The organism is Arthrobacter sp. UYP6 (assembly GCF_040547315.1).
Lineage (GTDB): Bacteria > Actinomycetota > Actinomycetes > Actinomycetales > Micrococcaceae > Arthrobacter_B.
In genome coordinates, this window is record NZ_JBEPPM010000002.1 from 111,890 (window position 1) to 227,232 (window position 115,343).

At 65.5% G+C, this 115,343-nt stretch carries 90 protein-coding genes, 2 tRNA genes and 3 pseudogenes (2 of these 95 running past the window's edge); 62 read left to right on the forward strand and 33 right to left on the reverse strand.

Annotation, left to right across the window (positions count from 1 at the left end; translation table 11 throughout):
• From sdhA to sdhC, 3 genes are all read right to left on the reverse strand, one after another.
• Positions 1-1,018, reverse strand: partial view of a succinate dehydrogenase flavoprotein subunit gene (gene sdhA, locus ABIB35_RS02340; protein WP_354178565.1) — the 5' portion only. Its footprint begins 749 nt before the window's first position; 1,018 of the gene's 1,767 nt are visible here — the first part of the coding sequence; its start codon is at positions 1,016-1,018; its stop codon lies off the left edge, out of view.
• 72 nt (positions 1,019-1,090) lie between these two features.
• Complete coding sequence (locus ABIB35_RS02345) at positions 1,091-1,570, reverse strand: succinate dehydrogenase hydrophobic membrane anchor subunit (RefSeq protein ID WP_354178566.1); 480 nt, start codon at positions 1,568-1,570, stop codon at positions 1,091-1,093.
• Between the two features lie 3 nt (positions 1,571-1,573).
• Positions 1,574-1,954 (reverse strand): succinate dehydrogenase, cytochrome b556 subunit, encoded by a 381-nt coding sequence (sdhC, locus tag ABIB35_RS02350; RefSeq protein WP_104055153.1) that lies wholly within the window; start codon positions 1,952-1,954, stop codon positions 1,574-1,576.
• Between the two features lie 279 nt (positions 1,955-2,233).
• On the opposite strand from sdhC, the gene ABIB35_RS02355 reads away from it, so the two are divergent.
• The 19 genes and pseudogenes from ABIB35_RS02355 to ABIB35_RS02445 all read left to right on the forward strand — a co-directional run bounded on the left by ABIB35_RS02355 (position 2,234) and on the right by ABIB35_RS02445 (position 24,672).
• Positions 2,234-3,370, forward strand: a complete 1,137-nt coding sequence (locus ABIB35_RS02355; protein ID WP_354178568.1) for a mannose-1-phosphate guanylyltransferase — start codon at positions 2,234-2,236, stop codon at positions 3,368-3,370.
• 163 nt (positions 3,371-3,533) lie between these two features.
• Entirely contained in the window at positions 3,534-4,700 is a 1,167-nt protein-coding gene (locus tag ABIB35_RS02360; RefSeq protein ID WP_354178777.1) for an amidohydrolase, read from the forward strand.
• Between the two features lie 284 nt (positions 4,701-4,984).
• Complete coding sequence (locus tag ABIB35_RS02365; protein ID WP_502915708.1) at positions 4,985-6,106, forward strand: BMP family lipoprotein; 1,122 nt, start codon at positions 4,985-4,987, stop codon at positions 6,104-6,106.
• A 161-nt stretch (positions 6,107-6,267) separates the two neighbouring features.
• Positions 6,268-7,854 (forward strand): ABC transporter ATP-binding protein, encoded by a 1,587-nt coding sequence (locus ABIB35_RS02370; RefSeq protein WP_354178569.1) that lies wholly within the window; start codon positions 6,268-6,270, stop codon positions 7,852-7,854.
• 101 nt (positions 7,855-7,955) lie between these two features.
• Positions 7,956-9,218 carry an ABC transporter permease gene (locus ABIB35_RS02375; RefSeq protein ID WP_354178781.1) on the forward strand — a complete coding sequence of 421 codons (1,263 nt, stop codon included), beginning with the start codon at positions 7,956-7,958 and terminating at the stop codon, positions 9,216-9,218.
• Positions 9,215-10,501, forward strand: coding sequence for an ABC transporter permease (locus ABIB35_RS02380; RefSeq protein WP_354178571.1), 1,287 nt, complete (start codon positions 9,215-9,217; stop codon positions 10,499-10,501). Before ABIB35_RS02375 ends, ABIB35_RS02380 begins: the two co-directional genes overlap by 4 nt.
• A gap of 298 nt (positions 10,502-10,799) precedes the next feature.
• A complete protein-coding gene (locus ABIB35_RS02385; protein ID WP_354178572.1) occupies positions 10,800-11,216 on the forward strand; it encodes a cytidine deaminase in 417 nt (138 codons plus the stop codon).
• Between the two features lie 6 nt (positions 11,217-11,222).
• The gene (locus tag ABIB35_RS02390) at positions 11,223-12,512 is read left to right on the forward strand and encodes a thymidine phosphorylase (protein WP_354178574.1); all 1,290 of its coding nucleotides are present in this window, start codon (positions 11,223-11,225) and stop codon (positions 12,510-12,512) included.
• Between the two features lie 117 nt (positions 12,513-12,629).
• A pseudogene (locus ABIB35_RS02395) lies at positions 12,630-13,244 on the forward strand (DedA family protein); the annotation flags it as partial.
• Positions 13,245-13,460: 216 nt separating this feature from the next.
• Positions 13,461-14,639, forward strand: a complete 1,179-nt coding sequence (locus ABIB35_RS02400; RefSeq protein WP_354178575.1) for an adenosine deaminase — start codon at positions 13,461-13,463, stop codon at positions 14,637-14,639.
• Entirely contained in the window at positions 14,632-15,324 is a 693-nt protein-coding gene (locus ABIB35_RS02405) for a MazG nucleotide pyrophosphohydrolase domain-containing protein (RefSeq protein WP_354178576.1), read from the forward strand. The genes ABIB35_RS02400 and ABIB35_RS02405 overlap by 8 nt, the downstream gene beginning before the upstream one ends.
• Before the next feature lie 159 nt (positions 15,325-15,483).
• Positions 15,484-16,767 carry a phosphopyruvate hydratase gene (gene eno, locus ABIB35_RS02410; RefSeq protein ID WP_354178577.1) on the forward strand — a complete coding sequence of 428 codons (1,284 nt, stop codon included), beginning with the start codon at positions 15,484-15,486 and terminating at the stop codon, positions 16,765-16,767.
• Positions 16,768-16,936: 169 nt separating this feature from the next.
• Positions 16,937-17,737, forward strand: coding sequence for an FtsB family cell division protein (locus tag ABIB35_RS02415; RefSeq protein WP_354178578.1), 801 nt, complete (start codon positions 16,937-16,939; stop codon positions 17,735-17,737).
• Between the two features lie 126 nt (positions 17,738-17,863).
• Positions 17,864-18,451, forward strand: a pseudogene (locus tag ABIB35_RS02420) (DUF501 domain-containing protein); the annotation flags it as partial.
• 189 nt (positions 18,452-18,640) lie between these two features.
• Positions 18,641-19,552: a Ppx/GppA phosphatase family protein gene (locus tag ABIB35_RS02425; protein ID WP_502915715.1), complete on the forward strand. Its 912-nt coding sequence runs from the start codon at positions 18,641-18,643 to the stop codon at positions 19,550-19,552.
• An 11-nt stretch (positions 19,553-19,563) separates the two neighbouring features.
• A complete protein-coding gene (locus ABIB35_RS02430) occupies positions 19,564-20,964 on the forward strand; it encodes a S8 family serine peptidase (RefSeq protein WP_502915709.1) in 1,401 nt (466 codons plus the stop codon).
• Between the two features lie 31 nt (positions 20,965-20,995).
• Entirely contained in the window at positions 20,996-22,378 is a 1,383-nt protein-coding gene (locus ABIB35_RS02435; protein WP_354178580.1) for an NAD(P)/FAD-dependent oxidoreductase, read from the forward strand.
• 117 nt (positions 22,379-22,495) lie between these two features.
• A tRNA-Leu gene (locus ABIB35_RS02440) sits at positions 22,496-22,568 on the forward strand.
• A gap of 703 nt (positions 22,569-23,271) precedes the next feature.
• Positions 23,272-24,672, forward strand: coding sequence for an ABC transporter substrate-binding protein (locus ABIB35_RS02445; protein ID WP_354178582.1), 1,401 nt, complete (start codon positions 23,272-23,274; stop codon positions 24,670-24,672).
• A gap of 87 nt (positions 24,673-24,759) precedes the next feature.
• Here ABIB35_RS02445 and ABIB35_RS02450 read toward each other — a convergent pair whose 3' ends face one another.
• The 4 genes from ABIB35_RS02450 to ABIB35_RS02465 all read right to left on the reverse strand — a co-directional run bounded on the left by ABIB35_RS02450 (position 24,760) and on the right by ABIB35_RS02465 (position 28,850).
• The gene (locus ABIB35_RS02450; RefSeq protein WP_354178584.1) at positions 24,760-25,506 is read right to left on the reverse strand and encodes an ABC transporter ATP-binding protein; all 747 of its coding nucleotides are present in this window, start codon (positions 25,504-25,506) and stop codon (positions 24,760-24,762) included.
• Positions 25,503-26,450 (reverse strand): ABC transporter ATP-binding protein, encoded by a 948-nt coding sequence (locus ABIB35_RS02455; RefSeq protein ID WP_354178785.1) that lies wholly within the window; start codon positions 26,448-26,450, stop codon positions 25,503-25,505. The genes ABIB35_RS02450 and ABIB35_RS02455 overlap by 4 nt, the downstream gene beginning before the upstream one ends.
• An 89-nt stretch (positions 26,451-26,539) precedes the next feature.
• Complete coding sequence (locus ABIB35_RS02460; RefSeq protein ID WP_354178585.1) at positions 26,540-27,520, reverse strand: branched-chain amino acid ABC transporter permease; 981 nt, start codon at positions 27,518-27,520, stop codon at positions 26,540-26,542.
• 13 nt (positions 27,521-27,533) lie between these two features.
• Positions 27,534-28,850, reverse strand: coding sequence for a branched-chain amino acid ABC transporter permease (locus ABIB35_RS02465; RefSeq protein WP_354178786.1), 1,317 nt, complete (start codon positions 28,848-28,850; stop codon positions 27,534-27,536).
• Between the two features lie 355 nt (positions 28,851-29,205).
• On the opposite strand from ABIB35_RS02465, the gene ABIB35_RS02470 reads away from it, so the two are divergent.
• The 6 genes from ABIB35_RS02470 (at position 29,206) to ABIB35_RS02495 (ending at position 35,100) form a co-directional block, all read left to right on the forward strand.
• Entirely contained in the window at positions 29,206-30,051 is an 846-nt protein-coding gene (locus ABIB35_RS02470; protein ID WP_354178587.1) for a Bax inhibitor-1/YccA family protein, read from the forward strand.
• A 198-nt stretch (positions 30,052-30,249) separates the two neighbouring features.
• The gene (locus ABIB35_RS02475) at positions 30,250-30,972 is read left to right on the forward strand and encodes an ANTAR domain-containing protein (protein WP_354178589.1); all 723 of its coding nucleotides are present in this window, start codon (positions 30,250-30,252) and stop codon (positions 30,970-30,972) included.
• Positions 30,973-30,992: 20 nt separating this feature from the next.
• A complete protein-coding gene (locus ABIB35_RS02480) occupies positions 30,993-31,964 on the forward strand; it encodes an aldose 1-epimerase family protein (protein ID WP_354178591.1) in 972 nt (323 codons plus the stop codon).
• A 53-nt stretch (positions 31,965-32,017) separates the two neighbouring features.
• Positions 32,018-33,250 (forward strand): AI-2E family transporter, encoded by a 1,233-nt coding sequence (locus ABIB35_RS02485; protein ID WP_354178593.1) that lies wholly within the window; start codon positions 32,018-32,020, stop codon positions 33,248-33,250.
• 2 nt (positions 33,251-33,252) lie between these two features.
• The gene (gene ilvA / locus ABIB35_RS02490; protein ID WP_354178595.1) at positions 33,253-34,494 is read left to right on the forward strand and encodes a threonine ammonia-lyase; all 1,242 of its coding nucleotides are present in this window, start codon (positions 33,253-33,255) and stop codon (positions 34,492-34,494) included.
• Positions 34,495-34,497: 3 nt separating this feature from the next.
• Positions 34,498-35,100: a rhomboid family intramembrane serine protease gene (locus ABIB35_RS02495; RefSeq protein ID WP_354178596.1), complete on the forward strand. Its 603-nt coding sequence runs from the start codon at positions 34,498-34,500 to the stop codon at positions 35,098-35,100.
• Positions 35,101-35,112: 12 nt separating this feature from the next.
• Here the strand turns inward: ABIB35_RS02495 and greA are convergent, their stop codons facing one another.
• Positions 35,113-35,604 (reverse strand): transcription elongation factor GreA, encoded by a 492-nt coding sequence (gene greA / locus ABIB35_RS02500; protein ID WP_354178598.1) that lies wholly within the window; start codon positions 35,602-35,604, stop codon positions 35,113-35,115.
• Positions 35,605-35,824: 220 nt separating this feature from the next.
• Positions 35,825-36,283, reverse strand: coding sequence for a DUF4307 domain-containing protein (locus ABIB35_RS02505; protein WP_354178600.1), 459 nt, complete (start codon positions 36,281-36,283; stop codon positions 35,825-35,827).
• 60 nt (positions 36,284-36,343) lie between these two features.
• On the opposite strand from ABIB35_RS02505, the gene mca reads away from it, so the two are divergent.
• The 3 genes from mca to ABIB35_RS02520 are packed head-to-tail and all read left to right on the forward strand — an operon-like array spanning position 36,344 to position 39,852.
• Entirely contained in the window at positions 36,344-37,261 is a 918-nt protein-coding gene (gene mca, locus ABIB35_RS02510) for a mycothiol conjugate amidase Mca (RefSeq protein ID WP_354178602.1), read from the forward strand.
• Positions 37,262-37,309: 48 nt separating this feature from the next.
• The gene (locus ABIB35_RS02515; protein WP_354178604.1) at positions 37,310-37,669 is read left to right on the forward strand and encodes a hypothetical protein; all 360 of its coding nucleotides are present in this window, start codon (positions 37,310-37,312) and stop codon (positions 37,667-37,669) included.
• Between the two features lie 8 nt (positions 37,670-37,677).
• Positions 37,678-39,852 (forward strand): thioredoxin domain-containing protein, encoded by a 2,175-nt coding sequence (locus ABIB35_RS02520; protein ID WP_354178606.1) that lies wholly within the window; start codon positions 37,678-37,680, stop codon positions 39,850-39,852.
• A gap of 2 nt (positions 39,853-39,854) precedes the next feature.
• On the opposite strand, the gene trhA is transcribed toward ABIB35_RS02520, so the two are convergent.
• On the reverse strand, positions 39,855-40,595 hold the full coding sequence (gene trhA / locus ABIB35_RS02525) for a PAQR family membrane homeostasis protein TrhA (protein WP_354178608.1): 741 nt from the start codon (positions 40,593-40,595) through the stop codon (positions 39,855-39,857).
• A 186-nt stretch (positions 40,596-40,781) separates the two neighbouring features.
• Here trhA and ABIB35_RS02530 point away from each other — a divergent pair, with 186 nt between their 5' ends.
• Together ABIB35_RS02530 and phoH2 are read left to right on the forward strand one after the other, a co-directional pair.
• On the forward strand, positions 40,782-41,543 hold the full coding sequence (locus tag ABIB35_RS02530; protein WP_354178609.1) for an isoprenyl transferase: 762 nt from the start codon (positions 40,782-40,784) through the stop codon (positions 41,541-41,543).
• Positions 41,544-41,916: 373 nt separating this feature from the next.
• On the forward strand, positions 41,917-43,194 hold the full coding sequence (gene phoH2, locus ABIB35_RS02535) for an RNA 5'-3' helicase PhoH2 (RefSeq protein WP_354178788.1): 1,278 nt from the start codon (positions 41,917-41,919) through the stop codon (positions 43,192-43,194).
• A gap of 21 nt (positions 43,195-43,215) precedes the next feature.
• On the opposite strand, the gene ABIB35_RS02540 is transcribed toward phoH2, so the two are convergent.
• Positions 43,216-44,040, reverse strand: coding sequence for a DUF1206 domain-containing protein (locus tag ABIB35_RS02540; RefSeq protein WP_354178611.1), 825 nt, complete (start codon positions 44,038-44,040; stop codon positions 43,216-43,218).
• Positions 44,041-44,343: 303 nt separating this feature from the next.
• Between ABIB35_RS02540 and ABIB35_RS02545 the strand changes: the two genes are divergently transcribed.
• The 3 genes from ABIB35_RS02545 to ABIB35_RS02555 all read left to right on the forward strand — a co-directional run bounded on the left by ABIB35_RS02545 (position 44,344) and on the right by ABIB35_RS02555 (position 46,687).
• Complete coding sequence (locus ABIB35_RS02545; protein WP_354178613.1) at positions 44,344-45,624, forward strand: ABC transporter substrate-binding protein; 1,281 nt, start codon at positions 44,344-44,346, stop codon at positions 45,622-45,624.
• Positions 45,625-45,699: 75 nt separating this feature from the next.
• Positions 45,700-46,212 (forward strand): prepilin peptidase, encoded by a 513-nt coding sequence (locus ABIB35_RS02550; RefSeq protein ID WP_354178790.1) that lies wholly within the window; start codon positions 45,700-45,702, stop codon positions 46,210-46,212.
• Positions 46,213-46,216: 4 nt separating this feature from the next.
• On the forward strand, positions 46,217-46,687 hold the full coding sequence (locus ABIB35_RS02555; RefSeq protein ID WP_354178615.1) for an NUDIX hydrolase: 471 nt from the start codon (positions 46,217-46,219) through the stop codon (positions 46,685-46,687).
• Between the two features lie 150 nt (positions 46,688-46,837).
• On the opposite strand, the gene ABIB35_RS02560 is transcribed toward ABIB35_RS02555, so the two are convergent.
• The 5 genes from ABIB35_RS02560 to ABIB35_RS02580 form a co-directional block, all read right to left on the reverse strand.
• Positions 46,838-48,586 (reverse strand): MDR family MFS transporter, encoded by a 1,749-nt coding sequence (locus ABIB35_RS02560; RefSeq protein WP_354178616.1) that lies wholly within the window; start codon positions 48,584-48,586, stop codon positions 46,838-46,840.
• Positions 48,583-49,254, reverse strand: coding sequence for a TetR/AcrR family transcriptional regulator (locus tag ABIB35_RS02565; protein WP_354178618.1), 672 nt, complete (start codon positions 49,252-49,254; stop codon positions 48,583-48,585). The genes ABIB35_RS02560 and ABIB35_RS02565 overlap by 4 nt, the downstream gene beginning before the upstream one ends.
• A 155-nt stretch (positions 49,255-49,409) precedes the next feature.
• Positions 49,410-50,831, reverse strand: coding sequence for a class II fumarate hydratase (locus ABIB35_RS02570; protein WP_354178620.1), 1,422 nt, complete (start codon positions 50,829-50,831; stop codon positions 49,410-49,412).
• Positions 50,832-50,930: 99 nt separating this feature from the next.
• Positions 50,931-51,566 (reverse strand): carbonic anhydrase, encoded by a 636-nt coding sequence (locus ABIB35_RS02575; RefSeq protein ID WP_354178622.1) that lies wholly within the window; start codon positions 51,564-51,566, stop codon positions 50,931-50,933.
• Positions 51,567-51,646: 80 nt separating this feature from the next.
• On the reverse strand, positions 51,647-52,231 hold the full coding sequence (locus tag ABIB35_RS02580; RefSeq protein ID WP_354178623.1) for a DUF4245 domain-containing protein: 585 nt from the start codon (positions 52,229-52,231) through the stop codon (positions 51,647-51,649).
• 166 nt (positions 52,232-52,397) lie between these two features.
• On the opposite strand from ABIB35_RS02580, the gene glpX reads away from it, so the two are divergent.
• Positions 52,398-53,438, forward strand: a complete 1,041-nt coding sequence (gene glpX / locus ABIB35_RS02585) for a class II fructose-bisphosphatase (RefSeq protein ID WP_354178625.1) — start codon at positions 52,398-52,400, stop codon at positions 53,436-53,438.
• Positions 53,439-53,550: 112 nt separating this feature from the next.
• Here the strand turns inward: glpX and ABIB35_RS02590 are convergent, their stop codons facing one another.
• Together ABIB35_RS02590 and ABIB35_RS02595 are read right to left on the reverse strand one after the other, a co-directional pair.
• The gene (locus ABIB35_RS02590; protein ID WP_354178626.1) at positions 53,551-54,654 is read right to left on the reverse strand and encodes a DNA alkylation repair protein; all 1,104 of its coding nucleotides are present in this window, start codon (positions 54,652-54,654) and stop codon (positions 53,551-53,553) included.
• Positions 54,655-54,738: 84 nt separating this feature from the next.
• A complete protein-coding gene (locus ABIB35_RS02595; RefSeq protein WP_354178628.1) occupies positions 54,739-55,593 on the reverse strand; it encodes a TspO-related membrane protein in 855 nt (284 codons plus the stop codon).
• A 77-nt stretch (positions 55,594-55,670) separates the two neighbouring features.
• Here ABIB35_RS02595 and ABIB35_RS02600 point away from each other — a divergent pair, with 77 nt between their 5' ends.
• Entirely contained in the window at positions 55,671-56,699 is a 1,029-nt protein-coding gene (locus ABIB35_RS02600) for a lipid II:glycine glycyltransferase FemX (RefSeq protein WP_354178630.1), read from the forward strand.
• 412 nt (positions 56,700-57,111) lie between these two features.
• Here the strand turns inward: ABIB35_RS02600 and manA are convergent, their stop codons facing one another.
• From manA to ABIB35_RS02620, 4 genes are all read right to left on the reverse strand, one after another.
• Positions 57,112-58,461: a mannose-6-phosphate isomerase, class I gene (manA, locus tag ABIB35_RS02605; RefSeq protein ID WP_354178632.1), complete on the reverse strand. Its 1,350-nt coding sequence runs from the start codon at positions 58,459-58,461 to the stop codon at positions 57,112-57,114.
• A gap of 72 nt (positions 58,462-58,533) precedes the next feature.
• Entirely contained in the window at positions 58,534-60,126 is a 1,593-nt protein-coding gene (locus ABIB35_RS02610) for an LCP family protein (RefSeq protein ID WP_354178634.1), read from the reverse strand.
• Positions 60,127-60,170: 44 nt separating this feature from the next.
• Entirely contained in the window at positions 60,171-60,698 is a 528-nt protein-coding gene (gene purE / locus ABIB35_RS02615) for a 5-(carboxyamino)imidazole ribonucleotide mutase (RefSeq protein ID WP_354178636.1), read from the reverse strand.
• Positions 60,695-61,819 (reverse strand): 5-(carboxyamino)imidazole ribonucleotide synthase, encoded by a 1,125-nt coding sequence (locus ABIB35_RS02620; RefSeq protein WP_354178791.1) that lies wholly within the window; start codon positions 61,817-61,819, stop codon positions 60,695-60,697. The genes purE and ABIB35_RS02620 overlap by 4 nt, the downstream gene beginning before the upstream one ends.
• A gap of 234 nt (positions 61,820-62,053) precedes the next feature.
• Here ABIB35_RS02620 and ABIB35_RS02625 point away from each other — a divergent pair, with 234 nt between their 5' ends.
• Entirely contained in the window at positions 62,054-62,725 is a 672-nt protein-coding gene (locus ABIB35_RS02625) for a GtrA family protein (RefSeq protein ID WP_354178637.1), read from the forward strand.
• Here ABIB35_RS02625 and ABIB35_RS02630 read toward each other — a convergent pair.
• Entirely contained in the window at positions 62,703-63,431 is a 729-nt protein-coding gene (locus ABIB35_RS02630) for a TIGR03089 family protein (RefSeq protein WP_354178638.1), read from the reverse strand. The two genes, ABIB35_RS02625 and ABIB35_RS02630, sit on opposite strands and share 23 nt — an antisense overlap.
• A gap of 321 nt (positions 63,432-63,752) precedes the next feature.
• On the opposite strand from ABIB35_RS02630, the gene ABIB35_RS02635 reads away from it, so the two are divergent.
• The 3 genes from ABIB35_RS02635 to ABIB35_RS02645 are packed head-to-tail and all read left to right on the forward strand — an operon-like array spanning position 63,753 to position 69,621.
• Positions 63,753-64,283, forward strand: coding sequence for a WhiB family transcriptional regulator (locus tag ABIB35_RS02635; RefSeq protein WP_354178640.1), 531 nt, complete (start codon positions 63,753-63,755; stop codon positions 64,281-64,283).
• A 17-nt stretch (positions 64,284-64,300) separates the two neighbouring features.
• Entirely contained in the window at positions 64,301-67,885 is a 3,585-nt protein-coding gene (locus ABIB35_RS02640) for a glycosyltransferase (protein WP_354178642.1), read from the forward strand.
• Complete coding sequence (locus tag ABIB35_RS02645; protein WP_354178644.1) at positions 67,885-69,621, forward strand: DUF5719 family protein; 1,737 nt, start codon at positions 67,885-67,887, stop codon at positions 69,619-69,621. Before ABIB35_RS02640 ends, ABIB35_RS02645 begins: the two co-directional genes overlap by 1 nt.
• Positions 69,622-69,650: 29 nt before the next feature.
• Here ABIB35_RS02645 and ABIB35_RS02650 read toward each other — a convergent pair whose 3' ends face one another.
• Complete coding sequence (locus tag ABIB35_RS02650; protein ID WP_354178646.1) at positions 69,651-70,148, reverse strand: metallopeptidase family protein; 498 nt, start codon at positions 70,146-70,148, stop codon at positions 69,651-69,653.
• 108 nt (positions 70,149-70,256) lie between these two features.
• On the opposite strand from ABIB35_RS02650, the gene ABIB35_RS02655 reads away from it, so the two are divergent.
• The 4 genes from ABIB35_RS02655 to ABIB35_RS02670 all read left to right on the forward strand — a co-directional run bounded on the left by ABIB35_RS02655 (position 70,257) and on the right by ABIB35_RS02670 (position 73,809).
• Entirely contained in the window at positions 70,257-70,637 is a 381-nt protein-coding gene (locus ABIB35_RS02655) for a DUF3499 domain-containing protein (protein ID WP_354178648.1), read from the forward strand.
• A gap of 94 nt (positions 70,638-70,731) precedes the next feature.
• Positions 70,732-70,935, forward strand: a complete 204-nt coding sequence (locus ABIB35_RS02660) for a hypothetical protein (protein WP_354178650.1) — start codon at positions 70,732-70,734, stop codon at positions 70,933-70,935.
• 11 nt (positions 70,936-70,946) lie between these two features.
• On the forward strand, positions 70,947-72,425 hold the full coding sequence (gene ahcY, locus ABIB35_RS02665; protein WP_354178652.1) for an adenosylhomocysteinase: 1,479 nt from the start codon (positions 70,947-70,949) through the stop codon (positions 72,423-72,425).
• Positions 72,426-72,546: 121 nt separating this feature from the next.
• Complete coding sequence (locus tag ABIB35_RS02670; RefSeq protein ID WP_354178654.1) at positions 72,547-73,809, forward strand: L,D-transpeptidase; 1,263 nt, start codon at positions 72,547-72,549, stop codon at positions 73,807-73,809.
• Between the two features lie 38 nt (positions 73,810-73,847).
• On the opposite strand, the gene ABIB35_RS02675 is transcribed toward ABIB35_RS02670, so the two are convergent.
• Positions 73,848-74,651: an RDD family protein gene (locus ABIB35_RS02675; protein ID WP_354178655.1), complete on the reverse strand. Its 804-nt coding sequence runs from the start codon at positions 74,649-74,651 to the stop codon at positions 73,848-73,850.
• 65 nt (positions 74,652-74,716) lie between these two features.
• On the opposite strand from ABIB35_RS02675, the gene ABIB35_RS02680 reads away from it, so the two are divergent.
• Both ABIB35_RS02680 and ABIB35_RS02685 read left to right on the forward strand, forming a co-directional pair.
• Positions 74,717-75,712: a stage II sporulation protein M gene (locus tag ABIB35_RS02680; protein WP_354178657.1), complete on the forward strand. Its 996-nt coding sequence runs from the start codon at positions 74,717-74,719 to the stop codon at positions 75,710-75,712.
• A gap of 128 nt (positions 75,713-75,840) precedes the next feature.
• Positions 75,841-77,514 carry a TIGR01906 family membrane protein gene (locus ABIB35_RS02685; RefSeq protein WP_354178659.1) on the forward strand — a complete coding sequence of 558 codons (1,674 nt, stop codon included), beginning with the start codon at positions 75,841-75,843 and terminating at the stop codon, positions 77,512-77,514.
• A gap of 96 nt (positions 77,515-77,610) precedes the next feature.
• Here the strand turns inward: ABIB35_RS02685 and ABIB35_RS02690 are convergent, their stop codons facing one another.
• Together ABIB35_RS02690 and ABIB35_RS02695 are read right to left on the reverse strand one after the other, a co-directional pair.
• On the reverse strand, positions 77,611-79,455 hold the full coding sequence (locus tag ABIB35_RS02690; RefSeq protein ID WP_354178660.1) for an AMP-dependent synthetase/ligase: 1,845 nt from the start codon (positions 79,453-79,455) through the stop codon (positions 77,611-77,613).
• 9 nt (positions 79,456-79,464) lie between these two features.
• Positions 79,465-81,114 (reverse strand): dolichyl-phosphate-mannose--protein mannosyltransferase, encoded by a 1,650-nt coding sequence (locus tag ABIB35_RS02695; RefSeq protein WP_354178661.1) that lies wholly within the window; start codon positions 81,112-81,114, stop codon positions 79,465-79,467.
• 160 nt (positions 81,115-81,274) lie between these two features.
• On the opposite strand from ABIB35_RS02695, the gene rsmI reads away from it, so the two are divergent.
• Together rsmI and ABIB35_RS02705 are read left to right on the forward strand one after the other, a co-directional pair.
• The gene (rsmI, locus tag ABIB35_RS02700; protein ID WP_354178793.1) at positions 81,275-82,099 is read left to right on the forward strand and encodes a 16S rRNA (cytidine(1402)-2'-O)-methyltransferase; all 825 of its coding nucleotides are present in this window, start codon (positions 81,275-81,277) and stop codon (positions 82,097-82,099) included.
• Positions 82,100-82,401: 302 nt separating this feature from the next.
• On the forward strand, positions 82,402-83,883 hold the full coding sequence (locus tag ABIB35_RS02705; protein ID WP_354178663.1) for an NAD-dependent succinate-semialdehyde dehydrogenase: 1,482 nt from the start codon (positions 82,402-82,404) through the stop codon (positions 83,881-83,883).
• Between the two features lie 155 nt (positions 83,884-84,038).
• On the opposite strand, the gene ABIB35_RS02710 is transcribed toward ABIB35_RS02705, so the two are convergent.
• The 3 genes from ABIB35_RS02710 to ABIB35_RS02720 are packed head-to-tail and all read right to left on the reverse strand — an operon-like array spanning position 84,039 to position 89,217.
• Positions 84,039-86,540: a transglutaminase TgpA family protein gene (locus tag ABIB35_RS02710; protein WP_354178664.1), complete on the reverse strand. Its 2,502-nt coding sequence runs from the start codon at positions 86,538-86,540 to the stop codon at positions 84,039-84,041.
• A complete protein-coding gene (locus ABIB35_RS02715; protein WP_354178665.1) occupies positions 86,537-88,066 on the reverse strand; it encodes a DUF58 domain-containing protein in 1,530 nt (509 codons plus the stop codon). Before ABIB35_RS02715 ends, ABIB35_RS02710 begins: the two co-directional genes overlap by 4 nt.
• A 56-nt stretch (positions 88,067-88,122) precedes the next feature.
• The gene (locus tag ABIB35_RS02720; protein WP_354178667.1) at positions 88,123-89,217 is read right to left on the reverse strand and encodes an AAA family ATPase; all 1,095 of its coding nucleotides are present in this window, start codon (positions 89,215-89,217) and stop codon (positions 88,123-88,125) included.
• 133 nt (positions 89,218-89,350) lie between these two features.
• Between ABIB35_RS02720 and ABIB35_RS02725 the strand changes: the two genes are divergently transcribed.
• Positions 89,351-90,253 (forward strand): TatD family hydrolase, encoded by a 903-nt coding sequence (locus ABIB35_RS02725; protein WP_354178669.1) that lies wholly within the window; start codon positions 89,351-89,353, stop codon positions 90,251-90,253.
• Between the two features lie 368 nt (positions 90,254-90,621).
• Complete coding sequence (locus ABIB35_RS02730; protein ID WP_354178671.1) at positions 90,622-91,710, forward strand: resuscitation-promoting factor; 1,089 nt, start codon at positions 90,622-90,624, stop codon at positions 91,708-91,710.
• Positions 91,711-91,781: 71 nt separating this feature from the next.
• Here ABIB35_RS02730 and ABIB35_RS02735 read toward each other — a convergent pair whose 3' ends face one another.
• Complete coding sequence (locus ABIB35_RS02735) at positions 91,782-93,035, reverse strand: helix-turn-helix transcriptional regulator (RefSeq protein WP_354178672.1); 1,254 nt, start codon at positions 93,033-93,035, stop codon at positions 91,782-91,784.
• A 271-nt stretch (positions 93,036-93,306) separates the two neighbouring features.
• Here ABIB35_RS02735 and rsmA point away from each other — a divergent pair, with 271 nt between their 5' ends.
• From rsmA to ABIB35_RS02750, 3 genes are all read left to right on the forward strand, one after another.
• The gene (gene rsmA / locus ABIB35_RS02740; protein WP_354178674.1) at positions 93,307-94,212 is read left to right on the forward strand and encodes a 16S rRNA (adenine(1518)-N(6)/adenine(1519)-N(6))-dimethyltransferase RsmA; all 906 of its coding nucleotides are present in this window, start codon (positions 93,307-93,309) and stop codon (positions 94,210-94,212) included.
• Between the two features lie 85 nt (positions 94,213-94,297).
• Entirely contained in the window at positions 94,298-95,278 is a 981-nt protein-coding gene (locus ABIB35_RS02745) for a 4-(cytidine 5'-diphospho)-2-C-methyl-D-erythritol kinase (protein ID WP_354178675.1), read from the forward strand.
• Positions 95,279-95,329: 51 nt separating this feature from the next.
• Positions 95,330-97,195: an ABC-F family ATP-binding cassette domain-containing protein gene (locus ABIB35_RS02750; protein WP_354178677.1), complete on the forward strand. Its 1,866-nt coding sequence runs from the start codon at positions 95,330-95,332 to the stop codon at positions 97,193-97,195.
• A 258-nt stretch (positions 97,196-97,453) separates the two neighbouring features.
• On the opposite strand, the gene ABIB35_RS02755 is transcribed toward ABIB35_RS02750, so the two are convergent.
• Positions 97,454-97,891 (reverse strand): NUDIX hydrolase, encoded by a 438-nt coding sequence (locus ABIB35_RS02755; protein ID WP_354178795.1) that lies wholly within the window; start codon positions 97,889-97,891, stop codon positions 97,454-97,456.
• Positions 97,892-97,894: 3 nt separating this feature from the next.
• Positions 97,895-98,482: pseudogene (locus tag ABIB35_RS02760) on the reverse strand (TetR/AcrR family transcriptional regulator); the annotation flags it as partial.
• Positions 98,483-98,814: 332 nt separating this feature from the next.
• On the opposite strand from ABIB35_RS02760, the gene ABIB35_RS02765 reads away from it, so the two are divergent.
• The 10 genes from ABIB35_RS02765 to ABIB35_RS02810 form a co-directional block, all read left to right on the forward strand.
• Positions 98,815-98,886, forward strand: a tRNA-Gln gene (locus tag ABIB35_RS02765).
• Positions 98,877-100,490, forward strand: coding sequence for a bifunctional UDP-N-acetylglucosamine diphosphorylase/glucosamine-1-phosphate N-acetyltransferase GlmU (gene glmU, locus ABIB35_RS02770; protein WP_354178679.1), 1,614 nt, complete (start codon positions 98,877-98,879; stop codon positions 100,488-100,490). The genes ABIB35_RS02765 and glmU overlap by 10 nt, the downstream gene beginning before the upstream one ends.
• Positions 100,490-101,473, forward strand: coding sequence for a ribose-phosphate diphosphokinase (locus tag ABIB35_RS02775; RefSeq protein ID WP_354178681.1), 984 nt, complete (start codon positions 100,490-100,492; stop codon positions 101,471-101,473). The genes glmU and ABIB35_RS02775 overlap by 1 nt, the downstream gene beginning before the upstream one ends.
• A gap of 323 nt (positions 101,474-101,796) precedes the next feature.
• The gene (locus tag ABIB35_RS02780; RefSeq protein WP_354178682.1) at positions 101,797-102,405 is read left to right on the forward strand and encodes a 50S ribosomal protein L25/general stress protein Ctc; all 609 of its coding nucleotides are present in this window, start codon (positions 101,797-101,799) and stop codon (positions 102,403-102,405) included.
• A 66-nt stretch (positions 102,406-102,471) separates the two neighbouring features.
• A complete protein-coding gene (pth, locus tag ABIB35_RS02785; RefSeq protein WP_354178684.1) occupies positions 102,472-103,056 on the forward strand; it encodes an aminoacyl-tRNA hydrolase in 585 nt (194 codons plus the stop codon).
• A 464-nt stretch (positions 103,057-103,520) separates the two neighbouring features.
• Positions 103,521-106,151: an AAA family ATPase gene (locus ABIB35_RS02790; protein ID WP_502915711.1), complete on the forward strand. Its 2,631-nt coding sequence runs from the start codon at positions 103,521-103,523 to the stop codon at positions 106,149-106,151.
• A 28-nt stretch (positions 106,152-106,179) separates the two neighbouring features.
• Complete coding sequence (locus ABIB35_RS02795) at positions 106,180-108,873, forward strand: LuxR C-terminal-related transcriptional regulator (RefSeq protein WP_354178688.1); 2,694 nt, start codon at positions 106,180-106,182, stop codon at positions 108,871-108,873.
• Between the two features lie 317 nt (positions 108,874-109,190).
• Positions 109,191-111,833: an AAA family ATPase gene (locus tag ABIB35_RS02800; protein WP_354178690.1), complete on the forward strand. Its 2,643-nt coding sequence runs from the start codon at positions 109,191-109,193 to the stop codon at positions 111,831-111,833.
• A gap of 380 nt (positions 111,834-112,213) precedes the next feature.
• Positions 112,214-114,952: a LuxR C-terminal-related transcriptional regulator gene (locus ABIB35_RS02805; RefSeq protein WP_354178797.1), complete on the forward strand. Its 2,739-nt coding sequence runs from the start codon at positions 112,214-112,216 to the stop codon at positions 114,950-114,952.
• Positions 114,949-115,343, forward strand: partial view of a helix-turn-helix transcriptional regulator gene (locus tag ABIB35_RS02810; RefSeq protein ID WP_354178692.1) — the start only. 2,377 nt of this gene lie beyond the right edge of the window; the window shows 395 of its 2,772 coding nt (coding positions 1-395); it begins with the start codon at positions 114,949-114,951; its stop codon lies beyond the right edge, outside the window. Before ABIB35_RS02805 ends, ABIB35_RS02810 begins: the two co-directional genes overlap by 4 nt.

The window sequence follows — 115,343 nt, forward strand, 5'->3', positions numbered from 1 at the left end:
CGCCAAGGTAGGTGCGGGCAAACTCGGTGATGTCGGGAAGCTTGGCGTCAATGTGCGCCGGCTCCAGGTGTGTCAGGTCCAGCAGGACGTAGTCCTTGTTCGGGCCGCAGCCGCGGCCTTCACGGACTTCGTTGGCCATGGAGCGGGCCACGATGTCACGCGGGGCGAGGTCCTTGATGGTAGGGGCGTAGCGCTCCATGAAGCGCTCACCCTCCGAGTTGCGCAGGATGGCACCTTCACCGCGGGCTGCTTCGGAAAGCAGGATGCCCAGCCCGGCGAGGCCTGTCGGGTGGAACTGGAAGAACTCCATGTCTTCCAGGGGGATGCCTGCCCGGAACGCGATGCCCATGCCGTCACCGGTGAGGGTGTGCGCGTTGGAGGTGGTCTTGAAGACCTTGCCGGCGCCGCCGGTGGCGAAGACCACGGACTTGGCCTGGAAAACGTGCAGTTCGCCGCTGGCCAGGTCGTAGGACACCACGCCGGATACGCGCTTCTGGCCGAAGCTGTCCGTAACGGTCAGCAGATCCAGCACGTAGTACTCGTTGTAGAACTCCACATTGTGCTTCACGCAGTTTTGGTAGAGCGTCTGGAGGATCATGTGGCCGGTGCGGTCAGCGGCGTAGCAGGCACGGCGGACCGGGGCCTTGCCGTGATCGCGGGTGTGGCCGCCGAAACGGCGCTGGTCAATGCGGCCTTCGGGCGTGCGGTTGAACGGCAGGCCCATCTTTTCCAGGTCAAGCACGGCGTCGATGGCTTCCTTCGCCATGACCTCCGCAGCGTCCTGGTCCACCAGATAATCGCCGCCCTTGACGGTGTCAAAGGTGTGCCATTCCCAGTTGTCTTCTTCGACGTTGGCCAGTGCTGCACACATGCCGCCCTGTGCCGCACCCGTGTGCGAACGCGTGGGGTACAGCTTGGTCAGTACCGCCGTACGTGCGCGCTGGCCGGATTCAATGGCGGCACGCATACCGGCGCCGCCGGCGCCGACAATTACGACGTCGTACTTATGGACCTGCATACCAGATGCTCTTTCTGTTGAAGCTTGTAAAACTTGGTGGGAGCCCGTTCCCGGAGGGTTCGGACCCTGCGGCTACGACTTGCAGAAGTCTGCGATCAGATCCGCGGGCGCACCGGCCGGGCACGGCTCAAAGGTGAAGATCACCAGGGTGCCGAGCACAATAATCACCACGGAGGCGATGTAGAGAATGCTCTTCAAAGTCATACGGGTGGAGTTCTTATCGGCGTAGTCATTGATGATCACGCGGACACCGTTGGTGCCGTGCAGCATGGCCAGCCAGAGCATCACCAGGTCCCAGACCTGCCACAGCGGGCTGGCCCACTTGCCGGCTACAAAACCGAAGTCAACGGCATGGATTCCGTCGCCGACCATGAGGTTGACGAACAGGTGGGTGAAAATCAGCACGATCAGGATGGCGCCGGAGATGCGCATGAAGAGCCATGCCAGCATCTCGAAGTTCCCCTTGCCACCGGAAGTGCGGGCGTACTTGGGGGACATGCGGCCGGAGCGCGGAGCCTCGATGGAGACGGCCTCGTTGGTTGATGTACTCATGGCTTAGTGACCCCCGAAAACGATGGGAAGGTGGCGAATGGAGAAACCGATCATGGTAATCACCCAAAGGCCGACGACGCTCCACAGCATCTGGCGCTGGTACTTCGGGCCCTTCTTCCAGAAATCGATCAGGATCACGCGCACGCCGTTGAATGCATGGAACACAATGGCGCCAACGAGCCCAAGCTCGCCGAGGCCCATGACGGGGTTCTTGTATGCGCCGATCACGACGTTGTAGGCCTCCGGCGAAACACGCACCAGTGAGGTATCCAAAACGTGGACCAAAAGGAAGAAGAAGATCACCACGCCGGTAATGCGGTGGGCAACCCAAGACCACTGGCCTTCACGGCCGCGGTAGAGAGTGCCTGCTGGTAACTTCGACACTGAATTTTCCTCCCTGCGACGCAGCGGCGCTGGCGTGTCTTCCACGCAGTGATGACGCCGGTGCGACAGCAATATAAGCTCAAGCATAATCTAGGTCTCCCGCAGAGCGCTTTCAATTTAGGTGGGCCTATCATGTGACCCTCGTTACACTCCGTGACGGAAAGGGGTGCGATTGGCGGGAGGCAGCAGGGCAGGGCGGCCGCCGGGAGCGGATGTGTCCCGGACAGTCACGGCGTCGCTCCGGGCTGCCGGTGCGTCCGTCGGCTAATCTAGGCTCTGATGAGTACAGAACCGAGCCCCAATCCTTCCGCCACGGACTTCGACCGCTTCTACGGCGTCATTCCGGCAGGCGGTGTCGGCACGCGACTGTGGCCGCTGTCCCGCGCCGCGGCCCCCAAGTTCCTGCATGATTTGACGGGATCGGGATCTACCCTCATCCGCGCCACCTATGACCGGCTGCGCCCGCTCAGCGGTGACCGCGTGATGGTGGTGACCGGCACCCTCCACCGCCAGGCGGTTCGGAAGCAGCTTCCGGAAATTACCAACGAGAACCTGGTGCTGGAAATGGAGCCCAAGGACTCCGCGGCGGCCATCGGCCTCGCCGCAGCCATCCTCTTTAAGCGGGATCCGACCATCATCATGGGCTCCTTCGCCGCAGACCAGGTGATTGCGCCGGTTGACGTGTTCCAGGACGCCGTGCGTGAAGCGATCCACACGGCCGCTCAGGGGTACATCGTCACCATCGGTATCCATCCCACCCATGCCGCCACCGGATTCGGCTACATCAGGGCTGGAGATCCGCTGGACATTGCGGGCGCACCGAGCGCGCACGCCGTCGTCGAATTTGTGGAAAAGCCCTCGGAGGAAGTGGCCCGCACTTACCTTAAGAACGGCCGGTACAGCTGGAACGCCGGGATGTTCGTGGCTCCGGTGGACCTGATGCTCAAGCATCTGGAAGCCAACGAGCCGGAGCTCTACGTGGGCCTGATGGAGATAGCGGACGCCTGGGACACTCCGCACCGCCGCGAGGTGGTACGCCGGGTATGGCCCACGCTGCCCAAGATTGCGATTGATTACGCCGTGGCGGAGCCCGCAGCGGCCGCCGGCGATGTTGCCATGATTCCGGGCATCTTCAACTGGGACGACGTCGGAGACTTCGCCGCTATTGGCCGCCTGAATCCCGCCGCTGAAAACAGTGACCTCACCGTCATGGGAGAAGGCGCCCGGGTTTACTCTGAGAACGCCTCCGGAATTGTCGTCTCGGATACCAAGCGGGTGATTGCGCTGATCGGCATCGAAGACATTGTCATTGTGGACACCATGGACGCTCTGCTGGTCACCACCAAGGAGCATGCCCAGGAGGTCAAGAAAGCCGTGGAGCATCTTAAGGCCAGCGGCGACACCGACGTCCTGTAAGGGCTGGCAGATCCGGGGTAAGGAGGTCTGATCCGGGTCTGTTGCCGGCATCATTGATGTCCATAACACAAAAGAGAGTCACACGGTTCCCGTAACGGTAACCACAGTGGCTAACCTAGAAGTTGTGCCTACCACTCCACTGAACAGTTCACCGGTTCCCTCCATGCGGGGTAACGTCGCTCCGATTCTGGGCCCGCTGATCGCGTTCCGCCGGGACCTCCACCAGCACCCGGAACTGTCGACCAAGGAATTCCGCACCACCGATCAGATTGTGCTTGCGCTGGAAGCGGCAGGGCTGAAACCGGTCCGGCTCGAAGGCACCGGAGCCTACGTTGACATCGGCGAAGGGCCGCTGCGGATCGGCCTCCGCGCGGACATCGACGCGCTGCCGGTGCTTGAGGAAACCGGGCTCCCGTACGCCTCCGTTAATTCAGGCATCACGCATGCCTGCGGTCACGACATCCACACCACGGTCATGGTGGGCGTGGCACAGGTTCTGGCAAAGCTGGACGCCGCAGGAGAGCTTGGCGGCCGGGTCCGGGTCATCTTCCAGCCTGCCGAGGAGGTGATGCCCGGCGGTGCGCTGGGTGTCATCAAGCAGGGCGTCCTGGAGGGCATGCCCCGGATCGTTGCCCTGCACTGCGACCCGAGGATCGACGTCGGGCAGGTGGGAACCCGCATTGGTGCGATCACCTCCGCCTCCGACACCATCCGCATTGAGCTGGCGGGCCGGGGCGGGCACACTTCCCGTCCGCACCTCACCGAAGACCTCGTGTTTGCCCTAGCGGAGATTGCCGTCAGCGTGCCGGCCGTGCTGTCCCGCCGGATTGACGTGCGCAGCGGTGTCTCCGTGGTGTGGGGACAGATGCATGCCGGCTCCGCGCCCAACGCCATTCCGGCTCACGGTTTCATGTCCGGCACCATGCGCTGCCTTGATGCTGAGGCCTGGTACGCCGCCGGGGAACTGCTTGACGACGTCGTCCGCCAGACGGCCGCACCCTTTGGCGTGGACGTTCGGCTCGAACACACCAGGGGGGTGCCGCCGGTCATCAACAAGGACGCCGAAACCAGCCTGATCGAGGCGGCTGCCCGTGCTGAGCTGGGGGAGGACTCGATTATCCTGGCTCCCCAGTCCATGGGCGGCGAGGACTTCGCCTGGATGACCCAGACGGTGCCCGGTGCCCTGATGCGGCTCGGAACCCGAACGCCGGGCGGCGAGACCTATGACCTGCACCGGGGTGACTATAATCCCGATGAACTGGCCATCAGCACCGGAGTCAGCGTGATGGCAGCGGCAGCTGTGCGGGCGGCGCGGGGGCTGCGGCACTAGTTGCGGGCGCGGTCCGCTCTTTTGCGCGGGTGAGTCCAGGTAACTATTTGCGGGTCATACGGAGACGAACTGCGTCATTTGCTTGCAAATAATAACAACATGTAAACAATGACCCCTCCGGGCGGTTATGTGGCTCACAGTCTGTGTCGCAGGACATAGGATGGGCTTGCTGCGGTCCACCTATGGCCGGAACGCTGCACCACGTGACGGCCGGCCCCTCCTACGGAGCGGGCAGGAACAGAGTATTTCTGCGCGTGGCACCCATTTTCTTTTCTGGAGGAACATTGAAGAACTTCCCGCGCAGCTTCAAGCGCAACGCCGGCGTTTCCGCCGCCATGCTCGGCGTTTCGGCGCTCCTGCTCTCCGGTTGCGGTGCCGCACCGGAAGAAGAGGCCGGTTCCACCTCCGGTTCCGAGGCCTCCAACTCCTCGACCGCAGGCGCCGACTTCCTGGGCTGCATGGTGTCCGACTCCGGCGGCTGGGATGACCGCTCGTTCAACCAGTCCAGCTTTGAGGGCCTGACCGCCGCCGAAACAGACCTGGGCATCGAGACCGCCACGGCGGAATCCGTCAGCAGCACCGACTTTGTTCCGAACGTGGACAGCATGGTCCAGAAGGCCTGTGACCTGACGGTCACCGTTGGCTTCAACCTCTCGGACGCCACCAAGGAAGCGGCTACCAACAACCCGGACCTGAAGTTTGCCATTGTCGATGACAACCAGATCGCCCTGGAGAACGTCAAGCCGATCATCTATGACACGGCTCAGGCTGCTTTCCTGGCCGGCTACGTAGCTGCCGGGTCCACCGAGACCGGCAAGGTTGCCACCTTCGGCGGCATGAACATCCCCACCGTGACCATCTTCATGGACGGTTTCGCGGACGGCGTGGCGTACTACAACGAGCAGAACGACGCCGACGTCGAGCTCATCGGCTGGGACAAGGAATCCCAGAATGGCTCCTTCGTCGAAAGCTTCGAAGACACCAGTGCCGGCAAGACCACCACCGAAAACTTCATCAATGAGGGCGCCGACATCATCATGCCGGTTGCCGGACCGGTGGGCACCGGTGCCGTTGATGCCGCTGTAGCGGCCAACGAGTCAGGCAAGGCCACGAAGATTATCTGGGTGGACTCCGACGGCGTGGAAACCCTGGACAAGGGCCAGGACATCATCCTGACCTCCGTCATGAAGCTCATGGGCGACGCAGTGGAGGAAGTCTTCACCACCACCGTTGACGGCGACTTCGATTCCACCCCGTACATCGGAACGCTGGAGAACGGCGGCGTCACGCTGGCGCCGTTCCACAACGGCGGCGTTCCGCAGGAAGTCCAGGACTCCATCGAGGACATCAAGGCCCAGATCATCTCCGGTGACATCACCGTGGACTCGGCCTCCAGCCCCAAGTAACAACGGGTAGTACCCGCAGACGCCGCCATGTTCCCTTCCGGCCAGGTTGGAAGGGAACATGGCGGTTTGTCTGTGCCGGGTACTCTTCGTCTCATGGGGATGGACATCACACACGGAGCCCGGGATGTGCCCGGGCACCCAAGCACAGATTGGTTGGGGTTTTGAAACTCGAACTTCAGGGCATCACCAAGAGGTTTGGCACCTTGGTGGCCAATGACCACATAGACCTGGTGGTCGAACCCGGGCAGGTCCACAGCCTGCTCGGCGAAAACGGAGCCGGCAAGTCAACCCTCATGAATGTCCTCTACGGACTCTATGAGCCATCCGAGGGCCGAATTCTCATCGATGACAAGCCCGTCACATTCAACGGGCCGGGCGACGCCATGGCAGCCGGAATCGGCATGGTGCACCAGCACTTCATGCTGGTCCCGGTGTTCACCGTGGCGGAGAACGTTGCCCTCGGACATGAGAGCACCGCCCTGGGCGGAGCCTTGAACCTGGATAAGACCCGCAGCCAGATCCGCCGGATCTCAGAACAGTACGGGTTCGACGTCGATCCCGATGCCGTTGTCGAAGACCTGCCGGTTGGTGTTCAGCAGCGCGTGGAAATTATCAAGGCGCTGATCCGAGACGCGAAGGTGCTGATCCTGGACGAGCCCACCGCAGTGCTCACTCCCCGGGAAACCGATGAGCTGCTGGCCATCATGCGCCAGCTCACGGCCGACGGAAAGTCAGTGGTGTTCATTTCCCACAAGCTGCGCGAAGTCAAAGCAGTGTCGGACGTTATTACCGTCATCCGCCGCGGCAAAGTAGTGGGTGATGCACCGCCGAGTGCCTCCACCACCGAGCTGGCCTCGATGATGGTGGGCCGCGCCGTCAGCCTGAATCTGAACAAGGCCCCCGCACAGCCGGGCGAGGAAACATTCCGCGTGGAGAACCTGACCGTGCGCTCTGCCACTGGCCAGGCCGTTGTGGATGACATCAGCTTTGGCATCCGCACGGGAGAAATCCTTGCGGTGGCCGGGGTTCAGGGCAACGGCCAAACCGAACTCACCGAAGCCGTACTTGGCCTGCAGGAACATGTCAGCGGCTCCATCCGCCTCAACGGCACGGAGCTGATCGGCCGCAAGGTCAAGGACATCATTAACCAGGGCGTGGGCTTCGTTCCGGAGGACCGCAATGTCGACGGCCTGGTGGGTACTTTTTCCGTGGCGGAAAACCTGATCCTCAACCGTTACGACGATGCCCCCTTTGCCCGCGGCCTGTCTATGAAGCCGGCGCAGGTGGCCGCCAACGCCGCGGAGAAGATCGCGGAGTTTGACATCCGCACACAGTCGGCGGCCGCAGCCGCAGGAACCCTGTCCGGCGGAAACCAGCAAAAAGTGGTCATGGCCCGGGAGCTGTCCCGCCCGCTGTCCCTGTTCATCGCCTCCCAGCCCACGCGCGGCGTCGACGTGGGCTCCATTGAGTTCCTGCACCGGCGCATCCTTGCCGAGCGCGACGGCGGCACTCCGGTCCTGATTGTCTCCACCGAACTGGACGAAGTTTCCGAGCTGGCTGACCGGATCGCCGTCCTGTACGGCGGCAAGCTGATGGGCATTGTTCCGGGGGACACATCCCGGGATGTGCTGGGCCTGATGATGGCCGGCATGACAGCCGATGAGGCACTCGCCGCCGGCGCGGACGGCGCCCCGGCGCCGCGTCACGCGGCTGAGCAGCAGATTGATGCAGAGGGAGAAGCCCAGTGAGTCCGAAAGAGACCAAGTCCGGCGGCGCCGCCGAGGCGCGCAGCACGGCCAGCGCCGAGGAAATCCGGTTGGAAGCTGCGACGGAGACAGCCGGCGGCGCCATGCCTCCGCCCGCTGTGCCCGCCGACGCGCAGAGCGGCGAGCTGCACCCCGAACAAGCGTCGGGAAGGCTTCGCCGGATTCTGACCGGAAACGCCGTTGTCTCCCTTTTGGCTGTCCTGCTGGCCCTCATCATCGGCGGAATCCTGATTGCGGCCACCGACGAAGAGGTGGGCAAATCGGCGTCGTACTTCTTCAGCCGACCCGGTGACCTGCTGTCCGCTGCCTGGTCGGCAGCCTCCGGCGCCTACATTGCTCTGTTCCAGGGCTCCGTAGTCAACACCGAAGCCGAAACCTTCTCGCGCTTCATCTATCCGCTGACCCAAACGCTGACAGTGGCCACCCCGCTGATCTTCGCCGGCCTCGGCGTCGCCCTGGCCTTCCGGGCCGGCCTCTTCAACATTGGTGCCCAGGGCCAGATTGTCATTGGCGCCACCACCGCCGCCTGGGTCGGTTTCACCCTGCATCTGCCTGCAGGGCTGCACCTGCTGCTGGTTATCCTGGCCGGGGCTATCGGCGGTGCCTTGTGGGGCGGCATTGCCGGCCTGCTGAAAGCCCGGACCGGAGCGCATGAGGTGATCGTGACGATCATGCTCAACTACATTGCCATTCAGCTGGCCACCTTCCTGCTGACCACCCCCGCCTTCCAGCGGCCCGGCTCCAACAACCCGATCAGCCCCCAGCTGGACGACTCGGCAATGTTCCCCAAACTGCTGTCCGGAAGCTTCCGCCTGCACTGGGGATTTGTCCTGGCGATCGCGGCCACAGTCTTTGTCTGGTGGCTGCTGAACCGCTCCACCACCGGATTTGAACTCCGGGCCGTGGGCGCCAATCCCGCAGCAGCCCGGAATGCCGGGATCAGCACTACCAAGGGTTATGTGCTGGTGATGCTGATTGCCGGCGCGCTGGCCGGACTGGCCGGCGTCTCGCAGGTCTCGGGAACCGAGCGTGTCCTCACCGGTGATGTGGCCGCCAGCTTCGGGTTTGATGCCATCACGGTGGCCCTGCTGGGGCGCTCCAGCCCCTGGGGAACCCTGGCGGCGGGCATCCTCTTCGGTGCTTTCCGTGCCGGGGGAGTCACCATGCAGACCAGCACGGGCACCAGCATCGACATTGTCCTTGTGGTGCAGTCCCTGATCGTCCTGTTTATCGCTGCCCCGCCGCTGGTGCGCAGTATTTTCAGGATTCCGCCGCCCGGAGCCCTCAAGACCTCCGGCAAGCGCATGACCGCCAAGCAGACTGAAGCAGCCGGAGGAGCAGCATGAGCACCGCAGCAACACTTTCCTCCCGTCCGGAGACTGTCGTCCGATCCGTCCGCAGCTGGAAAACACCAATCCTGCTGGGCGTCCTGGCGGTTATCGCCCTGTTGGTTTTCGCGCTCGGGACCCCGTCCGCCGAGGTGACATTCCGCCTTACCGACGAGTCGGCGGCAGTGACCCTGCCTAATGTGGTGCTGTGGGCGCCGCTGGTTGGCTGGGCCGCCGGCATCCTGCTGGCTCTGGCCGCCGCACACTCCGCTTTCCTGACCAGCCGCGGGCTACGGATTCCGGGCTGGCTGATTGCGGTTTTCGCCGTGATCTTCGTCCTCGCCTTCCTGACCTGGGCTGTGGGCAGCGCACGCACCACCAACGTGGCCCTGTACGGTCTGCTCGCCGGATCCGTCACCCTGGCCGTTCCGCTGATCTTCGGCTCGCTCTCCGGCGTACTGTGCGAGCGTTCCGGCATCGTGAACATCGCCATTGAAGGCCAGCTCCTGTTCGGCGCATTCGCCGCAGCTGTTGCCGGCTCGCTCTCGGGCAGCGCTTTTGTTGGGCTGCTCGCCGCCATGGTCGCCGGGGTCCTGGTGTCCCTGGTGCTTGCAGTGTTCAGCATCAAGTACATCGTCAACCAGGTGATCGTGGGCGTGGTCCTGAACGTGCTGGTGTCCGGGCTGACCGGGTTCCTGTTCTCCACGGTGCTTAGTAAAGACGGCGCCAAATGGAATTCACCGCCGCGGCTGCCCAACCTTCGGATTCCGTTCCTGGCGGACATTCCCGTGATCGGCCCCATCCTCTTTGACCAGTCGATCATCGGTTACCTCATGTACGTTGCCGTGGCTGCCGTCTGGTTTGGACTGTTCCGCACCCGCTGGGGACTTCGCACCCGCGCCGTGGGTGAGCATCCCAAGGCGGCAGACACCCTTGGCGTCAACGTAAACCGCACCCGGTTCCTAAATGTGCTCCTTGCCGGTGCGGTTGCCGGCATGGGTGGTGCCTTCTTCACGCTGGTGTCCGTGTCCGGCTTCGGCCGGGACATGACTGCCGGGCAGGGCTACATTGCCCTGGCGGCACTCATCCTTGGCCGCTGGAACCCGATCGGAGCGTTCTTTGCAGCGCTGGTCTTCGGTTTCGCCACCAATCTGCAGTACGTCCTGAGCCTGCTCGGAACGCCTGTGCCCAACCAGTTCCTTGCCATGCTTCCGTATCTGGTCACGATCTTCGCTGTGGCCGGGGTGGTCGGAAAATCCCGGGCGCCGGCGGCCAGCGGCATTCCCTACGTCAAGGGCTAGAGCGAACCCTGATCGAGTGTCGCGACGGTGCCGCTTTGTCCGTCGAGTGTCGCGACGATGCCGCAATCACGCTTCGTGAAGGCGATTTTGTCGACACTCGACGGGCCGAAGAGGCATTTTCCCGACACTCGGGGGAGTGCAGGGACATTTTCTCGACACTCGACGACTGAGTTGATGAAGGGCGAGGGGTGGAAGCCCCGAGTCCGGCCCCGACCACCAGCACCGCACCGCCCAGAAGCACCGGAGGAGCGGCGCAGTAGCAGACACCGCACCGCCCGGAACCGCAACGAGGAGAACAATGACAGAGAACACCGCAACTTCTTCCCCGGCCGTGGACTGGGCTGCCCTGACGGATACTGCCCGCGCGGCCCTAGCTCACGCCTACGTGCCGTACTCGAAGTACCCGGTGGGTGCAGCCGCCCTCACCGACGACGGCCGGGTGATCTCCGGGTGCAACGTGGAAAACGCCTCCTACGGGCTGACGCTCTGCGCCGAATGCTCCCTGGTCAGCTCTCTGCGCATGACCGGAGGAGGCCTGTTGGCGGCATTCGTCTGCGTGGACGGAGCCGGGGAAATCCTGATGCCGTGCGGCCGATGCCGGCAGCTGCTCTACGAATTCCGGGCACCGAACATGCAGCTAATGACCGTAAGCGGCATCCGGACCATGGACGAAGTCCTGCCGGATGCCTTTGGACCTCAGCACCTGGAAGGGTAGGAACATATGAGCAGCGAACAGTTCGACGCCGTAGACATCATTGGCATCAAACGGGACCGGGGCATCCTGTCGCCGGAACAGATTGACTGGACCATTGACGCCTACACCCGCGGTGCCATCGCAGATGAACAGATGGCCGCGCTGAACATGGCGATCCTGCTCAACGGGATGAACCGCCAGGAAATCTCCCGCTGGACGGCCGCCATGATTGCGTCAGGGGTCCGAATGGACTTCTCCTCGCTGGGAAAGCCGACCACAGACAAGCACTCCACCGGTGGCGTGGGGGACAAGATCACCCTTCCGCTGGCTCCTCTGGTGGCTGTCTTTGGCGTTGCCGTTCCGCAGCTTTCCGGGCGCGGTCTGGGCCACACCGGCGGCACTCTGGACAAGCTGGAAGCCATCCCCGGATGGCGGGCCAACCTGTCCAATGACGAGATCATGGCACAGCTGGCCGACGTCGGCGCCGTCATCTGCGCTGCCGGTGCCGGTCTGGCTCCGGCGGACAAGAAGCTGTACGCGCTGCGCGACGTAACCGGGACGGTGGAGGCCATTCCGCTGATCGCTTCCTCCATCATGAGCAAGAAGATTGCCGAAGGCACCGGCTCGCTGGTGTTGGATGTGAAGGTGGGTTCCGGCGCGTTCATGAAGGACGAAGCCAGCGCACGCGAACTGGCTGAAACCATGGTGGCGCTCGGCCAGGACGCCGGTGTCAACACCGTGGCTCTGCTGACCAACATGTCCACTCCGCTGGGCCTGACGGCCGGCAACGCCATTGAGGTGCAGGAGTCCGTAGACGTGCTCGCCGGCGGCGGACCGGACGACGTCGTTGAATTGACCGTCCGGCTCGCACAGGAAATGCTGGCCGCCGCCGGCCGGCCGGACGCCGATCCGGCAGCCGCCTTGAAGGACGGCCGGGCGATGGATGTGTGGCGGCGCATGATCTCCGCCCAGGGCGGGGACCCCGACGCCACGCTGCCGGTGGCACGGGAATCCGAAACCATCTATGCACCCGCAGACGGTGTGCTGGTGGAACTGGATGCGCTGTCCGTGGGAGTGGCGGCTTGGCGGCTCGGGGCCGGCCGGGCCCGCAAGGAGGATAAGGTTCAAGCCGGTGCCGGCGTGCGCCTGCATGCCAAGCCCGGAGCCGGCGTCCGCGCCGGCCAGCCGCTCATGACCCTGCTGACCGACACACCGGAGAAATTCGAGCGTGCCCGCGAAGCTCTGGAGCACGCCGTCGTTATTGCTCCCCAGGGATCCCGTCCGGCGCAGAAGCTGATTATCGACCGCATTGGCTGACCAATCGGGGTGCCCGCAGCGGGCACCCCGGTTGGCGGGCACTGATGCGTTGGTGGCATCGTTGTAGATACCAGAGACCGATTCGAGGAGAGCCGCCACGACGTGCTGAGCGCCGCAATGGACAGTATCAATACCTTTATCCTGCTCTCCGCCGATGCCTGGTGGGTCTACCTGGTGCTGTTTGCCTTTTGCCTGATTGACGGTTTCTTTCCGCCGGTGCCCAGTGAATCCATTGTGGTGGGATTGGCCGCGCTGGTGGCTAGCGGTGCAGGCCCCAACCCCTGGCTGGTGATTGCGGCAGCGGCCTGCGGAGCGTTCCTTGGCGATAATCTGGCATACCTGATGGGCCGCGGGATTGGCCTTGAACGGTTCCGCTGGATGCGCGGACCACGGATGCAACGCGGATTCGTCTGGGCCCGCAGAGAGCTGGACAAGCGCGCCGTATCGCTGATCCTGGTGGCGCGCTTCATTCCGATTGGCCGTGTGGTCGTGAACCTCACGGCCGGGGCCACCGGGTTCCCCCGGCGGAAATTCATCACCCTAACCGCTATATCCGCAGTGGTCTGGGCCGGCTACAGCGTGGCCGTCGGCGCGCTGGCCGGCGCCTGGTTCGAGCACAACCACCTGCTGGGTGTGGTGGTGGCTATTGCAGCGGCAATGGTCCTGGGCCTGATTATCGACCGGATCATCACCAAGCTCCGCGGGCCCACGCCGCTGCAGACCACCCGGGAAGCGGCCCGTCTGCGGCATGAAGCGGCGCAGGCAGGGCGCGAAGCTCCTCCCTCCACCACGCCCCGGCCCGACGGCGGTAGCGGCACCGACGGCGGGAGCACCAGCAACGACGGCAGCGCCACCAGGGCGGACGCAGAACACCATGGAAACCGGGCCGAAACGCCCTGAACCATAGACGGCCGAAACAAGTGCCGCAGCTCACGTAGAGTTGGCTTCGTGACTGAGCCCATACTGCTTCCCGCCTCTGACCCGACCCTCGACATCCGTAGCCTGCCCAAGGTTTCGCTGCACGACCACCTCGACGGCGGGCTGCGCCCGGCGACGATCATCGAACTTGCCGCGCTTGTTGGACATGAGCTTCCCTCCACCGATCCGGTGGCACTTGGGGAGTGGTTCCGCGAGTCCGCGAACTCCGGATCGCTGGTGCGTTATTTGGAGACGTTTGACCACACCATTGCCGTGATGCAGACCCGTGAGGGACTGGCGCGGGTGGCCCGCGAGTTTGTGGAGGACCTGGCCGACGACGGCGTCATCTACGCGGAGATCCGTTGGGCACCCGAGCAGCATGTGAAGGGCGGCCTGAGCCTGGACGAAGCCGTGGAAGCCGTCCAGGAAGGGCTGGACGCCGGCGTGGACGCCGTTGAAGAAGACGGGCGGCTGATTCAGGTTGGCCAGCTCATTACCGCCATGCGCCATGCTGACCGCGGTATGGAAATTGCTGAGCTCGCCGTCCGGCACCGCTACAACGGCGCCGTGGGTTTTGACATCGCCGGCGCCGAGGACGGGTTCCCCGCCTCCCGCTTCGCCGAGGCGTTCACCTACCTGGCCGAGAATCAGTTCCCCGTGACCGTCCACGCCGGCGAAGCCGCCGGAGTGGAGAGCATCAGGGAGGCGCTGGTGCACGGACGTGCGCTGCGGCTGGGCCACGGGGTGCGCATTGCTGAAGACATCGAGGTGGACTTCGATTCCGAGGACAGCCCGGAGGCCAGCATGGCAGACGGCACGTCCGCAGAGACTGGAGACACTGCGGTGGGCATGGTCTCCATTGGACAGGTGGCCGGATGGGTCCGCGACCGCGGAATTCCCCTGGAAATCTGCCCGTCCTCTAATTTGCAGACCGGTGCCATCGCCTCCTTCGGTGAGGACATCGAGTCGCACCCCATTGATCTGCTCTACCAAACCGGTTTCCAGGTGACGGTGAACACCGACAACCGGCTAATGAGCGGCGTCACACTGACCGGCGAATTTGAGCTGTTGGCAGACACCTTTGACTATGATCTTGACGACATTCTTGAGCTCACGATGAACGCGGTGGATGCCGCTTTCCTTCCGCTCGAAGAGCGCGACGCCCTGGCCGCCTACGTCACGGAAGGCTTTAACCAGGCCCGTGGCTGAGCAGGCACCACACGCTGACGGCGGTGACCTGGGCCGGCGGTTTACCCGCCTGGTCCAGGTCATCGCCGTCCTGCGTGAGCGCTGCCCGTGGACTGCCGCACTGACTCATCAATCGCTGCTGGAATACCTCATCGAGGAGTCCTATGAAGTGGTTGAGGCAGTGGAGACAGGGCATACCGGCCCCTCAGACGCGGAGGAGCTGGCCGGGGAACTGGGCGATGTGCTGTTCCAGGTCCTGCTGCACGCCCGGCTGCAGGCGGAATCAGGCCACTTTGGCATTGGTGAGGTGGTGGATTCGCTGACAGCCAAAATGATCCGCAGGAATCCTCATGTTTTTGCCCCCGACGGCTCCCTGCGTGCCGGGACTACCGGGGATACCGCCGAGATTGAAGGGGCGTGGGACGCGGTTAAGAAGAGAGAAAAGCCCGGCCGTGCCTCGCCCTTCGACGGCATTCCGGCGGGACTTCCGGCCCTCCTGCTGGCCGCCAAAACACAGGACCGGGCCCGGCGTGCCGGGCTGGACGTGCCGGCGGCAGCACCGGGCACCACAGCCGAGCGGACCTGGCAGGGGCAGGCGGAACTGGGAGACCACCTGTTCGACGTCGTCCGTCAGGCTCAGGCGCAGGGCCTGGATGCCGAAGCCGCCCTCCGGGCCGCAGTCCGCCGCTTTACGGCCGGCCGCTAGGGCCGTTTCGCCTCCGTTGGCCACCCCACAGGAGCCGGAATGGCGGCCGAGGGCCTTACTACGGCGCCGGTTTCAACTAGGCTGGAAGCAGACAGCGTGGCCGGTTTCATAGGCCGGGCTGTAGTTACCCCTAGCGTTCCAACGAACAGGAGCATTCCCATGGCAATCATCGATGCCATTCACGCCCGCGAAATCCTGGATTCCCGCGGAAACCCCACCGTTGAGGTAGAGGTTCTGCTGGATGATGACACGTTTGGCCGCGCCGCGGTTCCGTCCGGCGCCTCGACCGGCGCCTTTGAGGCCAACGAGCGCCGCGACGGCGAAAAGACCCGTTACCAGGGCAAGGGTGTCCTGCAGGCCGTTGAAGCGGTCATCGAGCAGATCCAGCCGGCGCTGCTGGGCTTCGACGCCGCTGACCAGCGCGCCATCGACCAGACCATGATCGATCTGGACGGCACGGACAACAAGTCCAACCTGGGCGCCAACGCCATGCTCGGCGTTTCCCTTGCCGTGGCCCGCGCCGCTGCAGAATCCGCAGCCCTGCCGCTGTACCGCTACCTCGGCGGCCCCAACGCGCACATCCTGCCCGTGCCGCTGATGAACATCCTCAACGGCGGCTCGCACGCGGATTCCGACGTGGACATCCAGGAATTCATGATTGTTCCCCTGGGCGCACAGACCTACTCCGAGGGCCTGCGCTGGGGTGTTGAGGTCTACCACAACCTCAAGTCCGTGCTGAAGGAAAAGAACCTCTCCACCGGCCTTGGCGACGAGGGTGGCTTCGCTCCGAACCTGCCGTCCAACCGTGCAGCCCTGGACCTGATCCTCGAGGCCATCAAGCGCGCCGGCTACACGCCGGGCACGGATATCGCCCTGGCCTTGGACGTTGCAGCCTCCGAGTTCTACAAGGACGGCTCCTACCTCTTCGAAGGCACCAAGCGCACCGCTGCCGAAATGTCCGCTTACTACGAGGAACTGGTCCGTGACTACCCCCTCGTTTCCATCGAGGATCCCCTCGACGAAGAGGACTGGGACGGCTGGCAGACGCTGACCGCCTCCATCGGCAACAAGGTCCAGATTGTGGGAGATGACCTCTTTGTCACCAACCCCACCCGTCTGGAGACCGGCATCAAGAAAAACGCCGCCAACTCCCTGCTGGTGAAGGTCAACCAGATCGGCACCCTGACCGAAACGCTGGATGCCATCACCATGGCCCAGCGCGCGGGTTACACCACGATCACCTCGCACCGCTCCGGCGAAACCGAGGACACCACGATCGCTGACATCTGCGTTGCCACCAACGCGGGCCAGATCAAGACGGGCGCCCCCGCCCGCTCCGAGCGTGTTGCCAAGTACAACCAGCTGCTGCGCATCGAAGAAGAGCTCGACGACGCCGCCCGCTACGCAGGACGCAGCGCGTTCCCGCGTTTCACGGCAGAGTAAGCCTGCTGCTGGTGGGTACCCTCGTTAACGAGGGTGCCCGCCAGTTGTGTTTAAGCGTTGTCGTGTTTAAGTGCTGTTGTGCCTAAATGCTGTGCACAAACCGCCATTGTTCAGGGCCCGTGTTCCGCGGGCCCACGCCCAGCCAGTTTCGTTGTCATCAAGGAGTTCCATGCCCACCCGACGTCCGAAAGTCCCCAAGGCAGGCTCCGCCCCGGACGGCTCCGACACCGGTGGGCGCGCAGGCCGCAGCGAGGCACGGCCGGTTCGACGACGGAACACGGCTGCTGATCCGGACGTCATCAGTGCCACGAAACCGGTGGAAGGCACCGTAGGCACCGGCTCCCGCCCGTCGAAGGAGTCCGCCAAAACGGCAGCCGCCAAAACCGCTTCCCCCAAAACGGCAGCACCCAAGACCGGAACAAAGCCCGCCAAAGCCAAAGCGGGCAAGCCGGAAGCCGGAGGGTCAACCGATTCGGCCGGACGGGGCAAAGCCGCGGCTGCTGCCGGCCGGCTGCGTCGGCGCTCCCGGATCCTCGCCGAAGGCTCGGCCGCCGGGCTCTCCGCAGAGGAAACAGCGGATGACCTGCGCCCCGTTCCGGCCAAGGCCTTCTCCGGACGCCTGCTGGTTCTGGCCATGGTGACTGTTGTGGTCACTGTGCTGCTGGCGCCGTCGGTGAACACCTACCTCCACCAGCGTTCAGACATCGCGGCCATGGAGGCCGAAATCGCCGAACAGAAAGAGACCTCCCGCACGCTGGAGTCGCAGCTCCAGCGCTGGGAGGATCCGAATTACATCAAGCAGCAGGCCCGGGAACGGATTTTCCTGGTGCTGCCCGGGGAGACCCGCTATCTGGTCAAGGGCGAGCACGGGGTGGAAAACGTGGAGCTCCAGGCCCAGGAAAAGGACGAGGATCTGCAGTGGGTTGATGCCCTCTGGGACTCCGTGAAGCGGTCCGCCAACGCCCCGTAGGCCTGACGCCCCGGAACCGAAGGAGCGCGGACGCGGCTCCGTTACCCTTCTGCGCACAGTAATCTTATTAGCGCAGACCATCATCAGCCCGGGCCTTGTCAGGGCCCCCAGGAAGGAACCTCCGGCATGACCCAGCAGCAGCTCACCCCCACCTCCGAAGATTTGGAGACCCTGAGCCGGCAGCTCGGCAGGCCGGCACGCGACGTCGTGGAAATCGGTGCACGTTGTGTTTGCGGCAACCCCCTGGTTGCCACCACGGCTCCGCGCCTCAGCAACGGCATCCCGTTCCCCACCACGTATTACCTGACGCACCCGGTCATCACTGCGGCTGTCTCCCGGCTTGAAGCCGCGGGCGTGATGAACGAAATGACCGAGCGGCTGGAGCAGGATCCCGAGCTTTCGGCCCGCTACCGGGCCGCCCACGAGGCTTACCTCCAGGTCCGCAACGAAATTGGTGCGCGTACCGGCGTGGGCCCCGTTCCCGAGATCGACGGCGTTTCAGCAGGCGGCATGCCCACCCGCGTGAAGTGCCTTCATGTGCTGGTGGGACACTCCCTGGCCGCCGGTCCCGGCGTCAACCCACTGGGGGATGAAGCGCTGGACCGCATTTCCGCGTGGTGGACCCGCGACCGCTGCTATTGTGAGGGCGCGTGGGACACCACGGGTGCCGTTCCCAGCCGTGACCTGAGCCGGCACACCAAGACTCAGGGCCTTTCGGCTGAGGAACTGGACGCCAAGCGTGCCGCCCGCCGCGAGTCCGTAGCAGCCGCAGCCAACGCCGAACAGCAGGGGGAAGCAGTGCAGGAACCAGGAAGCGCACCGCAGCAGTCCAGTGCTGAAGGAACAACGCACGCCAGCCGCCCCACGGTCAGGGTTGCCGCTGTTGACTGCGGCACCAATTCCATCCGCCTGCTGATCGCCGACGTGACGCAGGACGACGACGTTCCCCGGCTGACCGACGTCGTTCGCCTGATGCGGGTCAACCGGCTGGGACAGGGCGTGGACGCCACCGGACGCCTGACTCCGGAAGCGCTGGAGCGCACCTTTGAAGCAGCCGACGAATACGCAGCGCTGATCCGTGAGCACGGCGCCGAGCGCATCCGTTTCGTGGCCACCTCCGCCAGCCGCGACGCACAAAACCGTGAAGAGTTCGTGGCTGGAATCCGGGAGCGACTGGGTGTGGAGCCCGAAGTCATCACCGGAGACGAAGAAGCCGCGCTGTCCTTTGCCGGCGCAACCAGCGTCCTGGGCGGCAGCAACGGGTCAAAGACCCTGGTGGTGGATCTGGGCGGCGGCAGCACTGAGTTTGTGCTGGGAACGTCCAACGGTGTTTTGGCGGCCAAGAGCACCAACATGGGCTGCGTGCGTTTCACCGAACGCCACCTCACATCCAATCCGCCCACTGACGCGGAAATTACGGTAGCCCGCGGCGAGATCCTGGACATCATCGCCCAGGTCCTGCCCACCGTTCCGCTGGCTGATGCTGACCGGCTGGTGGGGGTTGCCGGCACTATCACCACGGTGACCGCCCACGCCCTGCACCTGCCCGAATATTCAGCCGAGTCGATTCACGGCACCGAGCTCGATGCCGCCCGGATTGACCAGGCAGCCAATGAGCTGCTGCACATGGACCGGGATGCGCGGGCGAAACTGCCCTACATGCATCCGGGCCGCGTGGACGTGATTGGCGCGGGTGCGCTGATCTGGCAGACCATCGTGGACCGGGTTTCGGAGCTGACGGACGGCAGGGTCTCCTCAGCGGTGACCAGCGAGCACGACATTCTGGACGGCATAGCCCTGAGCGCTGCACGGTGACCCGTGCGTCCGTGGCTTCCCCGCGGAAGCGAAAGGGAACAAGCGGGATCCTGGTGGCGGCGCTGTTGGCGCTGACCTTTCTTCCGGCTGCCCCGGCGCAGGCCGACGATTGGCGCAACAAGCAGTACTGGCTGACGGACTACGGCTTTGATAAGGCCTGGGCCGTCAGCCAGGGCGAAGGCGTGAAGGTGGCCGTTATCGACACCGGCATCGACCCGACCCACCCGGACCTGACGGGTGCGGTCACCGGAGGGACCGACGTATCCGGTGCCGGAGATCCGGCCGGCAGCAGGGGCCTGGGCAGTAACCCCTCGCACGGGACGCTGGTGGCAACCCTGCTGGCCGGGCGCGGACATGCCCCCGCCGCCCCGCCGTCGCCCGCCGCAACCGACAAAGACGGGAAAAAGGACACCAAGGAAGATGCGGAGCCGGCCAAGGAACCGGCCAAATCCGAGGGAATCATCGGCGTGGCTCCCAAGGCCGAGCTGCTGGCCGTTTCGGCGTGGATCGGACCGGACAATCCGGCCGGTATTCCCATCGAAGACCAGATTCCCGCCGCCATCCGGTGGTCCGTGGACAACGGTGCCCGCGTGATCAACATGTCCCTGGGCAGCAGCTCCACGTCCTGGCCGGAAAGCTGGGACGAGGCCTTCCTCTACGCTGAGCAGCAGGACGTGGTGGTGGTTGTTGCGGCCGGAAACCGCGGAGTCGGCATGGTCCAGGTGGGCGCTCCGGCCACCATCCCCGGGGTTCTTACGGTTGCCGGGGTGGATCGCAACGGCGAGGCAAGCTGGGATTCGTCTTCCGAAGGCATCAGCATAGGTGTGGCTGCACCCGCAGAGGACCTGGTGGGCGGTCTTCCCGTGGGGCCGGCCCGGTATGCGGACTGGAGCGGAACCTCCGGAGCTGCTCCGCTGGTGGCCGGAACCGCAGCGCTGATCCGTTCCGCCTATCCGGACCTCAGCGCCGCAGACGTCATCAACCGCATCATCGCTACAGCCCGTGACGCCGGGACGCCCGGGCAGGACACACTGTACGGATACGGGCTGCTGGACGCCGGAGCCGCGCTGACCGCCGACGTTCCCTCCGTCACGGCCAATCCGCTGGGCAACATCGCCGACTGGATCCGCATACACCGCCGCGACGCCTCCGCGGCTCCGGCCACGGATGCTCCGGTAGCGGTGGAACCGTCGGCCCCGAATGTGCCGGAGCCAACCGTTCCGGTTGCCATCGTGCCCGGCACGGAAGCTGATTTGCTGCCCGGAACGCTGGTGGTGGGCTTCGGCGTCTTACTGCTTTCGGTCGCCGCCGCGGGAACGGTGGCCATCGCCAGAGCCCGCCGCCGGGAGCAGGAAAACCCGGCTTTTGAGGACTCGGACACCGGTCCGCTGGAGCACTCAAACCACTCGTGAAGGTTTTCACAAACTCAGGTACGATGAGGTTATGGCATCTACGACAAAGTTTTCAGACCGTCCCCGCGTCTTGGTGGTAGGCGGTGGTTACGTAGGTCTCTACGTAGCGAAGAACCTCCAGAATAAGGTCAAGGCTGAGGGTGGCATCGTCACCGTTGTGGACCCGCTGCCTTACATGACGTACCAGCCCTTCCTGCCCGAAGTGGCTGCGGGCACCATCGAGCCCCGCGACGCCGTTGTCTCCCACCGCATGCACCTGAAGAACACCGAGCTGATCACCGGCAAGGTCGTTTCCATTAACCATGCGGCCCACACGGCCACCATTGAGCTCGCCGACGGCGAAGCATTTGAGCTTCCCTACCAGGACGTTGTCCTGGCCGCAGGCTCCATCACACGCACCTTCCCGATCCCGGGCCTCGCCGAGGCCGGCATCGGCATGAAGACCATTGAAGAAGCCGTGGCCACCCGGAACCACGTCCTCGAGCGCATCGAATCCGCATCCCTGATGCCCGCAGGCCCGGAGCGCGAGCGCGCCCTGACCTTCGTCGTCGTCGGCGGCGGCTTTGCCGGCATTGAAACCCTGACTGAGCTTGAGGACATGGCCCGCGACGCGGTCCGCCTCAACGACCGCCTCAAGCGCGAAGACCTCCGCTTTGTCATGATCGAGGCCATGGGCCGCGTCATGCCCGAGGTCAAGCCCGACCAGGCCGAGTGGGTTGTCTCCAGCATGCGCGAGCGCGGCATCGAGGTGCTGCTGAACACCTCGCTGGCCTCGGCCGAAGACGGCGTGCTCAAGCTGATCAACATGGCGGATAAGTCCTCTGCCGGCGAATTCGGCACCGACACCCTGATCTGGACCGCCGGTGTCCAGGCCAACCCGATGGTCCGCGCCACCGACTTCCCGATCGACGACCGTGGCCGCGTCCGCGCCAACGCCGAACTACGTATCACCGGTGATGACGGCCCCATTGAGGGTGCCTGGGCTGCCGGCGATGTGTCGGCCGTTCCTGATCTCTCCGGCGGCGGCGTCGGCGGTTTCTGCGTTCCGAACGCCCAGCACGCCGTGCGCCAGGCCAAGGTGCTGGCCAAGAACGTCCTGGCTGCGCGCTACGGTGTCGGCAGCGTCGAGGAGTACAACCACAAGAGCCTCGGTGCCGTTGCCGGCCTGGGGCAGTACAAGGGCGTTGCCAACATCATGGGCTTCGGCATGAAGGGCTTCCCTGCCTGGGTTGCACACCGCGGTTACCACGGTCTGGCCATGCCCATGTTCGAGCGCAAGTTCCGCGTGGTCTCCGGCTGGCTGCTGAACATCACCTACGGCCGCGACCTGACCGATCTGCGCAACCTGAAGAACCCGCGCGGGGCCTTCGAAACGGCTGCCACCCCGGCCAAGAAGAAAGAAGCGGTCAAGTAACCACTTCCCTCCAGCGCTAACGCGTACGACGGCGGTTCCTCCCTTGGGAGGGGCCGCCGTCTCTGTTTCCGGCGGGAAGCGTCCATCCAGTAGGCTTGAGCAGAAGCTTTTGCTTCGGCCCCAGTAGCCCAATGGCAGAGGCAGCAGACTTAAAATCTGCGTGTTGTCGGTTCGAGTCCGACCTGGGGTACCGCTGGAGCCGGAGCCTTAGTCTCCGGGCGATCCTGCGGATTCACCACGCCGGTCACATCCGGATGGGCTACCCGCAGGTGCGCCGTGACCATCCTGACTGCTTCCTCTTCGGTGTCCACATCGTACTCCCAGGTGCAGGAGCAGCACCGGGCATGCGGGCTGCCGTCCGCAGCCACTGATATGCCCCACGCATCGCCGGGGAGCAGATAGAAACCTCCGTAGGTCCCGGACCATTCCCGGAGCGGACGCTCCGTCCAGTTGCCCTCACGCTGCTCAATCATGTCCCTTATTCGTTGGCCTGCGGGGAGAAGATGGGTGAGAGGCCGCATTTCTCCGAGCGGCGCGGCACTAGCGTTCCGCACCGCCCCCTTTGCGCCGGGAACCGTCATGAGCAATGCCCTGAGAATCGAAAACCCCTGTATCACCAGGGGGAGTGCCGCTGCCCAAGGACCTCTACATCCGCTGGGACGGCGCCTCTGACCGGGATGTCAGTCCCGTCTGACACGGCCCGCACCGGCGTCACGTTCTAACCCTCGACCCGCCCCGGATGCAAGGGGCGGGAGTGCGTAGTGTGATGAGTGTTACAAGGACGTAACCCTAAACCCTTATGTTTGACTCATTATTCAACTAGCTTTTCTTCTAATCAGGAACACCTGATAAGAGCATCAAAGGCCTCCGCCTTTCGATCGGGGAGAAAATCTATGACTGCACTACGCACCACGGGCCGTCACGGCCTGGACGGTTACAACCGGGCGGCCAAGATCGCGGCACTGGGGCTCGGGTTGGCACTGTTCGCGACCGGCTGCAGCGGGGGAGACTCGGGATCAGACTCTAGCGACTCGCCAGCGCCGTCGGCCTCTTCCGCAGATGCGGCCCCGGCAGGAGCCGTGGCGTGCCCCGCAAACGAAGGCGGCAAGGGCGAGGATCCTGGAAAGAAGGGCGATGCCTCGGCTGTTCCGGCCTCCACCGGTACCACTGATGTTGCCCTGAAAATCGGCACCCTGCTGCCCACCACGGGCGCGCTGGCATTCCTCGGTCCGCCGGAAATTGCAGGCACCAACCTCGCCGTCCAGGAGATCAACGCGGCAGGCGGTGTCCTCGGCCAGCCGGTGGAAATCATCCATCGCGATTCAGGCGATACAACCACCGACATCGCAACCCAGTCCGTCACTGACCTGCTCAGCCAGGATGTCAGCGCCATTGTTGGTGCCGCCTCCTCCGGCGTTTCCAAGACGGTGATCGGTCAGATCACCGGAGCAGGCGTCATCCAGTTTTCGCCCGCCAACACCTCACCGGACTTCACCACCTGGGATGACAACGGCCTGTACTGGCGGACCGCACCCTCCGATGTACTGCAGGGACGGACACTGGGCAACTACATCATGAGCTGCGGTGCGCAGACCGTGGGCATGATTGTCCTGAATGACGCTTACGGCACCGGACTGGCCAGCAATGTCCGCAGCTCGGTGGAATCCGCGGGCGGCCAGGTCGTCGCAGAAGAAATGTTCAACGAGGGCGAGTCGCAGTTCAGCAGCCAGGTGGATGCGGTCGCCGCCGCGAAGCCGGACGCGATTGTGGTGATCAGCTTCGAGCAGGCCAAGAGCATTGTTCCGCTGCTCACCGCAAAGGGCATTGACCCGACGCAGCTGTTCTTCGTGGACGGCAACACCTCGGACTACAGCAAGGATCTGGCAGCCGGAACGCTGGAAGGGGCGCAGGGCACCATTCCGGGTCCCTTCGCCTCGGACAATTTCAAGGCCTCATTGCTGGAAATTGATCCGGCGCTGAAGGACTGGTCCTACGCCGGTGAAAGCTACGACGCCGTGACGCTGCTGGCGCTGGCCGCTGAGGCAGCCGGCAGCACGGATGGCAAGGCAATGGCCGCCGAGCTGCAGGGAGTCTCAGCCGAAGGCGAGAAGTGCTTCGACTACGCCGGCTGTGTCACCATCCTGCGCGGCGGCGGCGACATCGATTACGACGGCTACTCCGGTCCCGTCACCTTCGATGAGAACGGTGACCCGACGGAAGCCTACATCGGCATCTACCAGTACGACGCCGACAACAAGCCGGTGCCGAGCCGCTCCGAAGAGGGCAAGCTCTAAAGATCCGTTCAGCACCACATAAAGCAACCCCCGCCGGTCGGTACCGGCGGGGGTTGCTTTGTGTCTGCGGTGCGGCTCCAGCGGCCCTCAGGCGGTGTCTGCGAGGGTTCCCAGGTAAAGCTGGATAACCTTGGGATCCTTCATCAGTTCCCGGCCCGTTCCCGTGTAAGCGTCCTTACCCTGGTCCAGGACATAGGCACGGTCGCAGATCTGCAGGCAACGGCGGGCGTTCTGCTCCACCATGATCACGGAGACACCGGCCCGGTTGATCTCGTGGACCCGCAGGAACGCCTCGTCCTGCTTGACAGGGGAGAGCCCGGCGGAAGGCTCGTCCAGCAGCAGGACGGCCGGATCCATCATGAGCGCCCTGCCCATCGCCACCATCTGGCGCTCTCCGCCGGAGAGGGAACCGGCACGCTGGCTGCGGCGCTGGCGCAGCTCAGGAAAAAGCTCGGCGACAAAGTCGAAGCGCTCCTTGTATTTCTTCGGCGCCTGAAACATGCCCATCTGCAGATTTTCTTCAATCGTGAGAGATGGAAACACGTTGTTGTTCTGCGGCACAAAGCCCACGCCCCGGCTGACCAGTTTGTTGGCTTTGAGCCCGGTGATGTCCTGTCCGCGGACCACAACGGTCCCCGAGTGCACTTTCACCAGTCCGAACATGGCCTTGAGCAGCGTCGATTTACCCGCCCCGTTGGGGCCGATGATGCCAATCAGCTCCCCGCGGCGGGCCTCAATACTGCAGCCGTTGAGGATGTTCACGCCCGGGATGTAACCGGCCACGAGGTCACTCACCTTGACGACAGAATTGCCCTCGAATGTGTCAGCTGTCATGGCTGGTCCTTCCGTTCCTCTATCCGCCCGCCGACGACGCCGTCAGGCTCGGTACCCACCGAAGATTCAGGGTCCTGCTCCAGTTCGGCCTCCAGCTTTTCGAAGCCTTCGGAATCGCCCAGGTCCACGTCGTGATGGGCGCCGAGATAGGCGTCAATAACGGCCTGGTCCTTCATGACCTCGCCGGGAGGTCCTTCGGCCACCACCTTGCCTTCGGCCATGACAATCACCCAGTCTGCAATGTGGCGCACCATGTGCATGTCATGCTCCACGAACAGAACGGTCATGCCCTCGGCTTTGAGGTTCTTGATGTGGTCCAACAACGACTGGGTCAGTGCCGGGTTCACCCCGGCCATGGGCTCGTCGAGCATCACCAGTTTGGGGCGGACCATCAGCGCCCGGGCCATCTCCAGCAGTTTGCGCTGCCCGCCGGACAGCGACGCGGCGTAGTCGCTGCGCTTGGTATCAAGTTTGAACTTGGCCAGCAGTACGTCGGCCTGCTCCGTGATTTCCTTTTCGCGGCCGCGCCAGACCGGAGGCAGCAGCGCCCGCCAGAGCGATTCGCCGGGCTGGGCGGTGGCACCGAGCCGCATGTTCTCTATCACCGTGAGCTTTCCCATGACCTTGGTCAGCTGGAATGTGCGCACCATGCCCAGACGGGCCACCTTGTAGGCGGAAACTCCGGCCAAATCGCGGCCCTCGAACTGCCAGTCTCCGGACTGCGGAGTGTCGAACCCCGTCAGAAGGTTGAACAGGGTGGTCTTTCCTGCGCCGTTGGGGCCAATGAGTGCGGTGATTTTGTGCCGTGGTATCTCCACGTGCTTGACGTCGACCGCGTTGATGCCGCCGTATGTCCGGGTGACGTTCCGTGCCACCAGAATGGGATCCCGCTTGGGGCAGCCCGGTTCCGCGGCTCCCTCGGCTATGGGACGGGAATCGGCCATGTACTCATTGGCGGCCAGTGCCGTCTCTGCCGCGGCGGCGTGTGCACCCCGGGGCTGCGCCCCGCTTGCCGGTTCGTCTGCCTGGGAACTCATGCGAATGCCAGCTCCTTCTTGTTGCCCAGAATGCCCTGTGGCCTGAAGATCATGAGCAGCATCAGGGCCACACCTACAAGGATGTAGCGGATCTGCCCTGCCTGGGAAGTGGTAATGAACGTGATGTAACCGGCCTCAATGGCTCCGTAGAGCAGGCCCTGGGTAACGGAGAGAATCACCCAGAAGATCATGGAACCGATGACCGGGCCCAGGACGGTGGACATTCCTCCCAGGAGCAAGGCCGTATAGAGGTAGAACGTAAGCTCGGTTCCATAGTTGGCCGGCTGTACGGCTCCGCGGGGAAGAGTGAAAATAATTCCGGCAAGGGACCCGAGGATACCGCCGATGATCAGCGCCTGCATCTTATAGGCGTACACATTCTTGCCCAGGGCCCGGACGGCGTTTTCATCCTCCCGGATGCCCTTGACCACGCGGCCCCAGGGGCTGCGAACGAGCATCCAGACCAGGAAGCAGGCCGCAATGACCAGCACCCAGGCGACAATCCGAACCCAGACGTCCCGTTCGTTCATCGCGAAGGGACCGAGGTTATAGCTGCCGACAGGCACCGGGTTCAGGTCGTAAAAGCTGCCGGTGAAAGCCGCAAGGCCGTTGGCCGAGCCGGTAATCGGCGTCATGCTGTTGGTGGTCACGATATACCGGATGATTTCGGCCGCCGCAATGGTCACAATGGCCAAATAGTCCGCCCGCAGGCGCAGGGTCGGTATGCCAAGGATGACGGCGAAGATCACGGACCCGGTCAGGGCAATGAGGACTGCCACCGGCAGCGGTGCGTTGAAGGACAGGATAGGAATGGCGAAGCCGTAGGCTCCCACCGCCATGAATCCGGCCTGGCCAAAGTTCAGCAGCCCCGTGTAGCCGAAGTGCACGGCCAGTCCAAGGGCGGCCAGTGCGTAGGCGGCGGTGGTGGGGCTGATGATCTCGTTGAGAGCTCCCAGAAAAATATTTGTAAAGTCCATCGGTGCTAAGCCCCTAACCTATGCGCTCGCGGCGGCCGAGGATTCCCTGCGGCCGGACGAGGAGGACAAGAATCATGATGACCAGGGCACCCACATATTTAAGGTCCGCTTCCAGCCAGATTGTGGAAATTTCCACGAAGAGCCCAACAATGATGGAGCCGATCAGCGCGCCAAACACCGTGCCGAGCCCGCCCAGCGTGACTCCTGCAAAGAGAAGTAGAAGGATCTGCTGGCCCATATTGAAGGAGACGCCGGGACGGTAATAGGCCCAGAGAATGCCGCCCATCGCGGCCAGGGCGCCGCCGAGCACCCAGACAATCCGGATCACGCCGTCTACGTCGATGCCGGAGGCGGCCGCCAGCGGAGGATTGTCGGCGACGGCTCGGGTGGCCTTTCCGATGCGGGTCCGCATCAGCAGCAGAGCCACCAGCAGGATGACCACAAGGCTCACGAACAGGGAAATCAGGGTGTTCCGCGGGATGGAGACCGGTCCGAGTTCCAGCAGCGGGCTTTGCGAACCCGGCAGTTGCTGTGTGCCTCCCCCAAAGAAGAACAAGATGGTGTAGCGCACGGCAACGGCCAGGCCGATGCTGACAATCATCATGGGCACCAGCCCCGTGCCGCGCCGGCGCAGCGGTTTCCAGAGCCCCGCGTCCTGGACGTAGCCGAAGGCCCCGCCGCCGACCACCGCCAGGGGCAGGGCGATCCAGACCGGCATTCCCATCGCGGCGAAGCCGAAGGCCAGCACGGCACCGAGAGTGACCATCTCGCCATGGGCAAAGTTGGTGAGGCCGGTGGTACCGAAGATCAGGGACAGTCCCACGGCGCTCAGCGCCAGGAGCAACCCAAAGCTCAAGCCTGCGACAACACGTTCAGTAAGTGTGGAAATGAAGCTGTCCTGCTGGAGGACAATACCCTCGCCGAGCAGGAACAGTGTGGTGATGTTGGAAGTCCCGGCAAACGTAACGGTGCGCGGATTCTCTTGGTTCTCCGCCAGCGCCACGCCCTCCGGGAGGGTGGATTCGTCCAGCTCAACTTCAAACGCGCCCTGTTCCGGCACTCCGATGGACCAGGAACCGTTGGCTGCTGTCAGCACTTCGCCCTTGTAACCGTTGCCCTCGGCAGTGATCCGTACGCCTTCGATGGGGACTCCCGCGTTGCGGAGCACCCCGCTGATGCGGTCACTGAATTCAGCACCGTCCGTTGCGGCGCCTTCAGCGGGTGCGGACGCACTGTCCGATGGCGAGGGTGCAGGTGTTGCTGTTGTTGCGTGAACGGCAGGAGCGGAGAGCAGCAGGGCGGCGAACATCGCCGCCACCGCCGCCAGCATCCCCAGATACCTGGTCAGCGCCGATGTCCTTAGCAAATTCCAAAACCTCCACGCCAAGCCCATGCGTACCGAGATATTCGGCACCGGGGCGGATCCATTTGTGACGTTTGTCACCAATTGGGGATCATGCTACCGACAGAATGTTTCCGGGAGTGACGTTTGACTCCGACCGAATGTCGCGATCGGGTAACGACTTCCCGCCGTGGGGCGCCAGCGCCAGTGTTGGGCCTCCGGACGCCACCGGATATGCGGAACTGTTACCGCAGCTCACTCTGCTTTAGGGAATCTCCACCGCCCCTTGCCCGTTGACATTGATAGGCTCTAGGTAAACAGCCCCCCAGATGGAGGACATTTCATGGCACTTGGCGGTAATCCGGTCTTTAACGGAAAGAATTTCAATTCCCAGGTTCGCGGCGGCAGGATGAACCAGGGCTCCCTGGCCACCCAGCCCCAGGGACAGATGACCCCGCAGCAGCTGCAGGAGCTCTACACGGCTCCCTCAGCAGGGCCCTCCCAGACCGGGCGGATGACTTATGACGACGTCATCATGAAGACCCTCGCCTGCCTGGCCGTTGTTCTGGTTGGTGCTGCCATCCCCATGCTGGTGCTCCCGGGCGCAGCCGGACCGCTGATGATCGTGGGCGCACTGGGCGGTTTTGTGCTGGGCCTGGTGAACTCGTTCAAGCGCGAACCGGCTCCGGCGCTCATCCTGGCCTATGCCGCCCTCGAGGGTCTGTTCCTCGGCGGCTTGACCCTCGTGCTGGACAACATGTTCCCCGGCATCGGCCTCCAGGCCGTCCTGGGCACGCTCTCCGTCTTCGCCGTGACCCTGGTGCTGTTCAAGAGCGGCAAGGTCCGCGCCACCCCCAAGGCCATGCGTTTCTTCATGATCGCGATGATCGGCTACGCCGTATTCTCTCTGGTCAATGTTGGCCTGATGATCTTCGGTGCCGTAGATGACCCCTGGGGCGTGCGCGGGATGGAAATCGCGGGCATCCCGCTGGGCATCATCATCGGCCTGTTCGCCGTTGGCCTGGCGGCCTTCTCCCTGATCATGGACTTCACCTCCATTGAGCAGGGTGTGCAGGCCGGCGCCCCGCAGCGCTACTCCTGGACCGCAGCCTTTGGCCTGACCGTGACGCTGGTCTGGCTGTACGTGGAAATCATCCGCATCCTCGCCATTATCCGCGGCGACGACTAGCGCTCCGGTTGTCTCCGGCCAGCCCGGAGACAACCACCCGAAGGCCAGCAGGCATTGCCTGCTGGCCTTTTTGTTCTCTTCCGGAGCAGGGAAAGTAGTTGCCCCGACGAAAAAGAGAGCCATCACCCTGTGCACCCCTGCCTGCGGACCGTAGGATCTGGCGAGTTGACGGATCCAGCGGGTGAAGGGGGACGGACCATGACAGAGCCTGCAAAGACCGAACTGTCACAGTTTCGGCTGCAGGAGCTGCTGCTGGCGCACCAGGAACCGGAAGATTTCATGAAGGCACTCGCCGGCGCTCTCGCTGGGCATCTGGCGGACTGGGACGTCGTCGGCACCTCCATCATTGTGGTGCGTCCCCGCCGGCAGGTGGTGCGGGTGGGCAGCCAGCCTTGCTTTGCACTACCAAACGGCGGTCAGCCGGAGGGTGATCCGGCCTCGGGCGTGCTGGCCAGCGGCCTGCCGGTTGTGGTCCGCCACCTTGACGCGCACTATCTCCGCAGGGGCGGGGGCAGTACAGCGTCCGAGGCGGGCATGGCAGCCTTCGCTTCGGTTCCCGTGCCGGTGGCGGATGCTGCCGGCGCCGTGCTCACCGCGTATGCGACCCGCCCGGGAGCCTTCGGGCCAGAGGCCGTACGGGCAGTGGAGCGTGCGGCAGCGGAGGCAGCGCCGGTGCTGACCTTCGCCCTCCGGACGGACGCACAGACACACCGGGCCAATAACCTCCAGGCGGCACTCGAATCCCGGACCGTGGTGGATCTCGCGGCGGGCATCATCATGGCGCAGAACAACTGCAGCCAGCAGAGTGCCGTTGAGATCCTGCGCAGCGTCTCGAACAGCCGCAACGTCAAGATCCGCGAGGTGGCTGCCGGAGTGGTGTCGGTAGTCTCGGACCGGGTGAGCACACACTTCGAAGAGTGAGCGGTTGTACGCTGGAACTTATGAGCGCTCCCGCCACGGCCTCCGCAGCCAGGCCAGCCACCGGCACCCAATATCAGATCACGCGCCGCACTCCCGCCGGCAGGGCGGAAGCACGCATCGCATCGCTCGCCGGGGCTCTGCGCAGCTATACCGTGGACGGCACCGAATATGTGGAAACATACCCGGATACGTCCCCGCCGCCGTCGGCCTCCGGAATCCTGCTGGCACCCTGGCCCAACCGGGTGGCCGGCGGAAAATGGACGCTGGACGGGCAGACCCAGCAGCTGGACATCACGGAGCCGGCCAGGGGCAACGCCAGCCACGGACTGCTCCGCAATACCGGCTACAGTCCTGCGGCGAACGCGGACGCCGCCGCCGACGGTGAAGCGGAGAGTAGCCTCACACTGCGCGCCGAGGTCTTTGCCCAGCACGGATATCCGTTCCACCTCCTTCACGAAGCGGCCTACAGCCTTGACGACGACGGCGGCCTGCGGGTACGCCAAAGCCTCACCAACGTGGGGCAGGGCCGGGCACCGTTTGCGCTGGGAGCGCATCCGTTCCTGCGGATCGGCTCCGTTCCGGTGGAGGACCTGACACTGACCGTTGCCGGGGAGATCCGGCTGACGGTCGACGAGCGCCTGATCCCCGTTGGCCGGGAGCCGGTTGCCGGGGACTGTGATTTCCGGGCCGGCCGCCGGATCGGAAACCAGGACCTGGACAGCGCCTATACCATCCTGGCGCTGGAAGACGGCGAACACCGGCACCGGCTGGCAGCACCTGACGGTCGGAGCGTCACATTGTGGAGCGGACCGGAGTTTGGTTACGTCCACGTTTTCCTCACCGACCAGCTGCCCGGCCGCACCCGCGCGGTGGCCCTGGAACCCATGACTGCTCCCGCCAATGCCCTGAACTCCGGGGATGGACTGCGCTGGCTGGAGCCCGGCAGCACCTTTACCGCGGAGTGGGGGATCCGGCCGGAACAGGCCGGCTAAGGACCTGACGTAAAGGTGGGAACTGCAACCATCGAGTGTGGAAAGATGAGCCCATGAGACCTCACGCACGCAGCATTGCCGCGCCCAAAGCGGTACAGGCTGCGGCTGTCCGATCCAGCAGGGGCAACGACGACGTCCCGTACGCGCTGCGCGTCAGTGCAGCCTGGGCGTGGCGCCTGGGCGTGGTGCTGGTTGTAGCCGCTGGGCTGATCTGGATCCTGCGGAACTTCTCGCTGTTGATTATTCCCCTCATGATCGCCGCTCTGCTGGCCGGGCTGCTCTCTCCGGTCACCGGCTGGCTGCGCCGCAACAAGGTTCCCGCAGGCCTGGCCGTGGCAGTCACCATCGTCACCTTCCTGGGGGTGATCGTGGCCGCGCTGACGCTGGTGGGGCGGCAACTGGCACTGGGATTCCGGGACCTCTGGGATGAGACCCTGTCCGGAGTGACCCAGATCCAGGAGTGGCTGGCCGACGGGCCCCTGCAAATCACCACCACCCGGATGGACACCCTCTTGGGAGAAGCCACCAGTGCACTGCAGTCAAACTCCGCCAACATCCTCTCCGGAGCGCTGTCTGTGGGGACCGGCGCCGGCCACTTTGCCGCAGGCGTCCTCCTGACCCTCTTCGCGCTGGTGTTCTTCCTGCTGGACGGCCGCCGCATCTGGCGGTACATCGCAGGACTGCTACCGCGCCGGGCCCGCCCCGGAGGTTATGGCGCAGGAATTCACGGGTGGGTTTCCATGGTCAACTACGTTCGGGTGCAGCTGCTCGTGGCGTTTATTGACGCTGTGGGGATCGGCGCCGGTGCCGCCATCATCGGTGTACCGCTGGCCCTGCCGCTTGCGGTCCTCGTATTCCTTGGCTCCTTTGTGCCGCTTGTGGGCGCCTTTGTTACCGGAATTGTTGCCGTGCTGCTGGCCCTGGTTGCGAACGGCTGGGTCAACGCACTGATCATGCTGGGTATTGTGCTGCTGGTCCAACAGTTGGAATCGCACATCCTGCAGCCCCTCATCATGGGACGGGCAGTTGCCCTGCATCCCCTGGCCGTGATCCTGGCGGTCACCGGCGGGACATTGGCCGCAGGAGTCCCGGGGGCACTGTTTTCCGTACCGCTGCTGGCCATCCTGAACACCGTGGTGCGCTACATCGCCTCCAGAGGATGGGAAAGCGACCCCGCGCTGGCCCGGGATCCCGTCTTCGCAGCCCTGGGTGGAGTAGTGCCCCGACCCGATGAACCTGATGAACCTGTTCAAGCCCACCAAGACATTGCCGACGAAGAGAAGTAACTGTGACTGATCTGCCCGACCTGCCCGTGACCCTTGACGACATAGAGGCAGCCGCAAAACTCCTGGACGGGGTCATTGCACGGACGCCCATTGAGCTCTCCCGGGCATTGGGGCGGCAAACGGGCTCCAACGTCTACTTCAAGTGCGAGAATCTTCAGCGCGCTGGTTCGTTCAAAGTCCGCGGAGCTTACGTTCGGATGGCAAAGCTCTCGCCGTCCGAGCGTGACCGCGGCGTTGTTGCCGCCTCCGCGGGAAACCATGCGCAGGGTGTGGCGGTTGCTGCAGCACGGCTGGGAATCAAGGCCCGGATCTTCATGCCGCTGGGGGTGGCGCTGCCCAAGCTGGCGGCGACCCGGGGCCACGGAGCCGAGGTGGTCCTGCACGGCCACAATGTGGACGAAGCCCTCGCTGAGGCCCAGCGCTATTCCGACGAGACGGGCGCCGTCTTCGTGCATCCGTTCGACAATGTAGACGTGGTGGCCGGACAGGGAACCATCGGCCTGGAGCTGCTGGAACAGATTCCTGACCTGGACACCGTCATCATGGGTGTGGGCGGCGGGGGCCTGCTGGCCGGCGTTGCCGTTGCCATCAAGTCACGGGCCAAGGAACTGGGCCGCGAGGTGCGCATCATCGGCGTTCAGGCTGAAAACGCCGCCGCCTATCCGCCGTCTCTGGCCGCTGATGCCCTGGTGCCGCTGACGAAGGTGTCCACGATCGCGGACGGCATCGCCGTCGGACGTCCGGGCCAGCTGCCCTTTTCCATCATCAAGGAACTGGTGGATGACGTGGTGACGGTCAGCGAGGACTCGCTGGCACGGGCACTGATTTTCCTGCTCGAGCGCTCCAAGATGGTGGTGGAACCCGCCGGGGCCGTGGGCGTAGCCGCGCTGATGGACGGCAAGATTGAGAACCCCGGCAACACCGCCGTGATCCTCTCGGGTGGAAACATCGACCCGATGCTGATGCTCAAGGTGATCCAGCGCGGCCTCGCCGCCGCCGGACGGTACCTGGTGGTGCGGATCCTGTTGGATGACCGGCCCGGCTCGCTGGCGACCATTTCACGGATCATCGCTGAGTCTGACGCCAATGTCACCGGGGTGGACCACACGCGTGTAGGCGGTTCGATCAGCATGGGCGACGTGGCCATCACCATCAACATGGAAACCAAGGGCCATGAGCACTGTGAACTGGTGCTGAACAACCTGCGCGCTCAGGGGTTCCAGCCAATCGTCCTGCACGGGTAGGGCATGCTCGCCAAGCGGGCCAGGACGGCCCTGTACATATCGCTCGGGCTGGCCGCGCTGATGTGGTTGTGCTATTTTCTGGCCCTGTTCATCGGACCGGCGTCCCTGCGTGAGCTGGGCATCCTGCCGCGCAGGGTGGACGGACTTGACGGGATCGTCTTTGGCCCGCTGCTGCACGTCGGCATTAACCACCTGCTGGGAAACACCCTGCCGCTGGTGGTCTTTTCCTTCCTGGCTTTGCTGGAAGGTGTCCGGCGGTATTTCGTGGTGCTGACCGTGTCCTGGCTGGCGTCAGGGGTGGGCGTCTGGCTTTTTGGCGGCGGGCTGACCGTGGGAATGTCCGGCGTGGTGTTCGGACTCTTCGCGTACCTGATGGTCCGCGGAATCTACAACCGGGACCTCCTGCAGCTGCTGCTCGGCGGCGTCCTGTTCCTGATCTACGGGTCGCTGCTGTGGGGCGTGTTGCCGGTAAACATCGGTGTCTCCTGGCAGGCCCACCTTTTCGGGGCCGCGGGAGGCGTACTGGCAGCGGTGCTGCTCAGCCGGCACCGAAAGAACCTGCGCACAAGCAAAAGCGGGCCCTCCCGGTGGGAAGGCCCGCAGTAGCGGTGCGGTGAACTAGCCTGCGTAGGGCTTGGCGGAGATGATCTCCACGGAGATGTCCTTGCCGTTCGGGGCCGTGTAAGTGGCGGTGTCGCCGGCCTTCATGCCCTGAATTGCCGCGCCCAGGGGCGACTTTTCGCTGTACACGTTGATGTCCGAGTCGCCGGCAATTTCACGGCTTCCCAGCAGGAAGGTCTCCACGTCGCCGGCAACCTTGGCTTCCACCAGCATGCCGGGTTCCACCACGCCGTCGTCCGCCGGGGCTTCGCCAACATGCGCGGTCTCCAGGAGGTGGGTCAGCTGACGGATCCGGGCCTCAGCCTTGCCCTGCTCTTCCTTGGCCGCGTGGTACCCGCCGTTTTCCTTCAAATCGCCCTCGGAACGCGCCTGCTCAATGCGGGCAACGATTTCCGTGCGGCCGGGGCCGGACAGGTGATCCAGTTCCGCCTTCAGGCGGTCATAAGACTCCTGAGTGAGCCAAGCGGCAGGTGCGCTGTTGGTAGACACGGGTCTCTCCTTTTAAGTGACAACCGAACCAAAAGAGTCCGGTTGGGCAGGCTGATTTCGCTGTAGGGGCCGGAATGGCCTGACAAGCAAAGACCCCGCCGGGCGGTGACCGGTCACTGGGCTGATCACCTGGGCGGGGCATAACGTAGGCTCCATACTAGTCAGCCAAACCCAATTACCCAAGAACCCGGCGATCGGGGTCAGGCGAACCTGCTCCGGGCTAGTCGTCCAGGAGCCAGCAGGCGTTCACTCCGCCGGTCACGCCCAGAGAGTCGGTGCGGACGTCCAGCCGCTGCCCGGTGGTTGCTTCCTCCGCCGGGCCAATGGTGACCTGCTTCCAGCCCACCACGGCGTAGCTTTCGTTGAGCACCTGGATGGCGCAGGACGCGCTGTCCTTTGGATCCTTGGTGACCTGGAAGTCCACGGTGGCATGCTCGGCGTCGATGATGCTGAATCCCACATCCTTGAAGGACACTTCACCGCCGGGTGAGGGCATCGCCAGATAGGCTGCCCCACCGCATCCCAGCACCACGGCAGCTATGGTGGCAACAATTTTGGCCCGGCGGGACAGTCCCGGCTTGGGAGCGCCGTACCGATTGGCTAATCTTGATGCGGACGGTAAACCATCCGGGATCTGCTCGGGGGCTGGCTGCTTGACAGGACCTTCCTCAGTGCTCACTGCTTCATTTTATCCGAGTTTCCCCGTCCGATATTCGCCGACCTTCTCAGGAGCTGCTTCGTGTCGACCGTCCTGCTTGATAATTACCACCGCCAGGAACCGCTGCGGCTGCTTGCAGTCCATGCCCATCCCGACGACGAGGCCAGCAAGGGGGCAGCGATGATGGCCTTTTATGCTGCCCAGGGCGTGGAAGTCATGGTGGCTACCTGCACCGGCGGTGAGCGTGGCAGTGTGCTCAATCCCGCATTGGAGTCCAATGCGGCTGCCAAGCGGGACCTTGCCGGACTGCGGCGCACGGAAATGGCCAATGCGCAGCGGGAGCTGGGCATCCGGCACCGTTGGCTGGGGTTCATGGACTCCGGCCTCCCGGAAGGGGATCCGCTGCCGGATCTGCCCTTTGGCTGTTTCGCGCTGGAGCCCCTCGGGCGTGCCGCCGCGCCCTTGGTTAAGCTCGTCAGGGAATTCCGTCCGCACGTGATCGTCAGCTACGACGAAAACGGTGGTTATCCGCACCCGGACCACATCATGGCGCACAAGATCGCCGTTGAGGCCTTCAACGCCGCGGGGGACGCGGAACGATACCCCGGGACGGGCGAGCCCTGGGAACCGCTGAAGCTGTACTACGACCGTGCCTTCAACCCCGAACGCTTCACTGCCCTGCATCATGCGCTCGTGGAGGCGGGTGTCGACTCGCCTTACGCCGAACGCATTGCCGCATGGCAGGAAGCGGACGCCGAGGGCCACCAGCTGCCGGTGCCGACGCATCCGACCACTACCCAGATCCCCTGCGGAGACTTCTTTGAAGCCCGTGACCGGGCCTTGAAGAGCCACCAAACCCAGGTTGACCCGGACGGATTCTTCTTTGCCGTGGACGCCGAGACCCAGCGGACGATCTGGCCCTGGGAGGACTATTCGCTGATCACGTCCAAAGTGGAGACCGGGCTGCCCGAGACCGACCTGTTCGCTGGCATACGATAGAGGGCAGGGACGGCGTGAAGCCGCCTGCTGCCAAGAGAGAGAAACACCGTGAATTTCCTGTACAGCCTGCCCCTGACCGTTTCCCCCGGCCCCGAGGACGGCGAGCTGAAAACCGGCCTGAGCATCGCGGATGTCACCCCCGGTCTGCTGGGCTTCCTGGCGACCCTCTTCCTGGCGTTGGCGGTGGTGTTCCTCATCCGTGACATGGTCAAGCGCATTCGCCGGGTCCGGTACCGCGAACAGGCCCTGACCGGCGTCGGTTCTGACGTCTTCATTCCCAGCAGCGAAGACGTCAACAGCGTCAACACCGTCAATGCGGCAACCACCGCCGAAACCGGCGCTGAGTCCGCGTCCAAGCCCGCGGTCGATGGTGACGACATCACCCCGGGTTACTACAAGCGCGGCTAAGGGCACCCATGGCCAGCAGACTGCTCAGGGAGGCTTCGGCCTACCTGCGCCAGCATGCCGGCAATCCCGTGGACTGGTGGCCCTTTGGTGACGAGGCTTTCGCCGAGGCACGGCGGCGGAATGTTCCGGTGTTCATATCGGTGGGATATGCGGCGTGCCACTGGTGCCATGTCATGGCCCACGAATCTTTTGAAGATCCGGCCACCGCGGACTATCTCAATGAGCACTTCGTCTGTATCAAGGTGGACCGCGAGGAACGCCCGGATGTGGACACCGTGTACATGGCAGCCACTCAGGCCATGACCGGCCAGGGCGGCTGGCCGATGAGTGTTTTCACCCTTCCGGACGGGCGTACGTTTTATGCGGGAACGTACTTTCCACCGCGGCCGGTTCAGGGCATGCCATCCTTCAGGCAGGTACTGGAAGCCGTGTCAGCAGCCTGGTCAGAGCGGCCGGAGGAAGTTCAGCGCAGTGCCGCCCAGCTTGCGGCGCATCTGGCCTCTGCCCAGGAGGGAAACCGGCGTCTGCTGGGCCCGCTCCTGGACGCCGGGGCCCTGGCCGCGGGCAGCGCGGAAGCCGAGGAAGAAGCCGCTGAGTCCGGCCGCACCCTGTCCGCTGCCGTCCAGACGCTCGCCGGTCTTGAGGACCGGCAGTACGGCGGCTTCGGCGGTGCACCAAAGTTTCCACCCTCCACCGTGCTGCGGTTCCTGCTGGCCCACGCCCGCAGCGGAGGCTCCACTGCCGGGGAAGCAGCTGCGCTGGCCGAAAGAACACTGGGCGCCATGGCCCGCAGCGCACTGTATGACCAGCTGGAGGGCGGGTTTGCCAGGTACACCGTGGACCGCCGCTGGGCGGTGCCGCACTTTGAAAAGATGCTTTATGACAACGTCCAGCTGCTGGCGCTTTACGCGCAGTGGACAAGGCTGGCCCGTGATCCCGGCGACCGCCGGCTGGCGCTGCGGGTGACACGTGAGACGGCGACCTGGATGCTGGACCGGCTGCGCGTGGAGGGAGGCGGATTTGCGTCCTCCCTGGACGCGGACACCGTCATGGAGGGCCGCCGGGTGGAAGGCGGAACCTATGTCTGGACTCCGGCGCAGCTGGACCAGGTGCTGGGCGCGGAGGCGCGGTTAGTGCTGGACCTGCTGGATCTGGAATCCGGCACCATGACTGGGCACGGCGGAACACCGGACCCCGGCCGAGACAGTGCGAGCACCCTGCATTTTGGGCGTCCGCTCAGCGAAGACGAAGAAGATGTGTGGCTCCGGCACCGGCCGTCCCTGCTGGCCGCCCGGAACCGGCGCCCGCAGCCGGAGCGGGATGACAAGGTGGTGGCCGGGTGGAACGGACTTGCGCTGGCAGCGCTGGCTTCGGCCGCGGTCGCACTCTCCGACGCCGGGGAGGAGGAGGACGCGCAGCGTTTCCTTGGCGCAGCCAGGGACGCTGCGTCGTATCTGCTGCGGGTGCATCGGGCCGGCCCCACACTGCGGCGGGTGTCCCACGACGGCCGTGCGCAGGGCATTGAAGGCCTGCTCGAAGACTACGCAGCCGTGGCCGAAGGGCTGTTTGCCCTCTACTCCGCCACGGGCGAGGATCAGTGGTATGCGGCGGCGGAGTCTCTGGTCCTGGCAGCGGAGAGCCGGTTCCTGGCCTCCGACGTGCTGCAGGACACCGCACTGCGCCCTAACCAGCTGGTCAATGCCCAGGGTCCGCATGCCGCCGCTGACCCCCTGGACGGGCCCACTCCCAGCGGTGCCGCTCTCTTTGCCGGTGTGCTGCTGACCTATTCCGCGTATTCGGGCTCGCTGCGGCACCGGGCGCTGGCTCGGTCACTGCTGCGATACGTGGACGTGGTGGGAGCGCAGGCGCCGCAGGCCGCCGGCTGGGCGCTGTCGGTGCTGCAGTTTCTGCAGGAGGGTCCACGGGAGCTCGCGGTGACCGGGACGGATGCCTCGGCAGTTCAGGAGTTGCTGCGGGCAGCGCGCGACGTCGGGGGGCCGGGACTGGTGACGGCCTGGCGGATTGTCGGGGACGCGGCTACCGTCAGTGAAACCCGGGTGCCGCTGCTTCAGGGGCGGGACCCTGGAGCCGTACCGGCGGTGGCCTACCTGTGCCGGGGCATGGTTTGCCGCCGGCCGGTCAGTACCGCGGCACAGCTGCGGGAGCTGCTCGCAGAAGGATGAGGCTAGGAAGCGCCGACTGAAAGCACGGCCATGAGGATGGCAACGTAGTGGCAGGCGAACCCGGCGAGGGTGAAGGCATGAAAGATCTCGTGGAAGCCGAACCAGGCCAGTGACGGATTGGGCTTCTTGAGGGCATAGACGACCGCGCCGGCGATGTAGAAGGCGCCTCCCACACAGATGAGCACGGCGGCCGTCGGATTGATGCTGAAGAAATCCGGAATGTAGACCAGGGCCGCAAGTCCAAGTGCAATGTAGACCGGGGTGTAGAGCCAGCGCGGTGCATTCAGCCAGAGCAGGCGGAACAGGACACCTGCCACGGCGCCGCCCCAGATGAACCACAGCAGGACTTTGGCTTTCTCCGGCGCTAGCAGCGACCAGGCCAGCGGAGTGTAAGACCCGGCAATGACCAGCATGATGTTGGTGTGGTCCAGCCGCTTGAGGATTTTTTTGACCTTGGGCGACCAGTTGCCGCGGTGATAAACGGCGGAAACGCCAAAGAGCAGCACCCCGGTGACGGCGTACACAGCCGACGCAATCCGGGTTCCGGTGGTGGGGGCAAGAACGATGAGCACAATGCCGGCTGCCAGCGCAAACGGGGCAGCGCCGGCATGGAGCCAGCCGCGGAATTTCGGTTTGATCTCCAGAGCATCGGCGGCGCGTTCCACTGCGGATTCAACCGGACCGGGAGCGTTTCGGGAGCTGGGATTGTGCTCCGGCGGAGCGGACGACGATGAAGATGTCATGGAAAAATCCTAACCTACGAGCAGGTAAGTTACGGTTCGGTAGGTGGGAGGGCCGAAACGGTTTCGGCGGGCGCGGGGCTTCACCGGAAGTGCTGGCATGTTTTTGGGAATACACTTTTTAGTGCGCCTCCCACCACCGCGGAGACGTTTCATTCCGCCACAGAGGACAGGCAGGTGCGGCTCCGCATGAGGTTTCCGGGCGTTGTATATGCCTTCTACGAGCGCAAGCTGCGCCGCAGCCTCACGCCTGACCGCATCCCCGCACACATCGGCGTCATGGTGGACGGGAACCGCCGATGGGCAAAACTGGCCGGCGCGCCCACAAGTGACGGCCATCAGGCGGGCGCAGACAAGATCCTGGAATTCCTTGGATGGTGCCAGGAGCTTGGAGTGCGGCGGGTGACGCTCTATATGCTCTCCACGGACAACCTGAACCGGGATCCGGATGAACTCGACCCGCTTCTGGACATCATCGGCAACACGCTGGACCGGTTGGGGGAGAAAGGGGACCTGCGGGTCAACGCCGTGGGCGCCCTGGATATCCTGCCCGCCAACCTGGCTGAAAAGCTCACGGCCCTGGGCGCCAGCACCAGCGGCGCCAGCGGTTTGCACGTCAACGTGGCGATCGGCTACGGCGGCCGGCGGGAAATTGTGGATGCCGTCAAGGAACTCCTGAACGACGCTACGGCGCAGGGAAAATCGATAGCAGAGATCACCGAGGAACTCTGTGACACGCAGATTTCCGAGTACCTCTACACCCGCGGCCAGCCGGATCCCGAGCTGGTCATCCGTACCTCGGGCGAACAGCGGCTCTCCGGTTTCCTGATGTGGCAGAGTGCGTACAGCGAGTTCTATTTCTGCGAAGCGCTCTGGCCCGACTTCCGCCGCGTGGACTTCCTCCGCGCCCTGCGTGACTATGCCAGCAGGCAGCGCCGCTTCGGTTCCTGATCCGGAGCCCGTATCCCCGGGCGGGGTACCCCGTGAACACTGTCCGGGTACCCCGTGAACACTGGGTAAACTCACGGGAACCGGACAAAAACAGGACCGTGTCCTCCTGCGGCCCGGGGTCGGTCCGGCGTACCTTGGTGCTATTGATCAGCGACCTGCTGATGGAACCGGAGGCCGGAGCCCAAAATGATGTGCCCAGAACCATGCGCACAGAATCTGGTGCAGGAAGGCCGCGTTTGCGCCTTTCCGGCCTGCGGACCTCCCCGCCCAGCTATCCGGGGCACCGCCCCTGACTGGAGTTTCCGTGGCAACTTACTCCTCCCCGCGAACCTCTTCGGCCGCGACCGAGGCCGGCGGTGAACCGGCCGGCTATGTGCTGGATACCTCGGTCCTGCTCTCAGACCCCAGAGCAATCCTGCGGTTCGCCGAACACGAAGTGATCCTCCCGCTCGTCGTCATTACCGAATTGGAGAAGAAACGCCACGATCCCGAACTGGGATACTTTGCGCGCTCTGCGCTGCGCCTGCTGGATGACCTGCGGATCGAACACGGCGGGCTCAGCGCGCCCATTCCGCTGGGGGAGTCCGGCGGAACCCTGCGCGTGGAACTGAACCACGTTTCGGTGGACGTTCTCCCAGCCGGAATCCGCGGAACCGATAATGACAGCCGCATCCTCGCCGTCGCACGGAACCTTGCCGATGAGGGACGGAACATCACGGTGGTGTCCAAGGACCTGCCCATGCGCGTGAAGGCCTCGGCCATGGGGCTGAACGCCGAGGAGTACCGAAGCGACCTGGTCCGCGACACTGGGTGGACCGGCGTCGTTGAGCTCGATGTTGCCGAAGCCGATGTTGACGGCCTCTATGAGCACCGCCCGGTCTTCATCCCGGAGGCGGCGGAGCAGCCCGTGAATACCGGCGTGGTCCTGCTGTCCGCCAGGGGATCGGCGCTGGGACGGGTGGGTCCGGACAAACAGGTGCGGCTGGTACGCGGCGACCGCGACGTGTTCGGTCTTCACGGCCGCTCCGCCGAGCAGCGGCTGGCGATTGACCTGCTGATGGATCCGGAGGTGGGAATCGTGTCACTCGGCGGCCGGGCCGGGACAGGAAAATCGGCGCTGGCCCTGTGCGCGGGGCTGGAAGCCGTGCTGGAACGCCGGGAGCACCGCAAGGTGGTGGTCTTCCGCCCGCTCTACGCCGTGGGCGGGCAGGAACTGGGCTACCTGCCGGGGACGGAGGCCGAAAAGATGGGGCCGTGGGGCCAGGCGGTTTTCGACACGCTTGAGGCTCTGGTTTCCAAGGAGGTGCTGGAGGAGGTCCTGGACCGGGGCATGCTGGAAGTTCTTCCGCTCACCCACATCCGCGGCCGGTCCCTGCACGACTCCTTTGTGATCGTGGACGAGGCACAGTCCCTGGAGAAAAACGTCCTCCTGACCGTGCTGTCCCGGATCGGCCAGAACTCCCGCGTGGTCCTCACCCATGACGTGGCGCAGCGCGACAATCTGCGGGTAGGCCGTCACGACGGGGTGGCCGCTGTTGTCGAAACGCTGAAGGGACATCCGCTGTTTGGCCACATCACGCTGACCCGCTCGGAGCGCTCGCCGATCGCCGCGCTGGTGACCGAGCTGCTGGAAGACGGGCAGATCGGCTGAGGGCTGGTCTGTCCGGGCCCCCTACATCCTGCCGTAGCGGGCCCGGACCAGTGCGAAGAGTCCATAGAAGATCAGGCCCGCTGCTATGACCGCCACTATTGGCGGTCCTGCGGGGGTGTCCAGGAGCCGCTTGAGGCTGCCGTCCAGGCCAGTGGATTCCCTGGGGCTGTTATGGACGGCAGCAAGGATGAACAGGCCGCCGGCCAGGATCAGGGAGATACCCTTGGCGATGTGGCCGGTGAGCCCGAGCAGGTCAATGACCTGCCCGCGCTTGGTTCCCTTGAAGTGCCGCAGTTCGCTGCGGAAGTTGCGCCGTAGGCCCTTGTAAATGAAATAGATCCCGATGCCCAGGATCAGCAGGCCGACGGCGATCAGCGCCGGCATGCCGGCGGGGGAGGCCAGGACAGCGGTGCTGAAGGTAGCCGTCGAGTCGCCCGAGTCCCGGCCGCGTCCCCGGGCAAACGCGGCAAACGTCAGGGCCACACTGCCGTAGATCAGAACCAACGACCCCGACGACACTGCCTTGGACAGCCGCTTGCCCGTGGATTTGCGGCGCACCCGGACGGTGGCTTCGCCCAGCTGCCACAGGGCCAGTGCGGCGCACGCCGCGCAGCCGCCCCACATCAGCAGGGGGCCCGCCGGAGAGGCCGCCAGTGGTTTCAGGGCGCCGCCGGTGTCCGCGTCGCCGTACCCGCCCAGCACCAGGCGCAGCGCTATGAAACCGATCAGGATATGCAGCAGCGCCATGACGGCAAAGCCGGTGCGCGCCAGCACATTCAGGCCGTCGCTGTTGGAGGCCCGTTCCAGGGTTTGGGCTGCGCTCTCAGCAACGATGCGGTCCGTCATCGGCTCGGCCCGGTACACCGACTGCGGCGACCACCGAGGCCGAGGTTACCACCTGGGTGTGGGCATCCTATGAGGCGTCGGATACGGCCAGAGTTCATGACGCAAGCGTAGTCCGAACGGCTGGGGTGGGTCCCTGGCCTCGTTCTGGAAAATCCCAGGAAATATGTTGACACCGTCAACAATTCCGGTAATAGTTTTTCTACATCGTGTTGAGACGTTTCAATGAGGAGACCTGCCGTGACCCGTTCCGAAAGACGCCGTATCCCCTGCTCACCTGGCGGATGTCCCCGGCTGCATAAGAGAATGGCCGCTGCCGCGGCCCTTCTCTTGGCCTTGACGGCGTCAGGCTGCGGATCTTCCGCAGCGCCCGGAACCGAAGAAACGGACGGACAGGTTGAGCTGCGCTTCTCCTGGTGGGGAAACTCGGACCGCGCGGAACTTACCCAGCGGGCGATCGACACTTTCGAAGACGCACATCCCAACATTACGGTGAAGCCGGAGTTCGCGGATTTCAACGGATATTTCGACCGTTTGGCCACTACCGTTGCCGGCGGCGACGCGCCAGACGTCATCACGCTGGGCGGGGCCTACCCCCGGGAATACGGGGACCGCGGCGCGCTGATGGACCTGACCGAGGTCAGCGGGGAGCTGGACCTGGGCAAGCTTCCGGAATCGGCACTGGCAAACGGCAACTTCAGCGGAATCCAGTACGGCGTGCCCACGGGCAACAATACCTACGCACTGCTGATCAACCCCCGCGTCTTCGAAGAGGCCGGCGTGCCGCTGCCGGACGAAGACACCTGGTCCTGGGAGGACTACGCGGAGACAGCCGAGGCGATCTCGGCCAAGTCCCCGGACGGCGTTTTTGGAACCGCCGATCCAACCTCCATGGAAGCGCTGGATGTGTACGCCTGGCAGAACGGGGAATCGGTGTACTCAGAGGACGGCGGAATGAACATCGAGGCGGAGACCCTGGCTGACTGGTGGGACATGACGGCGGAGCTGCGGGCCTCCGGAGCCGCACCGGATGCTGCCCTGTCCGCGGAACTCGACGGGCTGGCCGGGCCGGAACAAAGCCTTATGGGGCGCGGGCTTTCGGGGATGGAATTCGCCTGGAGCAATCAGTACGCCGCATACCAGAGCGCCTCGGGCGATCCGCTGCAGCTGATCCGTCCCCCGGGCGAATCCCATGCCCAGCCGGGCGTTTGGCTGCAGGCGTCCCAGATCTACTCCATCTACTCCCAGACCGAGCATCCCAAAGAGGCGGCTGCCCTGATCGACTTTTTGATCAACGACCCGGAGGCCGCAAAAATCATCGGAACTGACCGCGGCATCCCGTCCAACCCTGATGTGCTTGAAGCCATCCAGCCGGAGTTGACGGAGGCGCAGCAGGTGGAAAGCCAGTTTGTTGGGCGGATGGGCGAATACGCCAACCGGCCGCTGATCATCGGTCCGGTGGGTTCCACCAATACGCTGCAGATCCTGGAACGGGTGAACTCGGGAGTGCTCTTCGAGCAGATCACTCCCGAGGAGGCCGGGAAGCAATTCATCGACGAGGTCTCGGCGGCCATCGGGGCCAAGTAGGGGCGCCCGTGTCGCTTGTCCACAGGCCGGGGCCGTTGGAAATCCCTGACCGCCGCAGTGGGCTACGGTGTTCCCATGGTGGGGATCCTGGGGGAGTACCGGCTGCTGGGCGGCCCGGCATTCTGGGTGCTGTGCGCTGCCGCCGGATATTTCCTGGTGCTGGCAGTGCGGCTCAGCGCGGTGGACGCCGCCACACACCGCCTGCCCAATCGGCTGGTGCTCCCGGCCTATCCGGTGTCCTTGCTGCTGCTCGGAACGGCTGCCCTGGCCGCCGGTGAAACGTCCCGGATCACCGGGATGGTGCTGGCCGGCGTCGTGCTCTGGAGTGCCTACTTCCTGCTGCGCTTCAGCAACCCCTCGGGGCTGGGCTTTGGCGACGTCAAGCTGGCCGGAGTGTTGGGGCTCTACCTCGGATTTGCGGGCTGGCCGTATGTCCTTGCCGGCACATTCGCAGCATTCCTGCTGGGCGGACTGTGGGGTGTATGGCTGATTCTCTCGCGGCGCGGAACCACCAAAACAGCCATTGCCTTTGGGCCGTTCATGCTGGCCGGCGCAGCCCTGGCACTGGCATTGCCTGGCCTACAGTAGAGGGATGCCCACCCCAGATTTTGTCCTGTCCCTACGCGAAAAGATCGGCCACGACCTGCTGTGGCTCCCCGGGGTGACAGCGGTTGTCCTCAATGATCAGCAGCGGGTGCTGCTGGTGCGCCGCGCAGACAACGGCCGCTGGACCTTGATCACCGGGATGCTGGAACCGGGCGAAGAACCGGCCGCCGGAACCCTGCGCGAGGTTACCGAGGAAACCGGCGTCACCGCCGAAATTGAGCATCTCATCCACGTCGGATCCCACGGGCCCATCACCTTCCCGAACCACGACCAGTGCTCCTTCCTCAACGTGGCCTTCAGCTGCCGGTACGTGAGCGGCCAGGAACGGGTCAACGATGATGAATCCATCGACGTTGGCTGGTTTGCCCTGGACCGGCTGCCTGTGCTGAGCGAACGGCACACTTTACTGCTGAACCTGGCGCTGGCGGCCGACGGCGTCCCCTCCTTCGAACGCTGAACAGTTCGTGCGGCGTTGCCTCGTCGAGAGTAGCGTTCGTGCGGTTTTGCCCCGTCGAGAGTAGCGTTCGTGCGGCCATAACCGCCTGGAAGTCGCGTGTGCGCGGCACTCGGCGGGGCCATCGCTGGTTGCCTGCGGCACCGGGCCGGCTTAGCCGACGTTAGGGTTTCGAGAGGCCGAGTCCTGCAGCCCGGAGCCCTTCAGCCCAGTGTCTGACGGTTCGGTGTCCTTCACCTCGGCGTCCTTCACATCGGAGTCCGACGGTGCTGCGGCCGACGGCGTGGGGCCTGTCTGCAGTGCGGCCAGCCGTTCGGCTTCGAGACGATCCGCCTCGGCACCGCCCACGGCCTCGCCGCGGGCCACCATACCGGCCACGTCGGAGAGCGGAATCTGCTTCAGGAACAGCGCCAGCACCAGGGCGATAACCAGGAAGGGGATCAGGTACCAGAACACCGGAGCCAGGGAGTCGGCGTAGGCAGTGACGATGCCGTCGCGCAACTCCTGCGGCAGGGTATCCAGCACAGCAGGCTGCAGCGTGGCGGTGGCTTCTCCTGCGGCGCCGGCATCCAGGCCGGCAGCGGTGAAGGTCTCGTTCAGCTTCCCGGCAAGCCGGGAGGTGAACATCGCACCGAAGATCGCCACGCCCAGGGACGCGCCCACCTCGCGGAAGTAGTTGTTACTGGACGTCGCGGTACCAATCTGGTCCACGGGCACGGAGTTCTGCACCACCAGCACCACCACCTGCATGATGTAGCCCAGGCCGGCACCGAAAACGAACAGCTGGCCGCAGATGACCCAGACCGGGGTTTCGGCGGAAAGCGTGGTCATCCACAGCATTGCGGCGATCACCAGCACAGCGCCCATGATCGGGTACTTCTTGTACTTTCCGGTTTTGGTGATGGCCAGCCCGGAGTAGATCGAGGTGCCCATCAGGCCCACCATCATGGGAAGCATCAACAGACCGGAGACCGCAGCGGAGGTGCCGGTGGACATCTGCAGGAAGGTCGGCACAAAGGCCAGGGCGGCAAACATGCCCATGCCCAGGGTGAAGCCGATTGCGGTGGCGTTGACGAAAATGGGGTTCTTGAACAGGCTCAGCGGAATGATCGGATCCTCGACCCGCCGCTCGATCATCACAAATATCAAGGCAGCCGCCAGCAGGCCGGCGCCGAAGGCCAGGGTCATCGGATCCGTCCAGCCGTGATCGTCGCGGCCGCCGAAGTCGGTGAAGAAGATCAGGCAGGTGGTGGCGATGGAGAGGAAGACGACGCCGCCGGCGTCAATGCGCTTGATGGCCTTCTTGTTCGGCAGGGTCAGGGTGAAGAACGCCACCACAAAGGCGATGATGCCGATCGGAATGTTGATGTAGAACGCCCACTCCCACGTCAGGTGGTCCACAAAGAACCCGCCGAGCAGGGGGCCGGCAACGGCGGAGAGGCCAAAGATGCCGCCAAGCGGGCCAAGGTACTTGCCGCGCTCGTTGGCGGGCACAATGTCGGCAATGATGGCCTGGGACAGAATCATCAGACCGCCGCCGCCCAGGCCCTGGATGGCCCGGAAAATCACGAAGCCCCAGAAATCAGTGGCAAAGGCGCAGCCCACCGAGGCCAGCGTAAACAGGGCAATGGCGAAGAGGAAAAGGTTGCGCCGGCCCAGGACGTCACCGAATTTGCCGTAAATCGGCATCACGATGGTGGTGGCCAGCAGGTAGGCGGTGGTGATCCAGGTTTGGTGTTCGACGCCGCCCAGCTCGCCCACGATGGTGGGCATGGCGGTGGACACGATGGTCTGGTCGAGGCTGGAGAGCAGCATGCCGGCGATCAGCGCGGAGAAGATGATCCAGATGCGTTTCTGGGTCAGCAGCAGCGGCCCGGAGCCCTGAGTGGCAGTGGCGGTCATGAAGGGTCCTTGGGGGAGGGATCGGTCAGGGGGGATGTGGAGGCGAACACTTCGTGCATGGCGTTCACGGCTTCAGTAAGGATGGAACGGTAGGGGCGGGTGTTCCCGGGTTCAAAGAATGCCGGTCCGGCCTGCTGGGCCAGCGCGGTGAACAACGCCAGGGCGGCTTGCACCCGCGGGTCTTTAGGCGGCAGGCCTTCCCGGGCTGACAGGAGGCCGGCAAAGGTATCTTCGGCTTCCCGGGAACCGTGCAGTGCCCTTTCAAGGAGCCGCGGCTCGGCGGCGACGGCCAGCTTCAGCTGGACCATCTGGTCCCGCGACATCACCATGCGGTCCATCATGGCCGTGGCGAAATCCACGAAGTCGGACAGCAGGGAGGGTGACAGCGATCCTGGGTCGGAACCGGCTCCGCTGGAAATGAACTCCTCGGCCAGATCAGCGGGAATTTCGTCAGCGGGTGAACCAAGGACGGCGTCTTCCTTAGCGGGGAAATAGTTGAAGAACGTCCGCCGGGAGATGCCCACTTCCTCGCACAGTTCCTCCACGGTGTACCCCGAGAATCCGCGCTCAGCGGTCAGAATGCGGGCCGCGGTAATGATGGCGAGCTTGGTTGCGGTGCGTTTTCGCTCACGGAGGCCGCCGCCTTCAGTCAATGCACTATCAGTCACAAAGTAAATGTTTGCACCCTCGTACCCGAAGTGCAATTGCAGCAAAGCGGTGCAGAGACGCAGCAGGGCACCCGGCCAAAGGCCGGATGCCCAGCTGCCGCCGTCAGCCGCCTAAGCGGCATGACGCGAGGTGCTACTGAAGGAAGCCTGCAGGACTAGGCCTGCGGCGGCTTGGTCATGGACAGCACGTCCAGAGCCGTGTCGAGCTGCTCCACGGTCAGTTCGCCGCGCTCCACGTAGCCGAGTTCCTCCACAGCTTGGCGGATGGTCTTGCCCTCCTTGACCGCAAACTTGGCGATCTTGGCGGCGTTCTCGTAGCCGATGTACTTGTTCAGCGGGGTCACAATGGACGGGGATGCCTCGGCCAGGTAGCGGGCGCGCTCCACGTTGGCTTCGATGCCGTCGATCATCTTGTCCGCCATGATCCGCGAGGAATTGGCGAGCAGGCGGATGGACTCCAGCAGATTCGAGGCGATGACGGGGATGCCCACGTTCAGCTCGAAGTAGCCGAAGGTACCCGCCCAGGCGATGGCGGCGTCGTTGCCCACCACCTGCGCGGCAACCTGCATGACGGCCTCGGAGATGACCGGGTTAACCTTGCCCGGCATGATCGAGGAACCCGGCTGCAGATCGGGGATGGCGATTTCGCCCAGGCCGGTATTGGGCCCGGACCCCATCCAGCGCAGGTCATTGGCGATCTTGGAGAAGGAAACTGCGATGGTGCGCAGCATGCCGGAGACCTCAACGAGGGCGTCGCGGTTGGCCTGTGCCTCAAAGTGGTCGCGGGCTTCGGTCAGCGGCAGGCCGGTGTCTGCGGCCAGGATCTCGATAACGCGCTGCGGGAAGCCGGCGGGGGTGTTGATGCCGGTGCCGACGGCGGTGCCGCCCAGGGGAACTTCGGCGACGCGGGGGAGGGAGGCCTGAACGCGCTCAATGCCGTAGCGGACCTGCGCTGCGTAGCCGCCGAATTCCTGGCCCAGGGTTACCGGGGTGGCGTCCATGAGGTGGGTGCGGCCGGACTTGACGACGTCCTTGAATTCCACGGCCTTGCGCTCCAGCGAAGCGGCCAGGTAGTCAAGGGCGGGGATCAGGTTGTTCATCAGGGCCGAGGTGGCGGCTACGTGAACGGAGGTGGGGAACACGTCATTGGAGGACTGTGAGGCGTTGACGTGGTCGTTCGGATGGACCGTGGTCTCGCTGCCGGCTTCCTTGAGGGCGCGCGTTGCGAGCTCGGCCAGGACCTCGTTGGTGTTCATGTTTGAGGAGGTGCCGGATCCGGTCTGGAACACATCGATCGGGAACTGGTCATCCAGGGTGCCGCCGGCCACCAGGTCTGCGGCCTGCTCGATCGCCCGGGCGCGCTCGTCGTCGAGCACTCCCAACTCGGCGTTCGCGGTGGCTGCGGCCTTCTTGATGCGGGCGAGGGCCTCGATGTGTGCGCTGTCCAGCGGCTTGCCCGAAATCGGGAAGTTCTCGACGGCGCGCTGGGTCTGCGCACGGTAGAGGGCGTTGACCGGGACGCGGACCTCGCCCATCGTGTCATGTTCGATGCGGTATTCAGGAGTGTCAGAAGTCATGGTCCCAAGCCTAGTATCCGCAGCGCCGGGGCAGAAACGCGCCGTCACGGTGGGGCCGCGGGCAGTTGGCCCCGGCGCCGGGAACCGGACCAGGCGGGGCTAGGAGAGGCGGGAGCGCACGACGGCGGGGTGGGTGAGGGCGCCGTAACCCGAGACCAGGTCCGCGTGTCCTTCGGCCAGGCGGTAGGACACGCCAACGACGGCGGTGCGGCCTTCCTCCACGGCTGCAGCGATCAGCGGTGAACTTTCCACCAACAGCTCGGCAGTTTGCTTGGTGTGCTCCACCACCATGTCGTTGACGTCGCTAAGGCCGTTGCGCTGGGCGGCCAGAACCGACGGTGTGATGCGTTCCACAAGGTTGCGCAGGTGTCCGCCGGGCATTTCGCCGGTCTCGACGGTCCGCTTGGCTTCGGTGACGGCACCGCAGCTGTCATGGCCGAGGACCACGATCAGGGGCACTCCGAGCATGGCGATGCTGTACTCCAGCGAGCCGAGGACGGCGTCGTCGATCACCTGTCCTGCGGTGCGGATGACAAAGGCGTCACCGAGCCCGAGGTCAAAGATAATTTCAGCAGCCAGCCGTGAATCGGAGCAGCCAAAAATCACCGCGAAAGGGTTCTGCTCGTGGACGAGGGAACTGCGCCTGTTGGCATCCTGGTTGGGATGCGACGATTTACCGGCGACGAAGCGGGCATTGCCCTCATGCAGCGTCTGCCATGCCTGGGCCGGGGTCATTACTAAAGAGGTGGGTTCATTCACAGTTCTTAGCGTAACCCTCGCACCTTAGGCACTGATTACCCGTTACCCGTTGCCGGTTACCCGTTAGTCAGATCCCGGACCACAGCTTCGGCGAGGACGTCGAACTCGGCGAGGTCGGCTTCTCCGGTCAGGACAACGGTGATTCCGTTCATTTCCAGGACCATGCTGGCCTTGCCTGACGCGGAGTCACGCAGTTCCCAGGTCTGTCCGCCGGCGGTACGTTCGCCTGCCACTACTGAGTCCCCGGAGGTCTGAGCAACCCAGGTGGGGTTTCCGGCATTGGTCTCAGAAAGACGAATAAAGTCGGTCTCCGGGGTGATATAGCCCACTTCCCAGACCGGGACGCCGCTGCTGTTGGAGGCCTCCCAGCGGGCGTAATTTGAACTCCAGCCATCCGGCAGATCCGGCGCCAAGGGGGCATAGCCGGCGTCGCCGGCGGCCTGTACGGCAATTTGCTGCACGTCCACGTTCCGGATTTCAGACTTGGGGGAGGGGTTCAGCAGTACCGGGACCAGGACCAGCAGCAGCGTGATGCCAGTGGCAATCAGCATCCCAATGACCGTGGCGTTGGCTTTTTGGGCCTGCTTCTTGGTCAGTACCGGGGTCACGGGGGTCTCTTGGTCCTGCTGCTGCTCACTCACCCTTCCATGATCCCTTATCGGGGCGTCCAACTCCTAGTTGGCCGGTAACTGCCTCTTTCGGAAAAGTCGATCCATGGGTGGTGGCGCATGCCACTCAGACTATGATCGGAGCAAGGATCATCCGTTTTTGGTCATTCGACAAACGGTTCGCATCGAAATTTCGAAGATGAGGTTAGACGTGTCCAAAGGCGCTCAGTACTCAACACTTTCCCCAGCCCTAGCAGTCGGCGACGACGAGCCGGACCGGAACCTGGCCCTCGAACTGGTCCGGGTGACCGAAGCGGCAGCCATCGCCGGCGGCCACTGGGTGGGCTTCGGCGACAAGAACGCGGCAGACGGCGCCGCCGTCGACGCCATGCGCTCCCTGATTTCCACCGTGCACTTCAACGGTGTTGTGGTCATTGGTGAAGGCGAAAAAGACGAAGCTCCCATGCTGTACAACGGCGAGTATGTCGGTGACGGCACCGGCGCCCTCTGCGACGTTGCAGTGGACCCGATTGACGGAACCCGCCTGACCGCGCTGGGCCTCAACAATGCCGTGGCGGTGCTGGCCGTGGCCGAACGCGGCACCATGTTTGATCCCTCCGCCGTGTTCTACATGGAAAAGCTGATCACCGGTCCCGAAGCTGCGGACATGGTGGACCTGCGCCTGCCGGTCAAGCAGAACCTGCACCTGATCGCCAAGGCCAAGGGCAAGAAGATCAACCAGCTCAACGTGATGATCCTGGACCGCGACCGCCACAAGCCGCTGGTGCAGGAAATCCGCGACGCCGGTGCCCGCACCCGGATGTTGATGGACGGTGACGTTGCCGGCGGCATCGCTGCGGCCCGCGAGGGAACCGACGTTGACGCCCTGATGGGAATCGGCGGCACCCCCGAAGGCATCATCACCGCCTGCGCCATCAAGACCCTCGGCGGCGTCATCCAGGGCCGGCTGTGGCCCACCTCGGATGAAGAGAAGCAGAAGGCGATCGACGCCGGCCACGACCTGGACCGCGTGATGACCACCAACGACCTGGTCACCAGCGACAACTGCTACTTCGCCGCCACCGGCATCACCGACGGCGACCTGGTCCGCGGCGTGCGCTACAAGAAGGACCGGGTGCTGACCCAGTCCATCGTGATGCGCTCCAAGTCCGGCACCATCCGCGTGGTGGACGGCGAGCACCAGTCGCACAAGTGGGAGTCCTACGCCCGCCTGAAGTAGACCGCGGCACCCCATCAAAAAACCCCGGAACCGGCTGGTTCCGGGGTTTTTGTGCTGTTAGGGGCTTGAAGGGCCCCAACAGCCGGCGTTACGGCCCCGCGACGGACGCTCATCACGGCGGGGGGAGGAGTTCGAACTCCGTCCGGGCGGAGGGGACACCGTTAACCTGCAGCGTCACAGCGTGCGGGCCGGGGTAATAGCGGCGGGTCGTGATGGGCCGGAACGAGTGCTCCCGGACGACGTCGAGCTCCGCCCCGGGTGCCAGCGTTGCCGTGGTGAGTTTAAAGGTCTTCCCGGTCAGGGTTCCGTTGGCCTTGCGGTGATGCACGACGTAGTCCACCGCCAGCCGTGCCGGTTCCGCGCCGGTGTTGCGGACCGTAGCGGTGAAACGCACGCTGCCCTCGAAGGGCACACTGGCGGCGTGAAGCACGGGCCCGGTGATTTCCACGGTTGCCGGGGCGAAGCCCATCAGGGTCAGCGCATCGGTGTTGCCCCGCTTGATGAGCGTGCGGAGTGCGTGCCGGACCAAAGCCTGCGTGTGCGGAGCCGGATTAGCCAGCCAGCGCCGTGCCGTATCCACCACCAGGCCGGGATTCTCGCGGCTGAGGTCATTGAGGTGATTCGCCACTGACCGGCGGACATAGTCGCTCTCATCCCGGTAGAGGGCGTCGAGCAGGGGAACGGTGATGCCCGGCCGTCCGGTGATGTCCGGGACCCGTATGACCCAGGGGAGGTAGGGGCGGGTTCCCTCGGACGCCAGCCGGCGCACGTCGTCGTCCGGCGAGACGGTCCACGCGCCCACGATCGCCAGGCCGCGGTCCGCGTCATGCCGCAGCAAAGTCCGGATCGCGAACTCCGAGGTCAGGCGGCCGGTGAGCTCGGCCAGCAGGGCCATGGCGTCGTCGAACGACGCGGGGGTGTTGGCCCTCACGGCTTTGGCCGCAACCGCGGACGTGACCGGCCAGATGAGCCAGCCCGTGAAGCCCGGCTCGCCAAGGGCGGCCCGGAGGGTACGTGCCAGGTCGGCGTAGTCTCCGGGGAGGTCAGCCAGAAGCGCGTCGCGCAGCAGATCGGAGCGTTCGCGCAACGCCAGCCCGTTCAACCGGTCCTCGGCGGCCCGGAGCTGAGTGAGCGTGGCCTCCGGAGCGGCGGCGCCGATGGCACGCGTTAGCGTCCGGACGGTGCTGGCGCTGATGAGCTCGTCGGCGGACGGCATGGTGGGATCTCCCTGCGGTGTGGTTCTGGTGGGTGAGCTGGTGGCTGGTGCGGGTTGTGGTCTGCGGGTCAGCGGGTCTGCGGGTTAGCGGCGCGCGGCGGACTGCGTCGTTGCGGTGCGGAGGTGGTTGCGGCCGATGATCCGGTACACCACGGCGGCCAGGGCAACGACGGCGGCGGCAGCCGCTGCGGCGACGGCCGTGCCGGTGGAGAGCAGCTCGCCGTTCAGGCGTGACACGGCAATCCAGGACAGCCCCCAGGCCAGGGCTGCCGCAGGTGCCAACCGTCCCCGGCCGTAGGCAGCCAGTGCCACGCCCAGGGCCGCGACCACCGCCAGGATGGCCACGGACCAAACCTCCGGAGCAAGCCCAAAGCCGTCAAAACCGGCGTCGGTCAGGGCAGCCGCAGTGTTGGCGCAGGTGGCCACCGCGACCCAGCCCAGGTACAGGCCCAGGGTGCCGTCCACGGCGATGGCCTCAATCCAGTTGGCCGCCGGTGTCCGGGAATACCGGGCGAAGCAGGCCGCGAGGACCGCAAGCAGGGCCGCGATGACGAGGACGCTGGCGGCCACCCAGCCGGCCTGGACGCTCAGGATCCAGGCGGCATTCAGGAGAAGTGACGCCGCAACCAGCCAGCCGAGGGAACGCTGGCGTAAGGAGCTGCGCTGGGACGGCAGCCACTGCCAGATCGTGTACGCGCCAAGGCCGGTGTAGATCACCGACCAGATGGAGAAAGCGCCGCTGGCCGGGGCCAGATAGGTGGCGTCGGCGTTCAGCGCGCCGCCTGCCGCTTCGGCAATGGGGGTGCCGCCAAAGACGCCCACGCCGATCATGGAACCGACAACGCAGATGACAAAACAAAGGGTGACCGTCAGCTGCCGGGACAGATCTGTGGTGCGGCCGGAGACCGCCGAACCGGTGCCAGAGGTTGAAGTAGTCATAGTTGAGCCTAACAAGTGGCCGGGACCACAGGGGAGCCGCAACGGGAGCCCCGGCAACCCCCGGTAGGCTGGAAAGCATGACACTGCGCGTTACACCCTGTTCAGATTCCGCCCGCTGGAACGAAGCCGTCAACGGTTTCAATGGACACCCGCAGCAGTTGTGGGGCTGGGGCAAGACCAAAGCCGAGCACAACTGGAGCGTGGACCGCCTGCTGGTTGCGGACGACGGCGGCAAAGTAGTGGGAGCGGCCCAGGTGCTGCTGCGCCGGCTGCCGTTCCCGTTCAAGGCGCTCGCCTACATTCCGCGCGGCCCGCAGTCCGTCCCCGGGCGTGAGCTCGAGGTCCTCGGTGCGGTCAGCGACTACGTCAAGGACGCCCACGGCCCGGTGGCGCTGAGCATCGAACCGGACTGGGACGCCGACGGCGAGATTGCCGCAGGGTTGCCGGCCGCCGGATTCCGGGCCTCCGCCAACACCATCCTCATTGGCCGCACCCTGATCCTGGACCTGTCCCGGACCGAAGATGAGCTGCTCGCGGATATGTCCAAGAAGCACCGCCAGTACATCCGAAAGTCCGGCCGCGAGGCGCTGGAGTACCGCCGCGTCACACGGGAGGAAATTTCCAAGTGCCTGGCCGTGTACAAGCAGACTGCCGAACGCGCCGGCTTCGGCATCCATGAAGACGGCTACTACCTGGATATCTTCGATAACCTGGGCGAGGATTCGCCCGTGTATGCGGCCTTCAGCGGTGACGACGTCGTCGCCTTCCTGTGGCTGTCCGCCAGCGGCTACACCGCCTTTGAGCTGTACGGCGGCATGACGGAGGAGGGAGAGCACCTGCGCGCCAACTATGCGCTGAAGTGGCACGCGATCTCCGACATGAAGGAACGCGGCATCACCCGCTACGACTTCAACGGGCTGCTCAACGATGGCGTGTCCAAGTTCAAGATGGGCTGGGCCAAGCACGAGAACCAGCTCGCAGGGACCTGGGACAAGCCGCTCTCCCCGCTGTATCCGGTCTTCACCACCGCGCTGCCGCTGGCCAAGAACGGACTGCGGAAGCTGCGCGGGCTGGCGGGGGCAGCCAAAGCCAAAATCCGCCGCTAGGTTTTTCGCTTCCGAGTGTAGGGCTTGTGCCGCTTGGCTCGGCCGATTCCAAACCGCAAGCAACGCGGTGTGGCGAAACCCGGTTCGAGTGTCGGGCTCGCGTGCTATATCGCCGTCGAGAGTAGAGCTCGTGCGGGAATGGCTCACTTATTGCGGCGTTGTCTCTACACTCGGCGAGGCGGAAGGGCATTGTCTCTACACTCGGCTCTTGCCACGGCGTAAGCAACGCGGTGTGGTGAAACCCGGATCGAGTGTCGGGCTCGCGTGCTTTTTCGCCGTCGAGAGTAGAGCTCGTGTGGGAATGGCTCACTTATTGCGGCATTGTCTCTACACTCGGCGAGGCGGAAGGGCATTGTCTCTACACTCGGCGGGCCGGCGGAGCGCGGAGGGCAACGGCAGTCCGCCCCGGGACCTAGAAGGCCAGCCGGGGCGCGTCAGGGCTGGGCTCGTCCACGTCCGCGGAGCCGACGGTCACGGCGAAGGCCAGTGCGCCGTCGTCGTGCTGGGCCGAATGCGCCGAAAGTTTGGCGATCACCGGCGCCTCTGCGGCCGGAATGAAGGCGCTTTGGCCCGTCTCCAGCACCAGGTCACCCTTGGGGGAGTCCAGAACGATGGTGCCCCGCACCACAATCACCACGGTGGGGCCGTTCTGCAGCACCGAGACGTCCGAACCGGACATGGACGCGGGGGAGTGTCCCTCGCCCTGGTCCTGCACACGCTGTTCCAAGTCGATCCGTTGCAGGGAAAATTCGCTAACCGGAGGGCGGTAAAGCTCCTGGCCCATCTGGGTGAAGACCGGTTCCAGCACGGGTACGCCCAGCGGGCGGAAATCCACCGTCTTCAGGAGTTCCGCCACATCGACGTGCTTGGGCGTGAGACCACCGCGCAGCACATTGTCCGAGGACGCCATGACCTCGATGCCCAGGCCGCTGAGGTAGGCGTGCACGTTGCCGGCGGGCAGATAAACCGCCTGGCCGGGCTGCAGCGAGGCGCGGTTCAGCAGCAGGGACAGCAGCACCCCGGGATCGCCCGGGTAATACGCGTTCAGTTCCACTGCCGTTTCCAGTTCCCTGGCATAGGGTGCCAGAGCATCCGCACCGGCCGAAGCCAGCGCTTCGGCGGTTACCCGGACGGCTTCGCGGACCTCATTGCCGTCGCTGATCAGTGCGCGGAACACTGCCTGCAACCGGTCCGGAGCCGGATGCCCGCTGGAGAGTTCATCCACCGCCCAGGAGAGCAGCGCGGGAACTTCGGTGCCCCGCGCCGAGATGGCGCGGAGGGCAGCTCGGAAGATGTCCGCGGCCTCGTCGGGCTCGCGAAAACCGCAGAGCGCCTCGAAAGGAGTCAGGGCGAAGATCATTTCGGGCTTGTGGTTCTGGTCCTTGTAATTGCGGTCCGGTGCGCCGCGGTCCAGTCCCGCGGCCTCCTCTGCGGCGAACCCCGCACGGGCCTGCTCCTGCGTGGGGTGGACCTGCAGGGACAGCGGGGACCCCGCAGCCAGGACCTTCGCCAGGAAGGGGAGGACCCCGGCATACGTGTCAGCGGCTTCCGGGCCAAGCATTTGGTACGGGTCGGCAGCGATCAGCTCGTCCAGCGTCCGGGCGGCAGGCACCGGGGGCACAATGGCCGACGGCGCACCCGGGTGGGCGCCGATCCACAGCTCCGCTTCGGGTGACCCGGAGGGTTCCCGGCCGAAGAGTTCCGCCATGGCAGTGAGCGAGCCCCAGGCGTAGGGCCGAAGGGTGTTGTCCAGCAGGTACATGGCTCTCTTTTCGAAGGATGGACGGGTGGCGCGGGTGGCTGGTGCGGCGGCGGCTGCCGCGGCCGGACGGAACTATCCGGGGCTGCAGTCACCGTTGTTGTTGAGGAGTGCCCCCAGCGTGGCATCGTCCTGGATTTCGGCCAGGTACTGCAGATACTCCTGAGTGATCTCCGGCTGTTCAGGCTGCTCGGGGGCCGCGGTTCCCGGGTCCGACTGCCCGGTTTCGGCACCGATGTCCGTGCTGGTATCCGTGGCCGGGTCGGGTGCGGTTTCCGGGGCGGCGTCGTCTCCGGCGGCGGGAGCCTGCGCGGGCGCGGGCTCCGCGTCCTGGCCGGAGATCATCTGCGCCACCCGGGTCTGAATCTGGTCAAATTCTGGATAGGTCACAAAGTTATCCGCTGCAGTGCCGAAATCCGGCGGACCGATGGTCAGGCGTTCCATCGGCTGTCCCTTGGCCTTGAGGGCCAGGTCAAGGAAACTGCCGAGCTGGTCCTGCGGGAGGTCGGTCTTGACGATCTGCTCACCGGCGGAGGCAATGGCCTGGAACCGGGTCAGGAGCGTGGCGGGATCCAGCTGGGCGACCATGGCCTGCTGGACGCACTGCTGCCGGGCAATTCGGTGATAGTCGGTGACGAACTCGCGGGAGCGGGCATACCAAAGGGCGGTGTAGCCGTCCATCTTCTGCGTGCCCGGTTCAATCCAACCGTCCGGCGGATAATGCCGATTGGTCCCTGGGATTTCTCCGGCCGTGATGGGAACCCAGCCGCCGGCGTTGATGGTGACGCCGCCCATGGCATCGATCAGCTTGGAGAAACCTTCCATATCCACAATGACGTAGGCCTGGACCTCCAGGCCCAGGATGCCGGAGGCGGCATCCATCATGGCCTCTGCACCCGGGTCAGCGGATTCCGGGTACAGATCCGGATAGTTCTCCATGACCGTCTGGTAGAGGCTGTTGAGGATGCACTCGTCCCCGCAGTTATAGCCGTCGGGATACACCTGCGTCATGGGGGAATCGGCGGGGAACGGGGCGTTCTGGAAATTGCGGGGCAGGCTGAAGGTGATGGACTTGCCGGTCTTGGCATCAACGCTGATCACGGACATGCTGTCCGGGCGCAGACCGGTCCGGTCCTCGCCGGCATCGCCGCCCATCAGCATGAAGTTGTAGCGGCCGTCCACCGGATCCAAGGAGGGTCCGGAAGCGAAGATGCTGCCGAAGGCGTGACGGCTGACGTTGAGCATGTAGGCACCGTAGGCCAGCCCGCCGCTGGTGCAGACCACCAGGACAGCCAGCATTCCTGCGATCAGCGGGCGGACCCGTCGTTCCAGCAGTGGCGGTCGGATGATGCGCAGGGTATTGAGGAACAGGAGGGCCCAGCCCACTGCCAGCAGGGCCAGGAGCACCATGAGGATAAAGGAGGTCCAGCCGTTGGTGACAAGGTTTACCAGCATGGCCCGGTTGGTCAGGGCCAGCACCAGTGCGGCCAGGACCAGGGCCCAGACAGTGAAGGTCACCTGCAGGGCGCGCCGGCCAAGCTTGCGGTTGCCGGCCACCACCTGGGCGGACCCCGGGAGCACCAGTGTGAGCAGCAGCAGGATGAAGGCCCTTTTGGTGCGGGTGCGCGGCGGTGCCGACTGCGGATTCCGCACGGGATCAGTCAGCATGCCGGCACCGTCGTTATCTCTGTTCCTCGGGTCCATGGGCGGCCTTAGTCGCTGCCGGTGACCGAGGTGCGCAGCTTGGCACCCTTGGCCAGGGCGGTCTGGCGCAGTCCGGACGCGAATTCAAGCAGTTGCTGCTGGAGCTTGGCGGCCAGCGGGTCGGTGCCGGCCGCAAGGATCCGCACGGCCAGGAGCCCCGCATTCCGGGCTCCGCCAATGGAGACGGTTGCCACGGGCACACCGGCCGGCATCTGGACGATCGACAGCAGTGAATCCATGCCATCGAGGTATTTCAGCGGCACCGGAACACCGATGACCGGAAGCGGAGTGACAGCGGCCAGCATGCCGGGCAGATGCGCGGCACCGCCGGCTCCGGCGATGATGACCCGCAGCCCGCGGCGGTGCGCCTGCTGGCCGTACTCGATCATCTCCGTGGGCATCCGGTGGGCGGATACGACGTCGGCCTCATACGGGATGCCGAATTCGGCCAGCGCCGCTGCGGCGGCGTCCATGACTGGCCAGTCGGAGTCAGAGCCCATGACTAGTCCTACCAGGGGGGTGTCGCGGCTGCTCATATGTTCTCCTTCTGGGAATCAAGGCCGTCACGGAGGATGGCAGCAGCATGTTCCGCGCTGCGCCGCACCCGGGGCAGGTCCGCTGCGCTGCGGCCCACCACGTTGACGTGCCCGATCTTGCGGCCCGGCCGGACCGATTTGCCGTAGTTGTGAATTTTGGCCGCCGGCTCGGCAGCCAGTGCCCGAGCATAGCTGCTGAACAGATCCAAGTTGGCACCGCCAAGATAGTTCTTCATGACGACGACGCCGCCCAGGACATCCGTGGCGCCCAGCGGGAGGTCCAGGACGGCCCGCAGATGCTGTTCGAATTGTCCGGTGACGGACCCGTCCATGGTCCAGTGTCCGGAGTTGTGCGGGCGCATTGCCAGTTCGTTGATGAGGAAGCCGGCACCCTGTCCGGGTGTTTCAAACAGCTCAACGGCCATTACGCCCGTGACGCCCAGTTCCGCTGCGATCCGCAGCGCGGCGTCCTGGGCGGCGGCTGCCACCTGCGGGTCCAGGTCCTGGGCAGGGGCGATGACCTCATCGCAGACACCGTCCACCTGAATTGAATGCACCACGGGCCAGGGGAGGGCGGTACCCTGCGGGGTCCGGGCCACCAGGGCGGAGAGCTCGCGGCTGAACGGCACCTTCTCCTCGGCCAGGAGCGGTTCGCCGGTGAACCAATCCGCGGCGGCGGCAGCTTCATCGGCGTCGTTGATAATCCGGACGCCCTTGCCGTCATAGCCTCCGCGCGGGGTCTTCAGGACCACCGGCCAGCCGGCGGCTTTGCCGAAGTCCACCAGATCGGCGACGCCGGATACTGGGGCCCAGCGCGGGTTGGGCAGACCCAGCCGGTCAACGGCAGCCCGCATCACCAGTTTGTCCTGGGCATGGATGAGCGCTTCGGGGGAGGGCTGGACGTTGACACCCTCCGCCGCAAGCGCCCTCAGATGTGCTCCCGGAACGTGTTCGTGGTCGAAGGTCAGCACGTCCACCCCGGCGGCGAACGCGCTCAGCGTTTCCAGATCGGTGTAGTCCCCCACCGTGGAGTGGGCAACAGCGGGTACGGCGGAAACGTCAGGTCCCTCGGCCAGAACTCGAAGTTCGAAACCAAGGGCAACTGCTGCGGGGGCCATCATCCGGGCCAGCTGGCCACCGCCGACGACGCCAATTATAGGAAAGCTCACGACCTTAGGTTACCGAAAAGAGACCGCAAACTTCTTTTGTGCGGCGGTGTCCCGGCGGCACCCTCAGACAACTCCCAAAATACGGGGGTAATATTGTGTCTTACCGTCTGCCTTTCGATGAGCAGCGGGTACTGTGTCCAGCTTCGGCAATCCCGGCCGGCGGCGCACCAACGGCCTCGGAGGATCATGTTTTCATCACTGTCTGTGCGCATTAGAGGGCTGGCCTCGCTGTTTTGGCGGGAAGTAGCGAAGTTCGGCACTGTGGGGGCTTTCGCCTTCGTTGTTGACAACGGGCTGTGGTGGCTCCTCTATCACGGTGTTCTTGAGGGGAGCGCTACCAAGGCGCGGCTCATCAGTGCCTCTGTGGCCACCCTGTTCTCCTGGGTGGCAAACCGATTCTGGACTTTCCGGCGGCGCCGCCAGAACAACGTGACGCGTGAACTGGTTCTGTTCCTCATCATCAACGGCGTGGGCATTGTCATCTCCAGTGGTTTCACCTGGGTGGCGCAGTATCCGCTGGGCATCACGGACGCCAAGTGGCTCGGCTTTGCCGGCATCGTAGGCATTGGCGTTGCCACCATCCTGCGGTTCTTTGCCTACCGGTTCTGGGTCTTCAACGCTGAGCTGGACGAAGAGCCCGGATATCAGGACGACTATGAACTGCTCGACGAGGGCACCAAGGAACAGGCCCGCGGCAAGGGCGTCGACAGCCGCACCGCAAACGGTTCCACGCGGGTTGGCGCAGCCGGCCCGGCAACCACTGCGGCGGGGCCGGCCGGGTCCGCTGTCGCCGGAACCGGCCGTGAGCACGGACGGTCAAGCCTGGAAGCGGAGCCTACGCCTCCAGCTGCGCAGTAATCTTTTCCGCGGACACCAGACGCTCCGTGGCGACCTCGGCCGCGGCAAGCACCACTGTGCCCCCTGCAGCCCAGGTCCGCAGGGCCGCGGCCAGCACTGCGGGCAAATCCGCCGTAGCCGGAATCAGCAGTGTCTGCGCCGCACCGCCGTCGGCCGTTTCCGCCAGCTGGCCGTAGGTCAGGGTCAGGCCCGCTCCCAGTGAGCTGTGCAGGGCCGTGTACGATTCCTCGGCCTCATCCCCGCCGGTGTATGTATCCGCATAGCTGCGGACTTCCGCCGCGAAGTCCACCGCGCCGGCGGGAAGCGCTCCGGGCCAGCTCAGCGCCAGCGCGCCCGGCGCCACGGCCACCACTGTTCCCTCGGCGGACTCCAGCACCTCCTGCGACGCGGTGACGCTCACATCCGGGGCAGCGGAGGCATCGGCGGGAGCCTCGCCGAGGATCACGGTGCATCCGGTCTGCCAAGCGGCAAGCACCCACACCAGGGTTTTCCAGTGCACCGGAAGGTCCAGCCACAGGCGGATGCCCGGCTCGGCGTCGAGTTCATCGACCAGCAGGTTTGATGTTTTAGCCACCCAGTTATCCAGCACTTTGCCGGAGAGTTCAATCCGCTCGGAGTCCGGGCCGTACCAAATCAGCGCCGGAGACGTTGCCTGCCGCGTGCGCAGTGTGCTCAGTATTGTGGGAACGGATTTCTTGGCGGGCATGGCGGGGCTCTTTCCTGTGGAGTGCGGGAGCGTGCCGGCGCTGCGGGCAGTTCTGAGCCCGCACGCGGGGTTTCTACGGTCTCAAAGTGCAACCGCGACGCGCCGGTAAATAGGCGTTAAATCCGGGCGTGGCGTGCCCGGGATCTGAGGTGTCGACTCTATAGGATGCCGAAACGGCTTGACGGCATCGTATTACACGCGTGTAATTAGGTATCGGATTTGTTCCAGCAATCCACCACCAAGATGCATTCCAAGCAGGCTGATTGTGCCTGGCAGGGCTCAAAGATCCGCTGCAGGGACAATAACACCGGGAGGACTTCCATGGGGCAGGCAGAATACACGCACGACCAGTCCATTGCCGCGCAGGCATCGGCCAGCTACGGCTCTCGAGGCGTGCCCGTGGACTGGTACGTGGACCCCGCGGACCCGAGAGCCGCTGAGCGGTACCGCCAGGACACCGCCGGGCTGGAAGAGACGGCCACAGCGTTCCTCGCCGCCCATGAGGCCCTGGCGCCGGACACCACGGAAGCGGACCTCCTGGATCCGCCCGTGGCCCTGTTTCCGGTTCCTGCGGAAAAGGACACCCGGCCGGTCTGGATCGGGCTGCCCGGCCTCGGCGATTACGACGACGGCGAGCTGGGTTGGCAGTCCGATGCGCTCTGTGCGCAAACAGACCCGGAGGCTTTCTTCCCGGAAAAGGGCGGCTCCACCCGGGACGCCAAGAAAGTCTGCGCCGCCTGCAACGTAAGGTCCCAGTGCCTGGAATACGCGCTGGCCAATGACGAGCGGTTTGGCATCTGGGGCGGCCTGTCGGAGCGCGAACGCCGTCGGCTTCGGAAGCAGGCAGTCTAATTCCTTCGCACGTTCGAGTGTGCGCCGTTGTTGTAGCCCACAACGGCGCACAGTACCTTCCCGAAACACTTACCGCGCTGGCCGGGCAAACCCGACCGGCTGATCTTTTTGCAGGCGTCGACGCCGGTTCCACCGACAACTCCGCCGCACTGCTGCGCCAGGGGCTTCCCGCCGGCAGCACAGTGGTTGCCGCACCGCCAAAATCCGGATTCGGATCCGCGGTCAGGACCGGGCTGGCAGCACTCGAAGCACCCGGCCCGGAGAACGGAACCGTGGACTGGCTCTGGCTGCTCCACGATGATTCGGCGCCCTCGCCCGATGCGCTTCAGGAGCTGCTGCTGGCAGTGGAGCGTGCGCCGTCCGTCACCATTGCCGGCACCAAGCAGGTTGACTGGGACAACGACCGGCTGCTGGTCGACGTCGGTGTCTCGATCAGCCGGTGGGCCGAACGGGTCACCCTCATCGACGCCGATGAGCTGGACCAGGGCCAGTACGATGCGCGCAGCGACATTTTTGCCGTGAACTCCGCCGGCATGCTGGTGCGCCGCGACGTCTGGGACGCCCTCGGCGGTTTTGACCCCGCGCTGCCCGGCACCGGTGACGATCTTGACCTGTGCTGGCGCAACCGACTCGCCGGGCACCGCGTGGTTGTTGTCCCGGCGGCAAGGCTCCGCCACGCAGGACGCCGGCCCAACACGGCGGCGTCCGCCCATGCTTCCCGCCGGGCAGAGATTTTCCTACGGCTCAAGCACGCGCCGCTGTGGCAGGTTCCCTTTCTGGCTCTCGGGGCCGTTCTGGGCGGCTTCGGCAGGCTGATCCTGGGAATGTTTGCCAAGGATCCCGGCTACGCCTTCGGATCGCTGGCCGCCAGCATCGGCGCTGTCCTTCGGCCGCTGGACCTTTACCGCTCGCGCCGCACCGCTGCGGCTACCCGAACCCGTCCACGCAGCGCGGTGCATTCCCTGCGAACCCGCCCGCGTGAGGTGCGAGAACACCACCGGTCGCTCTTTGAAGCAGCTCCCGAGCCCGCTTCGGGCAACGGATTGGGGCCGGCGCCGGACGCTCCAAGCACCGCCGGACTCACCGGAACGAGCCGGGATCCGGGCCCGCTCGAGCCGAGCGGCGATTCCAACGACGATTTCGCTTCCCTGGCTGCTCCCGCCCGTGCCTGGGTGGGCGCCGGCGCTGTGGCCGCCGTGCTGGTGCTGCTGGCGGTCTCGCTGATCGGCCTGTACCGCTTTATCGGAGCATCCGCGCTGGCCGGCGGTGCCCTGCTACCGCTCTCCGGCAGCCTCGGTGAGATTTGGTCGAACGCCTCATCCTGGTGGATCGAGCTGGGGTCCGGGTACCCGGGCCACGGAGATGCCTTTGACTATGTGCTCTGGCTGTTGGGTGCCGCCGGACTCGGGAACACCAACACCGCCGTCGTCACTCTGATGCTCATTGCCATGCCGCTGGCCGGACTGAGCGCCTGGTTCGCCGCTGGTTCCATGACCAGCCACCGGGGCCTGCGCTTTTGGGCCGCGGTCTTTTGGGGCGGAGCACCCGTTCTGCAGGTTGCCCTGGGTGAAGGGCGCCTGGGAGCGCTCATTGCCCACATCCTGATCCCTCTGCTGGTGCTGGCCATGGTCCGCGCCGTTGGCGCGGCACCTCGCGTCGGCTCCGACCAGGGGCGCCGCCCCCGTGCCGTGGTGCCGGGGACGGGCAGGGAGCCCAGCTGGGCGGCCGCTGCTACAGCAGGCCTCCTGCTGGCCGTGGTGAGTGCCTGCGCGCCCACGCTGTTTGTCCTGGCCGCGGTTGCGGTCCTGCTGGTCTGCCTACGGCTTGGCGGGCGTGCCCGCACGCTGTGGTTCTCGCTGGTTCCGGCCCTGGCGCTGTTGCTTCCCGTGGCCATCTCCACCCTGGACCGTCCGCGCGCCCTGGCCGCGGACCCCGGGATGCCCCTTGGTTTTGATGCCGCTGCACTGTGGCAGCAGCTCCTGGGCTTCCCTCTCGCCTTTGATAACAACGGCAGCCTGCCGCTGATGGGCTTCCTGCCCGCCGGCCCCTGGCCGCTGCTGCTGGCACTGGTGATCGGTGCACCCGTGTTGCTGCTCTCCGCCGCAGCACTCTTTTCCGGACCCCGCGCCGGTTTCGCCAGGCTGGCCTGGGTCCTGAGCATCACCGGCCTGGCACTGAGCTGGCTGTCCGGGTTTGTGGCCACCGGTGTGGCTCCGGGCGCGATCGTGACGCCGTTCCCGGGTCCGCTGGTTTCCGCTGCCGTTTTCCTGCAGCTGTGCGCGGCGCTGCTTGCGGGCGACGCGCTGCTGGGCGGACGCACGACGTCGGAGGCTTCCGTGGCCGTGACCACCGGGCCCGCCCGGCGCACGCGGCGCCCTGCAGCAGTGCTGCTGGGGATCCTGCTGGCGCTGGGGCCCGCTGCCGGTCTGGCCCTGTGGAGCGTTCCGCTAGCCACCGGCACCACCGCGGTAGAGGGGACCAACGGAGTCCACGGCACCGAGCCGCTGGTTGGGCCCGCGGCCGAGCGCACGCTGCCGGCCACCGCGGCGGACCGGGGCGGCAGTGACGAGCGCACCCGGACCCTGCTGCTGCGCACAGACGCCAACGACGACGTGAGCGCAGCGTTAATGCGCGACGGCGGCACCACGCTGGACAGCCTGTCAGCGATCTACGCCGCTCGCTCCCTTAACGGATCAGCCAACGGTGCCGAACTCGCTGCGGACGACGACGCCGCCGCGGACCTGCGCCGGGCCGTGGCCGTCATCACGGCCGGCACCGGTGTGGACCCGCGCGCTGAGCTGTCCCGCCTCGGGGTTGGCTACGTTGTTCTGCAGGAGTCCGATACCTCCGCCGAACTGCTGGCCGGGAAGATGGATTCCGTTCCGGGACTGGCCTCGGTGGGCCAGACCGGCTCGGGCTGGCTGTGGCGGGTTGTCGGCCAGCTCGATGAGCAGGGGACCGAGGCCTTGTCCGAGGAGACCGGACGGGTACGCATCCTGGCTGCGGACGGAACCGTGGAAGCTGTGGTTCCCTCGCACCGCACCGGCGTCCAAACCTCGATTCCCGCCGGGGCCGAGGGCCGGCAGCTGGTGTTGGCCGAACGTTCCGACCCAGGGTGGCAGGCAACGCTTAACGGTTCACCGCTGGGCGCAACCACCGAAGACTGGTCCCAGGCATGGACTCTCCCGGCCGAGGCCGGGGACCTGGAAATCCGCTATGTCACCGGCTGGGAGCCCTGGTTGGGTGCCGCCCAGATAGTGGTTGTCGCTTTGACTGTGCTGCTGGCGCTGCCAACAGGCTCGCGCAGCGGCACGGTGCGGTTGCCGGGTCTGCAGCGGCCGCGGCGCACCGAGCCGGTCGCCCCTGCCAGCGGTACAGCGGCCTCCGCAGCCGGCTCCGCAGCGGGCGCTGCCCCAAAGGTGCCGGTAACGGCGGCAGCCGGATCCGGTACTGAGACTCCACGGTCCGGGGCCGACAAACCTGCCGGAACTGATGGTGCTGCCCCTGGGCCGGAAACCGGTTCACCCCGTACCGCCCGCCCCGGCCGGACGGACAAAGTCAATGCTTCCGGAGACTCCGGCGCTACGGAAGGACTGCGCTGATGAGCCGCAAAGAAGACTCCCGCACACGCCGGGCACAGAAGCGCGCGCACAGCACCAAGGAGGCCGCCGTCGGCGGGAGCGCACTGAATGCCGCAGCGCCCGCGGATGCTGCCGGCACACCGCCTGAGCACACCGGAAAACCGTCAGCCGGGCGGACCGAAACCCGGCTGCGGCGGCAGCGGCGGCGCCGGCAGGCTGCAACGGCTGCGTCGGCGGTGCTCGTTCTTGCCGCGGCAGCCGCGGTGGTTGCCGGATCCGTTGCCGTTGATGGAGGCAGCGCCGGCAGGGCCGTGGACAGCACCGCAGCCGAAGTGCCGGCCGGACCGCTGTCGGCGGTCTGCCCGGCACCGCTGCGCCTGGTCTCCGGCAGCGTGGCCGGAACGGACCCCCAGTTCAGCCCGGTCTCCGAGTCCGCCAAGACCTCACTCACCGCCGTTGTGCTCAGCGGTGCGGGCAACCCGGTGCCGGCGTCCTCGCTGCTGCAGGCGGATGGCAAAACTGCGCTGAAGACCATCGCTGAAGACGTCCAGGACGCTCCGCCGCTCGCGGGAGTGCGCAGTGCCGGGGTTGTGCCGAACCTGGACGTCACCGAAACCACCATTCTCAGCGCCGAGCCTTCCGGAACGCTGCAGGCCACTGCCAACGCCGTGGTGGGATTCTCAGCTGCGGATGGAGACCTTGCCGGTCTTGCGGCCGCTAACTGCCAGGCACCGGGCAACGACATGTGGATTATCGGCGCGCGGACCACAGTGGGGGCCACCGCAGTGCTGCGGCTGACCAATCCTTCCGAGAGCGCCGCCACGGTGGACCTGGAACTGTACGGGTCCAAAGGCCGGGTGGAGGGGACGGGAACGCGCGGCATCCTGGTGCCGCCCGGCGAAACGAAAGCTATTGTGCTGGCCGGCCTGGCAGCGAATGAGCCCGGGTTGGCGGTGCGGGTACGCAGCTCCGGCGGCCCGGTCACCGCGATGGTGCAGCAGAGCATCCTCCGCGGCCTCACACCAGGCGGCGTTGAGCTCATCCAGCCCGCAGCTGCCGCTTCTCCGCAGCAGATCATCAGCGGCGTCCGCATCCAGGCCCCGGCAGCCACCAAGACCATAACCGGCCAGCGCGGTTATGAGTCAGCAGCCCCGGTGGTCCAGGTGGCCGTTCCCGGGAGCACCAATGCGGTGGTTGCGGTGCGGGTCCTGGGCGATGACGGCGCCGTTGACCTCCCCGGCGGCGGGGTGTTTACCGTTCCAGCCGGCGCGGTGGGCCAACTGCCGCTGGACTCGCTGCCCGAAGGAACTTATGCGGTTGAGGTCACCGCCGACGTGTCGGTGACCGCCGGGACAGTGTCCAGCCGCGGCAGCAAGGAGAATGCGCCGGTTGATCTTGCCGTTGCCCCCTCCGGGGAGCGGCTGGGCAACGAGCATCTGGCGGTGCTCTCACCGGAGGCCGTCTCCATCCTGAGTTTTTCCGCTCCGGCGGGACCTGCGGAAGTGCGCCTGACCGGTGTGAAGCAGGACGGCAGCCTTAGTGAGGAACAGATCCTCACCATCACCTCAGGGTCCACCGTGAACATTGCCGCCTCGAAGATCGGCACCGGGCTTGTCGCCGTTCTGGTCAGCACCACCGGCGAACCGGTTTACGGAGCTCAGGTGCTCACCTCGGCAACGGGTACCGGAGTTTCCGTGCTGCCGCTGCCCAAGGGAAATATCGGGGGCACAAGCGTGCCGGTCGCGCTGGGCTACTAAGGGTTCAGGACTATCAACGGTTCAGGCGGTTACAGCGGCCGAAAACGTCCATAGGTGGGGTCAACGGTTTCAGGATCCATCCCCATCAGGGTGGCCAGCTGCTCCACTACGACGTCGTGAATCAGTTCGCTGACCGGCACCAGGCCGCGTGCGGCGGACTCGACCGGATGCCGGTACACGGTGATGACAGCCGGCCTGGGCCCGGCTGCGGGAGTGCCTGCCCCGAACGGAATGTGGCCGCCTGAGGCGGCCAGCTCCTCGAGTCCCGGGGGGATGTCCCGGACCACAAACTGGTAGGACTGGATGCCCTCGCCCCACAGCCGTTCCAGCCGCTGGGCGGATTCGAGCACCCAGGTGTCAAAGCGCTCCGAGCGGGACCGGAAACCGGCCAGATGGGCGGGAATTAGTTCCCCGCGCAGGCCGCGCCCGTGCCGGTTGCGACGGCGGCGGCGAAACGGGCGCCGGGCGGCCGCGGACGGCTCTTCGCCGGGGTCGAGAAACACCCTGAGAGTTGGTCCGGTGGACATACAAGAACTGTAACCGCTGAGACCCGTCCTCGGGCACTGTTTTAAGCAGCAGCGTGTTCCGGCGAGCCTCACGGTGACGGATGCCCGCTGCAGGTAAAGTGGTCCTCCGTGGAATCCCTAAGACTGTGCTCAAGATCAGCGTGCCGAGAGGCGGCTGTTGCCACCCTGACATACGTCTATGCCGACTCCACGGCGGTGCTGGGTCCGCTGGCCACCTATGCCGAACCTCATTGTTACGATTTGTGCAACGCCCATGCCGCACGCCTGACCGTGCCGCTGGGCTGGGAAGTGGTCCGGCTGGACCTCGCCGGCCAGCCGCGAATCCCGAGTCGTGACGATCTGTCTGCCCTGGTGGACGCCGTACGGGAAGCGGCGGAAATACCGGCAACAGAGGCCCCGCGGCGCGCCGGGAGACACGCTCTGCCACCGCCCCCGGAAACCCAGGGCACCCGACGGTCCCATTTGCGAGTCCTCCGCGAAGAGCGCTGAACGCCGCGCCTGCCGGTCTGAAAGAGATAGTCTTGGGGCCAGCGCCGCGTTTTTCGAGCACGGCATCGACGTATCCAAGGAAGTGCTGCAATCCATGGTTAGACTCACTGCCGACATAATGGCGGTTTTGCGCTGTCCCGTCACCGGTTCCGCATTGGAGCAGGTGGACGGCGAGCTCGTTTCGGCCGTCCCGGATGCCAGCGGCAACCTTGTCCGGTACGTCCTGGAGGAGGGCATTCCCGTTCTGCTGGCGCCTTCGGCGACCGCCGCCCCCTCCGTTTCCGACACTTCAAACTGAGGATTCTCCGCGTGAGCATTGATTTCAAGGTAGCTGACCTGTCCCTGGCTGAAGCCGGACGCCACCAGATCCGCCTCGCGGAGAATGAGATGCCCGGGCTGATGGCCCTGCGGCGGGAATACGGTCCGAGCCAGCCGCTGCGCGGCGCGCGCATTGCCGGATCCCTGCACATGACCGTGCAGACAGCCGTGCTGATCGAGACGCTTACTGCACTGGGGGCCCAGGTGCGGTGGGCCTCGTGCAATATCTTCTCCACCCAGGACGAGGCGGCGGCAGCCGTCGTCGTCGGCAGCGGAACTCCGGAACAGCCCGCCGGGGTTCCCGTCTTCGCCTGGAAGAACGAGTCCCTTGAGGACTACTGGTGGACGGCCCAGCAGATCCTGACCTGGCCGGAGGGCTCCGGCGGACCGAACATGATCCTGGACGACGGCGGCGATGCAACAATGCTGCTGCACAAGGGCGTGGAGTTTGAGGCTGCCGGGGCCGTGCCGGAGAACCCCGTGGACGGGGATCCCGATTATTCCCATGAGTACACGGTCATTCTCGACGTCCTGCGCCGCTCCTTGGAGCGGGAACCGGGCAAATGGACGGAGATCGCCAAGGGCATCCGCGGCGTGACCGAAGAAACCACCACGGGCGTGCTGCGGTTGTACCAGCTCGCCGCGCAGGGCCAGCTGCTCTTTCCTGCCATCAACGTCAATGACTCGGTGACCAAGTCCAAGTTCGACAACAAATACGGCATCCGGCATTCGCTGCCGGATGGCCTGAACCGGGCCACGGACACGCTGATCGGCGGCAAGGTGGTGGTGGTCTGCGGTTACGGAGATGTGGGCAAGGGTGCTGCCGAAGCACTGCGCGGACAGGGCGCCCGGGTGATAGTGACGGAAATTGACCCGATCTGCGCACTGCAGGCTGCCATGGACGGCTACCAGGTGGCCAGGCTGGAATCGGTCCTGAACCAGGGCGACATGTTCATCACCACCACGGGCAACAAGGACATCATCATGGCCGAGCATATGGCCGGGATGAAGCACCAGGCCATTGTGGGCAACGTGGGGCACTTCGACAACGAGATTGATATGGCCGGCCTGGCGAAGGTTCCGGGGATCCGCAAGGTTGAAATCAAGCCGCAGGTGCACGAGTGGATCTTTGATGAAGGCACTCAGAACCAGCGCAGCATCATTGTGCTCTCCGAGGGCCGCCTGCTTAACCTTGGCAATGCCACCGGCCACCCGTCCTTTGTTATGAGTAACTCGTTCGCGAACCAGACCATCGCCCAGATTGAGCTGTTCACTAAGCACGGCACCTCCGTGGAGGAGGGCGGCTACGCCAAGCAGGTGTACGTGCTGCCCAAGATCCTGGATGAAAAGGTGGCCCGTCTGCATCTGGACGCCCTGGGTGTTGAACTCACCGAATTGACCAAGAGCCAGGCAGAATACCTGGGCGTGGACGCGGCCGGCCCGTTCAAGCCCGAGAACTACCGCTACTAGGCGCTCTGCGCCGGCAAAGGTGCTGCACGTTTTGGCGCCGCCATGACGTAAAATGTCGCTGGGGGAGCTATGGCCGCTCCAACATCTGTCGAGAGCACCGGGAAGCATTGGGTTAGCAGTTATGGCAAAGGGTACAAAACGGCGTAAAGGCTGGATCATCGCTTCCGTAGTTGCGGGAGTTCTCCTTCTGGGCGGGGGCGCTGCTGCGCTCACTTCTTCGGCCTGGGCGGGGGAGAGCTGGTGGAATGCCTCCGGAACCACGGAGCAGGAATCGCCGGCAAAAACGCCCGCCGCAACCGAAAAGCCAAAGCCGGAGGTGCCCAAGCCGGTGGCCGTTGTCAGCCCCGAAGCGGACGCCGTTGAAGTGAACCCGATTTCAGTGCCCGCGATCACCGTGCAGCAGGGGACCCTGGAATCGGCAAAGCTGGTGCCGGACTCCGGCGGGGACCCTGTTCCCGGCGAGCTCAGCGCCGGTGGCACCGTCTGGACAGCAACCGGCACGCTTGCCTTCAATACGCCGTACACGCTGACCTACAAGCTGGCCGACGCCAACGGTGATACCAGCTCGGAGACCCGCAAGTTCACCACCGTCTCCACCGCCAACGAGGCCAACGCGGTCATGTACCCGCAGTCCGGATCCGTTGTGGGGACGGGGCAGCCGCTGGAGCTGAGCTTCAGCGAGCCGGTCCTGAACAAGGAAGCCGTGGAAAAGGCCATCACCGTCACCTCCACGTCCGGCCAGGTGGGCGCCTTCTACTGGATCAGTGACACCAAGGTCCGCTACCGGGCCGAGGAGTTCTGGGTGCCGCAGAGCACCATCACCGTGGACATGCAGCTTCTCGGCGTGGATTTCGGCAACGGAATGATCGGCAACTTTAACGACACCGCCAGCTTCAGCACCCACAACAACCGGCTTGCCGTGGTGGACAACGCGGACAAGATGATGCGCGTCTACATCGACGGGCAGCTCACCCGCACCTTCCCGGTCACCCTGGGCACACAGGACTGGCCGTCCACCATCGGCTACCACGTGATTATGGACCAGCACGAATCCATTCCGTTCCGGGCTGAGTCCATTGGACTGAAGCCGGGAGACAAGGCTTATTACGAGCCGGTGACCGCCCACAACGCCTCGCGCATCTCCACCGGCGGAGCTTTCATCCACGAGGCCCTTCCGTCCGCGCAGTCCGTGCTGGGGGTGGCCAATGTATCCCACGGCTGCATCGGGATGAGCCCTGAGGGCGCCAAGTACATCTATGACAACTTCGACGCCGGAGACGTGGTCCAGGTGCTGAACACCGGCTACGGACCCATGTTTGTCTGGGATGGCTTTGGCGACTGGAACCTGCCCTGGGCGGAGTGGATCAGCCAGCCCAAGCAGTAATCCCCGAGCAGTATCCCGGGTTCTGTCCCGGCCGCAGCTTACCGCTCGAACGGCAGCCGGTGCAGCCGCTGCGCCACCCGTTCGGTTCTCTCACGCTGCTTGGCCATCCTGGCGTAGTCGCGGTCACGGCGTTCGGCCGTCACAGCGCTGAGGAAGTCCTCAGCTAGGGTACCCGGCGGTGGCTGCGGCGATACCAAGGCCGAGACCTCCACAGCCAGCTCGGAGGCACGGGCTGCACGCGCCTGCGGCGAGAGCCGGGCGGCCTGGGACAGGAAGCGCGACACCCGCCGGGACAGCGCATCCGGAAAACGTCCCATGTCCGCCAGAGCGGCCCAGCTGCTCAGCCACGGCGGCATCCGGACATACTGGGGCGGGGGAGCCGTGACCCGCTCCCGCAGGGCATACGTGCCGGCCATCAGGTCACCGATGCGCTTGGACTTCTCATTGAACATTGCCACGAGGAAGGCCAGGGACCCCGCCGTCAGATAGATCTCCAGCACCGCAGTCATGCCCCGGATGAGGCAATGCCGGAAACGGACGGCACCGCCGTCGTCGCGCACTATGCGCAGCCCCATCGCCAGGCGCCCCAGCGACTTTCCGCGGGTCAGTGTTTCCACCGCCACCGGTGCCGCCACCAGAACCAGGACCACGATGGTGAGGATCAGGGCCTGGCCCAGGGCGGGATCCACAGACTCGCCCAGCGTCTGACCGAAGAGCACCAGCAATCCGATGAGGACAACAACCAGGGCGATGACATCGATGATGGAGCTCAGCGCCCGCGCTGCGAAGGAGGCCGGACGCAGTTCCAGGACAACCGCCTCTCCGGTGACGATGGAGCTCACAGGTCCTCCTCCTGGCCGGCAGTTCGTGGTGGGAACTCCACTGTACCCAGCGCTAGGGTGTAACCGTGGATATGGATGCGTTCAATGCAGTGCATGCACCGGACTGGCAGCGGCTGGATGAACTCGCCGCGCGCCGTCGGCTCAGCGGCGAGGAAGCCGATGAGCTGCTGCGCCTCTACCAGCGAGCCTCGGCTCACTTGTCGATGGTCCGTTCAGTGGCTCCGGAAGGAGCGCTCTCCGCTGCGCTGTCCATGCGGCTTTCCCGGGCACGCACCCGCTTCACCGGGGCCCGCTCCAACTTCGCCGAGGACCTGGTCTACTTTTTCGCCGCCGCACTACCGGCTGCCTTTTACCGGATCCGCTGGCTGACGCTGGCCGTGGGAGCCGCGTTCATTCTGACGGCCTGGCTGTTTGGGCTCTGGGCGGCTTCCACCCCCGGCGTCATCTCCGCCGCCATGGGTACGGACGCCGAAGTCCAGCGGTATGTGGAGCAGGACTTCGCCGCCTACTACTCGGAAAACCCGGCTGCGTCCTTCGCCGGCCAGGTGTGGACGAACAATGCCTGGATTGCGCTGCAGGCTGTGGCCTTCGGCATCACCGGGATTTGGGGCCCCTATGTGCTGTACCAGAATGCGATGAATGTGGGCATGGCCGGCGGCGTCATGGCGGCGTACGGCCAGTTGGACGTGTTTTTCAGTTACATCCTGCCGCACGGCCTCATGGAACTGACAGCGGTTTTTGTAGCCGTGGCCGCGGGGCTGAGAATTTTCTGGGCCTGGGTGGCGCCGGGCAGGCAGACGCGAGGAGTATCCGTCGCGGCGGAAGGCCGGTCGCTGTTCACCGTGGCGCTGGGGCTGGTGATCGTGCTGTTCCTGTCCGGTCTGGTGGAGGGGTTCGTGACTGCTTCGCCGTTGCCGGCCTGGCTGCGGATCGGGATCGGAGCGGCCCTGTTCGGCGCGTACTGGGCGTACACCCTCATTCCCGGCCGGGCCGCCTACCGGGCGGGGCACCGCGGGGATCTGTCCAGGCGTGACCGCGGAGACACCGTGCGCACCGCCTGAGCGGCGGGTATCTCCCGGCAGCCAATCCCCAAAGAGTCCGGACACGAAAGATAACGGTCCGGCCGACTCTGTGTGTAGTGCGGGGTGGCGGCACGTTTCCTGATGCGCTCTGCCGGTAGGGTCGAAGAATGGAACCGCAAAAGCCCATCGGTATCCGCAAAACAGGCCAGGACACTCAGGCCAGGGAAGTGAAAGAGGAAGCAGTGGCAAGCCAGGACGAAACCCCCCAGCAGCACCCCACGCCCGGAGGCTCCGCTAAACCCGAGCAGGACCGAGCTGAGCAGGGAGCCGCAGACGGCCACGAACTCAGCGATGCCAGCGAGACCATTGTGAGCGGAGGCCACGCAGCTGGCTCCGATAAGACCAACGACGGCGGCCCTGCCGGTTCCGCTGATTCTGCCGGGTCCGCAGCGGGCACGCCCGACGACGGACTTGACCACGACGATTGGGATGCTGCGTTTGCTGACGCCGCGGGTATGCAGCCCGCAGCTAAGGTGCCGGGCGAAACACCGCCCTTAGCCGACGCAGCCGTAGTGCCCGGCGGACATCCCTCCCTGGCCCAGCGCAGCACACTGCCGATGCGGCGGGCGAGCACCATGCCCAATGTCAGCGGCTACGGGGATCTCAGCGAGGAGAAGCAGCAGCGCGCCGGACACATCGACGCCGTTGTGCCGGAGCCAGGCATCGCTGCACAGGCTCCGCAGGATCATGTGAGAGCCGGGGCAACAGATGCCGCGGCGGTTTCCGCGGCATCGCCGAAGACCACCCCCATCAGCACCGGATTGTCCTCGGGTTCCCACCGCGCTGGAAATCCGGACGCCGCAGGAACCGGTGAGGGGGCGTTGGAAGTAGAGCCGGCAGCCGCTTCCAAACCTGCCGCGGAGCGTGGTGCCGAGCATGTTGCCGAACCCGCCGCGGAACCGGTTGCCGAGCGTGTTGCCGAGCCCGCCGCGGAGCCGGTTGTCGAGCGTGTTGCCGATCCTGTTGTCGATCCGTCGGATCGACCGGCTTCTGATGAAATCTCCGAAGAGGAAATCCGCCGCCGGGCGGAGGACCGCGAACGTGCAGGAACAGCCAAGCCCGTGCTTGCCCGCATCCTGCAGGTGATGATCGCGGTCTTTTTCCCGGTCATGCTGCTGGCCGCGGCCATCCGGGCAGTGGCCACGCCGCTGTTCCTGTGGGCCGAGTACCACCGCCCGGGATTCCCCTCGGACAGCTACGGTTTCTCCACGGATGACCGGATGACCTACGGCTCGTACGCCGTGGATTATCTGCTGAACTTTTCCGGTGCCCGCTACCTGGGCGATCTGGTTACCCTCAGCGGGGAGCCACTGTACCTGGAGAGCGAAGTCAGCCACATGGCGGACGTCAAAACCGTCCTGACCATCGCTTTTGTGGCCGCGCTGGCCATGGCGGTGCTGAGCCTTCTTGCCTGCATTTACCTGGCCAAACGGAGCCCGGGCGGAATCCGACGTGCCCTGTTTGCCGGGTCCGTTCTTACCCTGGTGCTGGTTGGCGCACTGATAGTCACGGCCGTCCTGGGCTGGGAAAACTTCTTCACGCAGGTGCACTCGATCTTCTTTGCCAACGGCAACTGGACGTTCCGCCTGGATGACACCCTCATCCGGCTCTTCCCCGCCCAGTTCTGGATGGACGCCGGGATTGTCATTGCCTCCCTGGTGCTGCTGACCTGCATCGTGGTGCTCATTGCGGCGTGGCCCACCAAGGCCCGCCGGGAGCGGTCGCGCCTGAAACAGGAGGAAGCCCGCCGCCGTTACCTGGACTCCCTGGAAGCCGTCTAACCGGACTGACCGGCGGTTCTTCCGGACACAGCCTCCAAACAAAAACTGCACGTCCCCCAGATGGGGAACGTGCAGTTTTTGTTCGCGGGCCAAGGACTACTTTTGGTACAGCTTCTCCACCTCGGCAGAGTAGTCGGCGATCACTGCGTTGCGGCGCAGCTTCAGTGTTGCCGTGAGGTGGCCCGACTCGAGCGAGAAATCCTGCGGCAGCACGGTGAACTTGCGGATCTGCTCGGCCTGGGAAACGGTGGCGTTGGCTGCATCCACGGCTTCCTGCAGGGACGCCCGGATCCGGGGATCATCGGCAGCTGTAGCGGATTCAGGGGCGGACCCGTTCTCCCGGCCCCAGGCCGCCAGCGCTTCGTCATCCAGAGTCAGCAGTGCGCTCACAAACGGGCGGCCTTCGCCCACCACTATCGCCTGGGACACCAGCCGATGCTCACGGATTTTCTCCTCCAGCGGGCCGGGTGCAACGTTCTTGCCGCCGGCGGTAACCAGGATGTCCTTTTTGCGGCCGGTAATGGTCAGGAAACCGTCCTCATCCAGCGAGCCCACGTCCCCGGAATGGAACCATTCTCCGCTGAAGGCCGAGGCATTGGCCTCGGGGTTATTGTGGTAGCCCTTGAAGACGCCGGCACCGCTGATGAGGACCTCGCCGTCGTCGGCAATCCGGATGGTACTGCCGGGCAGCGGCAGCCCCACGGAGCCAACCCGGGCCAGCGGGATAGTGTTGACCGTGGCCGGAGCTGTGGTTTCGGTCAGGCCGTAACCCTCCAGGATCATCACGCCGGCCCCGCGGAAGAAGTGCGAAAGCTGCGGGCTCAGCGCGGAGGCGCCGCTGATGGCGTAGGTCGCTTTGCCGCCAAAGGCGTTGCGGACCTTGGGGTAGAGCGTCTTGTCAAAGAACGCATGCCGCAGTTTCAGGACCACGGACGGACCCTTGCCGCCGCGGGCAGCGGAGTCCAGGGCGGTGGAGTAGGCCACGGCGGTGTCAACGGCAGTGGTGAACAGCTTGCCCTTTCCAGCGGCCTCCGCTGACTGCTGTGCACCGGCATAGATCTTTTCGAAGATGCGCGGCACTGCGAGCAGGAAGGTCGGCTGGAAGGTCTTCAGGTCTCCCATCAGGTCCGCGGCGCTGCCGGAATGGCCCACCCGCACCCCCGCTGCCAGGCAGCCCACCTGCACGGCGCGTGCCAGCACATGGGCCAGAGGAAGGAACATCAGCGTGCTGACATCCTTTTCCTTGAGCATTTCGGGCAGGAACTCCACAATGTTCACGCCGAACAGGGCAAAGTTGGCATGCGTGATCTCGCAGCCCTTGGGCCGTCCGGTGGTTCCTGAGGTGTACACCATGGACGCGACGGATTCGAGGCCGGCGGTGGTGCGGGCCTCCTCCAACCGGTCATCGTCCACGCCGGACCCGGCCGCGATGAGTTCGGCAAAGCTGCCGTCGCCGCCGTCGGCCTTCATGGTCCACAGAGTGAGCGCGAATTCGCCGGAGTCGGCGGCCGCGGAGACAACCGCGGCTTTACGGGCGTCTTCGACAAACACGTGGGTCGCGCCGGAGTCTTCGAGGATCCATTCCACCTGCGAGGGCGAGGACGTTTCGTAAATGGGCACAGTGACCGCACCCGCAAACCACACGGCCAGGTCCACCAGGGTCCACTCATAGCAGGTCTTGGACATGACGGCCACGCTGTCGCCGGGCTGCACGCCGAGGCCGATCAGGCCCTTGGCCAGCTCGCTGACCTGTGTCAGGAACTCGTTGGCGGTCACATCTTTCCAGCCGCCGTTGCTCTTCAGTGAGAACAGGGGCTGGTTGGGGGTCTTGGCATGCAGTCCCACCAGGATGTCGGTGATGTTCGACGTCGCGGGGAGATGGACCAGTAGATCAGTGGCTGATTCGCGCACCGTTGGCCTCTCTTTCTGTGCTGTGCACATGGGTAATGACTAAATCCAGCTGGGCATCCACATACGCAGCCGCCAGTCAGAATACGGGATAGTTTCGGCCGTCCAGACCGGCAGGAAGAATGCCGAGACCAGGACGGCTGCCAGGAGGAAGCCAGCGACCACCGCCGCACCCGCCAGCCGGCGCGCCCGCGGATCAGAGATCCGGCCCAGGATCAGCGCCAGCACGTAGGTCAGGGCCAGGAGCAGGAACGGTTCAAAAGATAGGGCGTAGAAGAAGAAGGTGGTGCGTTCCGGATAGGCGAACCACGGGAGGTAGCCGGCGGCAACACCGGCGAGGATGGCCCCGGCCCGCCAGTCGCGGCGGCCGAGCCAGCAAATGAGCAGCACCAGCAGGGACACTGCCGCGGCCCACCAGATCAGCGGGTTGCCCACCGAGGTGATGGCCGTGGAGCAGCTCTCCGCGGAGCACCCGTCCACGCCAAGGGCTGAGCTTTCGTAGAAGAATGACGTGGGCCGGCCCAGAACGAGCCAGGTCCAGGGGCTGGACTCATAGTCGTGCTCCGAGCTCAGGCCGTTGTGGAAGGCATACGCACTACGGTGGTACTCCGCCAGCGACCGCAGCCATTCCGGCAGCCAGCCCCAGGTTTCGGAGGGGTTGTCCTGTGCCCAGTTTCGTCCGTACGCGTCAGTGGACCGCAGCCATCCGGTCCACGAGGCCAGATAGGCCAGCGCTGCTACCGGGATGACGGTGAGAAAGGCCGGCACCCCGTCCTTAAGCAGCCCGGCGGTGGGCCAGGCACGGATGCCGGCCACGCGGCGGGCATTGACGTCCCACAGCACGGTCATCAGGCCAAAGACCGCAACAAAGGCCAGGGCTGACCATTTGGTGCCCACAGCAAGACCCAGGCAGATGCCCGCGACCAGGCGCCAGGGCCGCCACAGCAGCCAGGGCCCGTACAGCAGGGCACCTGCCGGCGGTGCACCGCCGTCGGCCCGGCCGGAGGTCAAAGCGGACAACCGGCGGGCCAGCCGCCGCCGCCCGTCGTCGCGGTCCAAAAGCAGGGCGCCGAAGGCCGCCACCACCCAGAACGCCAGGAAAACATCCAGCAGCGAGGCCCGGGACAGCACCAGATGGTGGCCGTCCACGGCCAGCAGGAGGCCCGCGATGCCGCCCAGAAGCGGCGAGCGGAACAACCGAACGGCGATCAGCCCCACCAGCAGGACCGTCAGCGTGCCGGTCAGCGCGGCGCTGAACCGCCAGCCAAAGCTGTTGTCCGCACCAAACAGGCCCATGCCGGCCGCGATCATCCATTTTCCGACGGGTGGGTGGACCACGTACTCAGGGTCGGTGAGCAGAACGCCGGGAATGCCGGCGTTGAAGGAGTCGTTCGCGTTTTCGGGCCATTTCCGTTCATAGCCGGAGATCAGGTAGGAGTAAGCGTCCTTGACGTAGTACGTCTCGTCAAAGACCAGCGACTGCGGTTCGCCCAGCCGGACAAAACGCAGCACAGCACCGATCAGTGCGGAAATGAGTGGCAGGATCCAGCCCCACACACCCAGGGTGAAGGAGGTGCCCGGCGCCCAGCCCAACAGCCTGTTCCGCAGTTGGCCATAGCTGAAGGCGGTGCGCGGGTCCTGCACCAGCGGTGCTGTTCCGGGGGCTGGGGTCTCGCTCACGGTCAGGCTCACCCGCACCACTCTATAGGGGAGCCCGGGCATCCGGCGTCCCCAACTCGCGTAGGGTTAGATGGTGAATTCCAGCAAGCAGACCACCGGTTCCGGCACCTCCAAAAACACGCAGAACGACGGCGCTGCCTCGGGCGCTGCCACCAGCACCGGCGGCGGCCAGATTGTTCTGGCCGCCACTCCCATCGGCAACATGGGTGATGCCACCAACCGGCTGATCGGACTGCTGGAGACCGCCGACGTGATCGCCGCCGAGGACACCCGCCGGCTTCACCGGTTGGTCTCCGCCCTGAAGATCACCACCAGCGGCAAGATCATCAGCTACCACGAGCACAATGAGGCCACCCGCACCGCGGACCTGCTGGAAATGGTGCGCGGCGGTGCCACCCTGCTGATGGTGACCGACGCCGGCATGCCCGCCGTCTCGGATCCGGGCTTCCGGTTGGTGGAGGCCGCCGCCCGGGAAGGACTGACCGTCACCGCGGCTCCCGGCCCCTCAGCGGTCCTGACCGCTCTCGCGCTGTCCGGCCTGCCCACCGACCGGTTCTGCTTTGAGGGTTTCCTGCCCCGCAAAGCCGGGGAGCGCAGCGCGCGCCTGTCCGAGCTGGCGGGGGAGCAGCGCACCATGGTGTTCTTCGAGGCTCCGCACCGTTTGGAGCCGATGCTCCGCGCTCTGGACGCAGCCTTCGGCGGTGACCGCCGGGCCGCCGTCGCCCGCGAACTGACCAAACTGCACGAACAGGTGCTCCGCGCCCCGCTGCGCGAACTGCTGGAATGGGCCGAGACGTCCGAGATCCGCGGCGAGATTGCCGTCGTCGTCGCCGGTGCCGGTGAAGCTCCCCCCGAACTGCCCGAAGACCATGTTGCTGCCGTGAACGGGCTCGTGGCCCAGGGTGCGCGGCTCAAGGACGCCGTGGCCACCGTTGCGGAGGACGCACGGATCAGCAAGCGGGAGTTGTACTCCGCGGTGCTGGCTGCCCGCGGCTAGGCTCCCGCGCGGCTACTCCTGCCCGCCTGCCCGCGCACTGGTTCCCACTCTCTGGGGCTGGTGTTGCCTCCTGAGACCTCATGCGCCACAGGAGGCAACACAGAGTGGGAACGTGTGCGCCGGCACCCGAACGGACCCGGGAATCAGAGTCTCGGGAACTGTTGTTTTGGCCAACTGCACAGTGTGAGGGCCGTTACGTGGTGCACTTCCGTATTTACAGGCAGTTCGGCCCGAGCATACGGTGAACGCAGAAGACGGGCTTTCCGGCCCGGGCTGTGACGTTCAATCTTTGGAGGCATCCCATGGGTATTACCGCTGACCGCGAAGCCGAACTGCTGGCTCAGGTCCCCACCGGCCTGTTGATCAACGGGGAGTGGAGGGATGCCTCAGGTGGAGCAACCTTCGACGTTGAAGACCCCGCCACCGGCAAGGTGCTGCTGAGCATTGCCGACGCCAGCGCTGAAGACGGTGCTCTGGCCATGGACGCCGCCGCTGCGGCGCAGGATTCCTGGGCCAAGACGGCACCGCGCGAACGCGGGGAAATCCTGCGGCGCGCCTTTGAACTGGTCACCGAGCGGGCCGAGGACTTTGCCCTGCTGATGACCCTGGAAATGGGCAAGCCGCTGGCCGAAGCCCGCGGCGAGGTCACCTACGGCGCCGAGTTCCTGCGCTGGTTCTCCGAGGAAGCCGTCCGCATCTCCGGCCGCTACGGCATGTCCCCGGACGGCAAGTCCCGCCTGATGGTGAACAAGAAGCCGGTGGGCCCGTGCCTGCTGATCACCCCCTGGAATTTCCCGCTGGCCATGGCCACCCGCAAGATCGCCCCCGCGGTGGCAGCCGGCTGCACCATGGTGCTCAAGCCCGCCAAGCTCACCCCGCTGACATCCCAGCTTTTCGCCGCTGTCATGGTTGAAGCCGGCCTTCCCGCCGGCGTCCTGAACGTGGTCTCCACCACCTCCGCCGGCGAGGTCACCGGCCCGATCATGAAGGACGAGCGCCTGCGCAAGGTCTCCTTCACCGGTTCCACGCCCGTGGGCCAGAGCCTGATCCGTGACGCCGCGGACCGGGTACTGCGCACCTCGATGGAACTCGGCGGCAACGCCCCGTTTGTGGTCTTCGAGGACGCGGACATGGACAAGGCCGTGGCCGGCGCCATGGCAGCCAAGCTGCGCAACATGGGCGAGGCCTGCACCGCAGCGAACCGCTTCATTGTGCATGAGTCCGTTGCCGATGAATTCGCGGAGAAGTTCGCGGCCAAGGTGGGCGCCATGACCACGGCCCGCGGCACCGAGGACGAATCCAAGATCGGCCCGCTGATCGACGCGAAGTCCCGCGACAAGGTCCACTCCCTGGTGACGGACGCTGTCGACGGCGGTGCTACGGCTGTAGTGGGCGGCGCAGCGGTGGACGGTCCGGGCTACTTCTACCAGCCGACCGTGCTGAAGAACGTGGCTCCTGATGCCCGCATCCTCCAGGAAGAAATCTTCGGTCCGGTTGCACCGATCGTCACCTTCTCCACCGAAGAGGAAGCCGTGGCGCTGGCGAACAACACCGAGTACGGGCTGGTGGCCTATGTCTTCACCGAGGACCTGAACCGCGGCCTGCGGATCGGGGAGAAGCTGGAGACCGGCATGCTTGGCCTCAACGCCGGCGTGGTCTCCAACGCCGCGGCTCCCTTTGGCGGAGTCAAGCAGTCCGGACTCGGCCGCGAAGGCGGCGCCGAGGGCATCGACGAGTACCTTTACACGCAGTACGTCGGCATCGCCGATCCCACGGCCGGCTAGCTCGGGAACGGCCGGCTAGCTCGGGAACGGCCGGCTAGCTCGGGAACGGCCGGCTAGTTCGGGAACCTCCGGCTAGTTCGGGAACCGCCGGCTAGTTCGGGAACCTCCGGCTAGTTCGGCACCGCCGCCCACTTCTGTCCCGGCGGCTCGTTCGGTCAGCGGCGGAAGCGCGAGGCCAGTGACGCCGGGAAGAAGCGTGCCCGCAGCCGGGCTGCGCGGGAAGCGGAGGCAGCGAATCCTTCCTGCACGGCAGTGACATCTGCCCACAGTGCGGTCCGGCGTTCCGCCGCCGGCTCCCCGGCCCTGGCACCGGCTTCGGCTGCCCCGGCCCCGGCTCCGCTTCCGGGGCCGGCCACAGCGCCGGCGGAATCCGGCGAGCCGGCGCCGGGTGCGGCGTACACCTCGTGCTCGTAAGCTGCGCGAAGCTTCTCCAGGCCGGCGGCGGATCCCTGCGGCAGCCCGGCGTCGTGCGCCAGCCGTCGAGCGTAGGCCCGCGGGGACTCGGACTTGCGCGGCAGATAGCCATAGTCCACGGCGGTGTCCGCCGCCTCGTCCCAGGCCAGGGCAGCCGGTCCCTCCGGATGCCCGGACGGGCCGCCGCCGTGCCGGGCGGAACCGGCTGTGCGTTCCTGGAGGTCAGGTCCCGTAAGGGCATGCCGTCGGATGCTGCGCCTACGCCGCCGCAGTGCCCAGGGGCTGAGCAGCGCGGCTGCGGCCGCTGCCAGTGCAAGCGTCACTCCGGCATATCTTCCGGCCCGGGCTTCGGCCGGCTCCGCAGGTGCCGCGGCGGCCGGGGCGGACACACTGGGGGAGGGCGATGCAGCCGGACCGGGAACCGCAGGATTCAGGTTCTGCGGGTCGCGGTCATCGTCTGCGGCCGGGGCAGTATCGGGACGGGGGGAGAGCGCGTACGCGGGGACAGAACCCCGCGACGGTGTGGGTTCGAACCGGACCCAGCCCACGCCGTCGAAATACAGTTCCGGCCAGGCATGGGCGTCACGGGAATCCACTTCGTATTCCCGCAGCTCCTGGCCCCGGTCACCCGTGACGGTGTTGCCGGTGGACCGGCCCGGGGCAAATCCCAGGGCCATGCGGCTGGGAATGCCGGATTCACGCGCCATGACGGCCATGGCGGCGGCGAAATGCACACAGTAACCGGACTTTTCCTGCAGGAAGCGGTCAAGGACGTCAATGCCGTTGCCGTCATAGCCGCCCTCCACCGGGGCTTCCAGGGAATATGTGAAGTCGGGTCCGCGCAGGTACGCCTGGATTGCCATGGCTGCCTCATACGGGCCGTTGGCGCTCGCCGTGGCGGCGCTGGCGGCGTCCCGGATGGTTGCCGGCAGGTTATCCGGCAGCGAAGTGAAGATGGGGTCCACGGCGCCGTCGGACACAGGTTCCGCCGCCTGCAGGGAGGTTGGTGACGGGTTCAGGGCCAGGCTCTGCACCTGGTAGTCCAGCCGTGCGTTCCCGCGGTTTTCCCCGGAGATGACCGTCATGGTTTGCGGATCCCAGCTGTACGGACCGACGGCCCCGAAGACCCGCACCGGCGCGTAAGGTGCCAGGAGCCAGGGGCTGGAATACGTCTCTGAGCTGATCTGTGTGGTCACTTCCGACGCGCCGCCCGTCGCCTGGTTGTCTTCTGCCGGAGTCATGTCCTGCAACCCTGCCCGGCGGCTGTCCTCGCGCAGGTCCGGCGCCCAGCGCCGGCCCGAAAAGTCCTCCAGCGTGGTTGACCGCAGATAGACGGACTGCCCGGAATCCGTCGCGTAGCGAATCCGCCCCGATGCCGAGGGCTGGCGCAGGTCGTTGCCCAGTGCCACCACCGGGTTCAAGCCCGACTGCCCGGTCCAGATATCCAGCTTTGAGCCCTGCGGGAAGGTTCCCTGGGTGAATCCCGGAAGAACTGCGGGCAGGCTTAGCGCGACCACGAGGGCGGCTGCGCCGATCCCGGCCGCAGTGCCCATCTGGCTTCGCGGCGGCCGGCGTGCGGTGTCCCCGGCGCTGCGCGGCTGTTCCTGCCACGAGCCGGTGGCCAGAATCACCAAATAGCCGGCGCCGGCCAGAATGAAGGGGAAAAATCCAATGCTCTCGGGCTTTAGCACGGCGGGAACAATGAGCAGTGACAGCAGCCCCAGGCCGCTCGCCGCGGGCATTCGCAGCGTGGTTGCCAGCGTGTCGACCAGCAGGGCGATAAGCCCGGTGCCCAGACAGGCAATGAACACAATCCCGGGATCGGCAAGTACCGGCGGCACCTGATTCATGATGGTCGACTGGGCCTCGTTGATCAGCTGACCGCCGCGTTGCACGGTCGCCCCCGTGGGCAGCAGCCCCAGCAGCGCCGTGGAGGCAGCAAACATCCAGGTCAGGACGACGGCGAGGGCGGCAAGGCCCGCTGCCGGCACCAGGGCCGTGGGAAACCGGAACCGGCGGGCCGCTGCCATGGCGGCAACCACCGCCGCAGTGGTGAGGGCCAGCGCCGGAAGCCAGCTCCAACCGTCAAAGACCCCGTGCAGGCTAAGGCTGCAGAGCAGGACGGCGGTGCTGCTGGCCGCCGCTCCGGCCCAGTCCCAGGGCGGCCGTTGGGGGGACGCGGGCCGTGCGGGCGGAGCTCCGGACGGTGCACCGGTGGAGCTGGGGGACAGCGTGGCGGTCATGAACGGTCCTCCCGCGCCGGGGTTGACGGAACAGGCACGGCAGAGGCTGCTCCGAAGGCTGCCCAGGTGCGCGCCAGATCTGATTCGGGCGTCGCGGCAATGGCTTCCCAGCCCGCGTCGCGCAGCACGGCCAGAGCGGGCCCCGCGTCCTGCAGTCTGTCCGTAACCAAGATGGCGCATGCCCGGGAGGCATAGTCCGCAGCCGGCGCCAGCCGCGCGGCGTCGTCGGCGCTCAATCGCCCCAGGACCGCGAGCAGGGGGCCGCGGCGGCGCTGGGACAACGAATCCATGAGTGCGTCGCCGAAGGCAGCCTTCCTGCCCTCGCCCGGAAACTGATCCGTTCCCGGCACCCGGCTGCGGGGCCCGCCGGCGACGCCGGTCCCGCGGGGCGCACCCAGTGCATGCGCCCCGCCGGATCCGTGACCTCCACCGGGTCTCCGGAGCCCGCGCGCCCGGTCGGGGGCACGGCCCACGTCCGCGTCCACCTGCCGGTCGGGCGGCCGGGAGTCCAGTTCCAAGGCCGCCAAGCCGTCCGCAAGGTCCTGCAGGCCGCCCGGTCCGCTGAAATCCCGCTGCGGGGGATAGGGGGCTGAAGGGGAACGGGCGAGGCCGGGCCGGGCATACGCATCCAGGAGATGAAGGGAATAGCCGTGGTCCACCAAATAGGCGGCCTCGGACACAGCCGCTGTCACCGCCCATTCGAAGGACTCGGAGGTGGACAATCCGTTACCGCCGGCCGGCTCCATCCATGGTGTGGATCCCGCCCCGCCTGCATAACAGGACTCGCGGGCATCGAGCAGCAGCGTTGCGCTGGGGGAGGTGACGGGTTCCTCCTGCCGGACCATCAGTTCGCCGTGCCGGGCGGTTGCGGGCCAGTGAACCCGCCGCATCGGATCACCGGAGCGGTACTCGCGCGTTGACACATCGTCTTCGCTCGGGCTGCCGCGGAGGGGACTGGCAACGGACCCCTCAGTTCCCCGCGGGCCGCCCATTGCGGAGGTGGACAGCTCCTGCGGCGACGGGGAAACCACCAGCGGATCGGTCCTTCCGAGGGTGTGCATCCGCCGGGCCAGGCCAAACAAATCGGAGAATTCGGCGGTCACCGGTCCAATGGGAAACATGCCGCGCCGCGCCGAACGCAACTGGTATTCGTAGGTGCTGGCGCCGTCGGCATCGGGGAAGCGCGCCGGAAAGCGGAACACCGGACTCTGGCCGAAGCGAAGCGGCAGCCCCTCCCGCATGAGGCCGCTCTGCCGGACTGGCCGGGGAGTGCGCAGCGAGAGGACCACCCGGACCGGAACGCCTGTCTCCGCCGTGACCGGGCTGAAGCTGCGCTCCACGTCAAAGACGGGCTGGACCATCCGCAGAGCCAGTGCAGCCAGCAGCGGCAGCGCAAGGAGAAATACGGCGAGCACAAGCACATCGCGGCGGCCCATGACCTGGGCTGTCAGCAGTGCGGCGGCTCCGGCCAGGACCAGGCCCCAGCCGCGCGGTGTCAGCAGCTTGGCGGTGCTTGCGAATTCCATGGAGCCTTCCCACAAGTGGTGGTGCCGGGGTGTTGCCGCGGACAGTCGGCTCCGGGCTAGCGTCGCATCCGTTCGCCGGCGGGGCTTCGCGGAACAGGAACGCGGGAGAGCAGGTGCGCCAGCAGGCCCGACGGCGTCTCGCCGGAGCTGGCTGCCTTGCGGTCAAGAATGATCCTGTGGGCCAGGACGGCGTCGGTTAGGTGCGAGATGTCGTCCGGCAGCACGAAGTCCCGTCCCGCCAGGGCTGCGTGCGCCTTGGCTGCACGCAGCAGCTGCAGCAGCGCCCGGGGGCTGGCTCCGAGGCGAAGATGCGTGTGCTCGCGCGTCGCCTGGCCAATGGCCACCGTGTATTCCTTGACCGCGGAGGAGACAAAAATGTCCCGCACCCGGGCCGTCATGGCGGCAATTTCGCCAACGTCGACGACGGCGGCAATCTGGTCCAGCGGCGACGTGGACTGATGCGTTTCCAGCATCTCGATTTCTGACTTTGTATCCGGGTAGCCCATGGAAATGCGGGCCATGAACCGGTCGCGCTGGGCTTCGGGCAGCGGATAGGTGCCTTCCATCTCAATCGGATTCTGCGTGGCCACCACCATGAAGGGCTCCGCCAGCCGGTAGGTGCCGCCGTCCACCGTGACCTGCCGTTCCTCCATGCACTCCAGCAGGGCGGACTGGGTCTTGGCGGAGGCACGGTTGATCTCATCTCCGATCACGATGTTCGCGAAGATCGGGCCCTGGCGGAATTCGAACCGGTGGGCATCCTGGTTGTAGATGGACACTCCGGTGACATCCGAGGGCAGCAGATCAGGCGTGAACTGGATCCGGGTCACCGAGCAGTCGATGGTGCGCGCCAGAGTTTTGGCCAGCAGGGTTTTGCCGACGCCGGGCACATCCTCCAACAGCACGTGCCCCTGGGCGAGCAGGACGGTCAGCACCAGCGAGGCTGCTTCCTCCTTGCCGTCGATCACCGTATTGACAGCGGAAAGAATGCTCGAGGCGGCGTCGTGGAAGGCCTGCGCACCTTGGACCGTGACCTTTGCTGCGCCCGCTTCGCCCGCGCGATTCCAAGCAGCCGGTTGACCGGGGACCGCCGCGCCGGATGAGTTTCCGGTAAAAGGAGCGGTGGCTGCAGCTGGATGTCGAGCGTCCATGGATACCTTCCAAGCCTCGGGGAATCGCAGCGCGATCCAGGGCAAGGATCCGGTCTGCGATGTTGCGGCCTTCCGCCGGTTTGGCTGCGGCCGCATGTGAGTACAGGTTACAAGCTCGCTTAGGGTTAAAGACATGTGCAATGACAGTGGTTACGTTCCGGGGGAAATCCCAGCAGCATATCTGGACTTCGAGTCCGGCAGCGGGAAACCTTATCCTCCGGGTCCGGAACCGCTTCCGGTCCCGGTGATTGATAACCATACACATTTAGACTTTGCCCCGGGCAAGGCCGGCACGGCCACGGTCCGGGCGGCGATGGACGCCGCGCAGGCTGCGGGGGTCCGCGGCGCCGTCCAGGTGGGCACGGATCTGGAGTCCTCCCGCTTTACCGTGCAGGTGCTGGACGAGGAACCGCGGCTGCTGGGCGCGGTGGCGATCCACCCCAACGATGCGCCCGTGTTGGCCGCCGAAGGAACGCTGGAGGCAGCGCTTGCGGAAATCGAAGAACTGGCCCGGCATCCGCGGGTGCGCGGCATCGGGGAGACCGGGCTGGACTACTTCCGCACCGCGGCCGACGGCGTGGAACGCCAGCAGTACGCTTTCCGCCGGCACATTGACATAGCCAAACGGCTGGGCCTTGCCCTGCAGATCCATGACCGCGACGCCCACGACGATGTGGTCCGTGTGCTCAAAGAGGAAGGCGCTCCGGAGAAGGTGGTCTTCCACTGCTTCTCCGGCGATGTTGACCTGGCCGGGATCTGCAACGAGAACGGCTGGTACATGTCCTTCGCCGGGACCGCAACGTTCAAGAACGCAGGAAACCTCCGTGAGGCGCTCGCCGTGGCGGACCGCAAACTGCTGCTGGTGGAAACGGATTCACCCTTCCTGACTCCGCATCCGTTCAGGGGCCGGCCCAATGCGAGCTACATGGTGCCCTACACGGTCCGTTTCATGGCAGCGGAACTCGGGGCGGACCTGTCCGAGCTGGGAACGGAACTGGTGGAGAACACGGTTCGCGTTTACGGTTTGTGGGACTAGCAGCCCTGTGAGCGGTTCCACATTGGCTGCCGAACCACTTGGACCGCCAAAAACCTCAGGTTGCCCTCAGGTCACGGTTCGATTACGGTAGGGACCTATTAGCCGGGGTCGGGGAAGGCACCGGAACTGATATCGGACCACACACCGTCCTGTGAACAGTTGTGCGCACAAGTCGTTTGAGGCTTTGGGCTACACCTGTGCCCGGTTGCGGCAGCGGTTCCTTGCCTGCGCACAGTCGCCCCGTGAGATTCGGGGGCATCGGCTGCCAAGCGCCCTGATCCCCGTGCCCGGAAACTATGAACGTTTGGGATTCCGTGGCACATGCACTCGTGAGGCGTGGGGTAAAACTGACCGGGCAGGCCGTTGTGATGGTCGCCCTGATTTTGGGACTGGTGGCCTTTGTGGGCACCAACAAGTCCGTTGTCTTAAGCGTCGACGGCCAGAGCAGCAACGTCAAGACCTTCGGCGGAACCGTGGCCGAAGTTCTGCAAAAGGCCGATGTCCAGGTCAGTGCGGCGGACCGGGTCAGCCCCGATCTGGCCACTGAAGTCACTGACGGGACCACAATTGAAGTCTTCAAGGCCAAGACAGTTGACCTGACGCTGGACGGTGAAAACCAAACCGTGAGCACCACCGGCCAGACCGTTGCAGACCTGGTGTCCGAGCTCCGGGTCGCCTCCAATTCAGCCGTCTCCGCCTCGCTGGAGACCGCGCTGACCGGACTGGACGATCCTCTGTCGATCTCCACTCCGAAAACCGTCACCATGGTGTTGGACGGTACTTCCTATAACCGTCTAACCACGGCGGAGAGCGTTGCCGAACTGCTGGATGAAGCCGGCATCACGCTGGCCCCGACGGACAGGCTTTCAGCTCCCCAGACAGCTGCCCTTGTGAACGGCATGGCGCTGAAGATCACCCGCGTGAAGGCCGGTGAAAAAGACACGGTGACCGAAGCGGTGCCGTTCGAAACCACCGAGGTGCCTGATTCCAACCTCTACGAGGGCGAGGAGAAGGTGACCGTCAAGGGAACTCCCGGCGAGAAGGTCACGGTTTTCGAGACCATGCTGGTGGACGGCCGTGAAGTGAGCCGCACCCTGGTGAGCGAGACCGTGTCCGTACAGCCCGTGGCCGCGAAGATTGCCGTGGGCACCAAGAAGAAGGAAGCCAAGCCTGCTCCCGCAGCGGCTTCCCCGGGCGGAACCGCTCCGGCAGGCGGCAACTGGTCCGCGCTGGCACAGTGCGAATCCGGCGGAGACTGGCACATCAACACCGGCAACGGGTACTCCGGCGGGCTGCAGTTCAGTGTCTCCAGCTGGCTCGGCGCCGGCGGCGGGCAGTATGCCCCGATTGCAGCCGGGGCAACCCCCGAGCAGCAGATCGCCGTAGCGGAAAAGCTCCGGGCTAACGGCGGCTGGGGCCATTGGCCGGCCTGCGCCGCCAAGCTCGGGCTGCTCTGACCCAGCCGGTCCGGCCCGCGTAGGGCAGCACCGGTAAGCAGCAGTGATTTTGGCAGGACCGGGACCTGTTATCAGGCCCCGGTCCTTTCGTTTAATCCCACCGGAGCTCCGGACCGTGCCCGGTCCGCCAGCCGGGAAGCGTGGCTGGCCCGGTCCAGCGCCCCCGCCGCGTAAAAGGCGGCGGCACTGTCGTTTAGGAGCTGCACCGCCTCACGGGTCCCTCCCAGGGCGGCCCGGCTCAACCCCAGATGCAGGGCCACCTCGGCCGCGCCCTGCGGGGAGAGCACCTCGCGGTGGCCGTAGACGTCCGCCAGGATCTGGACGGCGGCTTCATGCTGGCCCAAAAGCTGCTGCCACCGCCCTCGGCTGTGCAGGTTCTCCAGTACCTCTTCCTCGGTTGCGCCAACCACTGACAGTGCGGTTTCCGCGTGGGTCATGCAGTCGCTGGTAGCGGCGTCGTGCAGTCCTTCGGCCAGCCGCATGGCCGCCGATGCGCGGTTAAACGCGGCCCATACTTCCAGATCCGCATCCGGCGTCAGCAGGGATTCAGCTTTGGCATGGTGGCGGAGGCCGGTGGCAACATCTCCCCGGCGGAAGGCGACGTTTCCCACCGCCCAAAACCCCTTTCCCGCCGTCTGCGGATCAGTGGCCGCTTCCAGCATCGGAATCACCAGGGTTTGGCAGTGCCCCCATGCTTCCTCCAGCAGCCCGCTTTCTGAGAGCGCGGCGATGAGCAACAGATATGCCTCGATGAGGTGCTCCGCGTCAAGGCGCAGGGACAGTCCCAGTTCCAGTGCACGCCGGGCGTGCCGGACGGCGTCGGGTAACCGTCCGGAACCCTGGCAGGCTGCTGCCAGCAGAATCTCGGCCTGTGGGCGCAGCGGCTGGCCTTCTGCTGCCAGCGCGTGCTGCGCGAGCATTTCCGCTTCCGCCAGGCAGCTCGGATAATCGTGCAGCCTGCGCAGGCAGCCGGCGGCCATGAAGGTGAGCTCCCACCATCCCCGGGGATCGCCGTCGGCCAGTGCCGCGTCTGCGGCAAACAGGCAATGCCGGCGCGCGGCCCGGTAATCACGTTCATCCCAGGCCTGTGCTGCGGTGAACTCCAGGAAAACACGGCTGTCTGTTCCGGCTGCCGGCGGAGGATAACCGGGCACCGCGCAGAGCCGTTCAGCCAGGAACCTGAGCGCTCCGCCGGACGGCTCGCGCCTGCCTTTTTCCAGCAGCGACACATCGCGGGCCCCCACTACGTCGCCGCCCAGCTCTTCCTGAGTCAGGCGCCGGTCTTTCCGTACTAATGCCAGTAGATTTCCGAATGTTTTGCCCATGGTGATATCCGCCGATCTCGCACTGCGGGACACTTGGAGGGTGCCTCGTCAGGAATGCTACCGACCGCATTTCAGGGGCGGCAGAGTGCTTGCCCATTCTGGAAAGGAAACGCGATGAACGCGACTGCATGCAACCTGCTGGCGGCTGTATATGTGGGGAACTGGCCTGACTAGAACGCCCCAAAAAGTCTCAGCTGGTCAACGCATGGCGGGCAGGCTGTTGCCGAGGCGGCGCCCGGGTCACAGATGCCCGCTCGGCTAGTATTGCTGAGTGACTGAATCCCCCTCCGCTTCCCGCCCACCGGTTAAACCGCTGCTCGGAGCCACTGACATTCGCGCCCTGGCTGACGAGCTGGGAGTGCGGCCCACCAAGACCCTCGGCCAGAACTTCGTCATTGACGGCAACACCATCCGACGGATTGTCGCAGCTGCGGGCGTGGGCCCTGAGGAGACGGTGCTGGAAGTTGGTCCCGGTCTGGGGTCGCTCACGCTGGGACTGCTGGACGCGGCTAAGTCCGTGGTCGCCGTCGAAATCGATCCTGTCCTGGCTGAGCGGCTGCCGGCAACGGTGGCGTCCTGGCGTCCGGAGAAGGCGGACCGGCTCCATGTGGTGCTCGGCGATGCCATGCGTATCACCGAACTGCCGGTGGAGCCCACCGCGCTGGTGGCCAACCTGCCCTACAATGTGGCGGTGCCCGTAGTGCTGCACCTGCTCGAGCGCTTCCCTTCCCTGCAGCACGGCCTGGTCATGGTGCAGGATGAAGTGGCCGACCGGCTGGCTGCCGTTCCGGGGTCCAAGGTTTACGGCGTGCCCTCGGTGAAGGCCGCCTGGTACACCACCATGCGTAAGGCCGGCGTAATCGGCATGAATGTTTTCTGGCCCGCTCCCAAGATTGCCTCCGGCTTGGTTGGCTTCACCCGCCATGACCCGCTGCCCACCACCGCCACCCGCGAAGAGGTCTTCGCCGTGATTGACGCCGCGTTTGCCCAGCGCCGCAAGACTTTGCGCGCCGCTCTGTCCGGTTGGGCAGGCAGCCCGGCTCAGGCGGAAAATGCGCTTGTTGCCGCCGGTGTCGATCCGCGCGCACGCGGCGAGGTCATCGATATCCATGCCTTCGCCAGGATCGCCGAGTCCAAGGGCGCCGGAGCTCCGGCCGACGGCGCAACGGCCCCGTAAGCAGCCCATCAGCGACGCCGTTGCCCGCAGCCGCGGTGATGGCCGCATTAACGGCGGGGACCGCCCTTCCTCTAAGTTGGAAGATATGAGCGCAGCGAAGTTTTCATCCGCACAGGCCCCGCCGGCAGCACCCGCGTCCGTGCGCGTCCGCGCCCCGGGGAAGATTAATGTGTCCCTGCGCGTCGGCCCCCTCCGGGCCGACGGTTACCACGGTGTGGCCTCCGTCTACCTGGCCGTGTCGCTGTTCGAAGAGGTGCAGGCAACTGTCACCGAGAGCCCGGGCATCACCGTCACGGTGGACAGCGACGGCGCCCTGCAGGTGCCCGTAGGTGGTATTCCGCTGGGGCCGGACAACCTGGCAGCCCGTGCTGCCCAGGCCCTGGCCAGTTTCGCGGAAAAACCCACCGGAGTCCACCTGCACATCACCAAGCGGGTTCCGGTGGCCGGCGGCATGGGCGGCGGCTCAGCCGACGCCGCGGCGGCACTGGTGGCGTGCGACGCCCTGTGGAACACCCACCTGTCCCGGGAAGAGCTGGCGGGCATCGCCGCCGGCCTCGGCGCTGACGTGCCCTTTTCACTGCTCGGAGGCACCGCCGTCGGGCTGGGAATAGGGGACCGGCTGACTCCGGCCATTTCCAAGACACCGCTGCACTGGGTGCTGGTTGCCTCCGACTCCGGGCTCTCCACACCGGCGGTGTACCGCGCCCTCGATGCCCTCCGCACGGAGGAACAGCTGCAGGCCGAGGAACCCGTCGAAGTGGATTCGGCGATCCTGGCTGCCATGCGCTCCGGGAATGCACGGGACCTGGCAGCCGTTATGTCCAATGACCTGCAGGCCGCAGCGCTCCGGCTGGCTCCGGAACTGGCGGACCTGCGCAGTGCCGGCGTACGCCTCGGCGCGCTGGCCGGCATGGTGTCCGGCTCCGGACCCACCATCGCTTTCCTGGCCGAGGACTCCGGTGCGGCAACGGCGCTGGAGGCGGCACTGCGGGCCGAGGGCCACCGCGCCCTCGCCGTGGAGGGGCCGGTTTCCGGCGCCCGGCTGCTGCCCGCCGTCGTCGGCTGACTTTTTCCCATCCTTTCCACCATCACTGACATCACAAGAAAGTAGTACCGATTGGCACACCTGCTTGGTGCTGAGAACCTCAGCATTTCCTTTGGCACCCGCACGATCCTGGACGGGGTTTCCCTGGGCCTGGAGGAGGGGGACCGGATTGGCGTCGTCGGCCGCAACGGCGACGGCAAGTCCACCCTGATGCGCCTGCTGGCCGAGAGGCAGACGCCCGACGAGGGCCGCGTCACCCGCCGCCGCGACGTCGCCGTTGGCTACCTGGACCAGTCCGATGTGCTCGACGGCGACCTCACCGTGGGCCAGGCCATCGTGGGCGACGCCGCCGACTACGAGTGGGCGTCCAACGCCCGCATCCGCGACGTGATGAGCGGCCTGATCCAGGAAGTGGACTGGAACGCCTCCGTCTCCTCGCTCTCCGGCGGGCAGAAGCGCCGCGTGGCCCTAGCCAAGCTCCTGACCGGTGACGACGACGTCGTGATGCTTGATGAGCCCACCAACCACCTGGACGTGGAAGGCGTAGCCTGGCTGGCCCAGCACCTGAAGAACCGGTGGCGCTCCGATGCCGGCGGCCTGCTGGTAGTCACCCACGACCGGTGGTTCCTGGACGAAATCTGTACCCGTACCTGGGAAGTCCATGACGCCGTGATTGATCCGTTCGACGGCGGTTACGCGGCGTACGTGCTGGCCCGCGCCGAGCGTGACCGGATGGCCAACGTGGTGGAGGGCAAGCGCCAGCAGCTGGTCAAGAAGGAACTGGCCTGGCTGCGCCGCGGCGCCCCGGCCCGCACCGCCAAGCCCAAGTTCCGGATTGAGGCGGCCAACAACCTCATTGCTGACGTGCCCGAACCCCGGGACACCCTGTCGCTGAACAAGATGGCCACCGCCCGCCTGGGCAAGGACGTGCTGGACCTGGAAGACGTGTCTCTGACCCTGGGCGACACCGAGCTGTTCAAAAACATCACGCTTCGTTTGGCACCGGGGGAGCGGCTGGGCCTGGTGGGCGTCAACGGCGCCGGCAAGACCACGCTGCTGCGCCTGCTCAACGGCGAAATCGAGCCGACGAAGGGCCGGCTGAAGCGCGGCACCACCGTGCAGACGGCCGTGCTCACGCAGGAGGTCAAGGAACTCGACGAGGTAGCGGACCTGCGCGTCATCGAGGTCATCGAGAACGAGAAGCGGGTCTTCAGCGTGGGCGGCCGCGAACTCTCCGCCGGCCAGCTTGTGGAGCAGCTGGGCTTCAACGCCCAGCGCCAGTGGACTCCTGTGCGCGAACTCTCCGGTGGTGAGCGCCGCCGGCTGCAGCTGCTGCGACTGCTCGTAGGTGAGCCCAACGTGCTGATGCTCGATGAGCCCACCAACGACCTGGACACGGACACCCTGGCGGCTGTGGAGGACGTCCTGGACGGCTGGCCCGGCACCCTTGTGGTGGTCTCGCACGACCGGTACCTGCTGGAGCGCGTCACCGACCATCAGATGGCCCTGCTCGGCGACGGCAAGCTGCGGGGCCTGCCCGGCGGCGTGGACCAGTACCTTGAGCTGCGCAACGCAGCCCTGGTGGCAAACTCTTCGGCGTCGACGGCGGCCCGCGGATCCTCGCAGGCGGCACGTGCCGCTGCGGCCGGGTCCTCGCGTCCGGGTTCCGGTGGTTCAGTCGCGACGGCTGTGGCTACGGGTTCCTCCGAGGCCGAGAAGCGGATTGCCAAGAAGGACCTGACCCGCATCGACCGGCAGATGACCAAACTGAAGCAGCAGCTGGAGAAGGTCAACGCACAGATGACCACCGCCACGGAGAAGCCCGGCGGGGCCGACTTTGAACAGCTGGCCGAGCTGAATACTAAGCTGCAGTCGCTGGCCGCCGATCAGGAAGACCTGGAACTGCAGTGGCTCGAGGCGTCGGAAAAGCTCGACTAGGATGTCGCGCCCGGGAGCAGGACTTCCGGGCGCCAAAGCCTTGGCGCCGAACTTTCGGGTGCCGGATTCCTAGTGATAGTGCCGCATCGAGTGCTCGTCGAGTGTAGGGGTTGTGAGGTTTTGCAGCGTCGATCGTCGCGATCGTGCTGCTTTGGCGCGCTGAAAGCGGCGCGGCCTCTACTCTCGGCGGAGGATTGAGTCGAGTGTAGGGGCGTCGGGTGTAGGGGTCGTGCGCGGCGCCCCGGTTAGGCGCCGGGCTCAGGCCCCGGCGAGCATCTGCGGCAGGATGTGCTCGCGGAGCAGCGGGGAAATGTCGTCGCGCTGAAGCGCCTGTGCCGGATCCATCCAGAGCAGTTCCTCGATCTCGGCGGTAGCCACCGGCTCGCGGACTGGATCGCCGTCGGAATCGGGCAGCGTATAAGCAAACAGGCCGGCGTCAATGAAGGTGTTTTCCTCGTTGGCGGCAGGGCCGTACCAGTCGCCGAGGACTTCCAGCTCCGCCTCTGAGACCAACAGGCCCAGTTCCTCCTGCATTTCCCGGGCCGCAGCCGCGCTGAAGGATTCGCCGGGCTCAAGTTTTCCGCCGGGCTGCATGAACTTGGTGGTGCCGCGCTTCCGGACCAAAAGGATCCGTCCGGCGGCGTCGCGCACCAGCACTGCAGACAACGTCAGGACCTCCGGGGTGCCCGGCTGCATGTGCCGCAGCTGGGGATCCTTCTGCAGCCCGGTGAGACCGTTCCAGGACAGGTTCACGAGGTGCGCGGCAACAGTGGCCTTATCCGGTGTGCGCGCGTCCAGCCACCACTGGCCGGTCATCGCCACCATGCCCACCAGCATCTGCGCATACATTCCTCCCACTTCGGGGCTGAGCCCGCGGCTGCTGAACTCCTTGGACAGGATGTGCTCCACGTGGGTGGTCACGCGCGAGAGCAGAGTGGCAAAGGTACCTTCAGGCTGCGACGGCGGGGCGTCCCGCACCAGGATGCGGAACCCGTCGGTGTGAGACTCGATAAAGTCCAGCAGCGCGTAGGCGGCCCGTTCAATGAGGATGCGGGGACCGGCGTCGGCTCCCAGCGCTTCGGTAATCACGGCCAGCAGGCGGTTGAACTCGGCGTCCACCACTTCTGTGTAGAGCGCTTCCTTGGACCCGAAGTGTTCATAGACCACCGGTTTGGACACACCCGCCGCGGCGGCGATGTCCTCGATGGTTGCTCCATCCAGGCCGCGCAGGGCAAAAAGCCCCCGGGCCACCTCAATAAGCTGTGCGCGTCGTTGCACGCCGGTCATACGCAGGCGGACTCCGCCGGCCGGATTTCTTGCCACCCCAACAGTCTACGGCCTGCGTCCCGGCGTCTATCCGGGCGTAGCCGGGAGGAAATCCCTCAGCTGGTCCAGGAAGTTACAACAGATTTTCCGGCCGCGATTGAGCGGCATTCCGGAACTACCCGAAGTTTTCCGGAAGCAATTCCGGAAGTATTTCCGGACGCAAATCCGGCAGCCGTTCGGCTCCGGGACCCGGCGCCGGGTTCCGGAAATGACACTCCCGCGGGGCCCAACTCGCGCGGGCATCGGCCGGCATGGCAAACTAAACTCTTGTGTGCGGGGCAACCTGCACATTTTCCGCCCTGGTGTAATGGCAGCACCCCGGCCTTTGGAGCCGTGGAGTATAGGTTCGAATCCTATGGGCGGAACAGCAGGATCAGCGGGGCCGGACCCGGTGTCCCGCCTCTTCAACCAGCGGCCGTACCACCACCAGGAGCGCTTCTTCGTGACCACCCAGGATGCTGAATCCACCGAAAGCCCCGCAAGCGGCGGACCCGCGGCTGTTATTGTCCTTGCTGCCGGAGCCGGCACCCGGATGAAGTCCCGGACACCGAAAATCCTGCACCCCGTGGGCGGAACTTCGATGGTGGGACACGCCCTGGCCGCCGCCCAGGCACTGGCACCGCGTGCCTTGGCCGTGGTGGTCCGGCATGAGCGGGACCGTGTGGCGGACCACGTGGCCGCCGCCGCTCCGGAGGCCGTGATCGTGGACCAGGATGAGATTCCCGGGACCGGCCGCGCCGTTCAGGTGGCCCTTGAGTCCCTGGACACCTTCGCGCATCTGGAAGGCACCGTGGTGGTCACCTACGGTGACGTGCCGCTGCTGGAAGCGGACACCCTCCGCGAACTCGTGGCCGTGCACCAGATCGACGGCAACGCCGTCACCGTGCTCACCGCACGTCTTGCGGACCCCACCGGCTACGGCCGGATCCTGCGCGCCGAAGACGGCACCGTGACCGCCATTGTGGAGCACAAAGACGCCGACGACGCACAGCGGGCCATCACCGAAATCAACTCCGGCATCTACGCCTTCGACGCCGCAGTTCTCCGCACCGCGCTGGCGGAGGTCACCTCGGACAACTCGCAGGGCGAGATGTACCTCACGGATGTGCTCGGCCTGGCCCGGGCCCGCGGCGGCCGCGTTGCCGCCGTCGTCACCGATGACTTCTGGCAGGTGGAGGGCGCCAATGACCGCGTTCAGCTGGCCGCCCTGAACGCCGAACACAACCGCCGTAACCTCATCCGCTGGATGCGCGCCGGCGTCACCATCGTGGACCCCGCCACCACCTGGATCGACTCCGGCGTCACGCTCGCCGAAGACGTCACCATCCTGCCCGGCACCCAGCTGCACGGCACCACCACGGTGGCGCGCGACGCCGTCGTCGGCCCGGACTCCACCCTCACCAATGTGGTGGTGGGGGAGGGCGCCAAGGTGGTCCGCACCCACGGCTCAGACGCGCACCTGGGCGCCGGGGCCGACGTCGGCCCCTTTGCCTACCTGCGCCCGGGCACCGTTCTGGGCGCCAAGGGCAAAATCGGCACCTTCGTGGAGACCAAGAACGCGAACATTGGCGCCGGCTCCAAGGTTCCGCACCTTTCCTATGTGGGGGACGCCACCATTGGCGAGCAGTCCAACATCGGTGCGGCGTCCGTTTTCGTGAACTACGACGGCGTGAATAAGCACCACACGACCATCGGATCGCACGTCCGGATGGGCAGTGACAACATGTATGTGGCCCCCGTTACAGTGGGCGACGGCGCGTACAGTGGAGCTGGAACAGTGGTCCGCAAGGATGTCCCGGCCGGCTCCCTGGCCATCAACGTAGCGCCTCAGCGCAACCTCGACGGCTGGGTGCTGACCAATCGTCCAGGCACGTCTGCAGCCGACGCTGCGGCGGCGGCCTCCGCTGCGGCACCCGATTCAACCTCTTCCTCAGATACTGATTCCCCCACGCGAGAAAGCGATCATTAATGAGCAGCGAGATCACCGCCCAAGGTGAAAAAAAGCTTGTCCTTGCCACCGGCCGGGCCCACCCGGAGCTGGCCGAGGAAATTGCACGCTGTCTCGACACGGACCTGCTTCCGCTGGCCGCCTACGACTTCGCCAACGGTGAGATCTATGTGCGTCCCGGAGAAAGCGTCCGCGGCACCGATGCGTTTGTGATTCAGGCCCACCCGGCCCCGATGAACAACTGGCTGATGGAGCAGCTGATCACCGTTGACGCACTGAAGCGGGCCTCCGCCAAGCGCATCACCGTGGTCTCTCCCTTCTACCCGTACGCCCGCCAGGACAAAAAGGGCCGCGGCCGCGAGCCCATTTCGGCCCGCCTGATCGCTGATCTGTACAAGACCGCCGGCGCGGACCGCATCATGAGTGTTGATCTGCACACCTCGCAGATTCAGGGCTTCTTTGACGGCCCCGTGGACCACCTGATGGCCATCCCCCTGCTGGCCGACTACATCCGCACCCGCGTGGACGTTTCCAACGTCACCGTGGTGTCCCCGGACACCGGCCGCGTCCGCGTAGCTGAGCAGTGGGCCGAGCGCCTCGGCGGCTCTCCGCTGGCGTTTGTGCACAAGAGCCGCGACCTGACCGTTCCCAACCAGGCTGTGTCCAAGCAGGTTGTCGGCCAGGTGCAGGGACGTACCTGCGTGCTCATTGACGACATGATCGACACCGGCGGAACCATCGCCGGAGCCGTGCGCGTCCTGATGGAAGCCGGTGCCAAGGACGTCATTATTGCAGCCACGCACGCCGTGCTCTCCGAGCCGGCGGCCCGCACCCTTGCCGAGTCCGGTGCCCGCGAGGTAGTGGTCACCAACACGCTGCCGATCCCCGCAGCCAAGCGCTTCGATCAGCTCACGGTGCTCTCCATCGCACCGCTGATTGCCCGCGCCATCAAGGAAGTCTTTGAAGACGGCTCCGTCACCAGCCTCTTTGACGGCAAGGCCTAGTCTTAGCCGTTCCTGCTTCGGCACGCACAACTGAATTGCCGCAACATCCGCGCTGCCCGTTCAGCCTGCGCTCCTCCGGAGCCCGGTTCGGACGGGCAGCGTGCTGCTGGTAGGATGGTCTGCGATGCCTAGGCGAGGGAGAGCCCGAGGGTTGCATGCGAACTGCATGGTGACCGCTTCGGGAAGTACTCCGTTATCGACGGTGGCTGGCAACTTCTGACCGCATGTGCCTGATCTACGGATCTGATGCAGGATGCGGCGATGTTCCCATACCGGCGCCTTCGTCCCGGCAACCATGGAACATCCAATATCAGGAGTTTGAAATGTCTGAGCAGAAGCTCGCAGCAACCGTCCGCACCGAATTCGGCAAGGGCGCAGCCCGCAAGGCACGCGTTGCCAACCTCATCCCGGCAGTCATCTACGGCCACGGCGCCGATGTCATGCACATCCTGCTGCCCGCCAAGGCAACCACGCTGGCAGTCCGCACGGCTAACGCCCTGCTGGAAATCGACGTCGACGGCGAGTCCCACCTGGCCCTGGCCAAGGACATCCAGCGCGACCCGATCAAGCAGATCATCGAGCACATCGACCTGCTGACCGTCCGCAAGGGCGAAAAGGTTGAGGTTGAAGTCAACGTCCACGTTGACGGCGAACTGGCACCGGGCTCCGACGTCTTCAACCAGGAAGCCAACACGGTTCTGGTTTCCGCCGACGCCACCAACCTGCCGGAAACCATTGTGGTCAGCATCGAAGGCCGCACGGCCGGCGAGCACATCTACGCCAAGGACCTGGACCTGCCGGCCGGCGTTGAGCTGCTGCTGGATCCCGAGACCATGATCATCAACATCTCCGAAGCCACGGTCCAGGACCTGGGCGCACCGTCGGATGAGCAGATTGCCGTTGCAGCTGCCGAAGTTGACGCAGAGGTCTAATTCATCTCCGGGGCCTGCTCCCCGCAGCGGAGCCGTCCGGTTCTTGTCGAAGGAGCAGTACCTGCAGTGAACAGCAACACCTGGCTTGTAGTCGGGCTCGGGAACCCCGGGCCCGACTACAGCCGCAACCGGCACAATATTGGCCAGATGGTCCTGGACGACCTGGCCTCCCGCATGGGCGGAAACTTCAAGTCCCACAAATCCCGCGCCTCCATCCTTGAGGGGCGCCTGGGCATTGGCGGGCCGCGCGTCATCCTGGCGAAGCCCCTGACCTATATGAACCTCTCCGGTGGCCCCGTATCCGCGCTGGCCAAATTCTTCGATATTCCGGCCGACCATGTTGTGGCCGTGCACGATGAGATCGACATCCCCTTCAACACCATCAAACTCAAATCCGGCGGCGGTGAAGGCGGCCACAACGGCCTCCGGGACATGAGCCGTGCCCTGGGCACCAAGGACTATTACCGGGTCCGCGTCGGAGTGGGGCGCCCTCCCGGGCGCATGGACACCGCTGATTACGTCCTCAAGAATTTCCCCCCGGTGGAAGCCAAAGAACTGCCCTTCCTCATTGGAGATGCGGCGGACGCCGTGGAACTGCTGCTGACCGATGGCCTCACTGCGGCGCAGCAGAAATTCCACTCCGTCGCCTGATCCGCCTCCGGGGTTAGCCCGGCGGCTGCGCCACACCGCTGTACCGGGCCGTGCCCCTGCACGTTTTCCTGTCCCGGCCGACATGGGGCAGGTAGTCCGCCCGTGAAAACGGGTACGGCTCCCGTCACGGCAAATAGCCGAAGACCCATTGTTGGGCACATACCCCATGCCTAGAATTGAGGCATGCCTTCGGGCATCGCAAGCTGGGGCCGGCGTTGGGAGGCCTCCGAGACTGGGCCACCCCCATCCCGGCGTCGGTCCCTTTATCCACCACCCGGGCGCTCGGCTTCCTTTCGTGCCGAACGCCCGGGTTCATGCATTTGTATCTTCTGGACGAAACACCACATCGGGCGTACGCTCACTCCAGTGACCGGCGTTCGCTTCGCTGCAACTGAGCCGCCGGGTTACCGGCGAGCGGTGCGGGGAACAATTGCTTGTGGATGCCGCGGGGGGCGTGGACCAGAATGTTCGTTTTTGATACCACAGTAGGGCCCGGCCGGCTGGTCGGGAGAGACGAAGCCATGTCCGAATTGGCCGGTGTGCTGGAATCGGACCGTGGCGGCGCCGTAGCGGTTGGCCCCTTGGGGATTGGCAAGACAGCGTTGGTTCGGGCAGCCGCTGCTAACCCTGCTTTCCACGTGGTCGGCATCCGCGGAAGCCGGGTGTCCGGCCAGACTCCTTTCGGTGCCCTGGCCTGGCTCATTTCCGGGCTGCCTGACGACATGGTGTCCCGGCCCGCCCAGCTGCTGCAGGAGTTGGAGACTTTACTGCGCGAACGTGCCGGCGGAAAGCGGCTTCTGCTGCTGCTAGACGGAGCCGAGCACCTGGATGACCTGACGGCCATGGTGATCTCCCAGCTGGTGCGGCGTTCAGCGGTCAAGGTCCTGGCCACGGCGGAAAACCTGCTCGGATCGGCCCCAGAGCTCCTGTCCCTCTGGACTGACGGCCTGCTTCACCGGATAGACCTTGCTCCGTTAACACTGGAGCACACCCGTGAGCTGATGGAAAGCATCCTCGCGGGCCGGGTCTCCTTGATCGCAGCGCAGGCCCTGCAGCACCACTCCGGCGGGAATCCGCACCTGGCCACGCTGCTGACCCGGGATCAGGCACGGGGAGGCACCCTCGTTCAGCGGAACGGTGTGTGGGTGCTCGCCAACCGGATCGCGTTCTCCGGGCAGGTTGCCGAAGTCATAACGGTGCGGCTGCAACAGCTGGCGCCCGCTGAGCGCTCCCTGGTCCAGCTCCTGGCCCTGGCCGATGAACTTCCCCTGGCAACCGTCCTGCAGCTGATTCCGGCTGAGACCGTGGACAGGTTGGAGGAGGAACGCATGGCGGAAGTCACCAAAACCGGAACAATCCGTCTGACCGCCCACACTTCGTCGACGGCGATCGCCGGAAGTGTGCCCCCGGGGCGAAGCCGGGAACTCTGGGAGGAAGTGTCTTCCATCCTGGACCCGGAGCTTCTTGGACCAGCAGCCGTTGCCGGGTTTGCCCGCTGGACCCTGGCCTGCAACGGCGGCCTGGATCCGGAAACGGCGGGGCGGGCAGCTGTACTTGCTGTTGACTCCGGGGATCCGGGGCTGGCCCTGCAATATATTCGCTCCGTTCCCGCGGATCGGCGGAACCAGGCAATGGTGCTGACGGAGGTGGTGGCGCTCATGAACTCCGGGGATTACCGCGGCGCACTGGATGTGCTGGAGACCCTGAACGCAGCTGCGTACCCAGAAGATCCTGACGTCTGGGCAGAGCTTATGCGACGCAAGATCGTTTTACTGAGGGCGCTACCCGGACACGGGGATCCGTTCGAGGTACTGGAGGAAGCGTATGCCGTCTTTTCTCCGGGCGAACCGGAGCCCGTCCGCCGGAAACGGGAAGCCGCGGTGATGCTGGTGCACAGCGCCCTGGCCCTTGATTCAGGCCGTCTGGGGGATGTGCCCAAAGGACTGGCAGCCGGTGTCTCGGATTCCCTTCTTCCGCCTGCCCTGCGGGTTCAGGCAACGGCGCTGCAGGCACAATTTTTGGCCCTCTCCGGCAGGGGGCACGAGGTGATGGAGCTGCTGGACTCCGTTTCGGAAAGGCTCAACGACGATCTGCCTTCCGGTATCTGGGAGACCGTCAACCCGCGGTTCTTCCAGGCACTGGTTGCTAGTGGGGAATATGTCCGCGCTCTTGAACTGCTGGACCGCTCTTTGTGCGGCGTCAGTCGTGACACCTTCCGCGGGAGCTCCGGCGAAGTGGTGACCGGAATGGTCCACGCCCTGGCCGGACGGGCGGATCAGGCACGTGTTGTGCTGGCTTCCTCCATTGGCCAGTTGCAAATGACCGATCCCACCGACCTTTTGCCTCTGGCCCAGACGCTGGCTGCCTATGTTCACTTGCTCCTGGATAACCCCGCCCACGCCAAGCAGGAGGTTTCGGAGGTTGCCGCATTTCGGTATGTGGCGGGGGCCCAGCGGCAGCTCCTGATCGATCTGCTGCAGGTGCAGGCGGATTTGGCGGGAGAGCCTCAGCAACTCTGCAGCGAGCTGCGGTCCATGGCCCGCCGCCGCCTTGAGCAGGGAATGCTCGCGCCCGCCCTTGACTGTCTGGCGGCAGCAGTACGCCATGGGGATTCCGCTGCGGCAGCCGAACTGGCACTTGCCGCCGCTCAAGCCGACGGCAGGTGGGCCAGGGGTCTTTACTGCTTAGGTGCAGGGCTGGACCAGGAGGACCCCGCTCTGCTGGTGGAATCAGCTCAAGCGGCCAGCCTCGTGGGAAACGCACTGATGGCCAACACCGCTGCCGGCGCAGCGCTCCCGCTTCTTGCAAGCCGGCGGGACGCTGAGAGCCGGGAGCTGGCCCGCAACGCCCGGAAGATTGAACACCTCAGCTTTCGCGAACTGCGGGACGCGAACACCGTTCAGGCGCTGATGGACAATCTGTCCCCTTTCGAAGCAGACTTGGCCCGGCGTGCTGCGGGCCACGCAACCCGGGCGGAAATCAGCGACGCGCTTCACCTGTCACCCCGCACAATTGACTGGCACCTGGGTAAGATCTTCGACAAGCTGCATGTGGCGGGTCGCTCGGAGCTCGGCGAGGTTCTGGTGCAGGGCTGAACGGGAACGGAAAGGCAGGGGGAGGCTGGTGAAACAGGGGTTCACCGCGCAGCCGCTGGTGGGCCGGCAGGCAGTTCTCGATGCTGTCCTGGTCAGCGTCCTCCGGCCGGGCGGGCATGGTGCAGTGCTTGTGGCCGACGCCGGTATGGGCAAGAGCGCGTTTGCCGGTGTCATTGCGGAGACCGTTCATGGCCGGATGCCCGTGCACCGCATTCACACAAGTTCCGCCCTGTCCCGTGTGCCGTTCGGAGCGCTGGCACCGCTGGTCTCCAATCTGGAGCCACGCGACACCGGCTCCCCGCTGGCAATGATGCGGGCGCTGCTGAAGCGGTTGTTCCCCGACAATGGACCGGGTTCTTCCGTGGCACCTCTGCTGATTGTTGATGACGCAGATGCTCTGGACGAGGCCAGCGCTGACCTGCTTGTCCAGCTGCTGGCCTCCGCCCGGATCCGTCTCCTGCTTCTGGCCCGCCGGATCGCCGATATACCGGCCGGAGTCTCCAGCCTGGTCTGGGAGGGGGTGCTTTCCCGGCACGAGCTTTCACCGCTGACCGAGGAGCAGGTGCACGAACTCTGCGTTCAGGTGCTGAGCGGACCGGTGCTGACCAGCACGAGCACGGATGTGGCCCGGGTCAGCGGCGGGAACCCGATGCTGGTCCTGGCGCTGCTCTCCGAAACCGTCCGTGCGGGGAGCCTCGTGTTCCGGCACGGGGTCTGGCTGCTGCATGAGCAGATGCTCCCGCCGGAGGGGAGGCTGGGGGATCTTCTCAGGGCACAGCTCTCGGGACTATCGAAAGAAGAACGCGACGCCCTGGAGATCATCGCCCTGGCAGAGCCGCTGCCCGCCGCCGCGGCTTTCGAGCTTGGCCTGCACCGCGCCGTTGATTCGCTGACCGAGGCCAAGCTGGTGGTCATCTCGACGGACACGGGCAGGCTTCTGCGGCTGATGCACCCCCTATATGGTGACGTGGTTCGCCAACTTGTTCCCGCTGCCCGCAGTGCCCGCCTGCGCCGGCGACTGCTGACCGTGTCCGACCCGATCCGAGAGACCGGGGACAACCTGCTGAGATGGGTGTCCTGGTCCCTGGACTGCGGCGCAGACATGTCCGGCTCCGATCTGCTTGCGGCGGCCTACCGGGCCAACAACATCTTTGACAGTCCAACCGCGCTGCGGCTGGCCACTGCCGTCAGGGAGCCCCGGTACGCCATGGCCGCCCGGGTACAGGCGGCCCGTGCCCGATATCAGGAGGGGAACCTTGAGGCGGCACGTGAACTGATTAACGGTGTCACCGATGCTGCCGAAGATCTCACCACACTCAAGATGGCCGTGCTCATCCGGGTGGAGCTGAACCGCAGGCGCGAGGGCGGGCACGGCGGTATCCCTCTGATTGCCGCCGACTGGCTGGCAGGGGTTGACCGGATTGCACACGACGCGGGCGACGGCGCCGATGGCGAGCTGGTGGCGGACATTGTGTCCTCTCGGCGGGGCGGGCGCCTGTTGGCACTCACCGGTATGGTCAGTGATGGCAATTTCGGTCCGGCTGAGGAGGAGCTCAACGGGATCCGCGCAGATGCTCTGGAGGCCGGCGACGATGAAGCCACCCTCATTGCCGAGACCCTGCTCGCCGAAATCATGGTGGAAACCGGGCGCGCCCAGACCGCCTACAGCTTCTCGATGGATGCCCTCCTGCTCCTGGACCGCGGCGGGCACCGCTTCATGTCCTATTACCAGTTCGTCCTGCACCGCCACTTAATTGTGCTCCTGTGGCTGGGGGAGTGGGAGGAGATCCAATCAACGGTGCAGCGGCGCGTCTCAGGACTGATGGGCATGCTTGTCCACATGGGCGGCTCCGTGGACTTCGCCGTCGCAGTGATGCACCTTCGGAAGAATGACAGCGCCGCCGCTTTGGCACATCTCACCGCTTCCATCGAGGGGCTGCGCACCAGCGACTCTGAGGGAACCCTTACCCTGGCCCTGGCGCTGGGTGCCTTGATTGCTGCGGCGGAAGGGCAGCCGTCCCTGGCCGAAGAGCTGCTGGCCGACGCCGGAACCCTGGCCCCCCGGGGGCCGGCAACTTACCGCTTGCTGGCACGAGGGTACAGTGCCGCCGCCCGGTCGGCGATCTCGATGGAGCGGGAGGCACCGAGAATCCTTCGGGAGCTGGCCAGCGAAGCGGAGCACGCCGGCTTTGTGACGGTGGAACTTGAGCTGAGGTTTTTGTCGGTCTCGCTGGGTGACCTGGACGGACTCGGCCGGCTGCGCAAGATAACCGAAGAGTTCGAAGGTCCGCAGGGCCCAATACTGAGCCGTTTCTCCCGGGCGGTCCTTGATGAGGATGCCGACGAGCTGCTTCGGCTTGGATCGGCCCCGGGCGAACCCGGATGGGAGCGTCTGGCCGCACAGTGTGCCGGCGAAGCGCACCGGCTGGCCAAGGCCAGCGGAGACCGGGCGCTGCTTCAGCGCGTCCAGCGGGTGCTCAGCAAGCGCAGCGGCTTGCCAGCGGTGCAGAATTCACAAGCCGCTGCTCCCCTGCTGACCCGCCGGGAGCGTGACGTGGCTGCGCTCGTGATGCAGGGGCACCGGAATGCCGAAATCGCCGAGCGCCTCTTCCTGTCGGTGCGGACAATCGAAGGACACATCTATCGGACCTTCGAAAAGCTGGGCATTAGCAAGCGGGAGGAGCTGAAGAAAGAGCTTCTTACCGGGGACAGTTCGGGCTGACCAGTACAGCACCGGGCGGTAACGGGGAGAGTAGATCCACGCACTCGGGATCAGCCATTCGGGTATCCAATACGCGTGTGCGTTCCTGCGCCCGGGCCTAGCATCGGGAAATGATTCCTGGTGGCTGATTCGCGTCGGGAACATGAGAAGTTTCGGGAAAAGTCGGCTGTGAACCGCCAGCCGTGTCACGCGCTCCATTATTGAGGTCCCCGATGAGCACGCTCCAGCAACCATGCCCGCCCCGTGACCCCCTGGCCGCAGAGGGGCCTGCGGAGACCCTGCCGCCCTCATGGGGACCCTGGGCTGCAGGCCCATCCGTGCCGCCACAGCCGCTTGATGCCCGGGATGCGGCGCGCACGGCGGTCCTCGCTGCCCTTGACGGTTCCGGAGCCGTTATCCTGGGCTCGGCCGGTATCGGTAAAACCACGCTGGCCCGGGAGGCCGTGGATCTCTGCAGCCATGGGTTTCCGGTGCTCCTTCGCGGCAGCACCCTCTCAGCGCGGACGCCGTACGGAGCCCTGGCCTGGCTGCTCAGTGATTTGCCGCCGGAGGAGCTCGCCAACCCGGTGCGGGTCCGGCGGGCACTTGAATCCCTGCTTGTTCGGCAGGCCGCCGGCCGGCGGATCATCCTGGTCATCGACAACGCCGAGGAGATAGATGATCTCGGGGCCCTCGTCACCGCGGATCTGTGCCGGCGCGGGACCGTGGCGCTGGTGCTGGTCTGCGGTGACCTGATCCGGTGCCATCGCGATTATGTTCGGCTGTGGACGGACGGCGCGCTGAAGCGAGTGGATCTGGCGCCTCTGGACCTGCGGCATACGGCGGAGCTGCTTGCTGCCGCGGCCGGAGGGCCGCTAACCAGCATGGCCCAGCAAGTGCTGTGGCTGCAGAGCCGGGGAAACCCACTTCTGGCTTCGCTCCTGTGCAGGGACCTCATAGCGGCGAAATCTCTGACGAGGCAAAGCGGGTTCTGGACCTGGGCGGGTCCGCTGGTGCATTCCGGCGAGCTGCCGGAGCGGGTGGAAACGGTGCTGCGCCGTTTCACTCCCGGGGAGCGGCATGCCGTGGAGATCCTGGCGCTCTGCCGCGAGTTGCCGTTGGAGGTTGTCCTGGAGCTGGTTCCGGCCCACACGATGGATGCCTTGGAAGAGGCCTCGCTGGTAACCATCAGCGGCGGGCGGGGCCAACCTGTCCGCCTTGCCTGGATTCTTCAGCCTGCCACCATTGCAGCCAGGATTCCCTTTGGCCGCAGCCGTGATCTCTGGGCAGAAGTGACACGGGTGGTCAACGTGCACGGCCTGACCGGTGCCGCCGGCGCCGGCCTGGCGGCCTGGTCACTCTCCGTGGGGATTGCCCTGGAGCCGGAGATGGCGCTGGCAGCGGCACGCTGGTCAAATGAGACCGGCGACACCGTCGAGGCGGTGCGGTATTCGCGCGCCGGTGCCGGACCGCGGCCGCTGTCCGTGGTGTTGGAAGAAGCTGCTGCGCTGCGGGCCGAAGGCAGGCACGCACAAGCGCACCGGATCCTCGTCGCTGCGGAGAAGGGAAGCGGGGTTTCGGCGGAGCTGTGGATCGAGTTCCTGGTGGCCCGCGCCCTCGCCTCCGCCCGGACCTGCGGCAGTGCGGATGACCCGTGGCCTTTGCTGGTGCAGGCCGGGCAGCTGCTGCCCGAGGACTCCGGTGTATGCCCCGGACCCGGCCTGCGGATATCACTGGCCCGCGCCGAGGTATTGTCAGTGGAAGGCAGGCTCAGGCGGGTGCCAGCGTCTCTTGCAGATGATTTCCAGGATCCCGCCGCTCCGCCGGCCGCACGGCTGTGGGCGGGGATTCGCCTGGCGCAACAGCATGCGGGCGCCGGTCGGTTTGCCGAGACGACGGAGCTTGTGTCGCAGATCAGGACGCGACTGGAAACGGGAATCCGCACGGATGTGCGCACCCGGGAACTGCTCTTTCACCATCTTTTTTTCCTGCTGCTCCGTTGCGGTGAACTGGGCGAAGCGCTGGCGCTGACCGAATCCGCTTCTGTGCCGGGCAACAGATCGGGGCTTCGCACGTCCACCGGAACCGAGCTTCCCACCGGATTGGTGCATGCCTATGCCGGCCGCGGAGGTGCGGCACTGGATTTCCTGATTCCGGCGATAGCACAGCTGCAGGCCCATGACCCGGACAAAATGTTGCCGCTGGCATCTGCGGTTGCTGCCTACTCCCGCAGGTTAACGCGGCAGACGGGCACAGCTGCTGAAGTGGAGCTCTCCCCGGAACCGCAATCCCGGACCGATCCCCCGAGCGCTGCCGCGGTTCGGTACTTCCGGATTCTGTCCGGACCAACGGGTCCGGCCGGAGAACCCAGCGCCAGGGCGGAGGCGCTCCATGCACACGCCGTACGGGCGCTGGCTGAGGAGAATGTCCCGGATGCGCTCCTGAGTCACGCCGCTGCCGCACTGCTTGGTCATCAAAGCGCAGTTGCGGACCTTGCCGCCGCCGCTTCACGCGCAAACGGAACCCTTGCCTCAGGGTTCCAGAAACTGGCTGTTGGGCTGATGAACAAGGACGTTTCAGTGCTGATCGAAGCCGGCGAGGCCGCCTTGAGACAGCAAAACACCCGGCTCGCGCACCAAGTATCCTTAGCGGCCGGGGTGCTCGCCGCCGAGGGCGGGAGCCGCACCATGCTCCGGCGTGTACGGCAGTTGGAGTATGAGTCCTTCCGTGACCTCTCGCCAGTCAACAGCGTTCATCACGGGCTTGCCCAGCTGGAGGACTTTGAGCGGGAATTGGCGCTGAGAGCCGCTACCGGTGAAACCAGTGCGGTCCTTGGCCGGCGGTTTCACCTGTCAGCGCGGACGGTGGACTGGCATCTGGGGAGGGTTTTTGCGCGTTTGCACGTCTCCGGACGAAGCGATTTGCAGTCAGCCCTCCTAGTGCCGGACGAGCACACCGGTACACGGGGCGGCGGCACGTAGCGGCGCCGGACGAGCCGCTGCCGACAGGAGCATCACCTACGAAACACGTAGTGTAGTACTCCTCAACCGAGTGTTTTAGAGCCAGAGGAGGCATCAGAACTAGGTAGTCGGCCCGTGTGACTGGTGAGCGCTACTCGTGTTTGCACTCTTGGCAACTCCTACCGTGGCTGCAGGTATAAAACGTGATCTTCGTCGTTGTCGGTACTCGGCCAAAGCGAAGATCACCGGCAGAATCGGGTCTCACCGTGCACAACAGTATTTCACCGTCCCTCGTCCTCCGTCAGCCCGCTTCAGGCCGAAAATCGCTGGGCCTCGCTTCCCTGCCAGACGCTCCCGGGCAGGAGCGGACGCCAAGGGAAGAGGCGGCCGTCCCGGTATTTGTGGGGCGGCGGGAAGTGACGCAAGCTATCCTGAGCAGGCTCACCTCCGGAGGCGGAGCCGGCTGCATCCTGGTCGGAGAGGCCGGAAGCGGCAAGACGGCACTCATCCACCATGTACTGCGTCAGTGCAGTACTGACACCTATGTGGTCCATGTCCGGGGATCAGCTTTCTCCGGACGCACACCTTTCGGGGCTTTGACGTTCCTCCTTTCGGACCTGGAGCCGGACGTTGCTTCTCATCCCGTGTTGATCCTGCGGGGACTCACCCGTCTGATCCAGGAACGTGCGCAGGGCCGGAACGTTTTGCTGGCGGTGGACAACGCCGAAGGACTGGACGAGTTCTCTGCCATGGCGCTGAGCCAAATGGTGCTCAGCCGCACAGCCGGACTGTTGGCCTGCTTCCGTGATTTCAGCCGGGCGCCGGCCGAGTTCACCGGCCTCTGGCGTGAGGGCATCCTGTCCCGGGTGGATCTTGAACCGCTGGACCTGGCCGAGACGGCGGAACTGCTGTCGGCGCAACTGGGCGGTCCAGTATCCGGTTCAGCGGTGGCCAGCCTGCACCGTCACACCGGCGGTAACCCGCATCTGCTCGCGCTGGGCTGCGCCGATTTCCGCGAGTCCGGTAGGTTGCGCAGCAGCGGACGTGTTTGGGTTCTTGAGTCGCGGAAGCCCGTTCCTGCCGGGCGTGTGGCTGAATCCATGCTGGACCGGTTGGACCCGCTGACAGACAGGCAGCTGGCGCTGGTGCGGACCATTGCCCTGGCCGGCTCCCTGCCGCTGGCCACGGCAGTGCATGACGTGGAACCGGGGGAAGTGGACACGCTCCAGGAACGGGGAATCCTCTCTGTTGAGCAGCACGGCGTTCCCCGCGTCATGATCAGTGACAAGGTGTTGGCCCGCGCTGTCTGCCTTTCCCTGAACGAGGGCACAAGGTCCAGTCTCCTGGCCCAGTTGCGGGAGGCCGTCTCAGCAGCGGGGCCGGCCACGGACGCTGCCGAATCGGATTCCGTCGCCGGGGCAGAGCCGGTTGCCGCAGTGTTGGACCCGTTGCGGCTGGCGCTGTGGCAGCTGGACAGCCGCGAGGACCTGAACGTCGCCACCGCCGTCGCCGCGGCCCGTGAAGCCAACAAGTCCGGAAACTCAGCGGCCGCGGTCCGCTTGGTGACGTCCCTCAAGGACTACGCAAAGACCCCGGAAGCAGTCCTTGAGCTGGTCACCGCGCGCGCTTCGTCGGGGGACTATGGGTTGGCTGTCTCCGTCCTGAGCAGCTATCGTGCCCGCGGCGGCAACGCCGCCCCGGTGGAGGAAATTCGGCTGTTGGTTGCCGAGAACCGGATGCTTTGCATGGCAGCAACCGGCGCGCTGTCCGGTGCGCTGCCTGCGGGTGCCCTGCCCGCAGGCGCAGCGAAGAAACACGAAGAGCTGTTGGCTAAGGCCGAGCAGCGCGTGGCGGAGCTGTCTGCGGACGGAAGCATCACCCGTGCGGACACAGCAGCGTTGACTCAGGAACTGATCCTGGCCCGGGCGGAGTGCAACTCCACGCACGGCCGTTTCCTTGAAAATACAGTGTTTTTAACCCGGCTGCAGGCGGACTCCTCCGGCCAGGACAAGGAATTCCGTGTGCTGATAGGGTCCTGGCTCTGCGAGGCACTGGGGATGACCGACCGGCAGGATGAGGCGGTGGAGCTGACCCAGGAAGTGGAACGGCTGCTTAATGACCCCGGTATCAGCCGGGGCTGCCGCACCAGGTCCCTGGCACGGATCATCCACGTTCATCTGGCCGTCGGTGCACTGGACAGCGCGCGCAGGATGCTCGAGCAGCAGGTGCACCACGGCCAGCCGACGCTGCTCCCGGGAATGTTCGGCGAATTGGGGGAGGGGCTGCTGCACGCCTACGCCGGAGATTCAGTACCGGCGCTTCGCTGCCTTGTTCCCGCCGTCGTGCAGCTTCGGCTGGGGGGGCCGGAATCCATGCTCCCGCTGGCCGCAGCGGCTACGGCCTACTGCCTTGCGCTGCAAAACGACGGGGAAGCGGCGGAGGCGTATCTCCAGCTTCGTGCCAAAGCGGCCGACGGCGGTCCCTGGACGATGCGGCGCGCTGCCCGACACTTCGCGGCCCTGGCCCAGGGAGCCATGGGCGCGAAGCAGGCAGCCGGTCGGTTTGTTGAACTGTCCGGACACGATCATCGGCGGGGTGCGTATTCATATGAGCTGCTTTCGCTGCTGAGCGCCGCACGGCTGGGCGATGTGGAGAATCTTGACCGCGTTCTGGACGTAGCGGCCCACCAGCAGGGCCCCTTCGCACGGATGTGCGAAACGTATGCCAAGGGCGTGGGAAGTTATGACGCGCAGCTGCTGATCCAGGCCGGCGAACAGGCAGAGGCAGCCGGGCACCTCCTGTTCGCGAAGGAAGCGTCGGAGCGGGCGTTGGCGGTGGCCTCAGGCGCCGGTGACCGCGCCACCGTCCGGTTCATCCACCGCAGCCGGCGCGGAACAGGGGTTTCAAGCATCGAGGGAAACCACGCGGCGGACGAGTACCTCGGATCCCTGACGTTCCGGGAACGGTCCATCGCCCGCATGGCGGCTGCCGGCACCAGCAACAAAGCCATTGCCGCGGAACTGAACATATCGGTGCGGACGGTAGAGGGACACTTGTACCAGGTCTATTCCAAGCTCCACGTGGGGAGTCGCCGTGAGCTGGCCAAAGTCATTTCGGATAAGTCAGGAGCACGGAAATGACCGGGATGGATACACCCGGAGCCCCCGGCACGCGGGCTGCGCTGTTTGGCCGGGACCGGGAAGTGCAGGAGATCACTTCCCGGCTGCTTGAGCCGGGGATGCGCGGAGTGGTCATTGTGGGGGACGGAGGTATGGGGAAGTCTGCGCTCGCAGACCACATTCTGGAACGGTTGGACGGAATTGTCACGCCGTCCTTTATCCACGGCAGCCCCGTCCTCTCCCGGATGCCCTATGGCGTGCTCTCGCCCTACCTTGAAGCCGCCGGTCCCGAGGATATGGGCTCAGCGCTTGCCGTGCTGAGGACCATCCGCGGTTACTTTCGCCAAATGAGCGAGAGGGGAAGCCCCCAGCCGCTGCTGGTGATCGATGACGCTCACTGTCTTGACGAGGC

What these genes read in the sequence shown, in the direction of transcription:
- ABIB35_RS02345 (WP_354178566.1), bottom strand. Translation starts at nt 1,570, where the DNA reads ATGAGTACATCAACCAACGAGGCCGTCTCCATCGAGGCTCCGCGCTCC.
- ABIB35_RS02355 (WP_354178568.1), top strand. Translation starts at nt 2,234, where the DNA reads ATGAGTACAGAACCGAGCCCCAATCCTTCCGCCACGGACTTCGACCGC.
- ABIB35_RS02360 (WP_354178777.1), top strand. Translation starts at nt 3,534, where the DNA reads ATGCGGGGTAACGTCGCTCCGATTCTGGGCCCGCTGATCGCGTTCCGC.
- ABIB35_RS02375 (WP_354178781.1), top strand. Translation starts at nt 7,956, where the DNA reads ATGCCTCCGCCCGCTGTGCCCGCCGACGCGCAGAGCGGCGAGCTGCAC.
- ABIB35_RS02380 (WP_354178571.1), top strand. Translation starts at nt 9,215, where the DNA reads ATGAGCACCGCAGCAACACTTTCCTCCCGTCCGGAGACTGTCGTCCGA.
- ABIB35_RS02385 (WP_354178572.1), top strand. Translation starts at nt 10,800, where the DNA reads ATGACAGAGAACACCGCAACTTCTTCCCCGGCCGTGGACTGGGCTGCC.
- ABIB35_RS02390 (WP_354178574.1), top strand. Translation starts at nt 11,223, where the DNA reads ATGAGCAGCGAACAGTTCGACGCCGTAGACATCATTGGCATCAAACGG.
- eno (WP_354178577.1), top strand. Translation starts at nt 15,484, where the DNA reads ATGGCAATCATCGATGCCATTCACGCCCGCGAAATCCTGGATTCCCGC.
- ABIB35_RS02415 (WP_354178578.1), top strand. Translation starts at nt 16,937, where the DNA reads ATGCCCACCCGACGTCCGAAAGTCCCCAAGGCAGGCTCCGCCCCGGAC.
- ABIB35_RS02435 (WP_354178580.1), top strand. Translation starts at nt 20,996, where the DNA reads ATGGCATCTACGACAAAGTTTTCAGACCGTCCCCGCGTCTTGGTGGTA.
- ABIB35_RS02445 (WP_354178582.1), top strand. Translation starts at nt 23,272, where the DNA reads ATGACTGCACTACGCACCACGGGCCGTCACGGCCTGGACGGTTACAAC.
- ABIB35_RS02450 (WP_354178584.1), bottom strand. Translation starts at nt 25,506, where the DNA reads ATGACAGCTGACACATTCGAGGGCAATTCTGTCGTCAAGGTGAGTGAC.
- ABIB35_RS02455 (WP_354178785.1), bottom strand. Translation starts at nt 26,450, where the DNA reads ATGGCCGATTCCCGTCCCATAGCCGAGGGAGCCGCGGAACCGGGCTGC.
- ABIB35_RS02460 (WP_354178585.1), bottom strand. Translation starts at nt 27,520, where the DNA reads ATGGACTTTACAAATATTTTTCTGGGAGCTCTCAACGAGATCATCAGC.
- ABIB35_RS02465 (WP_354178786.1), bottom strand. Translation starts at nt 28,850, where the DNA reads ATGCTGGCGGCGGTGGCGGCGATGTTCGCCGCCCTGCTGCTCTCCGCT.
- ABIB35_RS02470 (WP_354178587.1), top strand. Translation starts at nt 29,206, where the DNA reads ATGGCACTTGGCGGTAATCCGGTCTTTAACGGAAAGAATTTCAATTCC.
- ABIB35_RS02475 (WP_354178589.1), top strand. Translation starts at nt 30,250, where the DNA reads ATGACAGAGCCTGCAAAGACCGAACTGTCACAGTTTCGGCTGCAGGAG.
- ABIB35_RS02480 (WP_354178591.1), top strand. Translation starts at nt 30,993, where the DNA reads ATGAGCGCTCCCGCCACGGCCTCCGCAGCCAGGCCAGCCACCGGCACC.
- ABIB35_RS02485 (WP_354178593.1), top strand. Translation starts at nt 32,018, where the DNA reads ATGAGACCTCACGCACGCAGCATTGCCGCGCCCAAAGCGGTACAGGCT.
- ABIB35_RS02495 (WP_354178596.1), top strand. Translation starts at nt 34,498, where the DNA reads ATGCTCGCCAAGCGGGCCAGGACGGCCCTGTACATATCGCTCGGGCTG.
- ABIB35_RS02520 (WP_354178606.1), top strand. Translation starts at nt 37,678, where the DNA reads ATGGCCAGCAGACTGCTCAGGGAGGCTTCGGCCTACCTGCGCCAGCAT.
- trhA (WP_354178608.1), bottom strand. Translation starts at nt 40,595, where the DNA reads ATGACATCTTCATCGTCGTCCGCTCCGCCGGAGCACAATCCCAGCTCC.
- ABIB35_RS02530 (WP_354178609.1), top strand. Translation starts at nt 40,782, where the DNA reads ATGAGGTTTCCGGGCGTTGTATATGCCTTCTACGAGCGCAAGCTGCGC.
- ABIB35_RS02540 (WP_354178611.1), bottom strand. Translation starts at nt 44,040, where the DNA reads ATGACGGACCGCATCGTTGCTGAGAGCGCAGCCCAAACCCTGGAACGG.
- ABIB35_RS02545 (WP_354178613.1), top strand. Translation starts at nt 44,344, where the DNA reads ATGGCCGCTGCCGCGGCCCTTCTCTTGGCCTTGACGGCGTCAGGCTGC.
- ABIB35_RS02550 (WP_354178790.1), top strand. Translation starts at nt 45,700, where the DNA reads ATGGTGGGGATCCTGGGGGAGTACCGGCTGCTGGGCGGCCCGGCATTC.
- ABIB35_RS02555 (WP_354178615.1), top strand. Translation starts at nt 46,217, where the DNA reads ATGCCCACCCCAGATTTTGTCCTGTCCCTACGCGAAAAGATCGGCCAC.
- ABIB35_RS02560 (WP_354178616.1), bottom strand. Translation starts at nt 48,586, where the DNA reads ATGACCGCCACTGCCACTCAGGGCTCCGGGCCGCTGCTGCTGACCCAG.
- ABIB35_RS02570 (WP_354178620.1), bottom strand. Translation starts at nt 50,831, where the DNA reads ATGACTTCTGACACTCCTGAATACCGCATCGAACATGACACGATGGGC.
- ABIB35_RS02575 (WP_354178622.1), bottom strand. Translation starts at nt 51,566, where the DNA reads ATGACCCCGGCCCAGGCATGGCAGACGCTGCATGAGGGCAATGCCCGC.
- glpX (WP_354178625.1), top strand. Translation starts at nt 52,398, where the DNA reads ATGAGGTTAGACGTGTCCAAAGGCGCTCAGTACTCAACACTTTCCCCA.
- ABIB35_RS02590 (WP_354178626.1), bottom strand. Translation starts at nt 54,654, where the DNA reads ATGCCGTCCGCCGACGAGCTCATCAGCGCCAGCACCGTCCGGACGCTA.
- ABIB35_RS02595 (WP_354178628.1), bottom strand. Translation starts at nt 55,593, where the DNA reads ATGACTACTTCAACCTCTGGCACCGGTTCGGCGGTCTCCGGCCGCACC.
- ABIB35_RS02600 (WP_354178630.1), top strand. Translation starts at nt 55,671, where the DNA reads ATGACACTGCGCGTTACACCCTGTTCAGATTCCGCCCGCTGGAACGAA.
- manA (WP_354178632.1), bottom strand. Translation starts at nt 58,461, where the DNA reads ATGTACCTGCTGGACAACACCCTTCGGCCCTACGCCTGGGGCTCGCTC.
- ABIB35_RS02610 (WP_354178634.1), bottom strand. Translation starts at nt 60,126, where the DNA reads ATGCTGACTGATCCCGTGCGGAATCCGCAGTCGGCACCGCCGCGCACC.
- purE (WP_354178636.1), bottom strand. Translation starts at nt 60,698, where the DNA reads ATGAGCAGCCGCGACACCCCCCTGGTAGGACTAGTCATGGGCTCTGAC.
- ABIB35_RS02620 (WP_354178791.1), bottom strand. Translation starts at nt 61,819, where the DNA reads ATGATGGCCCCCGCAGCAGTTGCCCTTGGTTTCGAACTTCGAGTTCTG.
- ABIB35_RS02625 (WP_354178637.1), top strand. Translation starts at nt 62,054, where the DNA reads ATGTTTTCATCACTGTCTGTGCGCATTAGAGGGCTGGCCTCGCTGTTT.
- ABIB35_RS02630 (WP_354178638.1), bottom strand. Translation starts at nt 63,431, where the DNA reads ATGCCCGCCAAGAAATCCGTTCCCACAATACTGAGCACACTGCGCACG.
- ABIB35_RS02635 (WP_354178640.1), top strand. Translation starts at nt 63,753, where the DNA reads ATGGGGCAGGCAGAATACACGCACGACCAGTCCATTGCCGCGCAGGCA.
- ABIB35_RS02645 (WP_354178644.1), top strand. Translation starts at nt 67,885, where the DNA reads ATGAGCCGCAAAGAAGACTCCCGCACACGCCGGGCACAGAAGCGCGCG.
- ABIB35_RS02650 (WP_354178646.1), bottom strand. Translation starts at nt 70,148, where the DNA reads ATGTCCACCGGACCAACTCTCAGGGTGTTTCTCGACCCCGGCGAAGAG.
- ABIB35_RS02660 (WP_354178650.1), top strand. Translation starts at nt 70,732, where the DNA reads ATGGTTAGACTCACTGCCGACATAATGGCGGTTTTGCGCTGTCCCGTC.
- ABIB35_RS02670 (WP_354178654.1), top strand. Translation starts at nt 72,547, where the DNA reads ATGGCAAAGGGTACAAAACGGCGTAAAGGCTGGATCATCGCTTCCGTA.
- ABIB35_RS02685 (WP_354178659.1), top strand. Translation starts at nt 75,841, where the DNA reads ATGGAACCGCAAAAGCCCATCGGTATCCGCAAAACAGGCCAGGACACT.
- ABIB35_RS02690 (WP_354178660.1), bottom strand. Translation starts at nt 79,455, where the DNA reads ATGTGCACAGCACAGAAAGAGAGGCCAACGGTGCGCGAATCAGCCACT.
- ABIB35_RS02705 (WP_354178663.1), top strand. Translation starts at nt 82,402, where the DNA reads ATGGGTATTACCGCTGACCGCGAAGCCGAACTGCTGGCTCAGGTCCCC.
- ABIB35_RS02710 (WP_354178664.1), bottom strand. Translation starts at nt 86,540, where the DNA reads ATGACCGCCACGCTGTCCCCCAGCTCCACCGGTGCACCGTCCGGAGCT.
- ABIB35_RS02715 (WP_354178665.1), bottom strand. Translation starts at nt 88,066, where the DNA reads ATGGAATTCGCAAGCACCGCCAAGCTGCTGACACCGCGCGGCTGGGGC.
- ABIB35_RS02720 (WP_354178667.1), bottom strand. Translation starts at nt 89,217, where the DNA reads ATGGACGCTCGACATCCAGCTGCAGCCACCGCTCCTTTTACCGGAAAC.
- ABIB35_RS02725 (WP_354178669.1), top strand. Translation starts at nt 89,351, where the DNA reads ATGTGCAATGACAGTGGTTACGTTCCGGGGGAAATCCCAGCAGCATAT.
- ABIB35_RS02730 (WP_354178671.1), top strand. Translation starts at nt 90,622, where the DNA reads ATGGTCGCCCTGATTTTGGGACTGGTGGCCTTTGTGGGCACCAACAAG.
- ABIB35_RS02735 (WP_354178672.1), bottom strand. Translation starts at nt 93,035, where the DNA reads ATGGGCAAAACATTCGGAAATCTACTGGCATTAGTACGGAAAGACCGG.
- ABIB35_RS02745 (WP_354178675.1), top strand. Translation starts at nt 94,298, where the DNA reads ATGAGCGCAGCGAAGTTTTCATCCGCACAGGCCCCGCCGGCAGCACCC.
- ABIB35_RS02755 (WP_354178795.1), bottom strand. Translation starts at nt 97,891, where the DNA reads ATGCAGCCGGGCACCCCGGAGGTCCTGACGTTGTCTGCAGTGCTGGTG.
- glmU (WP_354178679.1), top strand. Translation starts at nt 98,877, where the DNA reads ATGGGCGGAACAGCAGGATCAGCGGGGCCGGACCCGGTGTCCCGCCTC.
- ABIB35_RS02775 (WP_354178681.1), top strand. Translation starts at nt 100,490, where the DNA reads ATGAGCAGCGAGATCACCGCCCAAGGTGAAAAAAAGCTTGTCCTTGCC.
- ABIB35_RS02780 (WP_354178682.1), top strand. Translation starts at nt 101,797, where the DNA reads ATGTCTGAGCAGAAGCTCGCAGCAACCGTCCGCACCGAATTCGGCAAG.
- ABIB35_RS02790 (WP_502915711.1), top strand. Translation starts at nt 103,521, where the DNA reads ATGTTCGTTTTTGATACCACAGTAGGGCCCGGCCGGCTGGTCGGGAGA.